We start from the raw sequence: 113470 nt of genomic DNA, 5'->3' as shown, positions 1-113470 counted from the left end.
GCGCTCGTCGAGCCGCTGCCGCTGGCGCTCGACCTGCTCCTCCAGCTCGCGCAAGCGCCGCCGCACCGCCCGGGTCACCAGGCCGGTGAGCCGGTGCTCGTTGGCCATGCGCAGCACCGTCCGCAGCTCGTCGGCCGGCTCGGGGACGGGATGCGCGGCCCGCCGGGCAACCGTCATGTCGACAAGGTGCCCACGCTGCGGCAGCGGACGGTCGACCCGCTGCACGACGACGGCGGCGGAAACCCCGCGGATCCCCGCGGTGCCCAGCGGTATCGCGTCCACGACCTGGCATCGGGCCGCCACCATCGGCCCGACCAGCAGATGGACCGGCAACTCGTCGACCGGCCAGGCGAGCAGCAGGACTCCCCGGGTTCCGGCGGACGCCCCGGCCAGCGCGGCCGCCGCCTCTGCTGGCGGGAGGTGCACCGCCGGCTCCGGCCCGAGCAGGCCGACCAGGAGCCGGTCCGGGGTGCGGACCAGCTCGGCGGCGTCGGTGACCGGGCACCGGCGGTGGCTGACCTCGTCGGGGAGGGCGTAGCGCGCCGCCAGGTCGACCCCCTCGCGGCTGACGTCGACGACCTCCCGGACGCCGGCGAGGTGCAGCGCCAGGACCTCGGGCAGACGCATGGTTGGTCCCCTCAGTGCTCTCGGGTGAAGACGTGGAACCCGATCGGGTTCTGCCGGAACGCGTACGGCCGCCAGCCGTCGGAGCGCAGGCCGCACTCGCTCAGCAGCGGCAGGTAGCGGTTGATGCCCCGGACGACCTGGTAGTCGCCGTACACCCGGTCGCCCGGTTCCCCCCAGTCGCTGACCACCAGCCGTCCGCCCAGCCCCACCAGTGAGGCGAGGTTACGCACCGATCGTTCCCACTCGTCGTCGGCGAGAACATGGAACAGCACGTCGACCGCCAGGACCACGTCGTAGAACCAGGGGCTGCGCCACTGGGACAGCGGCGAGACGTGGAACCGGGCCGGGCCGCCCCGGTCCCGGCAGTACGCGATCGCGCTCTCGCTGGCGTCGATGCCGTCGACCTGGTGGCCGAACTGGGCGAGTTGCCGGCTGAACCAGCCCTTCCCGCACCCGGCGTCGAGCAGGTACAGCGGTGCCACCGGATCGGCGTTGTGCCCGATGATGTCCAGCAGCAGCCCGAGCCGCAGGATGTAGAACATCCGGTTCGTGCCCTCGTCGTACGACATGTCGCCGCCCGAGCGCAGGTAACCCTCGGTGCGGTGCCGCCGGTTCCAGTAGGCGGCGTTCTCCTCAGGCGACAGCAGCGTCATCGCGTCGCACCGCCCACCATCGTGGCCCGCCTCAGAAGACGGCCCGGACGTACGGGATCCGGGCCGCCCCGAGCGAGATCGCGAACGAGGTCACCAGCACCACCGCGAAGGTCCCCAGCATCAGCGGCAGGGACGCGCCCGCGGCGATGGCCGGCACGGTGAACCGGAGCACCTCGAAGACAAGCAGGTGGACCAGGAACACGCCGAAGGACGCCTCGGAGAGCCGGATTAGCCACCGGCCGACGCGGGGGGAGGGCTCCCGCTGGTCGCCGAGGGTCACGCCGACCAGGAAGATGCAGATGGTGGCCGCGGCGACGCTCGCCCCCAGGTAGCCGATCGGCATCAGGGTCTGCAGCAGTGGTCGCTCCGCCCGGGTGCCCCACTGCCACACCCCCTCGGCGAGCAGGGCGAGCCCGGCGACGGACGCCAGCACCAGGCCGCGCCGGCCCAGCCGGACCGTGCGCAGCGCCCACCCGGCGACGAAGTAGCCCACGTACGGCCACCACAGGGTGAGCGCGCCGAGGTGGATCGGCCGGGGCGCGCCCAGCCGGGCGGCGATCGCGGACCCCAGGAAGGCGATCACGGTGAACCCGAGCGCCACGCCCGCGAGGATCAAGGCCCGCCGCCGGCCGCCATCGCGCAGGAAGGCGACGAGCACCGGCGCCACCAGATACAGCCCGGCGATCAACCAGAGGAAATAGAGCGCGGTGAAGACCCGGGCGTCGAACAGCAGGACGCCCAGGCCCTCGATGGTGAGCCGTTCGCCGCGCAGCCCCATCCGGGCCACCACCAGGTAGACAACGTGCCAGACCACCAGGGCGGGGAGGATCCGGACGAAACGCTTACGATAGAAGGCGCCGGGACCGGCGGCGTGCGCCCGCGGGGAGAGGGTGAGCGCACCGCTGATCATGACAAACAGGGGCACGGTCCAGATCGCCCCGATGTCGATACCGGCCGCCAGCCACCACTCGACCGTGCCCCGCAGCTCGTCGTGACCCAGCACCATCCCGACCGTGTGGATCGCGACCACACCAGAGATCGCCAGGATCCGGAGCACGTCGAGGGAGTACTGGCGGGTGGGGCGTCCGGCGACCGGCGGGGTCCCGGCGGAGCCGGTCGAGGGGGCGGGAGATCGACGGTCACCCTCGAGAACGCTACGAGGAGCCGCCGCGGCGGCCTGCGCGGGAACACTCACCCGGCCCATCGTAGTGAGGGGTCGAGCTGCCCCGTTACGACGCCTAACTGTCCGATCGTCCGATGTCCGCGAGGCGTCCTCGGCGCTTGCCGTACACTCGCCGGGGTTCCGTGGCAGGAGACGGGGCCCGACAGGGGAGGCGGAGAAGCATCATGAGGTTCGACGGCGTGGCCGACCCGACCGCCCGGGGCCGGATCGTGATGCTGGTGGACAACGCCGTCAACGGGGACTCGCGGGTGCAGAAGGCCGCCCGATCCGCGGCGGAGGCCGGGTGGGAGGTCATCCTGCTGGGTAGATCGCCGGTCCTGGAGGCACGCAGCTGGTCCCTCGGCGACGCCCAGGTGCGGCTGCTGCCCATGCCCGATCCGCTCGCCCGCCGCCGGCACGAGTTCCGCCGCGCCTGGCTGCGGTGGCCGCTGGCGTACCCGCCCAGCGGGATCGCCGCGCACCGGGCCCAGGCGGTCAAGGCCTGGCAGGCCGATCTCGCCGTCCGGGCCGCTCAGCTCAAGCTGGCCGACCCCGACACCCCCCGCCTGGCGCTGCGCCGCCGCCTGCTGGACGCCGAGCGGCTCGCCGCCCAGACGACCCGGAAATGGGTCTCGTTCCGATACTGGCAGCTCACCCGGGCCCGCACCCGGCGCCGGTTCCGCAATCCGTGGGACCGCGCCTACACCCTGTTCTGGCAGGCGGTGAAGGGCGACGGCGCCTGGCGACGGCTGGAGCCGGGGCTGTGGGACTACGAACTGGCCTACGGGCCGGTGCTCGACGAACTGCGGCCGGACCTGATCCACGCCAACGACTTCCGCATGCTCGGGGTGGGCGCCCGCGCCAAGATCCGCGCCGCCGCCGCGGGGCGCGAGATCAAGCTGGTCTGGGACGCCCACGAGTTCCTGCCCGGCCTCCGACCCTGGCAGGACAATGCCCGCTGGCTGCCCGCGCACATGGCGCACGAGCGGGAGTACGCCCGGTACGCCGACGCGGTGATGACCGTCTCCGACGGCCTGGCCGAGCTGCTCCAGCGCCAGCACGGGCTGGCCGCCCTGCCCGACGTGGTGCTCAACGCTCCGGCCGCCGACCACGGCGAGGAGCTGGTTCCGGACGCTCCCGCGCCGGATCTGCGGGCGCTCTGCGGCATCGGCGCCGACACTCCGCTGCTGGTCTACAGCGGGGCCGCCGCCCGGCAGCGCGGGCTGGACGTCATGGTCGACGCGCTGCCGCAGCTGCCCGGGGTGCACGTCGCGCTGGTGGTCAACAAGCCCACCGGCCCGTACGTCTCCGGCCTCCTCGCCCGGGCGGCCAAGCTCGGGGTGGCCGACCGGGTGCACGCCCTGCCGTACGTGGCCCACTGGCAGGTGGTGCCCTTCCTGTCGGCGGCGGACGCCGGCGTGATCCCGATCCACCACTGGCCCAACCACGAGATCGCGCTGATCACCAAGTTCTTCGAGTACTCGCACGCGCGGCTGCCGCTGATCGTCAGCGACGTGCGGACGATGGCGGGCACCGTGCGGTCGACCGGCCAGGGCGAGGTGTTCCGAGCCGAGGACGTGGCCGACTACGTGCGCGCCGCCCGGGCGGTCCTGGCCGACCCGGCCCGCTACCGCACGGCGTACGACCGGCCCGGCCTGCTGGAGAGCTGGACCTGGGAGGCCCAGGCCAAGGTCCTGGACGTCGTCTACCGGCGGCTGCTGCCCGGGCGGCCCCGACCGGTCGGAGACGCGGCGGCGGGGGAGCCGGCGGCGCGGACGACCGACGCGCAGCCACCCGCGGGGGTCAGCGGGTGAACCGGCCCGACGTGACCGTCATCACCGCCGTCTACAACACCATGCCCTACCTGACGCGGTGCCTGACCTCACTGGTCGAGCAGACCATCGGCGCGGACCGGCTGGAGGTCATCGCGGTGGACGACGGCTCCACCGACGGCAGCGGCCGGGAACTGGACCGGTTCGCCCGGCTCCACCCGGGCACGGTCAAGGTGATCCACCAGCCCAACTCCGGCGGACCCGCCGCGCCCAGCAACCGCGGCCTGGAGCACGCCACCGGCCGGTATGTCTTCTTCATCGGCTCCGACGACTACCTCGGCCCGGAGGCGCTGGAGCGGCTCGTCGCGGCGGCGGACCGCTACGACTCCGACGTCGTGCTGGGCCGGACCGTCGGCGTCAACAGCCGCTACATCCACCAGGCGGTCTTCGCCCGGACCGAGCCCGACCTGGACCTGTTCGACTCGGCGCTGCCCTGGTCCCTGTCGAACACGAAGCTGTTCCGGCGGGATCTGATCGAGCGGTACGGGCTGCGGTACCCGGAGGACATGCCGGTCGGCAGCGACCAGCCGTTCACCATCGAGGCCTGCGTCCGAGCCCGCCGGATCTCCGTGCTGGCCGACTACGACTACTACTACGCGGTGCGCCGGCTCAACGCCCGCAACATCACCTACCGCAGCCGCCACCTGGAGCGGCTGGGCTGCGCCGAGTCGCTGGTGGAGTTCGTCGCCGGCCTGGTCGAGGCGGGCAAACGCCGCGACGCGATCCTGCTGCGGCACTTCACCTGGGAAGTCGCCAAGCTGCTGGAGAACGACTTCCTGGCGCTGGACCGGGGCGTGCAGGAGCAGGTCCGGGCCGGCGTACGCACGCTGGTCGAGCGCTACCTGACCGACGAGATCCGCGACCAGTTGCCGATCCAGGCCCGGGTGCGCCTGGGCACCGCCCGGTACGGGGAATTGGACGACCTGCTCGCCGTCATCCGGCAGGACGCCGAGGAGGGCATCCCGCCGGCCGTGGTCGACGGGGACCACTGGTACGCCGGCTACCCCGGCTTCCGCGACCCGCGACTCGGCATGGCCGACCGCTGGTTCGAGGTCACCGACCGGGTCGCCGACTGGATCGCCCGCCTGGACACCGTCTCCGTATCGTTCCTGGGCAACCGGACGCTGGCCGTGACGGCCCGCAGCCCGCGCGGGGACCTGCCACGGCTGGCCGCCGCGATCCGGCTCCGTGCCGGCGAGACCGTCAGCGCCGACGCCAAGCTCGAGGCGGACGGCAACGGGACCCTGGTGCGGGCGCAGCTTCCGCTGGCCGGGCTGCTCGCCGGCGTCGCCCCCGGTGGCGAGCTCCGGGTGGTCCGGGCGGAGGCCGAGGCGTTCGGTACCGTTGGTGAGACGGCCCTGCGCGGACCGGCGCGGCCCGTGCCACAGCGCACGGTGCAGCGGCGGGGAGGCCACCTGCACGTCCTTACCGCCACGACGAACCACAAGGGTGAGCTGGTGATCGCCGTAGCACCGCTGACGCCGCGCCGGCTGCTCGCCCGCCTGCGGCACAGGCTTCCACTAGGAGGAAAGAAGTAGCCATGAACATCTGCGTCGTCGCCCTGGGCAAGATCGGGCTGCCGCTCGCCGTGCAGTTCGCGTCCAAGGGCCACCGGGTGATCGGAGCGGACGTCTCCGAGCGGGTCGTGCAGCTGGTCAACGACGGCGCGGTGCCGTTCCCCGGTGAGACCGACCTGGACACCAAGCTCAAGGAGGCGGTCTCCGCCGGGCTGCTCAGCGCGACCACCGACACGGCCGCCGCGGTCGCCGAGTCCGAGGCCGTCGTCGTGGTCGTCCCCCTCTTCGTGGACGCCGAGGGCGTGCCGGACTTCGGCTGGATGGACGACGCCACCCGGGCCATCGCCCGCGGCCTCAAGCCGGGCACCCTGGTCAGCTACGAGACCACCCTGCCGGTCGGCACCACCCGCAACCGCTGGGCGCCGATGCTGGAGGAGGGCTCCGGCCTCACCGCCGGCGAGAACTTCCACCTGGTGTTCAGCCCGGAGCGGGTGCTCACCGGCCGGGTCTTCGCCGACCTGCGCCGCTACCCGAAGCTGGTCGGCGGCATCGACGAGGCGTCCGCCGCGCACGGCGTGCGCTTCTACGAGGCGGTGCTGGACTTCGACGAGCGCGCCGACCTCAACCGCCCGAACGGCGTCTGGGACCTGGGCTCGGCCGAGGCGTCCGAGCTGGCCAAGCTCGCCGAGACCACCTACCGCGACGTGAACATCGGCCTGGCGAACCAGTTCGCCCGGTTCGCCGACACCGTGGGCGTCGACGTCACCAAGGTCATCGAGGCCTGCAACACCCAGCCGTACAGCCACATCCACCAGCCGGGCATCGCGGTCGGCGGGCACTGCATCCCGATCTACCCGCGGATGTACCTGTGGAACGACCCGGCCGCCACCGTGGTCCGCTCGGCCCGCGAGGCCAACGCCGCCATGCCGCAGTACGCCGTCGACCTGCTGGCCGCCGCGTACGGCGACCTGACCGACGTGGAGGTGCTGGTGCTCGGCGCCGCCTACCGCGGCGGCGTGAAGGAGACCGCCTTCTCCGGCGTCTTCCCGACGGTCGAGGCGCTGCGGGCCCGGGGCGCCAAGCCGTACGTCTCCGACCCGATGTACACCACTGAGGAGTTGACCGCGCACGGGCTGCCGGCGTACGAGGGCCAGCCGGTCACCGCAGCGGTCGTCCAGGCCGACCACGCCGAGTACCGGACGCTCGGCCAGAGCGACCTGCCCGGCGTGACCGTGCTGGTGGACGGCCGCCGGGTGACCGACCCGGCCCGTTGGCCCGGCGTTCGCCGCGTCGTCATCGGCGGATGATCTGATCCCGGGCGGGTACGTCCCGCCCGGGTCAACTCCATGGGACCTGATCCGAACCCGAACGCCCGGACCTCCGGGGCCGGTCGCGGTGCCACCGCGGCCAGCGCGGGAGGCCCGGTGAGTCGGGGCCAGACGAGGAGTGACAGCGCCATCGACGCGGCAACCGGTGCGACGGAAACGCGCCCCCGGATTCTCTACCTGTCCTTCTACTTCCCGCCCAGCCGGGCCAGCGGCGTGTTCCGCGCCCGCGCCACCGCCAACCACCTGGCCCAGGCCGGCTGGGATGTGACGGTGCTGACGGCACCGAGGGAATTCTTCACCCACTATCTGTCCGACGCCAGCGACGAGACGCTGGAGGCGACGGTCGACCCGCGGGTACGCGTCGAGCGTCCCGCGATGAACATGCGCCACTGGGAGACGGACCTGCGCAAGTTCGGCCGGCTGCGGGCGAACTTCCCGATGCTCTCCGACCGGCTACACGCGGCGCTGCAGAAGGCCATCTTCCCCGAGCCTTATCTCGGCTGGATGCCCGGCGTCTTCCGGGCCGCGCGGCGGCTGCACAGCGAGCAGCGGTTCGACCTTGTCCTGGCGACCGGCAACCCGTTCGTCTCGTTCGCTGCGGCGAGGCTGCTCGGCCGCGCCTTCCGGGTGCCCTACGTGGTCGACTACCGGGATGCCTGGACCTTCAACCAGTTCACCGAGGAGCTCTCGGTGCCCGAGGGCGGCAAGGCGATGCGGTGGGAGGCCCGGATCCTGCGCGACGCGGCCGAGATCGTCTTCGTCAACGACGGGATGCGGCGCTGGCACGCCGAGCGCTACCCGTTCGCGGCGGACCGGATGCAGGTGGTGCCGAACGGCTGGGAGCCGGAGATCCTCGGCCGGCCGGAGCACACCGTGCCGGACCCGAACAAGCCGCTGCGGTTCGCCTACGTCGGCACCGTGACCTCGTACCTCCCCCTCGACGTGCTCTTCGCCGGGTGGCGGCAGGCCCGGCAGCATCCGCTGCTCGCCGATGCCGAGCTGGACATCCACGGCCACCTGGGATTCTTCCCCGACAACGCGCCGCCCCTGCGGCAGCGGATCGCCGAGGAGGAGGACATGGGCGTGCGCTACCGGGGCGCCTTCGGCAAGGCCGAGGCGGCCGGGGTGTACGCGCAGACCGACGGCCTGGTCTTCTGCGTGCCCGGCGCCCGCTACGTCACCTCCGGAAAGGTTTTCGAGTACATGGCTTCCGGCAAGCCGATCGTGTCGGTGCACGAGCCGGAGATCGCGGCGGTCGAGGTGCTGGAGGGCTATCCCCTCTGGTTCGCCGGTCCACGGCTCGACGCCGACTGCGTCGCCCACTCGTTCGTGGCAGCTGCCAAGGCCGCCCGGGACGTCGACCGGGACACCCATGAGGCCGCGCTTCGCCATGCGCACACCTACACCCGGGCGGCCACGCTCGGTCCCTGGGAGGCACGGCTGCGCCGACTCGCGGAGGGATCCCGGTGACGACTGCCGATCACAACGTCGTCTACCTGGCGCTCGGTAGCACCCGCGTGAGTGCCGCCGCCGCTCACCTCACCCAGCTGGTCGACCAGGGGCACCAGGTGCTGGCCGTCGTGGCCGACGTGCCGGAGTGGACCGGCGTCGACCTGCCCGCCGCCGCCACCGTGCATCGGGTCCCCCGGGACCCCCGGCAGGCGGTGCATGCCGCCCGCCGCATCGTGCTGGGCCAGCGCGGTCTGCTGGCCGGAGTCGATCTCCTGGTTGCCGGCGATCCGGAGGCCGTGCCGGTGGCGTACGCGGCGCGCCGCCGCCGGCGGGACCTGCCGGTCCGGTTCGAGCCGGTCGTGGACGAGGCGCGCCGGCCGGCTGCTGCCGACCTCGCCGTCGTCACTCCCTGGTATCCGTCACCGGCGGATCCGCTCGCCGGCACGTTCGTCCGCGCCGCGGTGGCCGCGCTCGGGCAGCGGTACGACCGGGTGTCCGTGCTGCACACGGAGGAGTGGCCGACGTCCTCCTCCTCGTCGGCGGCGCCGCTGGTCACCGTGACGCTGGAGCGGCTGGCCCGGCTCGTCGACGCCGCGGTGGTGCTCGACGAACCCGAGGCCGAACTGACCCGGATGGCAGTACCCCTGCTGGCCCGGCCCCGGGAGTTCGTCGCCCGGGCCGACGCGCACCTCGACGCGGTGCGCGCCGCGCTGCCCACCGGCCGGATCGAGGCGCCGGTGGTGCACGCGCACGGCGGCATGTTCGGCGGGGTGGTGGCGACCGCCCTGGCCCGGCCCGACGCCCGCATCGTGGTGATCGAGTCCTCGCCGCTGCTGGCGCAGATGCTGGCCCAGCCGGCGACCCGGGAACGCTACGAGAGGGTGCTGGAGCGGGCCGACGAGGTGGTCTGCACCAGCCCGTTCCTGTCCGAGATCCTCGGCGCGAACTTCCCCGCGCACCTGGACAAGCTCCGGGTCGTGCCGAAGATCGTCGACTTCGACATCCTGCCCGCGCGGTCCACGCCGCCGGCGCAGTTGCGCCGCTGGCTGCACGTCGGCCCGCTCCTTCAGCGGCGGGGCCTCTCGGTGGCCCTGGAGGCGTTCGCCGAGGTCGCCGCGGCGGATCCGCAGGTGACGCTGACCCTCGTCGACGCCGCCACGACGGGGCACCGGGTGACGGACCGCATCAAGGAGCTCAAGCTACGCGACCGGGTCACCTTCGTGCCCCCGGTGCCGCACACCGCTTTTGCCGACCTGCTGCACGGGCATGACCTCCTGGTGCACGCCGGCCAGCCGGAGGGGCTCGGCGAACTCCTGGTCGAGGCCGTCGCCACCGGCACGCCCCTGCTGGCGGCCGTCGAGGCGCCCACCGAGCCCATGCTGGCCGTGCTGTCCGAAGTGGCCGGGACGCTGGTCGAGACGGCGCAGGACGCCTCGGGGATGGTGGACGGCTACCGCCGTCTGGGCGCGCACCTCGGCAGCGCCGACGTGAGCGCCGCCCGGGCGGCGCTCCAGGCGCGGTACGAGGCGCCGGCCGTACTGCCTCAGTTGACCGGCGAACAGGTCCCGGATTCGGCCCCCGTGACGGCCCCGGCTCGCCCGGGTGGCCCGGCGGCGGCCGGTCCCGAACCGGCTGCGACTGCCACCCCGGCGACGTCCGCGGCGGAACGGATCGTCCTCGTCGCGATCAACGCACCCAGGTTCTACCCGGCCCGGGACTTCGCCCTGCGCGCCGCCGCGGCGGGCTTCGGCGTCGACGTCATCACCCACGACGCGAACCTGTGGCGGGAGGCGGCACGGGACCACCGGCTGCGTGTCCACCCGATCGACGTGGCAGAGTCCCGCCGTCCGATGCTTCGCGTCGAGCAGGCCATCGTCTACCGGGTGCCCGGCAAGGTGCTGTCCGCGGTCCGGAAGCGCACCCGCCGGCAGGAGTCCATCTGGCCCGAGCTCGGCGTCCTGAACGCACAGCGGGCGCACCGGAAGCTGGCGAGGCTGGTGCACGACTCCGGCTTCGAGCGGGGTTACCGGATCGTGCGGCCGAGAATCATGTGGCGCGTCGTTCGACGCGACGTGCTGCCCAAGCTGGACCTGACCCGCACCCGCCGGGTCGTGGTGGCGGGCACCTACGGGGTGACGGTCGGTTGGCAGCTCGCCCGCCGGCACCCCGATCTCGTCGTCACCACCTCGCTGCACGGCTTCGAGTAGCGGTGGGGCCGGTGGCCGGCTCGGGAGTTCCCGGCCGGCCACCGGTGCCGTCAGTGCTGCGCCGGGGGGTTGTCGACGTCCCGGGAGACGACCTCGCCCTTCTCGTCGACCCAGCCCTTCGGGCGCGCCGGGTTGCCGACCACCAGCTGGTACGGCTTGACGTCCTTGGTGACCACGGAACCGGCGGCGATCATGGCGTACTCGCCGACCTCGATGCCGCAGACCAGGGTGGCGTTGGCGCCGATCGAGGCGCCCCGGCGGACCAGGGTCGGGGTGATCGTCCAGTCCGGGTTCTGGGCGCGCGGGCGGAAGTCGTTGGTGAACACCGCGGACGGGCCGACGAAGACCTCGTCCTCGATGGTGACGCCCTGGTAGACCGAGACGTTGTTCTGGATCTTGACGCGGTCGCCGACGGTGACGTTCGCGTCGACGTACACGTTGCGCCCGATCACACAACCGGCACCGACCTGGGCGCTCGACCGGATGTGGGCCAGGTGCCAGACCTTGGTGCCGTCGCCGACCTGGGCACCGTCCTCCACCTCGGCCGTCGGGTGGACGAACACGGACGGGGAACGGTCGTTGGTGTCAGTCATCCTTCAACTCGCATCGTCGCAGGGCGCGCCGTCGCGCCATCGGAGCCGTGCGTCGGACCGCGCCCGGGGGACCGAGGCGACCGCGCGGGCCGGGACCAGCCGACACCCGGCGGCGGCGTCGGCCGGCCGGTGATCGGGCTCGCGTAGCATACCGAGCCCGCAGTCGAGCAACGCCGACAGCACGTCGGCGCCCGGTGGTCCGTCAGCGACTGTGGGCGGCGGCACCCGACGAAGCGCCAGCGGTCAGGGCGACCACTTCCAGATCAGGCTCAGGTAGACGCCGTAACCCGCGGAGACGACCACGAGAAACGCGAACACGGCCAGCATGGTGCTCCGCCGCGCCTTCGCCAGCCCCACGGCGACCGGCAGGAGCAGCGTGAAGGCGGGCATCAGGTAGCGGCCCTTCGCCCAGTAGTAGTTCTCCGTGCCGATGCTGAGCAGGAAGAACGTGATCGAGTAGACCACCAGGGGCAGCGGGTAGCGGTGCAGCACGAGCAGCGCGATCAGCACCACCGCGACACCCAGCAGCAGGGTGGACACGTACATCGGCAGCGAGGCCGGCTCGACCAGCACCTTCTTCAGCGTCCTGGCCGTCGAGACGCCGCCGTCAAAGCCGATCCGCCAGTACTTCTCCTGCATCTCGAAGTAGGCGTCGACCCGGCCGAGGCGGTGCCCGATCCAGGCCAGGTAACCCAGGTAGCCGAGTGGGGCAAGCAGCCCCGCCACCCACGGCCGCCAGCCGTCCTGGCGGCGGACGATCGCCACCAGAGCGGCCACCCCGACCGCCGCGATCAGGGTCGTGGCGGTCGGCCGGGAGAGGCCGGCGACCAGGCAGAGCAGGCCGGCGGTCAGCCACTGCCGGCGCAGCAGCGCGTAGAGCGTCCACGCGACGAGCGCGGTGAACACCGTCTCCGTGTAGGCCATGTTCTGCACGACGGCGTGCGGCAGGACCGCCCAGAGGGCCACCAGGATCAGGCCCACCTTGCGCGAGCCGAGGTGCGCGCCGACGGCGTAGATGCCCCAGGCGGCGGCCAGGCCGGCCGCCCAGGAGACGATCAGCGCGGCGACCTGGGTCGAGAACGGGGTGACGGCGGCGACCGCCGCGATCAGCCCCGGATAGAGCGGGAAGAACGGCAGGTTCGGTAGCGTGCTGTGGGACTTCGGGTGGTTGCCGACCATCCCGGTGTCGTATCCGTCGTCGGCGATCCCCACGTACCAGATGCCGTCGAACCGGCTGTGCAGCAGCGACCAGAAGTCCGCGCCGGACCGGTGGGCGAAGAGCCCGAGGACGACCAGCCCGCCGAGCCGCAGCAGGGCGTAGAGCGCGACCGGCGCCACCGCCGGGTGCCGGTGCCAGGGCCGCCCCGGACGTTCCGCGGCCGCGGCCTCCGTCCGGCCCTCCGCGTCGGCGCGCGATCCCGGGTCCCCGGGCCGTTGCCGAAGGGCGGTGGGGGCGTCGACGTCGGGAGCGAACGCCGGCTCGTCGTGCGCGGGGGCGGGAGCGGACACAAGGCAGAACCATAGCCCACCGGCCCGGCCCGCCGTACCCACGACGTGCCTGGGGCTCCCGTCGCGCGCGCACGTCTGCCACGATGCGTGGGCAGCAGGTAGAGGGAACGGAGGCACGGGTGCGGATCCTCCTGGTCGAGGACGATCGTCGGGTGGCCGGCGCCCTGTCCTCCGCACTGATCCGGCGGGGCTACGAGGTGGAGCACGCCGCCACCGTGGAAGCCGCCCTCTCCGCCGCCCCCTGCGATCTGGTGCTGCTCGACCTGACCCTGCCCGACGGCGACGGCACCGACCTGTGCCGGGAACTGCGCCGGCGCAGCAGCCAGCTCGGCATCATCGCGGTGACCGCCCGGGGCGAGGAACGCGACCGGGTGCTCGGCCTCCGGCTGGGCGCCGACGACTACGTGGTCAAGCCGTTCTCGATGGTCGAGCTCCAGGCGCGCATCGAGGCGGTGCTGCGGCGGGCGGCGCACACCGTGCCGGAGCGCAACCTGATCGAGGCGGGCGCGGTCCGCATCGACGTGGGCGGCCGGACGGTCAGCGTGGCCGGCCGAGCGGTGGCGCTCACCCGCAAGGAGTTCGACATCCTGGTCTCCCTGGCCCGGCAGCCCGGCGTGGCCGTGCCGCGGGACCGGATCCTGCTCGACGTCTGGGGCACCACCTGGGCGGACCGGCACACGGTCGAGGTGCACGTCGGCTCGCTGCGGGGCAAGCTCGGCGACCCGAAGCTGGTGGAGACCGTACGCGGGGTCGGCTACCGGCTCCGCGGCGAGTGAGGGGGCCGGGGTGCGCCGCCGGCTGGTGATCAGCTATCTGCTGCTGATGGTGCTGGTGCTGATGGCCCTGGAGACGCCGCTGGCGGTCACCCTGGCCACCCGGGAGACCGACCGGGTCCGCGCCGACCGGCTCGCCGACGCCACCCGGTTCGCCTCGCTGGGCGGCCCGGCGCTGCGCGGCGGCGGGCCCGGCCCGCTCGACAGCGAGCTGGCCGCCTACGACGACCTGTACGGCATCGCGGCCGCACTGGTCGACCGGGAGGGCGGTACCGTGACCGCCTCGGTGAGCTGGCAGCCCGGCTCGGGCACCGCCGTCGCTCTGGACACCGCGCTGGCCGGCCAGCAGTTCAGCGGGCCCGACTCGGTGTGGCCCTGGGTGAACGAACCGGTCGTGGTGGCGGTCCCGGTCACCGACGGCGGCGAGGTGCTCGGCGCGGTGGTCACCGCGACCCCGGCCGGCAAGGTCCGACGTACCGTGGCCTCCTGGTGGCTGCTGCTCACCGCGATCGGCCTGCTCGTGGTGCTGGCCTGCATCTCCACCGCGTTCGGACTGGCCGGCTGGGTGCTGCGCCCGGTCACCGAGCTGGACGCGGTGACCCACGAGATCGCCGAGGGCGACCGCACCGCCCGGGTACGCCCCCGGCTCGGTCCGCCCGAGCTGCGCCGGCTGGCGGCGAGCTTCAACAACATGGCCGACGCGGTCTCCGACGTGATGGACCGGCAGCGGGCGTTCGTGGCGCACGCCAGCCACCAGCTGCGCAACCCGCTGACCGCGCTGCGGCTGCGGGTGGAGGAGCTGGGACCGAGCCTGACCGACGACGACGGCCGCGCCGAGCACCGGCTGGCGCTGGAGGAGACCGACCGGCTGGCCACCCTGCTCGACGCCCTGCTCACCCTGGCCCGGGCCGAACGGGCGGAGAACCAGCGCGTCACCGTGGACGCCGCCGAGGTCGCAGCCTCCCGGGTGGCGGCCTGGCTGCCGCTGGCCCGGCACCGGTCGGTCACCCTCCGGCTGGACGCGGCCGCGGCGCCCGCGTACGCCCGGACCGTGCCGACCGCGATCGACCAGGCGCTCGATGCGCTGATCGACAACGCGGTCAAGTTCAGCGGTACCGGGGAAGAGGTGACCGTGGCGGTACGCCCCGCCGACGGCGGAATCGCGCTGCAGGTGCGGGACACCGGCCCGGGCATGACGGCCAGCCAGCTCGACCAGGCCACCGAGCGATTCTGGCGGGCGCCCGACGTGCAGAACGTGGACGGGGCCGGGCTGGGGCTGACCATCGTGGCGGTGCTGGTCGACGCCTCTGACGGCCGGTTGACGATGCGCCAGGGCCGGCCCCGGGGGCTGGTCGCCGAGCTGTGGTTCCCGAGCCCGGAGGAACCCGTCGCGGGCCCGGCGAGCGGCGACGGCACGGACGGCACCGGCCCGGCCGAGCGGGTCGGCTCCGCCGCCGGCTGAGCCCGCGCCGCGGCTCCCGGGGTCGGGGTCAGGGTTTGGTCGACCGGTACCAGCCCGCCGCCCCCGGATGCAACGGGAGCGGGGTGGTGACGATCGCGGACCGGGGACTCATCCGGCCGGCCGCCGGATGAGCCGCGGCCAGCTCCTCCCGGCGGTCCATCAGCAGCCGGGTCAGCTCCCGCACCAACGCCTCCGGTAGGTCGGCGCGGACGATCAGGTAGTTCGGGTTGGCCACCGTGCTGATCGGGTCCACGCCGTACACCGAGCGGGGAACGTCCCGGGTGACGTACACCTGCCCGTACCGGCGGCGCAGCGGCTCGGTCCACTCACCCAGGTCGACCAGCCGGATCGCGGTGCTCTCGGCCAGGTCCGCCACGCCGCGTACCGGCAGGCCGCCGGAGAAGAAGAACGCGTCGATCCGGCCGGCCCGCAGCGCCGCCAGCGAGTCGTCCAGGCCCAGGTGCTCCTGCCAGACCTGGTCGCCGCCGAGCTGCGCCACCTCCAGCAGGCGAATGGCGGTGACCTCGGTGCCGGAGCCGTAGGCGCCCACCGACACCCGCCGCCCGCGCAGGTCGGCGAGCGTGCGTACCGGGCCGCCGGCGGTGGTGACCAGGTGCAGCAGGTCGTCGTAGACCCGGGCCACGGCGAGTACGGCGGGGTGGTCCGGGGACCGGGGTGGCAGCACGTCGGCCTGGGTGAAGCCCAGCTCCGCCTCCCCAGAGCCGACCAGCCGGACGTTCTGCGCGGACGCCGCGGTGACCACCACGCTGGCCTGCACCCCGGGCAGCTCCCGGTTGAGGATGGCGGCGAGCGACTGGCCGAAGGCGTGGTAGACGGCGGTCGGGCTGCCCGTGGCGATCCGGATCCGCACGGCCGGGGTCGGCGCGTCCCGGCAGCCGGCGAGCCCGCCCAGGGTCGACACCAACAGCAGCACCAGGGCCGCCGGCGCCGAGGTCGGCCGCCGGCCGCGCACAGACCAGCGTCGGCTCACGCGCTGCACTCTGCGCTGTGCACCCGCCGCCGCGCAAGCCCGGACGCGGCGCCGGTGGTCCCGCCCGGCGCGGTGCGGACGGTTCGGCCCGGCGACGCCGCGCGGCGGCCGGGCCGGGCGGACGGCTCAGCAGGCCTGCGCCGGGGCGAGGGTGGCGCTGTCCACGATCCGTGCGCGGTGCGGGCCGTTGGGCACGCTCACCAGGAAGCAGCCGCCGCCGGGCCGGAGCACCGCCGGGACGTCCAGCAGCGCCGCGCTGCGGACCAGGACCGCGGCCAGGTCCCGGTCGGTCAGCCGGACGCCGAGACAATGCCGGCGGACGTGCCGCCCGCCGGCCAGCAGCGCCGCCCGCCAGGCCGCCGCGGCCAACCGGGGCCGCCACACCCGCCGGGCCGGGGAGGCGCCGGGGACGGGCCCGCCGAGCAGCTCCCGGCGGCCCTGCCGCCAGCCGGTCTCCAGCAGGATCGCGTACGCCGACCAGTGCTCCCGGGGCACGGACAACCGGTGCAGCTCGTAGCGGCGGCGCAGGCCGCCGGTGGTCAGCTCGTGCTCCACCGGTACGTCCAGGCGGCCGAGCAGCTGCCGCATCCGGTGCGCCGCGGCCTCGTGGTTGAACTCGGCGACCCCGCCCCGGTACGTGCCGGTGTCGACCCGGCGGCCGTCGGTGGCCGGGGGCGGAGTGCAGCGCATCAGGCAGGCGACCTCGAACGCGTCGGCCAGGGTCAGCCAGTCCAGCGGTGGGAGCGGCAGCGACCGGTGTGGCCGGTCGAGCAGCGTGGAGTCGGCGGCCATGGCAGGAACTCCTTGTCGGCGTGGGGTTCCCTTACCGTGGCCCCCCGGCCGGCACGACGAAACCGCTGCGCCCGAGCCTTGAGGAAAAATTGCGGCTACAACTCCGTCACGACGACGTCAACCTGGCGTGGCCGGCCGGCGGGCCCGGGCTGCTCCTCGACCGTGTACTTCAGGTCCCGCAGCGCTCCCACCAGGGCGGCGGTGGTGCGTGGCCGGACGCCGGCCGTGAGCAGGTCGCGGACCAGCCGCCCCTTGGTGGCCTTGTTGAAGTGGCTCACCACCGACCGGGTCGGCACCCCGTCGACGTCGCGCTCGTGCAGCACCCGCACCGTCACCGTGCGCTCCGCGACCTCCCCGCGCGGCGCCCAGGTGGCCACGTACGCGCCGGAACGCAGGTCCAGCACTGGCCCTCGACCGGCCGCTGCCGCCATCGCCGGGACCAGCGCCCGCCGCCAGTACGCCGACAGCGCGCCGATTCCCGGCAGCTTCGCCCCCACGGGGCAGCGGTACGGCGGGATCCGGTCGGTGAGGCGTACCGCGCCCCACAGGCCGGAGCTGACCAGCACCGAGCGGCGGGCCAGCCGGGCCGCGGCGGGCGGCAGCGAGGCCAGGTCGAGCGCCTCGTAGAGCACCCCGGTGTAGATCCGGTCGGCCGGCGCGGTCGCCGCCACGCGCAGCCGGGCGTTGCGGCGCAGTTCGCCGCCCTGCCCCTCGCTGAGGCCCAGCGCGGCCCGGGCCGCCCCGTCGTCCGGCCCGGCGCAGAGCGCCACGAGCGCGGCTAGCACCTCCTCCCGGGCCGGGGTCAGCTCCGGCAGCGAGAGCCGGGACAGGTCCAGCCGGCGACCGGTGCCGGCCTCGGCCTTCCCCTCGGACGGGGGCAGCAGGATGAGCATCGGCTCAGCGTACGACCCAACCTCAGCGCCAGGGCCGTACGGCGCTCTCCGGGTGGTACACGCGATAGCCGCCGGCCTCGGCGACCACGGCGGCGTCGGCCCCGTCGCCGAGCCACCAGCGCAGCGTGCGCTCCGCCGACGACCCGACCTTGAGCACGTACCCGGGCCGGGCCGCCCGCCCCACCTGCCGCCAGTACGCCGGGTAGCGGTTCTGCCCCGGGGTCAGGTTGCCGTCGAGCACCCCGCAGACCACCGCCTCGCCGGTGTTGAAGATCATCCGGTTGCAGGTCCAGTAGTCCCCGTACACCTCGTGCAGCCCGGCCCCACGGACCGCGTCGGCCAGCTCGCGGGTCTGCCGCTCCTCGGCCCGCACCGAGGGGGCGTCCGCGACGAACGCCACGGTGGCCGCCACCGTCGCCGCGGCCACAGCGGCCAGCACCAGGCAGGCCACCGCCCCGCCGACCCGGGCCGCCACGCCCGCCGTGCCCCGCCAGGCTCGCGCGGCGGCCAGCCAGAGCGGCCACAGCACCGCCGGCAGCGAGATCTGCAGCACCGACAGGTAGCGGGCGTTGCCCAGCGGATCGGTCGCGGCGAGCGGGCTGCGCACGTACCCGAGCAGGGTCAGCACGGCCCCGACGACCAGGGCGAGGCGCGCGACCGCCCGGACCCGTCCGGCGGCGTCGGCGGCCCGCCGGAGGGTGACCAGCCCCAGCACGGCGGCGGCCACCAGCAGCACCGGGTAGAGCAGGCCGAACCACTCCTGCCACCGGGCGCAGCCGGCCGCCCGGCAGAGCCCGCCGGCGAGCGGCACCCCCTCCAGCAGGCCCCCGTGCACCCGGTCCGACCAGGACGGCGCCGCGCCCGCCTTCGTGCTGATCTGCCGGAACACCGACAGCGAGTCCTGCCCCGGCGGGGCATCGAGATTGTCCTTGATCATCGGGGCGACCCCGACCACGAACCCGGCGATCAGCAGCACACCGGGCCAGCCGATCAGGTCCCGGGGCGCCGCCCAGAGCAGCACGATCCCGGCCACCGCCAGGTAGGGCACGATCAGCCAGTCCGACCAGAGCGCCAGCCCGGCGAGCAGGCCGAACACGCCGGTGGCCAGCCAGCGGTGCCGCACCCGGCGTTCGCCCAGGGCCACCGCGATCAGCAGCATCGCCAGCACCGCCGGCTTGACCTCCGGCCGGCCGCCCACCACGGTGAGCTGGTCCCGGACCACCCGCTCCGAACCGAGCGCCAGCAGCCCCACCACGAAGGTGGCCAGCCAGGGGGAGTAGAGGCGGCGGGTCAGCCGGTACGCCAGCCAGAGGAAGACCGCGTAGAGCACCAGCAGTGGCAGCCGCAGCACCGGCCAGCTCGGCCCGGCCCAGCCGACCAACGGGGCCGCCAGGTAGGACTCCAGCACGCCCATGTAGTGCTGGCCGTACAGGAAGACCGGCCGCTCGCGGCCGGCGGCGATGTGCAGGGCGGCGAGGCCGAACGTCGCCTCGTCGCTGTTCGAGCCGGGCAGGGTCAGCAGCGTCAGGACCAGCCGGTAGCCGACCCCGGCCGCCCCGAGCAGCAGGGCGACGAGCGCCGGTCGGTCGAGTGTGGGGTGCCACCACCCGCGGTGCTGCACAGCTGTCGACACGACCAACGCCCCCGTCGTCGTCCCGACCGCAGTTTTTCACGGTGCCGCCCCGCGGCGGGGCGGATCGGCGGAGTCGGGGCCGGCCGCACTCGCGTGGCCGCCGTCGCCCGCGTGTGGCAGGGTGACAGCGTGCCCGCCACACCTGCCGGAGAACTCGCCGTACCGCGGCTGCACCGGGCCGCACGGATCGAGGACGCCGTCCACGGCCTGGTCGAGCGCCGGCTGCGGCGCACCGGTTGGAAGGTCAACATCATCGCGTACGCCGGGTACGGCGCGCCGGGCTGGGCGCGGGTGCTCTGCCGGGTGCTGCTCGGCCGGCCCGACGTCCGCCAGCGGGCCCGACCGGAGAAGGTCCGCGGTTGGCGCAGCTTCGCCACCCTGCCCGCCAAGCACGCCACGGTGACCATCGAGGCCGGCGACGTACGCCACGAGACGAGGGCGGACCGCAGCGGCTTCGTCGACACCGTCATCGAGGCCGACTTCACCCCCGGCTGGGGCAGCGTACGCCTCAGCGTCCCCGACGCCGAGCCGGTCGAGGCGCTGGTCCGCGTGCTCGACCCAAACGTCCGGTTCGGCATCCTCTCCGACATCGACGACACGGTCATGGTCACCGCGCTGCCCCGGCCGCTGCTCGCCGCCTGGAACACCTTCGTTCTCGACGAGCACGCCCGGGCCGCCGTGCCCGGCATGGCGGTGCTCTACGAGCGGCTGGTCACCGCCCACCCCGGTGCCCCCGTCTTCTACCTGTCCACGGGCGCCTGGAACGTCGCGCCGACGCTCACCCGGTTTCTCTCCCGGCACCTCTACCCGGCGGGGCCGCTGCTGCTCACCGACTGGGGGCCGACGGCCGACCGGTGGTTCCGCAGCGGCAAGGAGCACAAGCGGGCCACCCTGGCCCGGCTGGCCCGGGAGTTCCCGGACGTCCGGTGGCTGCTCATCGGCGACGACGGGCAGCACGACCAGGAGATCTACCGCGAGTTCGCCGCCGCGCACCCGGACAACGTGGCCGGGGTGGCGATCCGCCGGCTGTCGCCCACCCAGTCGGTGCTGGCCGGTAGCCTGCCCGCCCCGCCCGGCCGCCCGTCCGCCGGCCCGGTCGGGCAGAAGTGGCTCGCCGCGCCGGACGGCGCCGGCCTCTGGAAGCTGCTGCGGGAGGCGGGCCTGGTGTGAGGTACGCATTCTGGTCCGCGTGATCTCGGGCGGGATTCCAGTGCGTGGAGCCGCCTCGAGCGTAGCCAATGAACGCACAGACTATCGCGCCCGGACCCGACGGCCGACAACATCATCGGTCAGGCGGTGCCCGCGCCGACCGACGTGGCCGACGAGCGGATCCCCAGGGCGGCGAGGCGTTCCCGGGCGGCCGGCACGGTGGCGGGATCGGCTGCCAGCTCCACCAGCTCGCTCAGGGGCAGCGGTTCATCCGCGGCGGTGATCAGCTCCGGCGACCGGGACCAGGAATGCCGCCACGCGGCGACGCCAGAGTCGGCCGCTGCTGCCTCCACCGCACCCTCGAAGGCCGCTGTCAACGCCTGGAGCGCACCGTCGCCGTCGGCGTCCGGGGTCAGCTCCCAGGCGAGGTCGGCGTACCGGTCGGCGGCGAAGAGGTCGAGCAGCAGGTCGAGGTCGGCATCGGGCCGACCGGTCAGCCGCGCGGCGGCGTGGAACAGCGGCCGGGCCAGGCCGCGGGCGGACTCGTCCGCGAGGGCCGGCGTGAGCTGGTCCCAGGGCAGCATCCGGATCCCGGCCCGGTCGAAGAGGCCAGCCTGAAGCTGTGCAAGCGCCGCGTCGAGGTCGGGGATCAACGCGATGGCGGGGCGGCCGTCCAGGGCGACGGGCACGTCCGGCACGAAGCGCAGCGCGGCGATCCGCTCTCCGATCGGCGGATGCGAACTCCACCAGGCCGGCTCGGCCGGGGCCACCTCGGCGCTGCGCCTGCGGATCTCCTCCCGGCACGCAGCCAGGTAGGCGGCGAAGCCGCCGAACAGGTCCTGCGGCAGGAGCCCGCGCACGTACGCCGGATTGACGTGGCGCGTCAGGTACTCGTCCCAGGCGGTGGTGACCACCCGCTGCTCATGCAGGGCGCTGACCATCCCGTCACGACCGGCGACGGCCACTGCGTAGCGGTCCGCCTGGTACTCCATGTGCCAGCTCACGGGCTGCTCGACAGCGACGTGGAGCCGGGCATACCCGACAAGGAGCCCGCGCAGGAGGAAATGATGGATGTGGCGGGCGATCTCCACCACCATGACCCGGCCGCCGTGGGCCAGCAGCATCATCCTGGTGTGCCGGCGGGAGAAGTGCGCCAACTCGTGGGCGAGGACCGCCCGGAGCTGGTCCACGGTGTACGACCGCAGCAACGGCAGCCCGAGGATCACCCGACGCCGGCCGGGGATCAGACCGAGGAGTCGACTGCTGTCGGTCACAGTCACCTGGGCCCCGGCGACCACCCGGACCTCGTCCGGCGCCTGAGCCGCGACACGCCCGGCGAGGTCGCGCACGATCCGCCACAGCTCCGGTGCTTGCTCGGGAGTGAGCCGGACCCCCATCGGTGGGGACGGGCGGACCAGAAGCATCCAGCCCGTGATGAAGACGAGGGTGAAGAGCAGGAGGAAAGCGGCGCCCAGCAGGAACGCCCGTACGACGGCGCCGCCGGCGCCCACAAGATCGGCATCCCCGCCGAGGCCGAGAATGCTGAACACCACGACCAGGCCGAGCGCCAGGACGTAGAAACCGATGAGCAGGACGATGGAGAGCACCGCTCGTAGCAGCGTGGCCTTCACGTGATCTTCCCTCCGTGCGCGGCGAGCACGCTATCGACAAGGAGGGATGCCTGACAAGGCCTGTTCGGAGCGTTCTCAGTCGCGGCGGAGCCAGAGGGCGCCGAGCGGGGGCACCCGCAGCGTCGCGGACGCCGCCAGCCCGTGCCAGGGGACGCTCTCCGCGTGCACCGCGCCCAGGTTGCCCACGCCCGACCCGCCGTAGTGGTGGGCGTCTGTGTTGATCACCTCGGTCCAGGTGCCGCTGGCCGGCAGGCCGATCCGGTAGCCCTCCAACGGTCGGGCGGAGAAGTTCGCCACGCAGACCAGGGTGGCGCCGTCCGGGGCGATCCGCACGAACGAGACGGTGTTGTTGGCGACGTCGTCCCCGGCGATCCAGCGGAAGCCGGCCGGGTCGGTGTCCTGCGCCCACAGCGCCGGGGTGGCCCGGTAGACGCGGTTCAGATCGCCGACCAGGCGCTGCACGCCGGCCCGCGCCGGGTCGTGCAGCAGGTACCAGTCGAGGCCGCGCTCCTCGCTCCACTCCCGGTCGTCGGCCAGCTCGCAGCCCATGAAGAGCAACTGCTTGCCAGGGTGCGCCCACATGTACGCCAGCAGTGCCCGGACGTTGGCCAGCTGCTGCCAGGTGTCGCCGGGCATCTTGCCGGCCAGCGACCCCTTGCCATGCACCACCTCGTCGTGGCTGATCGGCAGCACGTAGTTCTCGCTCCACGCGTACGCGAGGGAGAAGGTGAGCTGATGGTGGTGGTGCTGCCGGTAGATCGGGTCCTTCGAGGTGTAGAGCAGGGTGTCGTGCATCCAGCCCATGTTCCACTTGAAGCCGAAGCCCAGCCCGCCCTCAGCCGTCGGGCGGGTGACACCCGGCCAGGCGGTGGACTCCTCGGCGACCATCACCACCCCCGGGTGGTGCTTGTAGACGGTGGCGTTGGCCTCCTGGAGGAACGCGATGGCCTCCAGGTTCTCCCGGCCGCCGTGCACGTTGGGCACCCACTGGCCCTCCTGCCGGGAGTAGTCCAGGTAGAGCATCGAGGCGACCGCGTCGACCCGCAGCCCGTCGGCGTGGAACTGCTCGCACCAGTAGAGCGCGTTCGCCACCAGGAAGTTGCGCACCTCCCGGCGGCCGAAGTCGAAGACGTACGTGCCCCAGTCGGGGTGCTCGCCGCGGCGCGGGTCGGGGTGCTCGTAGAGCGGGGTGCCGTCGAAGCGGCCCAGGGCCCACTCGTCGCGCGGGAAGTGGGCCGGCACCCAGTCGAGGAGCACGCCGATGCCGGCCTGGTGCAGCCGGTCCACCAGGTAGCGGAAGTCGTCCGGGTCGCCGAACCGGGCGGTGGGGGCGTAGTAGCCGGTGACCTGGTAGCCCCAGGAGCCGCCGAACGGGTGCTCCATCACCGGCAGGAACTCCACGTGAGTGAAGCCCATGGTGGTCACGTACTCGGTGAGCTGCTCGGCGAGGTCGCGGTAGCCGAGGCCCGGCCGCCAGGAGCCGAGGTGCACCTCGTACACGCTCATCGGCTCCTGGTGCGGTCGCCGCTTCGCCCGGCGCGCCAGCCAGGCCGCGTCGCCCCACTCGTACGTGCAGTGGTGCACCACCGAGGCGGTTGCCGGCGGCACCTCGGTGCGCGCGGCCAGCGGGTCGGCCTTGTCCCGCCAGTGCCCGTCGGCGCCGAGGATCCGGTACTTGTAGCGGGCGCCGACCGGCACGCCCGGCACGAAGATCTCCCACACCCCGCTGGCGCCGAGCGAACGCATCGGCCAGCCGTCGTCGGGCGCCCAGCCGGTGAAGTCGCCGACCACCCGCACCCCCCGGGCGTTCGGCGCCCAGACGGTGAAGGCCACGCCCTCGTCGAACACCCGGGCGCCGAGCGCCTCCCAGAGCCGCTCGTGCCGCCCCTCGCCGATGAGGTGCAGGTCCAGCTCGCCCAGCGTGGGCGGGTGGCGGTACGGGTCGTCGTGCACCGTGCCGTCGACCTCGACCCGGTAGTCGAGCACCTCGCCGGGCAGCACGGCCTCGAAGACGCCGACGTCGTGCACCCGCTTCATCGGGTGCCGTTCGTCGCCGGCGAGCACGGCCACGTCGGTCGCGCCGCGCCGCAGGGTCCGGATGGTGGTGCGCCCGGCCGCCGGATGCGCGCCGAGCACGGCGTGCGGGTCGTGCGCCTGGCCGGAGATCAGCTGCTCCATCGTTCGTCATCCTCCACGGCCGGTGCGGTCGGGGCGGTGCCGCCGGACAGGTCGGCGGGCACGTCCTCGACGGTCAGGTCGGGCGCCGCCGGGTTCGCTGGGTCCGGTGCGGCCGGCGCGGCGGTGCGCCGCACGGTGAAGACGTGCGCGGATTGCAGGTACGGGTCGAGCCGGACGGCGTTGCGCTGCCCCCAGTCGTAGCTGACCCCGGTCAGCTCGTCGTGGACGGTGAACCGGTCGTGCCAGTCGAGGCCGAGCGCCGGCATGTCCAGGGTGGTGTTGCCCCACTGCACGGCGCGGGAGTCGAACGAGCAGATCACCAGCACGGTGTTGCCGGTGTCCGGGTCGCGCTTGGACCAGCAGAGCAGCGCCGGGTTGTCGATGTCGTGGAAGCGCAGGTTGCGCAGCCGGTGCAGCGCGGGGTTGTTGCGGCGTACCCGGTTGAGGATGGTGATGAACGGGGCGAGAGAGCGGCCGTGCGCCTCGGCGTCGGCCCAGTCCCGGGGGCGCAGCTCGTACTTCTCGTTGTCCAGGTACTCCTCGGCGCCGGGGCGGGCGACGTGTTCGAAGAGCTCGAAGCCGGCGTACATGCCCCAGGAGGGGGAGAGCAGCGCGGCCAGCACCGCCCGGATCTTGAACATCGGCGGGCCGCCGTGCTGGAGGGACTCGTGCAGGATGTCCGGCGTGTTGGGCCAGAAGTTCGGTCGCATGTAGTCGGCCGCCGCGACCAGCTCCTCGCAGTACGCCCGCATCTCCGCCGGGCTGGTGCGCCAGGTGAAGTACGTGTACGACTGGGTGAAGCCGATCTTGCCGAGGCCGTGCATGATCGCCGGGCGGGTGAACGCCTCGGCGAGGAAGAGCACGTCCGGGTCGACCTGCTTGACCTCCCAGATCAGCCAGTGCCAGAAGTCGAACGGCTTGGTGTGCGGGTTGTCGACCCGGAAGATCCGGATCCCCTCGCCGACCCAGTGCAGCACCACCCGCAGGATCTCCGCCCGGATGCCCGCCGGGTCGTTGTCGAAGTTCAGCGGATAGATGTCCTGGTACTTCTTCGGCGGGTTCTCCGCGTACGCGATGCTGCCGTCGGCCCGGGTGGTGAACCACTCCGGGTGCTCGGTCACCCACGGGTGGTCCGGGGCGCACTGCAACGCCAGGTCCATCGCCACCTCCAGGCCCTGCTCGGCGGCGGCGGCGAGGAAGGCGCGGAAGTCCTCCGGCGTACCCAGGTCGGGGTGGATGGCGTCGTGGCCGCCCTCGGCGGCGCCGATCGCCCATGGCGAGCCGACGTCGTCCGGCCCGGCGGTGAGCGAGTTGTTGCGGCCCTTGCGGTTGACCCGGCCGATCGGATGGATCGGCGGTAGGTAGAGCACGTCGAAGCCCATCGCCGCGACCCCGGGGAGCCGGTCGACGGCGGTGCCGAAGGTGCCTGACTGGGCCGGCGCGTCCACGGTGGCCGGGATGGCGCCCTCGGAGCGGGGGAAGAACTCGTACCAGGCGGAGTAGAGCGCCCGGGGCCGGTCCACCCAGAGCTGGTACTCGTCGCCGGTGGTGACCAGCTCCCGGACCGGGTGGTCCCAGAGCAGCCCGGCCAGGTCGAGCGCCGGGCCGACCCGCCGGCGCAGCTCCAGGTCGTCGGCGCGCAGCGCGACCGCCGCCGCCCGCACCCGCGCCCGGTCGGCCGCCGGCACCAGCTCCAGCGCCGCCTCCAGCACCCGGGCGCCCTCGGCCAGGTCGTTGGCCAGCTCGGCCGGGCCCTGGCCGGCGGCGAGCTTCTTGGTGACCGCGTTCTGCCAGGTCAGGTACGGATCGTGGAACGCCTCGACGGCGAATCGCCAGGTGCCGACCGCGTCCGGGCGGATGGTGGCGTGCCAGCGGTCCTGGCCGGGCTCGCCGGGCCGCAGCCGGGTGAATGGGCGGGCCGCGCCGTCCGGGCCGAGCCAGACCACGTTGCAGCCGAGGGCGTCGTGTCCCTCGCGGTAGGCGCGGGCCGACACCGGTACGAGTTCGTCCACCACGGCCTTGGCCGGGTAGCGACCGCAGGAGACGACGGGGGAGACGTCTTCGATCGGGAACCGTCCAGTCACCGGTTCAACCTACTGCGCGAGATCGCTTCGCGCTCGGGTCGAGACGTGCTTTACCCGTCGGGCCCATGGGTAGGCCCTGACACGTACCATATGTATTACGTGTCAGAAGGGGCCGCGATGAAGCTGAACAGCAAAGGTCAGGTCACCATCCCCGCCGCCCTGCGCGCCCGGTACGGGCTGCACGAGGGCGACGAGGTCGACGTCGTCGAGGAGGGCGGCGCGTTGCGGATCGTGCGGGTGAGCGGCGCCGAAACCCGGGGGCAACGCCTGGTCCGCCACATGCGCGGGCGTGGTGGGGCCCGAGCGGCCGAGGGGATGTCCACGGACGAGTTGATGGAACTGCTCCGTGGCGAGTGAGCGGGTCCGGGCCGTCGCCGCCCGAGCGGGTGACTCGGCCACCACTCTGGTCGACACCAACGTCCTGCTGGACATCTTCACCGAGGACCCGAGCTGGGCGGAGTGGTCGGGCGACGCCCTGGCTGCCGCCCGGGACGCCGGTGCTCTGGTCATTAATCCGATCGTGTACGCCGAGGTGTCGGTGCGCTTCGCCACCATCGAGGAACTTGACGAAGCGCTGCCGGCCGCCGACTTCCTGCGCGAGGAACTGCCGTATCCGGCGGGCTTCCTGGCCGGCAAGGCGTACGCGCGGTACCGCGCGCAGGGCGGCACCAAGCGTTCACCGATCGCTGACTTCTACATCGGAGCCCATGCGGCGGTATGCGGATACCGCCTGTTGACCCGGGACGGTGGCCGGTACCGTACGTACTTCCCGAAGCTGGCGTTGATCTCGCCCGGCACCTGACCGGCGTGTCAGCCGGCGGCGCCCACCGACCGGTACACCTCCAGCGTCCGCCGCGCGATCGAGTCCCAGGAGAAGTGCTCCACCGCCCTCCGCCGCCCGGCCCGGCCGAACTCGGCGGTGCGCGCCGGGTCGGCCAGCAGTTCGTTGAGCCGGGCCGCCAGGTCGGCCACGAACCGTTCCGGATCCAGCGGCCGGCCGCTGCCGTCGGAGGCCTGGTCGATCGGCACCAGCAGCCCGGTCTCGCCGTCGATGACCACCTCGGGGATGCCGCCGGTGGCGGTCGCCACCACGGCCGTCTCGCAGGCCATCGCCTCCAGGTTGACGATGCCCATCGGCTCGTACACGGACGGGCAGGCGAAGATCGTGGCGTGGGTGAGCACCTGGATCACCTCGTGCTTGGGCAGCATCGCGGCCACCCAGACCACCCCGGAGCGGGTGGCCTTCAGCTCGGCGACCAGTTCCTCCACCTCGGCCGCGATGTCCGCGGTGTCGGGGGCGCCGGCGAGCAGCACGAGCTGGGTGTCGGCGGGCAGCTCCCGGGCCGCCCGCAGCAGATAGGGCAGGCCCTTTTGCCGGGTGATCCGCCCGACGTAGACCACGCTGGGGCGGGACGGGTCGATGCCGAGCCGGTCCACCACGTCGGTGCCGTGGTCCGGGGTGTACTGCCCGGTGTCGATGCCGTTGTAGACCACCCGCACCCGGTCCGGGTTCACCGCGGGGTAGGCCATCAGCACGTCCCGCCGCATCCCCTCGCTGACCGCGATCACCGCGTCGGCGGCCTCCACCGCCGTGCGCTCGCACCAGGAGGAGAGGGCGTACCCGCCACCGAGCTGTTCGGCCTTCCACGGGCGCAGCGGCTCCAGGCTGTGCGCGGTGACCACGTGCGGCACCCCGTACAGCAGCTTCGCGGTGTGCCCGGCCAGGTTGGCGTACCAGGTGTGGCTGTGCACCACGTCGGTGCCGGCGCAGCCGGCCGCCATCTCCAGGTCGACGCCCATGGTCCGCAGCGCCGGGTTCGCGCCGGCCAGTTCGGCCGGCTCGGCGTATGCGGTGACGCCGGGCTCGTCGCGCGGCGCGCCGAAGCAGTGCACCCGCACGTCGGCGAGGCCGCGCAGCTCGCGCGCCAGGTACTCGACGTGCACCCCGGCCCCGCCGTACACCTCCGGCGGGTACTCCCGGGTGAGCAGATCAACGCGCAGCCGAGCGGAATCCGTCATGACCGGCACCCTAGTGCAGAAGCCCGCCGCGCACCCGGCGCGGAACTGTGCCCGTACGAGTGGTGAAGTCGGGGCAGGATCGATAGCGTCTGAGCATGGCTGCCAAGGTGCTCGCGATCGTCCTGGCCGGCGGGGAGGGCAAGCGCCTGATGCCCCTCACCACCGACCGGGCGAAGCCCGCCGTCCCCTTCGGTGGGATGTACCGCATGGTCGACTTCGTCCTCTCCAACCTGGCGAACGCCGGCTACCTCCGGATCGTCGTGTTGACCCAGTACAAGTCCCACTCGCTGGACCGGCACATCACCACGACGTGGCGCATGTCGACCATGCTCGGCAACTACGTCACGCCGGTGCCGGCGCAGCAGCGCCGCGGCCCCTGGTGGTTCGCCGGCTCGGCCGACGCGATCTACCAGAGCTTCAACCTGATCTACGACGAGCAGCCGGACTATGTGATCGTCTTCGGCGCGGACCACATCTACCGGATGGACCCGCGGCAGATGGTGGAGGACCACATCGCCTCGGGCGCCGCGGTCACCGTGGCGGGCATCCGCCAGCCGCTGTCGACGGCGAACCAGTTCGGCGTGATCGAGGTCGGCGAGGACGGCCGGCGGATCCGGGCGTTCCGCGAGAAGCCCACCGACGCGGTGGGGCTGCCCGACGCACCGGACCAGATCTACGCCTCGATGGGCAACTACGTCTTCACCACGAAGGCCCTGATCGACGCCGTCGAGCACGACGCCGAGGACAAGAGCAGCAAGCACGACATGGGCGGCAGCATCATCCCGATGCTGGTCGAGCGGGGCGAGGCCAACGTCTACGACTTCAAGGACAACGAGGTGCCCGGCAGCACGGACCGGGACCGCGGCTACTGGCGGGACGTGGGAACGCTCGACTCGTTCTACGACGCCCACATGGACCTGATCAACGTCCACCCGGTGTTCAACCTCTACAACTTCGACTGGCCGATCTACAGCAACCAGCCGCCCTACCCGCCGGCCAAGTTCGTCCACGCCTGGGGGGAGCGGGTCGGCCGGGCGGTCGGCTCGTTGATCTCGCCCGGGTCGGTGATCTCGGGCTCGCTGGTGGAGAACTCGATCGTCTCGCCGAAGGTGAAGGTCCACTCCTGGGCGCACGTGGACGGCGCGGTGCTCATGGAGGGTGTCGAGATCGGCCGACACGCGGTGGTCCGAAGGGCCATCCTGGACAAGAACGTCTACGTCCCGGAGGGCGCCGAGATCGGCGTCGACCTGGAGAAGGACCGCCAGCGTTACACCGTCTCCGACAGCGGCATCGTGGTCATCGGCAAGGGCCAGACTGTCGAGCCCTGACCGCCCGAACTCGCAAGGAGGACCCCGCAGTGGCCCACCCCCGCGCCGGCCAGCCCGCCGAGCCCGCCGACCTGGTCGACGTACCCCGGCTGGTCACCGCCTACTACGCCGCGCACCCCGATCCGGCGGACCCGGCGCAGCAGGTCTCCTTCGGCACCTCCGGCCATCGCGGGTCCAGCCTGAAGAACGCTTTCAACTCCGACCACATCCTCGCCGTCACCCAGGCGCTCTGCGACTACCGGCGGGAGCGGGGCCTGGACGGCCCGTTGTTCCTCGCCCGGGACACCCACGCGCTCTCCGCCCCGGCGGCGGTCGACGCGCTGGAGGTGCTCGCCGCCAACGAGGTCACCGTGCTGCTGGACAGCCGCGACGGCTACACGCCCACCCCGGCGCTGTCGCACGCCATCCTCACCCACAACCGCGGGCGCAGCGCCGGCCTCGCCGACGGCATCGTGATCACCCCGTCGCACAACCCACCCGACGACGGTGGCTTCAAGTACAACCCCACCCACGGCGGGCCCGCCGACACCGACGTCACCAAGTGGATCCAGGACCGCGCGAACGCCATCCTCGCCGCCGGGCTCAAGGAGGTGAAGCGCCTCCCGTACGCGCGGGCCCGGGCCGCCGACACCACCGGGGAGTACGACTTCCTGGCCCGGTACGTCGACGACCTGCCGGCCGTGCTGGACATCGCCGCGATCCGCGACGCCGGGGTCTGCATCGGCGCCGACCCGATGGGCGGGGCGAGCGTGGCGTACTGGGGCGAGATCGCCGAGCGGCACCGGCTCGACCTGACGGTCATCAACCCGACCGTCGACCCGACCTGGCGGTTCATGACCCTCGACGGCGACGGCAAGATCCGGATGGACTGCTCCTCGCCGAACGCCATGGCCTCGCTGATCGCCGCCCGCGACCGGTTTCAGGTCTCCACCGGCAACGACGCCGACGCCGACCGGCACGGCATCGTCACCCCGGACGGTGGCCTGATGAACCCCAACCACTACCTGGCGGTGGCGATCGGCCACCTGTTCCGGACCAGGGACCAGTGGGGGCCCGCGGCGGCGGTCGGCAAGACCCTGGTCTCCTCCTCCATGATCGACCGGGTCGCCGCCGACCTGGGGCGCCCGCTGCTGGAGGTGCCGGTCGGCTTCAAGTGGTTCGTGCCCGGCCTGCTCGACGGGGCGGTCGGGTTCGGCGGCGAGGAGAGCGCCGGCGCGTCCTTCCTGCGCCGGGACGGCAGCACCTGGACCACCGACAAGGACGGCATCCTGCTCTGCCTGCTCGCCGCGGAGATCATCGCCACCACCGGGCGCAGCCCCAGCCAGCACTGGGCCGAGCTGGCCGAGCGCTTCGGCGCGCCCGCGTACGCCCGCATCGACGCCCCGGCCAGCCGCGAGGAGAAGGCCGTCCTCGGCAAGCTCTCCCCGGAGCAGGTGACCGCGACCGAGCTGGCCGGCGAGCCGATCACGGCCATCCTCACCACCGCCCCCGGCAACGGCGCCCCGATCGGGGGGCTGAAGGTGACCACCGAGTCGGGCTGGTTCGCCGCCCGGCCGTCCGGGACCGAGGACGTCTACAAGATCTACGCCGAGTCGTTCCAGGGCCCGGAGCACCTGGCCCGGATCCAGGAGGAGGCCAAGGCCCTGGTCGACGCGGTGCTGTCGAAGGGCTGACGCCCGTCCCGGCGCTCGTCGCGGCTGGCCGAGCGGGCTGCTCCCGCCCGGCGGCGGGCTCCCGTCCGGCGGCGACGCGACCCCCTCCGGGCCGGCGGCGGGCTCCGGTTCGGCGGCCCGTCCCTGGTCAGCGGGGTGGGGCCAGCTCGCGCCGGTTGAGCTGCTCGCGCAGCTCCTCGGGCAGCAGCTCCCGGAGCTGGTCGGGCAGCAGCGGCAGGTCGAGCAGGCTGAGCTTGAGCTGGCTGCGCTCCTGGTAGCGGCGGGGATCGAGCCGGACGACCAGGCCGGCGTCGCGGACGTACCGGGCCTCCACCGCGCCCTCCGTGGCGGCGTCGCGGATCACGAGGCCGTCGACCTCGACAGCCACCGGCGCCGAACTGGGCCGGAGGTCGAGCCGGATCCTCTCCTCGGGGGAGAACACCACCGATCGGGAGATGCCCGACATGGGCGCGGAGGGCGTCACCACCACCGCCTGGGTGGCGGGCGACACCAGCGGTCCGCCGGCGGCGTAGCTGTACGCGGTCGAGCCGGTCGGCGTGCTCACCACCAGGGCGTCGCAGCGGTAGTAGCCGTACTCCTGGCCGTCGACGGCGAGGCTGGCGGTGACGAAGCCCAGGCCCGGCTGGCGGACCAGGGCGACGTCGTTGAACGCCACCACGTCGTCCCCGCAGACGTCGCAGGCCAGGCAGGCGTGCGACTCGATGGTGAAGTCGTGCGCCACCAGGCGGTCCAGCGCCCGCGGCAGGTCCGGCGGCTCCACCTCGACCAGGAAGCCGACCCGGCCCAGGTGCACCCCGAGCACCGGCTTCGGGTCGTGCACCGCCGCGCGCAGCGCGCCCAGCATGGTGCCGTCCCCGCCGATGCTGATCAAGGCGTCCGAGCGGGCGGCCAGCTCCGGCCCCGGGACCGGCTGCACCGACGACGGGACCCGGTGCCGGTCCTCGGCGCGGACGGCCAGCGTCTTGCCGTGCCGGACCGCCCACCGGTCGATGATCCCGACCACCTCGGAGACGTCCCGGGTGGGATGCAGCACCAGCCCGAACACATACCCCGCCACCGGTACAGCTCACCACAGGACCGGGGACAAGGCGGGTAAACCGGGCACGACGACGCGGGCGGGGGTGCCGAGTGCTGGGCGATCATGTGGCCGCCCGGCCGGGGCCGCGCCGACGTGGCCGGGAAGAATCGGATAAAACCGAAGGATTGCCCTCTAAGCTGACATCAGGGTTCGTCGGCAGGAGGGCGGTACACCGATGGCATGCTGCGGCATCCACGCCGACCTCCAGATGGCTGGTGCACCGTACGGTCCGCTGTCCTCACGGGCGCCCGCCCCGCTGCCGCGGACGACAGGGGGATGCGCGGAAGGGGAAGGTTCGGGATGCGATTGCTGATCACCGGGGGAGCGGGGTTCATCGGCGCGAACCTGGTCCGGATCGCCTCGGCGGACCCGGCCGTCACCGACATCCGGGTGCTCGACGACCTCTCCACGGGCAGCAGGTCGAACCTGGCCGGGCTCGACGTGGAGCTGCGCGAAGGCTCCATCCTGGACGAGGCCCGGCTGTCCCGTGCCATGGCGGGCCGCGACGTGGTCGTTCACCTGGCCGCGATGTCCAGCGTGCCCGGTTCGATCCGGGAGCCGATCGCCGCGCACGGCATCAACGCCACCGGCACGCTCTCCGTCCTGGAGGCCGCCCGCCGGGAAGGGGTCCGGCACGTCGTGCTGGCCTCGTCGTCATCGGTCTACGGCGCCAATCCCGAGCTGCCGAAGAGCGAGTTGACCTGGACCAGCCCGCTCAGCCCGTACGCCGCGGGCAAGCTCGCCACCGAGGCGTACGCTTCCGCGTACCAGGCCTGCTACGGCCTACCCACCCTCGCCTTCCGCCTCTTCAACGTCTACGGCCCGGGCCAGCGCCACGACCACGCGTACGCGGCGGTCATCCCCCAGTTCGTGCACGCCGCCCTGCATGACGAGCCGGTGGTCATCCACGGTGACGGCCACCAGAGCCGGGACTTCACCTACGTGGACACGGTCTGCGAGGTCATCCTCGACGCCGTTCGCCGGCACGTGCACCAGCCCCAACCCGTGAACCTGGCCTTCGGCGCCCGGACCGACCTGCACTCGGTGCTGACCGAGCTCGAACTGATCCTCGGTCGACCGGTCGCCCGGCGGTACGCGCCGGCCCGGACGGGAGACATCCTGCACTCCGAGGCGGACAACCGTCTCATGCGACAGTTGTTTCCGCAGGCGGCAGCCGTACCGCTCGCCGAGGGGCTCGCTGCCACAGTCGCGTGGCACCAGACGCACGTTCCGCTGCGGGCCCAGGTGGCCGCACGACCCCAGCGCCGGGCCGAGCCGATCGTCGGCTGACCCGTATCGGTAGACGCCTGACGATGGATGCCGCCGTCCCCCTGCTGTGCCGCCCGGCCCGGCCCGGCCATCGCGCGATCCGGCGGGCGGCCGCATGATGCTCGTGACCAATCCGCGCAGCCCTCGTTTATCGGACGAGGCTGCCGGACCGTGGAGCGATGCAGCCTGACCAGGGCAGACGTCTGCCAGATTCGGCTTCATCGGTTGGGGCGCACGCGTGACGTTGGATTCGAGGTTCGGTGCCGCCTTGCGAGTGCCGTCGGTCCGTGACGACGAGATCTTGATCGACTCCACCCGCAAGGAAAAGAGTGGTGTCCGCCTGGATGGACGTCGAGTCACACTGCGTGATGTCGTCGTGGTTTTGCCCTTCGTGGGTCTGCCCGCGGCGATCGCCTTCGACGGCATGCGGGAGTCGACCTCTATCGACGGAGCGCCCATCGGGAACACCTCGCCGGGCAATCATCTGTTCCTGTACCTGGATCTTGGGCTCGTGCTGCTTCTGGTGATCGCCGGATGGGCGCGAAGAAGGTTCCGCGCCCCGCCCGGGCTGGGTCCGTTCGTCCTGCTGCTGGCTTCGTTCATGCCCGCGATGGCGCTGACCTCCTTCGGCCCGTACTCGTCATACAAGGTCATCCAAATGTTGACGGTGACCGCCGCCCTCGTATTCGGCGCGCTTGTCGTCATCGATCGACCGGCGCGGCGGGTCGCCCTCCTCTGGGCCGCTGCCGCGCTGGGCGTGTTGGTCGCAGTCGTGGCTGTAGCCCGCCCCAATCCCGCGTACCAGGTTAGAGACGCGGTCGTACTGACGGGAAGCGTCGCGATCACCACCGCACGAATCATCGGCCTCGGCGCGGTGAGTCTGCTCTGTCTCGGGTTGATCGTTCGTCGCTGGAGGTTGGTGGCGTTGGTCGCGGCCGCGATACTCACCGTGCCGCTGATCATGACAGGTGCACGGGGACCGGTTGTCGCGTTGGCCGGCGCCGGCATCGCCGTGGTTGCTTGCCTCAACCGTGGCTCTCGTTGGCGATCGTTGCTGCCCGTCGCAGCGCTCGGTGGTCTGCTCGTCTACCTCATCAGTTCGTCGATGTTGCCGCTGAGCGTCGCCTCCCGATTCGATGTTCTCCGCGGGGGCCCGATGGACGATTCATCGGAAGCCCGGCTCGAGCTGGGGCGCATCGCGCTGGACGCGGTGCTCCGGCACCCGTTGGGGGTTGGCTGGGGAGACTTCGGTTCGGTGGTGCCTCCCGGACTGCTGATGGTGGTACCGGGTCGCGAGGACATCATCTATCCGCACAACCTGGCGCTCGAGGTGGCTTCGGAAGGCGGAGTAGTTGCGCTCGGTGGTCTGTTGCTGTTGGCGGTGTCCGTCGTCCACGTCCTCCGATCGCGTGGCGTCGACCCCTCCACCTTCGCGGTCGTTCCTGTGCTGGTCTTTGCCGTCATCAATTCGATGTCCAGCTCCGACCTCAACGGGAACCTGATGGTGTGGGTGTTGGCAGCGGTCATCCTCGCCGCCCGTGGGCGGTGGGGACGGCACGGCCGAGAGAGCATCGGCCGCTCCGGGCTGGAGCATCCCAGCCGGCCGCCGATCGGGGTCCGTAGCAGGCTGCCAATTCCGTGATAGGGCTACGCCGAAGGTCGCTCGGGATCAGCGCGGACCGGGTCAGAGTTGCGCTGATCCTGGCGATGGCCCAGCTGCTGAATCTCGTCGCGATGATGCTCGTAGCGCGGCTCTATCCGCCGTCCGTGTTCGGGCGATACGCCACGCTCGCCGCAGTGGCCGCGCTGATCGGCGGTGTCAGCGCCCTGCGACTTGACGTGGCCGCCACCACGGCGATCGCTGGCGACGCCAGGGTGCTGCTACGAACGGCGATGCGCCTGAACGCTGCGGCGGGAGCAGGGGCGTCGGTTGCCGGAATCCTATGGTGTGCGGTCCTCGGCAACCTTGACCGCGTTCGCTTCCTCGAGATGCTGGCGCTCGGGGCGTTGACGGCTACGGTCGGCATCTCCGGGACGCTGACCTACGCGCGGGTGAGGGACCGAAAATACGGCCTGGTCGCCTGGGCGAAGCTGCTCACCGCCTTCGCGCAGGGCGCCTTGCAGGTCGGACTCGGGTCGGTCAGTCGCACCCCCGCCATGCTTCTGGCGGCTACCGCCGTCGGCTACGGAGCGGCCGTTCTGCTCCTCCGGTCGAAGAGGTCGACGGCGGATGGCGTCGCCGGTGCTCGCGACGTACTGCGCCGGCACCGTGGATTCATGGTTGCTTCCGCTCCGGCAAGCCTGATCAACGGCTTGACCATGAACCTGCCGCTGTTCTTCGCCGGAGCGTTCGTCGGCAGCGCCGCCGCCGCTGACCTGGCGGTCGCCCTTCGTGTCGGAGCATTGCCGTCGGCGCTGTTCGGTCAGGCTCTGATGCCCGTCCTGTACGGCGAGATCGCCCATCAACTGCGCCACGCTCCGGCGCGGGCCCGCGCCACCTACGACCGTGCCCTCCTTGGTCTTCTGCTGGCCGGGGGAGTCCTACTGACCGGCCTCAGCTTCGCTGTCTACCTCGCCGCGCCGAAGGTGTTCGGTCCGCAGTGGTCGGGGGCGAGCAGCATGCTGGCGCTTCTCACCCCATTCCTCATCAGCCAGTTCGCGGTGGCGCCGCTAAGTCAGACCCTGTCCGGCGTGGGCCGCAATCGTCAGCAGCTGATGTGGGACCTCGCACGGTTCTCAGTGACCGTCGCGGCCTTTCTCCCAGTCCTGTCCGGCTGGCTGAGCTGGCAGGAGGGCATCGCACTGTTCTCTATCGCGATGGTCGTGTCCTACGCCGCCCACGTCCTGCTGTCCCGGGCGGCGCTCCACCCCGCGCCGCTGCCCGCCGCACCTGTCGGCACGAGGACTTCCGCGCCGAACGGGCGCCTACCAGAGCCGGTCTCATGACAGGCGCGGCGCAGATCAGGCGCGCGGCAGATATCAGGATTCGACGTCGACCCGGGGAGACGGACAGATGACTGAGGTAGCTGACCAGATCGTGACCGATCGATGGCGGATGCGTGCGCCAACCGTACCTCGACTCGGCCAGACCATTTGTGTGCCGACGGTCCATCCCGTCGGAGATCGCCGGGTGCTCCGTTGCGCCCAACCGATCCTCGACGCCGGGTTCGACATCCATTTCATCTGGCTGGGCGGTGAGCCCGGAGACGCCCGCCCGCACGCCCGGGTCAGCGAGACCCGGCTTCCCGAAGTGCGGTCCTTCCGGGACCGGCTCCGGCTGGTACCCCGGGTTGCGGCTCTCGCTCGCGAACTGGACGCGGACGCGTGGCACATCCACGACTACTACCTGTTGGCGCATGCTCGCCGCTGGGCCCGGCGTACCGACCGGCCAGTGCTCTACGACGTTCACGAGTACTACCCGGAGTACTACTCCGAACGGTTCGCCGCCCCCACCTGGGTGCAACGAACAGCGAAGCACCTCGTGGCCGGGGTGGAACGGCGTCACGCCGTCCGCCTCGGCGCGGCGAACGCGGTCAGCGAGGAACTGGCGGAGCGGTTCCGCGCGTGTGGCGTACCGGCCATCGCCACGCCGAACTATCCGTCGACGGAAGCGTTTCACCATCCGGCTCGGGAACTCACTCCCGACCTGCTGCGGCGTGTGATCCACACCGGCAATCTGACCACCCAGTACGGCGCCGACGTGCTCGTCCACCTGGCGGTGGAGCTGGCACAGATCGCGCCGGACGTGGAACTGCTGGCGATCTCGCGTTTTCCGTCCGAGGCGGATCGGCGGCGCTTCACGGCGTCGTTGGCCCGGGCCGGCCGACCGGCGAATCTGACGATGCTCGACCTGGTGCCGGCGCACGAGGTCGCCGGTCTGCTTGCCACCTGTGGGATCGGGCTATCGATGATGCAGGACGTAGGGGAGGCGAGGCTTTCGGTCAACTCCAAGTTCTACGAGTACGCGAGCATGGGCCTGGCGATCGTCACATCCGACCTGCCCGCCGCGCGCCGCTTCATGGCGGCGTCGGCGGTGGGGCAGTGCGTTCCCGCCGATCGCCCGGAACTCTTCGCCCGGGCGATTGGCGATCTGATCGCCAACGCCGGGGATACATGCGGCGCGGTCAACCGGGCCGCCCCGCGGGCCCGGGAGGAGCTCTCCTGGGAGCGTACCTGCGCACCGCGGATCCAGTCGCTGGTCCGACAGCTCATCCCAGGGGCGGACAGTGCACGAAGCCGGAAACACCCGGCGTCTCAGCCCGAACCGACACCTGGCTCGGTGTAGCCGCGCCCGGCGGCGCTCGTTGTCGCGTTTGCGAAGTTTGCGTTGCTATGACCGATTCGGCTCGTTGGATTGTCAGTGAGTGTGCCAACCTCGACGAACGGGGGTTCCGCGTGACTGCGCTACCTGCTGGAGGCCGGGTCCTGATAACCGGCGGGACGGGTTCCTTCGGCCGGACCATGGTGCGCCGGCTCCTCGACGGTGACGTCGCGGAAGTCCGGGTGCTGAGCCGGGACGAGGCCAAACAGGACACCATGCGCCGGGAGATCGGCGACGACCGGGTGCGTTATCACGTCGGGGACGTGCGCGACCTCCGGTCCGTCCTGCTCGCTAGTCGGGGCGTCGACCATGTCTTCCACGCGGCGGCACTCAAGCAGGTGCCCTCCTGCGAGTTCTTCCCGTTGGAGGCGGTGCGCACCAACATCCTCGGCAGCGCCAACGTGGTGGAGGCGGCCGAGGCCAACGAGGTGTCCTCGGTGGTCCTGCTCAGCACCGACAAGGCCGTCTGCCCGGTCAACGCCATGGGGCTGAGCAAGGCCCTGATGGAGAAGGTCGCCCAGGCGCACGCCCGGAACCACCCCGACAGCCGGACGGTGGTCTCCTGCGTCCGCTACGGCAACGTGATGTACTCCCGCGGTTCAGTCATCCCGCTGTTCATTGAGCAGGTCAAGGCCGGCCGGGCACCGACCGTGACCGACCCCGCGATGACCCGCTTCCTCATGTCGCTGGACGACTCGGTGGAACTGGTCGAGCACGCGTTCCAGCGGGCCCGTTCCGGCGACGTGTTCATCCGCAAGGCGCCCGCCTGCACGATCGGCGATCTGGCCGAGGCGGTCTGCCAGCTGTTCGAGGTGCCGGCCAAACTGGAGGTCATCGGCCTGCGGCACGGCGAGAAACAGCACGAGACCCTGGCCACGCGGGAAGAACTCACCCGGGCCGAGGACTTCGGTGACTTCTTCCGGGTGCCGATGGACACTCGGGACCTGAACTACGCGCTCTACGTCTCCGAAGGGAAACTGCGGGAGGCACCGGTCGCGGACTTCACCTCCGCCAACGCGCCCCGGCTGGCCGTTCCGGAGATCGTCGAGTTGCTGAAGACGCTGCCGGAGGTCCGAGCGGAGCTCGCCCTGCGCGACCCGGTGCTGGCGTGCTGAGGCTCGCCGTCACCGGTGCCGGTGGGTTCCTCGGCTGGCATGTCCGGGTTCTGCTGCACGCCCTCGGCTGGCCGGAGCCGGTGGTGCTCACCAGTGCCGAGCTGGCCGACCCGGCGGCCGTCGCCGACCGGGTCAGCGGACTCGACAGGGTGCTGCACCTGGCGGGGGTGAACCGGGCCGACGATCCGGCGGAAGTGGCGGCCGGCAACGTACGGCTGGCCACCAGGCTGGCCGAAGGGATGCGCGCGGCGCCCGTGCCGCCGGGCGGCGTGACCTTCGCCAACTCCGTGCAAGCCGGAAACGGCACGCCGTACGGGGACGGCAAGGCTGCCGCGGCGGACATCCTGGCCGGCACCGGCCTGCCCTTCGACGACGTTCGCCTGCCCAATCTGTACGGCGAGCACGGCCGGCCCCGGTACAACTCTGTCGTGGCGACGTTCTGCCAGCTGCTCGCCGAGGGTGGCCGGCCGGACGTGCAGCAGGACCGGCAGTTGGACCTGGTGCACGTCACCGACGCGGCGGCCCGGCTCATCGGCGCTCCGGCCGCAGGCTCGTGGGATCCGGCGCTGCCCGCGCTGCGGATCGGCGTCCGGGAACTTGCCGGGCGGCTCACCGAGACGGCCAACGCCTACCGGACCGGGGACATTCCGCTGTTGCCGGACCGGCACGACGTCCGACTGTTCAACACCTACCGGTCGCACTGCTTCCCGGCGCACTACCCGATGCCGTTGACCCGCCGGGCCGATGCCCGGGGCGAACTGGTCGAGACGGTACGCGCCCACAGCGGGGCGGGCCAGACGTTCTGCTCCACCACCAACCCCGGCGTCACCCGGGGTGAGCACTTTCACCTGGCCAAGATCGAGCGTTTTGTCGTGCTGCGTGGGACTGCAGATATCAGTCTGCGCCGGGTCGGCGAGGACGAGGTGGTCCGGTTCCCGGTGTCTGGAGACGAGCCGGTGCTGGTGGACATGCCGACCATGTGGGCACACAAGCTGGTCAACACCGGCACCGACGAGCTGGTCACCCTGTTCTGGACGAACGAGCTGTTCGACCCGCAGCGACCGGACACCTGGCCCGAACCGGTGGAGGCGATCCGGCCGGCGCCGCTGGCGGCCACGGTATGAAGGTCGGCCTGGTCAGCCAGTGGTACGCGCCGGAGAGTGCGTTCATCCCGGGCAACCTGGCGAACGGGCTGGCCGAGCGGGGCCATGACGTGCGGGTGCTCACCACATTCCCGAGCTATCCGCTCGGCCGGATCTACCCGGGCTGGCGGCAGCGCTGGCGGCACCGGGAGACTCACGGCCGGGTGGCGGTGCGGCGGGTGCCCTCGTACCCGAGCCACGACACTTCCGCCGTCCGCCGAGTGCTGAGCTACCTGTCCTTCGCGGCGAGCAGCACGGTCGCCGCCGGCTGGCTACGGGACGCCGACGTCACCTACGTCTACCATCCGCCGCCGACGGCAGCCGCAGTTGCGGCGCTGCTCCGCCTGGCCCGACGGACGCCGGTCGTGCTGCACGTCCAGGATCTATGGCCCGAGTCGGTGCTCGCGTCCGGGATGGTGTCCGCCGGCTGGGCCGGGCATCGGCTGGAACGCGGCCTTGACACGCTGATGCGCGGCACCTACCGCCTCGCCAGCGCCATCGTGGTCATCTCGCCTGCGATGGCGGACCTGGTGGTGCGACGGGGCGCCGACCCGGCCCGGGTGCGCGTGATCTGGAACTGGACCGACGACGTGCTCTTCCGGCCGGTGCCGGCGACCACCGAGGCGCGGGAGGCCCTCGGCCACCGTGGCCGCTGCACGGTGATGTTCGCCGGCAACCTCGGCCCCCTGCAGGGGATCAAGACGGCCATCCGGGCTGCCGCCGGCGCCCGGGACCGGATCGACCTGGTGCTGGTCGGCTCCGGCGCGGGCGAGGACGGCGCTCGGCGGCTTGCCGCCGACCTGGGCGCCGACAACGTCCGCTTCGTCGGACGGCGGCCCCCCGAGCAGATGGCCGACCTGTACGCGGCCGCGGACTGGCAACTGGTCTGTCTGCGCGACCTGCCCGCCCTGGCGGGCACCATCCCGTCGAAGCTTCAGGCGGCGCTGGCCTGTGGCGTACCTGTGATCGCCTCGGCCGGCGGTGACGCCGCCGCCCTGGTCGCGTCGAGCGGGGTCGGGCTGGTCGCCGTCCCGGACGACCCGGTCGGGCTCGCCGTGCGGTTCACCGAGGCGGCGACGATGCCGGCGGCGGCCCGGACGGAGCTGGGCCGGCGGGCCCGGCAGCTCTATCGGGAACGGATGTCGCTGCGGGTAGGCGTGGACCAGTTCGAGGACATTCTGACCAAGGTGGCGGAACGGAGAGGACCGGCATGACCCGGATCATGACCGTGGTGGGCACCCGACCGGAGATCATCCGGCTGTCCCGGGTGATCGCCCGGCTTGAGGACACTGTCGACCACGTGCTGGTGCACACCGGCCAGAACTGGGACACCACCCTCTCCGACGTCTTCTTCAAGGAGCTGCGGCTGCGCGACCCGGACCGGTTCCTGCGGGTCGACACATCGTCGCTCGGTCGAGTGCTCGGCGGCGTCCTGGTCGGCGTGGAGAGCGCGCTCGCCGAGCTGCGGCCGGACGCCCTCCTGGTGCTGGGCGACACCAACAGCTGCATCGCGGCTCTGATGGCCCGCCGGATGCGGGTGCCGGTCTACCACATGGAGGCCGGCAACCGCTGCTTCGACCTCAACGTGCCGGAGGAGACCAACCGGCGGCTGGTCGACCACGTCGCCGATTTCAACCTCGTCTACACCGAGCACGCTCGGCGCAACCTGCTGGCCGAAGGGCTGTACCCGCGCCGCATCCTGCTCACCGGCTCGCCGATGCGGGAGGTGCTGGAGCACTACCGGGACGAGATCGAGACCTCGACCGTCCTCCGCCAGCTCGACCTCGTCGCCGGGCGGTACTTCGTGGTCAGCGCGCACCGGGAGGAGAACGTCGACGACCAGGCCCGACTCCGCCGGCTGCTCGACTGCCTTGTGGCGGTACGCGACCGCTGGGGCTACCCGGTGCTGGTCTCCACCCACCCGCGTACCCGTAAGCGGATCGAGGCGGCGACGCCGGACGCGGCCGCCCTCGCCGGGATCGCCTTCCACGAGCCGTTCGGTCTCTTCGACTACGTGCACCTGCAGACGCGGGCGTACTGCACGCTGTCGGACAGCGGCACGATCAGCGAGGAGGCCGCCATCCTCGGCTTCCCGGCCGTGACGCTACGCGAGTCGATCGAACGCCCCGAGGCGCTGGACGCCGGTGGCATCATCATGACCGGCCTGGACCCGCAGGGCGTGGTGGAGGCGGTCGAGGTGACGGTGGACCAGGTGGCCGCCCACGGGGTGCCGTGCCCGGTCGACTACCAGGTCCGCGATACGTCGCGGCGGGTGGTGGACTTCATCCTCTCCACCGTCCGCCGGCACCACGACTGGGCCGGCATCCGGCGCTAATGGACGTCGGTCAGCGAGCCGGTACGCCCTTGACCACCGCACCCTCCGGCACGTCCCGGACGACGCAGGCGCCGGCGCCGACGGTGGCGTCCCGGCCCACCCGCAGGCCTTGCAGCACGGCCGCGGTCGTGCCGACCAACACGCCCTCGTCCACCCGGCAGTCGCCGGAGACGGCGGCGAGCGGGTTCACCGAGACGAAGTCGGCCAGGACCGAGTCGTGGCCCACCGTCGAGTTCTGGTTGAGGTGCACGTGCCGGCCGATGGTGACGTTGGTGGTGACTCGGGCGCCGGGAAAGGCGACGAAGCCCGGTCCGAACTCGGTGGCGGGCCCGGCCGTTGCGGTCGGGTGGACCAGGCCGGCGGCCGGTGTCCCGTACCGGTCGACGCGGGCCGCGACCGCCCGCCGGACCCGTGGGTCGCCGATCCCGATCACGTGGTGGGTGCCGGGCGGCGCGTCCCGCAGCCAGTCGGTCCCGCCGAGATAGGGGACTTCCAGCCGCTGGACGCGTTTCAGGTTCTCCTCCGAGGGCCGGTCGTCGACGAAGCCGAGCAGCCGCCACCCCGGTCCGGTCGGGCCGGCGTTCACGTCCAGCGCGATCGTCAGGATCTCCCGACCGTGCCCCCCGCAGCCGATGACCACCAGCGGTACGGTCACGACGTCGCCCTTCCCGCCCGCTCTGTCAGGAAGTCGTCGATGGTGCCGAGCACGCGGGCGATCTGTTGCTCGGTGAGCGAGCTGCCACTGGGTAGGGCCAATCCGTCGGCGAAGAGCCGGTCGGCCGCCCCGGTCAGCAGGCTCTCCGCGCCAGCGTACGCCGGTTGCCGGTGCATCGGTTTCCAGACCGGGCGGGTCTCGATGGCCCGGTCGGCGAGATGGTCGGCCAGTTCCTCCACCCGCCAGCCGGATCGCGCGGCATTCACTGTCAGCACGGTGAGCCAGCAGTTGGCATCGCGGTCCTCGGCGCCGAGCAGCGTGACCCCCGGTACGGGTGCGAAGAGCTTCGCGTACCGGTCGCGGAGCTGCCGCCGGCGGGCGATCATCCCGTCGAGCCGGAGCAGTTGGGCACGGCCCAGCGCGGCGAGCAGGTTGCTCAACCGGTAGTTGTAGCCGGTCTCCCGGTGCTCGTAGTGCCGGGCCGGTTCCCGGGCCTGGGTGGACAGCTGCCGCGCCCGAGTGAGCAGCGCCAGGTCGTCGGAGACCAGCATGCCCCCGCCCGAGGTGGTCATGATCTTGTTGCCGTTGTAGGAGAGCACGCCTGCGCGGCCGAAGGAGCCGGCCGCCCGGCCACCGTGGATGGCACCCAGTGCTTCCGCGGCGTCCTCGACGACCGGGACCTGCGCGGTGGCGCAGACCGGCAGCAGCGCGGTGTAGTCGGCGCAACTGCCGAAGAGGTCGACCGGGACGACCGCCCCGACCCGCTGTCCGCAGGCGTGGAGCCGAGCCAGCACCTCGGCGACGAGGGCGACATCGAGGTTGCCGGTCTGCGGGTCACAGTCCACGAAGACCGGTCGGGCCCCGGTGTAGCGGACCGCGTTGGCCGTCGCGACGAACGTCAACGTCGGCACGATGACCACGTCGCCCGGTCCGACCCCGACGCCGAGCAGCGCCAGGTGCAGCGCGGCGGTGCCGGAGCTGACCGCGACGGCGCCCTGCGTGCCGACCCGGTCCGCGACCTCCCGCTCGAAGGCGTCGAGATCCGGACCGACCGGCGCAATCCAGCCGGACCGCAGCGCCGCGATCAGGTACCACTCCTCGAGCGGCCCGACATCGGGCGCGGACAGGTGGATGGTCCATCGGTCACCTCCGCCGGGAGTCGTCATACCGGCGCCCGGTCCCGGCCACCAGCCTCGACCAGGCTCCGCGTACCGAGGAACTCGGGCGCGGTGGCGCTGCCCGCCGCGGAGATCCCGTCGCGCCGCAGGACTGTCCGGACCGTGGCGAGGAGGATGGCGAGGTCGATCCGCAGATTCCTGCTGTCCACGTACCGGACGTCGAGGTCCAGCTTTGCCTCCCAGGTCAGGCTGTTCCGGCCGTTCACCTGGGCCAGTCCCGTCATACCAGGCCGTACCTCGTGCCGCCGGGCCTGCCAGGGGGAGTAGCGGGCAAGGTACTCAGGCAGCAGAGGACGCGGGCCCACCAGGCTCATGTCCCCGCGCAGCACGTTCCACAGGGTCGCGAGCTCGTCCAGGCTGCTGGCCCGCAGAAAGCGGCCCAGCGGGGTGAGCCGGTCGGCGTCCGCGACCAGACCGCGCCGCGGGTCGATCGGCAGCATCGAACGGAACTTGACAAGCTCGAAGATGGTGTCGTCCCGACCGATGCGGGCCTGCCGGAACAGGACGGGCCGGCCGAGTCCGACGGCCACCACGAGCGCCACCAGTGCCATCAGCGGCGCGGTGAGGACGAGCAGGACCAGCGCCGCCACCACGTCAATTGTGCGCTTGAGACGATCCGGCCGGGTTCGAGCCGTCGGGCGGACCGGCGCGTCCAGCAGAGCGGACGTCGGCATCGTCGCCACCTCCACGTGTTCCATCACCGTCGGTTACCGAAAGGTTCTATCAGCCATAAAACAGTCAAAACCGGCGAAACGCGGATCCGCCGTCGGACACGGACAGTTCAACCGATGTTGCCGGGCAGAGGACGCGGCCTCGGGCGTGGTCGCGCGATTCCCCGCCCAGCCGTCGGCAGTAGAGTGCTCCGGGGTCGACCGGTGAGAGGAGAGGCGTTGCTGCACCTCAGGGTGATCGTGCCCCCGGAGCAGTCGCGCGCCGTCGTCGACCTGTTGGCGGCCGATCCCGGCGTGACCCATCTCGTGGTGCTGCCCGGTGTCGCCCAACAGCCGGCCGGCGACTACCTCACCTGCGACGTGGTCCGGGAGAGCGCCGACAACGTCCTGCGGCGGCTCCAGGAACTCGGCGTCGAGGCGCGTGGCGGCATCTCCGCCGACGACGTCGAGGTGACGCTCTCGGCGGCGGCGGAACGGGCCGCCCGGGAGGCGCCGGGGCACGGGGAGGATGCACTGGTCTGGGACGAGATCGCCGCGAAGACCGGCGAGCAGACGGTGCTCAGCGGGACATTCCTGGCTCTCATCATGGTGGCCACGATGATCGCCGGTATCGGCGTGCTGCTCGACCAGCCGATCCTGATCGTCGGGGCGATGGTGGTCGGCCCCGAATTCGGCCCGCTCGCCGCACTCAGCGTCGCACTGCTGCGGCGCAACTGGCGAGTGGTCGGCCGGTCGGTGCAGGCCCTGGTCGTCGGGTTCCTGGCCGCAATGCTGGTGACTGTGCTGAGCACCTGGGCGTTGACCGCGGCAGGTCTGGTCAGCCGGGCCACGCTGCTGGCGCCCCGGCCGCTGACCGACTTCATCTGGCGGCCGGACGCACTCTCCTGGGTGGTCGGCCTGCTCGCCGGTGTCGCCGGCATGCTCTCCCTGACCTCGAAGAAGTCCGGCGCGCTGGTCGGGGTGCTGATCTCGGTGACCACCGTGCCGGCCGCCGCGAACGTGGCCGTGGCGGCGGCGTACGGCGTATGGCAGGAGGCGGCAGGTTCGTCGCTCCAGCTGATGATCAACCTGCTCGCGATCGTGCTGGCCGGCCTTGCCACCCTGGTCGTACAGCAGCTGTGGTGGTGGCGAATCCGCCACCGGGCGGCCGGATACCGGGCCGCCGGGGGCTGAGCCGGCTCAGGCCCAGTCGTCGCCCGCTGCCAGCCGCCGGGTGAGCAGGTCCCGCAGCGCCATCGACTCCCCGTCCCGGCCACCGCGCCCGACAACCAGTGGCGGCGGGGACGGCTCGGGGTCGGCCCCGAGCAGCCGCGACCGGAGGCTGGGCGGCACGGTCAGCAGATAGAACCGGCCCTCGGCGTCGACCGCCCGACTGCGCGCCCGGTCCACGTACCACCCCGTCAGCCGGGTGCGGTAATGGGCGCGGCCGTCGTAGGACGTCACGGTCAGCCGGTCCGGGCGCAGGCCGCGCCGGGTCGCCTCGGCCGCGAACCGGGCCACCAGCTCCGCCGCCTCGGCCTGCTCGGCGGCGCGCTGCCGGGCGTCGGCCTCGGCGTGCGCCCGCACCGCGCGGCGCTGCCGCTCCCGCCACTCCAGGCCCTCGTCCGCCACGTGTGCCACGGTACGCGGGCCTTGCCGGCCCGCCGCCGGGACGCCCTCGCAGCACGGCTGGCCGTGAGCCGTCCGGTGCCCGCGCCGCCTCAACCGGCGCGCCCGGTCCGCCACCCGGTGCCGTCAGCTCCGGGCGGTCCGCTTCCGGTCGCGCTGTCGAGCTGACGCGTTCCGGCGATCCGTTGACGACGTCAGCTCGACAGCGTGGCCCGAGGTCAGGCCAGGCCGGCGCGGCGCAGCGCGTCCGCCATGGCGCTGTTGGCCGGGGCCGGTGCTCCGCCGCCGCGCCCCGGCCGCTGCTGCGGCCCACCGCGCGAGCCACCCCGGTCCCCGCGCGGCGCACCGCCCTGACCGCCGCGCTGACCGTCGCCCTGACCACCGCGTTGACCGTCGCCCTGGCCGCCGCGCTGGCCGCCCCGCGCGCCGCCGCCCTGGCCACCGCGCTCCCGCCGGCCGTCAGCCGGGCGGCCACCGCCGGCGGGCGCCTCGTCGTCCAGCCGCAGGCTCAGCGAGATGCGCTTGCGGGGTACGTCGACGTCGAGCACCCGGACCCGGACCACGTCGCCGGACTTCACCACGTCCCGCGGGTCCTTCACGAAGGTGTGCGACATGGCCGACACGTGCACCAGACCGTCCTGGTGCACGCCGACGTCGACGAACGCGCCGAACGCGGCCACGTTGGTGACCACACCCTCCAGCACCATCCCGGGCTTCAGGTCACCGATCGTCTCGACCCCCTCGACGAACGTCGCCGTCCGGAACTCGGGGCGCGGGTCGCGGCCGGGCTTCTCCAGCTCGGCGAGGATGTCGGTGACGGTGGGCAGGCCGAACGTCTCGTCGACGAAGTCGGTCGCCTTCAGCCCGCGCAGGATCCGGCTCTGCCCGATCAGCGAGCGGACGTCCTGCCCGGTGTGGGCGAGGATCCGCCGCACCACCGGGTACGACTCGGGGTGCACGCTGGAGGAGTCCAGCGGGTCGTCGCCGCCGGGGATGCGCAGGAAGCCCGCGCACTGTTCGAACGCCTTCGGCCCGAGCCGGGGCACCTTCCTCAGGTCGGCCCGGGTGCGGAACGGCCCGTTGGCGTCCCGGTGCAGCACGATGTTCTCCGCCAGCCCGGCACCGATGCCGGAGACCCGGGTCAGCAGGGGAGCAGAGGCGGTGTTGACGTCGACGCCGACCGCGTTGACGCAGTCCTCGACCACCGCGTCCAGCGAGCGGGACAGCTTCACCTCGGACAGGTCGTGCTGGTACTGCCCGACGCCGATCGAGCGTGGGTCGATCTTCACCAGCTCGGCGAGCGGGTCCTGGAGGCGGCGGGCGATGGAGACCGCGCCGCGCAGCGATACGTCCAGCTCGGGCAGCTCCTGCGAGGCGTACGCGGAGGCGGAGTAGACCGACGCGCCGGCCTCGGACACCACCACCTTGGTCAGCTTCAGCTCCGGGTGCCGCTTGATCAGGTCGCCGGCCAGCTTGTCGGTCTCCCGGCTGGCGGTGCCGTTGCCGATCGCGATCAGCTCCACCTGGTGCGCCGCGGCCAGCTTGGCGAGGACGTCGATCGAGGCGTCCCACTGCCGGCGCGGCTCGTGCGGGTAGATCGTGTGGGTGGCGACCACCTTGCCGGTGGCGTCCACCACCGCCACCTTCACGCCGGTCCGCAGACCCGGGTCCAGGCCCATGGTCGCCCGGGTGCCGGCGGGCGCGGCCAGCAGCAGGTCGCGCAGGTTGGTCGCGAACACCCGCACGGCCTCCTCCTCGGCCGCCTGCCAGAGCCGCATCCGCAGGTCCGCGCCGAGGTGGATGAGGATCCGGGTCCGCCAGGCCCAGCGCACCGTGTCGGTCAGCCACTTGTCCGCCGGGCGCCCCTGGTCGCTGACCCCGAACCGGCCGGCGATCGCCGCCTCGTACCGGGTCGGGCCGCTGGCCACGGCGTCGGAGTTACCCTCCGACTCCGGGTCCATGGTCAGGTCGAGCACGCCCTCCTTCTCGCCGCGCAACATGGCGAGGATCCGGTGCGAGGGTAGCTTCGGGTACGGCTCGGCGAAGTCGAAGTAGTCGGCGAACTTGGCGCCGGCGCTCTCCTGGCCGTCGCGTACCCGGGAGACCAGCCGGCCCCGCGACCACATCTGCTCCCGCAGCGTGCCGATCAGGTCGGCGTCCTCGGCGAACCGCTCGATGAGGATGGCCCGGGCGCCCTCCAGCGCGGCGGCCGGGTCGGCCACCCCCCGGTCCGCGTCGACGTAGCCGGCGGCCGCCTCCCGCGGGTCCAGCGTCGGGTCGCCGAGCAGTGCGTCGGCCAGGGGCTCCAGCCCGGCCTCGCGGGCGATCTGCGCCCGGGTCCGCCGCTTGGGCTTGTACGGCAGGTAGATGTCCTCGAGCCGGGACTTCGAGTCGGCCGCCATGATCTGCGCTTCCAGCGCCTCGTCGAGCTTGCCCTGGGACCGGATCGACTCCAGCACCGCGGCGCGTCGCTCGTCCAGCTCGCGCAGGTAGCGCAGCCGCTCCTCGAGGGTGCGCAGCTGCGCGTCGTCGAGTGAGCCGGTGGCCTCCTTGCGGTATCGGGCGATGAACGGCACGGTGGCGCCGCCGTCGAGCAGCTCCACGGCCGCCCGCACCTGACGTTCGGCGACGCTGAGCTCGTCGGCGATCCGCTGATGAACAGACTGGGTCACGATCTGATCCGCCTTCTCGGGTGGGTTCCGTCGTGCATTCTGCCGTCCGCCCCCGACGTCCGCGCCACCCCGTCCACGGCGAGTCGCCGCGCGGGCGCAGCATCGACCCGTCGCTGCTGGCCGGTTCGCTGCGCTACCGTGGGCGATCATGGAACAACCTGCGGATCCGCGGGCCCGACGGCTCTTCGGCGGCAGCGCCCGGGCGCTCGGCGACCTGGCCGCCAGCCCGTTCCGGACCGACCGGGACCGGATCGTCGCGTCGCCGTTCTTCACCCGCCTGGGCGGGGTGACCCAGGTGGTCAGCCCGGGCGGGTCCGGCCTGCTGGTGCACAACCGGCTCACCCACAGCCTGAAGGTCGCCCAGGTGGCCCGGGCGATCGCCGAGCGGCTGACCGCCGAGGAGGCGCACCGCGAGCTGCTGGAGAAGCTGGGTGGCTGCGACCCGGACGTGGTGGAGGCCGCCGCGCTCGCCCACGACCTCGGCCATCCGCCGTTCGGGCACCTGGGGGAGCGGGTGCTGGACCGGCTGGCCCGCCAGCGCCTCGGGCTGCCCGACGGCTTCGAGGGCAACGCCCAGTCGTACCGGATCGTCACCAGTACGGAGATCCGGGGCGCGGCGACCACCGGCCTGGACCTGACGGCGGCGGTCCGGGCGGCGATGCTGAAGTATCCGTGGACCCGCCTGGACCACCCGGACCCGCACCCGCGACACCTCCACCCGGCGCCCCGCGGCGCGGCCGCCCCGCCCGACGACTCGGAGAGCGGGTCGGCGAAGTTCGGCGCGTACCGGACCGAGGTGGACGACCTGCGGCAGGCCCGGGAGCCGTTCGCCGGCCGGATCCCGGACTGGCAGCAGACCCCGGAGGCGTCCATCATGGACACCGCCGACGACATCGCGTACGCCATCCACGACGTGGAGGACTTCTACCGGGTCGGGGTGCTCCAGCAGGGCGCGGTGGCCGCCGAGCTGATGGCCTGGCAGCGGGAGAGCGGCCACTTCCGGGCGATCACCGGCGCCGCGCTGACCGCCGCCGGCCGGCGCCCCGGGGCGGCCATCGAACGGCTGCGCCGCCAGCTGCACCGCAAGGACGCCTGGATCGCCGACGACGAGGCGTTCGCCGCCGCCGTGGAACACGTCCGCGAGGAACTGGTGGAGGGGCTGCTGGCGCTGCCGTTCGACGGGTCGATCGAGGCGGAGCAGTACGTGGCCCGCTTCTCCGCCCGCTGGTCCACCCGGTTCGTCGAGGCCATCACGCTGACCCCGGAGCCGGACGTGCGCTCCGGCCACGTGCTGCTGGCCAAGGCGCAGTGGCACGAGGTGCAGGTGCTCAAGTTCGTCCACCACCGGTTCGTGCTGGCCCGCCCCGACCTGGCCCTGCACCAGCGGGGCCAGGCGCGGCTGCTGGGCAGCCTGGTGGAGGCGCTCTGGGAGTGGCTGCTCGACCCGGAGGAGGAGTCCCGGTTGCCCCGCCGGCTGCACGACCTCGTCGAACTGGCGGAGGCGGAGCTGCACCCGCGTACGCCGGACCGGATCGGCCGGGCCCGCGGCCGGGCGATCGTCGACTTCGTCGCCCAGCTCACCGACGGGCAGGCGGTGGCGATGCTGGACGCGCTCTCCGGCCGCTCCGGCGCGCTCTGGACCGACGCCTTCGTGCTCTGATCAGGCGACCGCCTGCCACCAGCCGTCCACCGGCGGCGGGTCGTCCACCACGACGCGCTCGCCCGGGCGTGGCACCGCCAGCCGGACGTCGCGGGCCTTCGCCTCGGCCCACAGCCGGTCCACCGGCTCGGACCAGTCGTGCAGGGCGAGGTTGAAGGTGGCCCAGTGCACCGGGAGGAGCAGGTCGCCGCGCAGGTCGAGGTGGGCGGCGACGGCCTCCTCCGGGAACATGTGGATGCTCGGCCAGGCCCGGTCGTACGCACCGATCTGCATCAGCGTGACGTCGAACGGACCGTGCTCGGCGCCGATGCCGGCGTAGCCGTCGAAGTAGCCGGAGTCGCCGGTGTAGAAGACCTTCCGGTGCGCCCCGGCCACCACCCAGGAGCTCCACAGCGTGCCGTCGCGGCGCAGCCCGCGCCCGGAGAAGTGCTGGGCGGCGGTGGCGGTGACGGTCAACCCGCCGACCCGGTGGCTCTCCGACCAGTCCAGCTCGACGATCCGCCCCGCCGGTACGCCCCACCGGTCCAGGTGGGCACCGACGCCGAGCGGAACCAGGAACGGCGCGGACTGGTGGGCGAGCAGCCCGCGCACGGTGGCCAGGTCCAGGTGGTCGTAGTGGTCGTGGGAGATGAGGATGGCGTCGACGGGGGGCAGCTCGTCGAGGCGTACCGGCGGCTGGTGGATGCGGCGCGGCCCGATCCGGGCCGACGGGGAGCAGCGGTCGCTCCACACCGGGTCGAGCAGCACCCGGTGTCCCTCGATCTCGACCAGGGCCGACGCGTGGCCGTACCAGACGATGCTCAGCTCGCGGGCGGTGTCCGCCGGGGCCGGGTCGGCCGGCCGCAGCAGCGGGACGGGACCGTCCGGCCGCCGCTTCTGCTTGCCGAACAGCAGCTCCCTGAGCAGGTTGCGGCCCGGGTCGGCGACCATCGTCCGGGTGCCCGCCGGGTTGTGGAAGGTGCCGTCGCGGAACTGGGGGGAGCGGGCGGCACGGGCCGCCCGGGCACCGGTGAGCCGGCCCCCGAGCTGCAGCGGCACGTCCCGGCCCACCCAGGCCACCCCGGCCAGGGCGGCCACGCCGGCCATCCGCCACAGCCGCCGGCCCAGCGCCCGCTCGACCGCCTGCTCCTCGGTTGTGCCCATCGCCGTCCCCTCCCGTGTCCCGCAGGCCACTGCGGCCGCCCGGGCCGCCGCCGAGTACACGGTAGCCACCCGCGCGCCGGTTCGCCTCCGTTGATCACCACCATTCGATCACCACCGTCCGGCTCACGGCGTGAGCACGACCTTGACGCAGCCGTCCCGCTTCTGCTGGAACATCTCGTACGCCTGCGGCTCCTGCGCCAGCGGCAGCCGGTGGGTACGCAGGTCCTCGACGTCCAGCGGGTCGTCGGCGCCGGCGAGCAGCGGCAGGATCTCGTCGACCCCCGCCTTGTCGGTCATGGCCTGCCTTCATGCCTCTTTGTCCCCTCTTCGGTGCCGTCCACGGGGCTGCTACCCGCGACGAGGGACTTGAACCGGCGGGCCGCCCGTCACCCGGCTCCCGGCGGCCGGCGACTCCGGGTCCCGCGGCCTCGCTGACGCCGGACAGTTGGGTGTGCGGGGACGCTACGAACTTGATGACCCAAACGACTGACCTCGGCCGAGGACCGCGGGCGAACCGGACCGAGGACGGCAAGCGGGGACCTGCGGCCGATACCGAGCGGGCGACGGGCCGAGGACCAAGCGGGCGACAGGCCGAGGGCCGAGCCGCAGTCCTCTCGGCCCATGCCCTGCCGGAGCGGGCTGGTCATCGGCGCCGAATCGGATACGTCATCAAGTTTGTAGCGAGTCGAGAGAAGCATGCCGGCTCGCCGCCGATCGGGGTCGGGAAGGCCGGAGCCGGCCGCGCCCGCGTACTCCCGGAAAAGGCCGACCGCCGCACCCGTGGAAGTGGGTGCGGCGGTCGGTGGGGTCGGACTGCGGGCGGACCCGCCGCGGGGCTCAGGAGCCCGGGGTGCCGGCGCGCTTCGCGGTCGCCTTGAGGTAGTCCCGGTTGAGCCGGCCGATGGTGTTCAGCGGGATGCCCTTCGGGCAGGCCGCCGCGCACTCGCCGATGTTGGTGCAGCCGCCGAAGCCGGCCTCGTCGTGCGCGTCCACCATGCCGATCACCCGGGTGTACCGCTCGGGCTGGCCCTGCGGCAGCAGCGACAGCTGGGTGATCTTGGCGGCGGTGAACAGCATGCCGGAGCCGTTCGGGCAGGCTGCCACGCAGGCGCCGCAGCCGATGCAGGCGGCCGACTCGAAGGCGGCGTCGGCGTCGGCCTTGGCCACCGGGCTGGCGTGGGCCTCCGGGGCGCTGCCGGTCGGCGCGGTGATGTACCCGCCGGCGGCGATGATCTGGTCGAAGGCGTTCCGGTTGACCACCAGGTCCTTGACGACCGGGAAGGCCCGGGCACGCCACGGCTCGATGTCGATCGTGTCGCCGTCGGAGAACTGCCGCATGTGCAACTGGCAGGCGGTGGTGCCGCGCTGCGGCCCGTGCGCCTCGCCGTTGATCATGAGGCTGCACATGCCACAGATGCCCTCGCGGCAGTCGTGGTCGAACGCGACCGGCTCCTCGCCCTGGAGGATCAGCCGCTCGTTGAGCACGTCGAGCATCTCCAGGAAGGACATGTCCGGAGACACGTCGTCGACCTGGTAGGTCACCATCCGACCCTTGTCCTCAGGGCCCTGCTGGCGCCAGATGCGCAGGGTCAGATTCACTTGTAGCTCCGCTGCGTGGGGTGGACGTATTCGAACTGCAGGTCTTCCTTGTGCAGCACGGGCTGGTCGCCGGTGTACTCCCAGGCCGCCACGTAGGCGAACCGGTCGTCGTCGCGCTGCGCCTCACCGTCCGGGGTCTGGTGCTCGGCCCGGAAGTGGCCGCCGCAGGACTCCTCGCGGTGCAGGGCGTCGATGCACATGAGCTCGGCCAGCTCGAAGAAGTCGGCCACCCGGCCGGCCTTCTCCAGCGACTGGTTGAGCCCCTCGCCGTCGCCTGGGACGCGGACCCGCTGCCAGAACTGCTCGCGCAGCGCGCGGATCTCGTCGATCGCCTTGCGCAGCCCGGCCTCGCTGCGCTCCATGCCGCAGTGCTCCCACATGATCTGGCCCAGCTCCCGGTGGAACGAGTCCACGGTCCGGTCGCCGTTGATGGAGAGCAGCTTCTGGATCCGCTCCTCGACGGCCGCGCGGGCCGCCACCACCTCGGGGTGGCTGGCGTCGACCTGCTCGAACGAGCCGGCGTTCGCCAGGTAGTTGGGCAGGGTGTTCGGCAGCACGAAGTAGCCGTCCGCCAGGCCCTGCATCAGCGCCGAGGCGCCGAGCCGGTTCGCGCCGTGGTCGGAGAAGTTCGCCTCGCCGATCACGAACAGGCCCGGGATGCTCGACTGGAGGTCGTAGTCCACCCAGAGGCCACCCATCGTGTAGTGCACGGCGGGGTAGATCCGCATCGGGACCTCGTACGGGTCCTCGCCGGTGATCCGCTCGTACATCTCGAAGAGGTTGCCGTACTTCGCCTCGATGGCCTTGCGGCCGAGCCGGTTGATCGCGTCGGCGAAGTCCAGGTAGACGCCGAGCCCGCTCGGGCCGACGCCACGCCCCTCGTCGCAGACGTTCTTCGCGGCGCGGGAGGCGATGTCGCGGGGGACCAGGTTGCCGAAGGAGGGGTAGATCCGCTCCAGGTAGTAGTCGCGCTCGTCCTCGGGGATGTCCTTGGCGGGGCGGTCGTCGCCCTTGGCCTTCGGCACCCACACCCGGCCGTCGTTGCGCAGCGACTCGCTCATCAGGGTCAGCTTCGACTGGTGGTCGCCTGAGACCGGGATGCAGGTCGGGTGGATCTGCGTGTAGCAGGGGTTGGCAAAGTGCGCGCCCTTGCGGTGCGCCCGCCAGGAGGCGGTGACGTTGCAGCCCTTGGCGTTGGTGGAGAGGTAGAAGACGTTGCCGTAGCCGCCGGAGGCGAGCACCACGGCGTCGGCCATCTCGGTGGTGATCTCACCGGTGACCAGGTCGCGCACCACGATGCCGCGCGCCCGGCCGTCGACGACGACCAGCTCCAACATCTCGTGCCGGGCGTTCATCTCCACGTTGCCCAGGCCGATCTGCCGCTCCAGGGCCTGGTACGCGCCGAGCAGCAGCTGCTGGCCCGTCTGGCCCCGGGCGTAGAAGGTGCGCTGTACCTGCGCGCCGCCGAACGAGCGGGTGTCCAGCAGGCCGCCGTACTCGCGGGCGAACGGCACGCCCTGGGCGACGCACTGGTCGATGATGTTGACCGAGACCTCGGCCAGCCGGTGCACGTTCGACTCGCGGGAGCGGAAGTCGCCGCCCTTGACGGTGTCGTAGAAGAGCCGGTGCACCGAGTCGCCGTCGTTGCGGTAGTTCTTGGCCGCGTTGATGCCGCCCTGGGCGGCGATCGAGTGGGCCCGGCGCGGGCTGTCCTGGTAGCAGTAGGACTTGACGTGGTAGCCCTGCTCGGCCAGGGTCGCCGCGGCCGAGCCGCCGGCCAGACCGGTGCCCACCACGATCACGGTCAGCTTCCGGCGGTTGGCCGGGTTGACCAGCTTCGCCTCGAAGCGGCGGCGCTCCCAGCGGGTCTCGATGGGGCCGTCCGGGGCCTTGGTGTCGGCGATCGGGTCGCCCTCGGTGTAGAGATCCATGTCAGGCCACCAATCCGGTGAGTACGGCGAACGGGACCACCAGGTAGCCGGCGACCAGCACGACGGCGAAGACCAGCGCGGCGGTCCGGGCCCGGCGCTCGCCCTTCGGGGTCTGCTGGCCGAGGCTGCGGAACGCGCTGAACGCGCCGTGGCGCAGGTGGAAGCCGAGCGTGACGAGGGCCAGGACGTAGAAGAGGGTGACGTACCAGCGCGACGGGGCGAAGTCGGCGACCACGTTGCCGTACGGGTTGCTCGGGTCGCCCTGCGGGTTCAGGTGACCGGTGGTCAGGTCCAGGATGTGGTAGATCACGAAGAGCAGGATGATCACCCCACCCCAGCGCATCGTGCGGGCCGCGTAGTTCACGTGGATCTTGCGGCGGTGCGCGTACGCCACCGGGCGGGCGGCCCGGGAACGCATCGCCAGCACGGTGGCGGCGCCGATGTGCGCGAGCACGGCCACGGTCAGCACGGTGCGCTGGATCCACAGGTACCAGGTCGACGGCAGCAGCGGCGTCCCGAGCTCGCGCAGCCAGTGCGCGTAGTGGTCGAACGAGGTCTCGCCCGTGAAGATCTTCAGGTTGCCGAGCATGTGCACGACGAGGAACAGCACCAGGAGAATGCCCGTCACCGCCATGACGACCTTGAGGCCGACGTTGGAGCGGATGGGCGACCGAGTTTTCGTGATTACCACGCAACCGACGCTAGGAGTACTTTGATCAGTCGTCCAATGCATCGACCGCGCAGTCTTGATAGCCATAAGCTATGGAGATGCAGCTCCATCAGCTTCGGTACTTCGTCGCGGTCGCAGAAGTACGACATTTCACCCAAGCTGCCGACCTCGTGGGCATTACCCAGCCCTCGTTGAGTAAGCAAGTTCACGCCCTGGAGGCCGACCTCGGGGCCCCGTTGTTCGAGCGGGTAAGGGGCAACATCGCCCTCACCGCGGCCGGCGAGGTGCTGCTGCCGCTGGCCAAGCGGATCCTCGCCGACGTCGACACCGCCACCCGCGAGGTGCAGGAGCTGGTGGGGCTGCGCCGCGGCCGGGTCCGGCTCGGTGCCACGCCCAGCCTCGCCACCTCGCTCGCGCCGCCGGTGCTGCGCCGGTTCCGCGACGCCCATCCCACCGTCGATCTGCGGGTGGAGGAGGGTGGCTCCCAGGACCTGGTCCGCGACCTGCTCCGCGGCGACCTCGACCTGGCGCTGATCATCATGCCGTCGGCCGGCACCGATCCGGGGCTGCGCGCCGACCCGATCCTGCGGGAGAGCCTGGTGGTCGCCTCGGTGGACCCGCTACCGGCCGACCCGGTCACCGGCGAGCTGCGCATCACGGATCTGCGCGACGAACCGCTGGTGATGTTCCGCGAGGGCTACGACCTGCGCGACGCCACCCTCCAGGCGTGCCGGGAGGCCGGCTTCGAGCCCCGGCTCGCGGTGGACGGCGGCGAGCTGGACGCGGTGCTCAGCTTCGTCGAGGCGGGGCTCGGAGTCGCGCTGGTGCCCGGCATCGCGGTGGCCCGCCGGCCCGGCATCCGGGTCACCCGGCTTGCCCGGCCCGGCGTACGGCGGACCATCGCGGTGGCCCGCCGCCGTGATGTGGTGCCCACCCACGCCGGCCGCGAGCTGCGTCGCATCCTGCTGGAGTACGTCCACGACGCGACCGCCGACAACCAGCTCCCGCCCGGTGTGGAGCCCTTGCCCTAACGCCCCTCGGCCTCGTCCATCGCCCGGTAGATGCGCTGCTCGGACACCGGATACGGGGTGCCGAGCGCCTGGGCGAACACGTTGACCCGCAGCTCCTCGATCATCCAGCGGATCTGCCGGGCCGCCGAAGACTGCCGCTTGGCCGGCGGCAGCGCGGCCAGCAGGTCCTGGTACTCCCGCTGCACCACGGCGATGCGGTCCTGCTGCTGCTTGTCCCGCTGCGGGTTGCCCGGCAACCGGTCCAGCCGCCGCTCGATCGCGGTGAGGTAGCGCAGCAGGTCGGGCATGCGGGCGTACCCGGCCTCGGTGATGAAGCCCTTGTGCACCAGGCCGCCGAGCTGGTTGCGGATGTCGGCCAGGGCGGCCACCACGGCCAGGTTCTTCGTCGCGCCGAGCCGCTGCTCCACCGCGTACGCGGCGGCGAGCACCTGACGGACCCGGCTCATCACGTCGACCACGGTGTCGACCAGGTCGGCGCGGACCCTGTCGCGCAGCGCGGCGAACCCGTCGGCGTCCCAGGCCGGGCCGCCCGCGTCCGCCATCAGCTTGTCGATCGCCGCGCCGGTGGCGTCCTCGATGAGCGCCTGCACCCCGCCGTGCGGGTTGCGGCTGAGAGCCAGCTTGGCCTCGTTGCTCAGCCGGCCCTGCAGGAACTTCGCCGGCGACGGCAGGGTCAGCCGGAGCAGTCGGCGGGTGCCGGCCCAGTGCGCGGCCTCCTGCTCGGCCGGGGAGTCGAACACCTTCACCCCGACCGTGGTGCCCTCGTCGGCCAGGGCCGGGTACGCGGTCACCGCGTACCCGGCGCGGACCTGCTCGATGGTGCGCGGCAGGGTGTCGAGGCTCCACTCGGTGAGCCCGGTCCGGGCCACGTCCGGCGCGGCGGCGGCGACGACCTGGCGTACCTCCTGGCGGAGCTGGCGTTGCAGGGCCGGCAGGTCCTTGCCCTCGGCGACCGGCTTCTCGTCCTCGCCGAGCACCCGGAAGGTGACCCGCAGGTGCGGCGGCAGCTTGGCCAGGTCCCAGGCGTCCGGCGGGACGGTCACCCCGGTCATCCGGCGCAGCTGCCGGGTGAGCGCGTCGAGCAGCGGCTCCTCGCCGGGGACGATCGCCGCCAGGGCCGCCCGGGCGTAGTCGGGCACCGGGACGAAGTTGCGCCGGACCGCCTTCGGCAGCGACCGGATCAGCGCGACGACCAGCTCCTCGCGCAGGCCGGGCACCTGCCAGTCGAAGTTCTGTGCCGGCACCTGGTTGAGCAGCGGCAGCGGGATGTCCACGGTGACCCCGTCGGTCGGGGTGCCCGGGTCGAAGGTGTAGGTCAGCGGGAGGGTCACCCCGGCGGCCCGCCACTCGTCCGGGTAGTCGGCCTCGTCGACCCCGCCGCGACCGGAGTTGATCAGCAGGTCGCGGGTGAAGGTGAGCAGGTCGGGCTGCTCCCGGCGGGTCTTCTTCCACCAGGAGTCGAAGTGCCGGCCGGAGACCACGTCGGCGGGGATCCGCTCGTCGTAGAACTGGAAGATCGTCTCGTCGTCGACCAGGATGTCCCGGCGCCGGGCCCGGTTCTCCAGCTCCTCCACTTCGGTGAGCAGCCGCTGGTTGTCCCGCCAGAACTGGTGGTGGGTCTGCCAGTCGCCCTCGACCAGGGCGTGCCGGATGAACAGTTCCCGGGACAGCGCCGGGTCGATCCGGCCGAAATTGACCTTGCGGGAGGTGACGATCGGAACGCCGAACAGGGTGACCTTCTCGTAGGCCATCACCGCGGCCTGCCGCTTCTCCCAATGCGGCTCGCTGTAGCTGCGCTTGACCAGGTGCTGGGCGAGCGGCTCCACCCACTCGGGCTCGACCCGGCCGGCGACCCGGCCCCACAACCGGGAGGTCTCCACCAGCTCGGCGGCCATCACCCAGCGCGGCGGCTTCTTGAACAGCGCCGAGCCGGGGAAGATCGCGAACTTCGCCCCGCGTGCCCCGAGGTACTCGTGCTTCTGGGCGTCCTTGAGCCCGATGTGGGACAGCAGGCCGGGCAGCAGGGACTGGTGCACCTTCGGGGTGTCGATCTCCTCCGGCAGGTCCGCCCCGGCCCCGCGCCGGCCACCGCCTCCGTCGGGCTCGGCCGCCGTGCCGCCGCGCCGGCCCCGCCGCCCGTCACCCGGTTCCGGGGTACGCAGCACCTGGCGCAGCTGGCTGACGATGTCCTGCCACTCGCGGACCCGCAGGTAGTTGAGGTACTCCGCCTTGCACATCCGGCGGAACGCGCTGGACGACAGGGCGCGCTGCTGCTCGCGCAGGTACCGCCAGAGGTTGAGGAACGCGACGAAGTCCGACTCCTGGTCGGCGAACCGGGCGTGCGCCTGGTCGGCCTGGGCCTGCTTTTCCGCCGGCCGCTCGCGCGGGTCCTGAATGGAGAGCGCCGCCGCGATCACGATCACCTCGGTGGCGCAGCCGTTCCGCTCGCCCTCCAGGACCATCCGGGCCAGCCGCGGGTCGACGGGGAGCTGGGCCAGCCGCCGGCCCAGCGGGGTGAGCCGCTTCGCCGGGTCGGTCTCGGCCGGGTTCAGCGCGCCCAGCTCGTGCAGCAGGTTGACGCCGTCGGTGATGTTGCGCCGGTCCGGCGGGTCGATGAACGGGAACGCCCCGACGTCGCCGAGCCCGATCGAGGTCATCTGGAGGATGACCGAGGCGAGGTTGGTCCGCAGGATCTCCGGGTCGGTGAACTCAGGTCGGGACTCGAAGTCCTGCTCGTCGTAGAGGCGGATGCAGATGCCGTCCGAGGTACGCCCGCAGCGGCCCTTGCGCTGGTTGGCCGACGCCTGGGAGATCGCCTCGATCGGCAGCCGCTGCACCTTCAGCCGGCTGGAGTAGCGGGAGATCCGGGCGGTGCCCGGGTCCACCACGTACTTGATGCCGGGGACGGTCAGCGAGGTCTCCGCGACGTTGGTGGCGAGCACCACCCGGCGCCCGGTGTGCGGGGCGAAGACGCGGTGCTGCTCGGCGGTGGAGAGCCGGGCGTACAGCGGGAGGATCTCGGTGCCCAGCAGGGACCGTTTCTTCCCGACCAGCTTGCCGAGCGCCTCGGCGGTGTCCCGGATCTCCCGCTCGCCGCTGAGGAAGACGAGGATGTCGCCGGGCCCCTCGGCGGCCAGCTCCTCGACCGCGTCGCCGATGGCCTGGATCTGGTCGCGGACGTTCTCCTCGTCGGCCTCGTCCTCCTCCTCGGTCTCGGTCACCTCGACCAGCGGCCGGTACCGCACCTCGACCGGGTAGGTCCGCCCGGACACCTCGACGACCGGCGCGGGGTTGCCCTCGGCGTCGGCGAAGTGCCGGGCGAACCGGTCGGTCTCGATGGTCGCCGAGGTGATGACCACCTTGAGGTCGGGACGGCGGGGGAGGAGCTGCTTCAGATAGCCCAGAATGAAGTCGATGTTGAGGCTGCGCTCGTGCGCCTCGTCGATGATCAGCGTGTCGTACTGGCGCAGCATCCAGTCGGTCTGCAGCTCAGCCAGCAGGATGCCGTCGGTCATCAGCTTGACCAGGCTCTGCTCGCTGACCTGGTCGGTGAAGCGCACCTTGTAGCCGACGACATCGCCCAGCTCGGTGCCGAGCTCCTCCGCGATCCGGTCCGCCACCGTACGCGCGGCGAGCCGGCGGGGCTGGGTGTGCCCGATCAGTCCGTTGATCCCACGCCCCAGCTCCAGGCAGATCTTGGGCAGCTGGGTGGTCTTGCCGGAGCCGGTCTCGCCGGCCACGATCACCACCTGGTGGTCCCGGATCGCGGCGGCGATGTCGTCCTTGCGCTCGCTCACCGGCAGCTGCGCCGGATAGGTGACCGCCGGCACGGCGGCCCGCCGGGCGGCCAGCCGCGCCTCCGCCCGCGCCACCTCGGTGGCGATCTCGGCGAGCGCCGAGTCGCGCCGCTGCGGGTCCCGCAGCTTCCGGACCCCGTCCAGCCGCCGCTGGAGCCGGCGCTGGTCGCGGAACATCAGGGGGGAGAGGCGGCGGTGCAGGTCGCGGACGGCCTCGGGTGCGGCGGGTGCGGCTGGATTCTGCATGTCGTCGCCAAGGATAGGCAGCCGCCGGGCGCAGCGCTCCCGGGTTACCGGCCGGGCCGGGGTGACGCGCCCCGACCACGTCCCGCGCGTGCCGTCCCAGGTCGGGCCGGGTCGCCGGGCTAGAGTGGCCGCCGATCGAGGTTGACGACGGACGGGATGATCATGCGCGACACCGACCGGGCACTGGTGCAGGCCGCCATGGCCGTTGCCAAGCTGCGCTGCCGCAGTGACAACCACACCGTCGCCGCCGCCGTGCGAAGCACCGACGGTCGGGTGTTCAGCGGGGTGAACGTCTACCACTTCACCGGCGGACCGTGCGCGGAACTGGTGGCGATCGGTGCCGCCGCCACGCAGGGCGCCGGCGACCTGGAGACCATCGTCGCGGTGGGGGACCGGAACCGGGGCGTTCTCGCGCCGTGCGGTCGCTGCCGGCAGGTGCTCGCCGACTACTTCCCGTCGATCAAGGTGATCGTCGGCCCACCGGACGGGCTGCGCGTGGTCCCGGTGACCGATCTGCTGCCCGAGACGTACGTCTGGTCGGACCACCAGCTGGACGTGCCGGCCGTGCCGCGGACCGGGGTGTGGCCGATGCCGGTGGTGCCGGGCAGCCGCCAGGCCCCGGAAGACTGAGCCGGGTCAGTCGCCCGACGCCACCTCCAGCATCGACCGGGGGACCGGCACCTGCTCGAAGCGCAGGTTGCCCTCCGGCACCATCCAGCTCATCACCAGCGGGACCAGCCGCCCCGCCCGTACGGCCGGGTCGTTGGCGTAGAGCTCGCGGGCCATCTGCGGGTCCACGGAGAGCACGGCGAAGCCTCGGATCCGCTCGTCGTCGCCGCCGAGGAACGGGCCGGCGGCGAGGAGGGCGCCCTGCTCCACCAGCCCGGCCTGGTGGGCCAGGTGCGCGTCCTGCAACCGGTCGGCCGCGTCCCGGGGCAGCTCGGGCGGGTCGTCGGGACGGACCAGGAGGACGACGGTGTGCTGGTCGAATCGCATGCTCCCAGCGTAGGAGCGCAAACCAGTCGAAAAGGGGCTACGCCGAGGTCCGGGCCCGCAGCGCGCGGATCGACCAGTCGAGGACCGGCGCCAGGCTCTCGGTCGTCGGCCAGCCGTTGACCACCGAGAGCAGGTGCAGGTAGCGCTCCCGACGGGGATCGTTCGCGGCGTCCAGCCGGTCCAGCAGCCGCCGCCGGAGGTCGACGTCGTCCGGCCGGCCACAGAGGTGCGCGTACCGGCTCGTGAGCGCGGCGACGACCCGGTCGGCTCGGGGCGAGGCCGGGTCGACGCCGGCGGCCAGCGCCTCCTCGACCTCGGCCCGGGCCAATGCCACCGCGTCGCGGCGTACGCCCGGCGCGTGGGCGTGGTCCGCCGCGTGCTGCTCCGCCAGGTGCCGCAGGCTGGCCCGGAAGTCCGGGTCCTGGGCCATCTCGGCCAGCTCCACCCAGGCCTCGACCTGGTCGGCGTCGGGGTTGTCCGGCAGGTCGGGGGTCAGCGAACGCCTGATCCCCGCGTACGTGGGGTTGCCCGCCTGGCCGGCGAAGGCGGCGTCGAGGAATTCGTCGATCAGCCGCCGACGCTCGTCGGCGGAGAGCCTGGCCAGCTTGTGCATGAGCGCCATCTCCTCGGGTGTGGAACCGCGCCGGGCCACCGCCGTCAACACCGCGCGCCGCAGGCGCAGCACCCGGATCTGTGCCGCCAGTGCGTCGGCGTGCGCCGCAGCGACCTCGGGCAGCGAGACCTCCCGGTCCACGATCCGGCGGATCGTGGCCAGGTCCAGTCCGAGGTCGCGCAGCGTGCGGACGAGATCCAGGCGGGCGAGGGCATCCGGGCCGTAGCGGCGGTGGCCGGTGGGGCCACGGTCGGTCGGCGACACGATCCCGCGGTCGGAGTAGAACCGGATGGTCTTGACCGTCAGGCCGGTCCGCCGGGCCAGTTCGCCGATCGAGTAGCGCGTGTCGCCGTTCATACCCTCACCCTGGCGTCTCCCCCCACGGGAGGCGCAACCCGTCGGCTGAAGATCGACGATCCCGAGTTAGGTTCACCTAACCTCGTCGGCTAAGGTAAGGCGAACCTAAGCCGAGAGGGAACTTCGTCCGTGACCACCGTCGCCGTCCGGCCCGAGCGGGCCGACACCCCGGCCCGCCGAGGCGTCAGCCGCCGTCTCGCGGTCACCCTGGTGGCGGCGCTCCTGCTCGCCGTCGCGCTGCTGGCCAGCCTGGCGCTCGGCAGCCGCCCGCTCCCCGTCGACCAGGTGTGGGCCGCGCTCACCGCCCCGGACGGCGGCGAGGCCAGCACCATCGTCCGGGAACTGCGGCTGCCGCGTACCGCCCTGGGACTGGTGGTCGGGCTGGCGCTGGCCGTCGCCGGGGTGCTCTTCCAGGCCGTCACCCGCAACCCGCTCGCCGAGCCGCGCATCCTCGGGGTCAGCGCCGGCGCGTCCTTCGGCGTGGTGCTGGCCATCGCCGTCTTCGGTGTCGGGACCCTCACCGGGTACGTCTGGTTCGGCATCGCCGGGGCGTTCCTCGCCGGCCTGCTGGTCTTCGCCGTCGCCAACCGGACCCGCGAGGGCGCCAGCCCGGTCACCCTCGCGCTGGTCGGTGCGGCCCTCGACGCTAGTCTCGGCGCCGTCGTGTACGCGCTGCTCAGCATCGACGCCCGCACCTTCGAGGAGTACCGGTTCTGGGTGGTCGGCGGCCTCACCGGCCGGGACGTCGGGGTCGCCGGGCAGGTGCTCCCGTTCGTCGTCGCCGGGGCGGTGCTGGCCGCCCTGGTCGCCCGGGGCCTCGACGCGCTCGCCCTGGGCGACGACGTGGCCCGCGGCCTCGGCCACCGGATCGCCCTGGTCCGCCTCGGCGCCGGCGTCGCCGGCGTGCTGCTCACCGGCGCCGCCGTCGCCGCCGCCGGACCGATCGCCTTCGTCGGGCTGGCCGTGCCGCACCTGGCCCGGGCCCTGGTCGGTGCCGACCACCGGTGGACCCTGCTGGTCGCCGGGCTGCTCGGGCCGGCCCTGGTGCTCGGCGCCGACATCCTCGGCCGGCTCGTCGCCCCGCCCGGCGAGGTACCCGCCGGCATCGTCACCGCCCTGATCGGCGCCCCGCTGCTCGCCGTCCTGGTCCGCCGCGCCCGGGTGGTGACCGCGTGAGCGCGAGGAGTGAGCCGGGTTTGCGAGCCCCGCAGTCGCGAACTGAGGAGACTCCGTGACTTCCACCCACGCGGGTGCCCGGAGCGCGTCGAGCGTCGCGCTGCCCGGACGGTCGCTGCTACGGATCGGGCCGGTGACCGTCCAGGTCCGCCGCCGTCCGGTGCTCGTCGCCGGCACGCTGTTCCTGCTGCTCGCCGGCTCCGTCGTGCTCAGCCTCTCGCTCGGCACCCCGTACGTCGCCCCGGCCGACGTGCTGCGCGCGCTCTCCGGGGCCGGCACCCCGTACGACCTCGTGGTGCTCGACCTGCGACTGCCCCGCGCCGTGCTCGCGGCGCTCGCCGGGGCCGCCTTCGGGGTGGCCGGCACCCTGATCCAGGGCGTGGCCCGCAACCCCCTGGCCAGCCCCGACGTCATCGGCGTCACCCAGGGCGCCGGGCTCGCCGCGACGGTGGCCCTCACCGGCGGCGCGGCCGCCGTCCTGGTGGCGCCGGCCGCGCTGCTCGGTGGCCTGGTCGCGGCGGTCCTGGTGTTCGCCCTCGGCGCCCGGCACGGGCTGGCGGCGCAGCGGTTCGTCCTGGCCGGCGTGGCGGTGGCGTTCGCGTTCCGTGCGCTGACCGAGGTGGTCATGCTCACCGCCGACCCGATCGACGGGCTGCGCGCCCAGCTCTGGCTGATCGGCACGCTGGCCGGCAAGGGGTGGACCGAGGCGGCCTGGATCGGCGGCACACTCGCCCTGCTGCTGCCCGTGCTGGCCTGGGCCGGCTGGGCGCTGCGCAGCACCGCCCTGGACGACGACACCGCCCGGGGCATCGGGCTGCGGCCGGTGGCCCGGCGGATCGGGCTGGCCGCCACCGGCGTGCTGATCGCCGCGACCGTCACCGCCCAGGTCGGCGCGGTGGACTTCGTCGCCCTGGTCGCCCCGCAGGTGGCCCGCCGGCTGGTCCGGGCGGAGCGGCCGCCGCTGCTCTGCGCGGCGCTGCTCGGGGCGCTGCTGCTGGTGCTGGCCGACCTCGCTGGCCGCCGCCTGTTCGCCCCCACCCAGCTCCCGGCCGGCGTGCTCACCGCCGCGATCGGCGGGCCGTACCTGATGTTCCTGCTGCTCCGGACCCGGAAGAGGGGGTCGTGACCATGCTCTCCACCCGCGACCTGGTCGTCGGCTACGAGGGCCGGACGGTCCTGGACGGGCTGGACCTGGACCTGCCCGGCGACGCGTTCACCGTCATCGTCGGCCCGAACGCCTGCGGCAAGTCGACCCTGCTGCGCACCATGGCCCGGCTGCTGACCCCGCGCCGCGGCAGCGTGCTGCTCGACGGCGCGGTGATCCGGGACCTGCCCACCCGGGAGGTGGCCCGCCGGCTCGGCGTGCTGCCGCAGAGCCCGCTGGTGCCCGAGGGGATCACCGTCGCGGACCTGGTCGGGCGGGGCCGGCAGCCGTACCAGCGCTGGTGGCGGCAGTGGTCGGCGGAGGACGAGCGGGCCGTCGAGCGGGCCATGACCATGGCCGATGTCGCCGGGCTCGCCGACCGGCCGGTGGACACCCTCTCCGGTGGGCAGCGCCAGCGGGTCTGGATCGCGATGACCCTCGCCCAGGACACCGAGGCGCTGCTGCTGGACGAGCCGACCACCTTCCTCGACCTCGCCCACCAGGTCGAGGTGCTGGACCTGCTGCACCGGCTGCGGACCGAACGCGGCCGGACGGTCGTCGCCGTGCTCCACGACCTCAACCAGGCCGCCCGGTACGCCGACCACCTGGTCGCGATGCGCGCCGGCGCGGTGGTCGCAGCCGGACCGCCGCGCGAGATCCTCACCGCCGACCTGGTCCGGGAGGTCTTCGGGCTCGACTGCGTGGTCGTGCCCTGCCCGGTCACCGGTGCCCCGCTGGTGGTGCCCGCCCTCACCCACACCTCGCCCGTGCCGGCCGCCGCGCCGGCCGGCGCACCGGCTCCGGCCGGATCCTCCGTCGGCGACGCCTGAGCGCGCGTCGACCCGTACCTCCACGAAAGGACCCTGATGCGTCGTCTCGCCGCCGCCCTCACAGCCGCCCTCGCCCTCGGCGTCGGCCTCACCGCCTGCGGGAAGAGTGACCCCGTCCCCGGTGCGGCCACCGGGGAGACCCGGGAGATCACCCACGCGATGGGCACCACCAAGGTGCCGGCCGAGCCGAAGCGCGTGGTGGTGCTCGACACCGACAAGATCGACACCGCGCTCTCGCTCGGGATCACCCCGATCGGCGCGGCGACCGCCGGCGAGGCGAAGAGCTGGCCCACCTACTTCGGCGCGGACAAGCTCGCCGGCATCAAGGAGGTCGGTGTGCTCACCGAGCCCGACCTGGAGGCGATCAACGCGCTCAAGCCCGACCTGATCCTTGGCAGCAAGTTCCGCCAGGAGAAGTTCTACGACGAGCTGTCCGCCATCGCGCCGACGGTCTTCACCGAGCAGGTGGGCATCACCTGGAAGGAGAACTTCCTCCTCGACGGCAAGGCGCTGGGCAAGGAGCAGGCGGCTCGCGATCTTCTGGCGGCGTATGAGAAGCGGGCGAAGGACTTCGGCGCCAAGCTCGGCGACGCGGCCTCGCGGGAGATCTCCATCGTGCGCTTCATGCCCGGCAACATCCGGGTCTACGGCCCGGAGTCGTTCTCCGGCATCGTGATCGGCGACACCGGGCTGGGCCGCCCCGCGCGGCAGCGCCTCGACGCCAAGAAGGACAAGCGCTTCGACCAGGTCAGCCCCGAGCGGGTCAAGGAGGTCGACGGCGACGTCATCTTCGTGACCGCGTACGGCGAGAAGGCCGCCGCCGAGCAGGCGAAGGTCACCGCCGGGAGCCTCTGGCAGGGTCTCTCCGCGGTGAAGGCGGGCAAGGCCCACGTGGTCTCCGACCAGACGTGGATGACCGGCATCGGCGTCACCGCCGCCAACAAGATCCTCGACGACCTCGACAAGTACCTCTCCGCCTGAGGACCGCCCGGCCCAAGATCCGCGCAACTTCGGGGAAGATGCTGTGTCGCCTCGGTCCGAGGCGGCAGAATCCCTGAAGTTGCGTGGATCTTGCGGGTCCGTGCGGGCGTCAGTGGGCACGGAATCGGATGGCTCGGCGGACCTCCGCGAGGAATCCGGGGAAGTCTTCCTTGAAGCGTTTCGCCGTCAGATGGAGGACGATCCAGTCCTCACCGACAAGCTGGTTGAGGCGCCGGCGGTCGCGATGGAACTGGTCCGGATCGTGATGCCAGAGACCGTCGTACTCGACGGCGATCTTCCATTCCGGCCACGCGAGGTCCAGCCGGGCGACGAACCGGCCGTCGCGTTCCAGCACGTACTGGGTGACCGGTGCCGGCAGGCCGGCCAGCACCAGTCGGACCCGAAGCCGGGACTCCTGCGGCGATTCCGCTCCTGTGTCGGCGAGGCCGGCGACCCGCATCATGCGTCTCCACCCACGTGCCCCGAGCCGCGCCGGAGCGAGATCCCGGAGCTTGTCGGCACTGACGAGGCGCTGCCGGAGCAGCCCGTCGACAACCGCTACCGCTTTCTCCACACTCAGCCACTGCGCCAGATCCCAACCCGTGCGCAACGGCGTGGTGACCGGACACCCTGCTCGCGTCAGTACGTCCGCCGCTGCCAGGTCCGCAGTGTGTACGACGAGGCCCGCGACCGGCCCGAAGCGCTGTCCGACCGGGACCAGAACGTCGATGGGCTCGTTCGTGCCGACCGTGCCGACGCCGAAGAGAGCTGCCGCGCTCCGGCCAGCGATCGCCGCACCCGGTGGCAGCAGAAAACGAGCGACTGCGCTGCATCGGGTCGCATGGGAGATCGCCAGTCGGGCATCTGCGAAGACATTCTTGAACAGCGGACGCCATGCGCTGCTCCGCAGTTCGGCACGGGTCAGCCATCCCTGGGCCACGACGTGTGATCCCCGAAAGACGTGCCCCTGCAACTGGACCGGGCGACGAGGAGGAACGGCCATCCACCCACCCTGGCCGTCCACCGCACCCCGCACCATCCCCTGTGGATAACCACGATGCCGCCGCAGGAAAGGCAAGATCCGCGCAACTCCAGTGCACCTGCTGCCTCGGAGTTCGATAAGGCAGCAGGTTCCCCGAAGTTGCGCGGATCTTGCAGGACGTCGGGGTGGGTCAGGCGGCGGTGGACCAGATGGCGCGGAAGGCGGCCGCCTCACCGGCCAGCCACTGCTCGACCTGGTCCGGCTTGACCTCGGCGGGCATGCGGTGGGCTTCGCCGCGCCGGACGTCGACCAGGACCGGCTCGGCGTGGGGGAGGACCGCGTCCATGTGCCGGGCCATCAGGTGCAGGGTGGCCAGGGTGGCCTCCTCGCTCGGCGGGGCCTCGTCGAAGTGCAGGCGGATCGCCTCGGCGCGCCCGTTGGCGTACCGGACACCGAACTGTGGGTTGATCTTGACGGGGAGGTCGCCCAGCATGGCCAGGGCGTCGCGGGTCTGCGCCAGGTCGACGCCCGCCGGCTCGCCGAGGGAGTGCAGCCAGCTGGTCGCGCCCGGGACGAGGGCCTCGTAGAGCGGGCGCCAGCGGGGCTTGACCAGGTCGGCGACCTGGGCCAGGTGGGTGCCGCCGGTGTGGAAGGCGACGTCGGCCTTGAGCGCCTTGACGAACTGTCCGTGCGGGTTGAAGCCGGACTTGCTCGCCCGTTGGCGGCGCAGGCCCCCGACGAAGGTGGCCTTGGTGGGCCCGGTGCGGTCCACGTACCGGGTGAAACCGAGGAGGGTGGCGTAGGGGGTGAGAGGGGCGGTGGAGGTGGGCGCGTTCACGAGCATCCTCCCAGGTCAGCGGCTCGATTAGTACATACATTCTAATCGACGGGACTGACATCGCCCAGGGAACGAAAGGGGCCGCCCGGGCATCCCGGACGGCCCCTGAAAAGAAAGCAGTTACAGCTGCCCGACGGCGGTGATCCGCACGACGGCGGCACCTGCCTCGTCCGAGGCGGCCAGGTCCACCTCGGCGCTGATGCCCCAGTCGTGGTCGCCCTCCGGGTCGTCGAGGATCTGGCGTACGGTCCACCGCTCCCGGCCCTGCTCGATCATGAGCAGCGCCGGCCCGCGGGCGTCCGGACCGACCCCGATCTCGTCGTACGCCTCGAAGTACGGCTCCAGCGCGTCCGCCCACGCGTCCGCGTGCCAGCCCGATGCGCCGTCCAGTTCGCCCAGCTCATCCCAGCGGCGCAGGGCGGCCAGCTCGACCCGGCGGAACAGCGCGTTGCGGACCAGCACCCGGAACGCCCGGGCGTTGCGGGTGACCGCCGGCGGCCGGTCGTCCAGCGACGCGGCCACTTCCGCGACGTCGGACGGGTTGCGCAGCCGCTCCCACTCGTCGATCAGGCTGGAGTCGACCTGGCGGACCAGCTCGCCCAGCCACTCGATCAGGTCGACCAGCTCCTCGGTCTTGGCGTCCTCGGGCACGGTCTGCCGCAGCGTCTTGTACGCGTCGGCCAGGTACCGCAGCACGAGCCCCTCCGACCGGGACAGGCCGTAGAACTGCACGTACTCCGGGAAGGTCATCGCCCGCTCGTACATGTCGCGGACGACGGACTTGGGGGAGAGCTGGTGGTCGGCGACCCAGGGGTGCCCCTGGCGGTACATCTCGTACGCGTTCTCCAGCAGCTCGGCCAGGGGCTTGGGCCAGGTCACCTCGTCGAGCAGTTCCAGCCGGGCCTCGTACTCGATGCCCTCGGCCTTCATCGCGGCGACCGCCTCGCCGCGGGCCTTGAACTGCTGGGCGGACAGCACCTGCCGGGGGTCGTCGAGGATCGACTCGATCACCGACAGCACGTCGAGGGCGTACGACGGGGACTCCCGGTCCAGCAGCTCGATGGTGGCCAGGGCGAGCGGCGACAGCGGCTGGTTGAGCGCGAAGTCGAGCTGGAGGTCGACGGTGAGCCGGACCCGGCGGCCCTGCTCGTCCGGCTCGGGCAGCTCCTCGACCACGCCGCCGGCCCGCAGCGCCCGGTAGATGGCGATGGCCCGCCGGATGTGCCGCCGCTGGGCGGCCCGGTCCTCGTGGTTGTCGGTGAGCAGGTGCCGCATCGAGGCGAACGCGTCGCCGGGCCGGCCGATGACGTTGAGCAGCATCGAGTGGCTGACCTGGAAGCTGGAGGTGAGCGGTTCCGGCTCGGCCTCGACGAGGCGCTGGAACGTCGGCTCGCCCCAGCCGATCGAGCCCTCCGGCGGCTTCTTCTTGACGACCTTGCGCCGCTTCTTCGGGTCGTCGCCCGCCTTGGCCATGGCCTTCTCGTTCTCGATGACGTGCTCGGGGGCCTGCACCACCACCCGGCCGAGGGTGTCGAAGCCGGCCCGTCCGGCCCGGCCGGCGATCTGGTGGAACTCGCGGGCCTTGAGCAGCCGGGTGCGGGTGCCGTCGTACTTCGACAGGCCGGTGAAGAGCACCGTGCGGATCGGCACGTTGATGCCGACGCCGAGCGTGTCGGTGCCGCAGATGACCTTGAGCAGCCCGGCCTGGGCCAGGGTCTCGACGAGGCGGCGGTACTTGGGCAGCATGCCGGCGTGGTGCACGCCGATGCCATGCCGGACCAGCCGGGACAGCGTCTTGCCGAAGCCCGAGGTGAACCGGAAGTTGCCGATCGCCTGGGCGATCATGTCCTTCTCGGCCCGGGTGCAGACGTTCACGCTCATCAGGGCCTGGGCGCGTTCCAGCGCGGCGGCCTGGGTGAAGTGCACCACGTACACCGGGGCCTGCTTGGTCTCCAGCAATTCCTCGAGGGTCTCGTGCAGTGGAGTCATCGCGTACGAGAAGAGGAGCGGGACCGGCCGCTCGGCCGAGCGGACCACGGCGGTCGGCCGCCCGGTACGCCGGGTCAGGTCGTCGACGAAGCGGGTGGTGTCGCCGAGCGTGGCGGACATCAGGATGAACTGCGCCTGCGGCAGTTCGATCAGCGGCACCTGCCAGGCCCAGCCCCGGTCCGGCTCGGCGTAGAAGTGGAACTCGTCCATGATCACCTGGCCGACGTCGGCCCGGGTGCCCTCGCGCAGCGCGAGGTTGGCCAGGATCTCCGCGGTGCAGCAGATGATCGGGGCGTCGGCGTTCACGCTCGCGTCGCCGGTGAGCATGCCCACGTTCTCCGCGCCGAAGATCTCGCAGAGCGCGAAGAACTTCTCCGACACCAGGGCCTTGATCGGCGCGGTGTAGAAGGTGGTCCGATCGTCGGCCAGCGCCGCGAAGTGCGCCGCGATCGCCACCAGGCTCTTGCCGGAGCCGGTGGGCGTGTTCATGATCACGTTCGCGCCGGAGACGATCTCGATGACCGCCTCCTCCTGGTGGGGGTAGAGGTCGAGACCGCGCTCGGACGCCCAGCCGGCGAACGCGTCGTAGAGGGTGTCGGGGTCGGCGCTCTTCGGCAGCGCGGCGGTGAGGGTCATAGCCGCTCCATGGTGCCTGGATCATGGCCCGCCGCGCCAACCGGGTTTGCGCGCCGACCGGCCTGGGCCCCGCGCTGGGCCCACTTCCAGAGAAGGAGCGGCTGTTCCGTGCGGGACTGCCATCCCTTCCCGGAAAGAGCACGGCCTGGTGGTGGCGTCAGCGCCGGCGGTGGACCAGGTCGAAGATCGGACGGCCGGCGATCAGCGCGCGGCGTTCGAACTTGGTCACCGGGCGGTGCGCCGGGCGGGGGGCGTAGTCGCCGTGCACGTCGACCAGCTCCGGGTCGGCGGTCAGCGTCTCGCGCATCGACTCCGCGTACTCGGCCCAGTCGGTGGCGCAGTGCAGCGTGCCGCCGGGGGCCAGCCGGGCGCGCAGCAGCGCCACGTGCGCCGGCTGGATGATCCGTCGCTTGTGGTGGCGGGCCTTCGGCCACGGGTCGGGGAAGAAGACGTGGACCGCGTCCAGCGAGCCCGCCGGCATCGCCCGGACCAGGTCCAGCGCGTCGCCCCGGGCCACCCGGACGTTGGTCAGCCCGTGCCGCTCGACCAGTTCCAGCAGGTTGGCGATTCCGGGCGTATGCACCTCTACCGCCAGATAGTGTCGGTCCGGGTCGGCGGCCGCCATCGCGGCGGTGGCGTCGCCCATGCCGGAACCGATCTCCAGCACCAGCGGCGCCCGCCGCCCGAACAGCGCCGTCGGATCGAACGGCCCGTCCAGGTCGGCGATCTCCAGGCCGTACGCGGACCAGAGCCGCGCCAGCGCGTCGCGCTGCCGGTCGCTCATCCGGCCGCGGCGCGGATGGAAGGTACGGATGCGGGCGGCGTGGGCCGGCGGGGTGGCGTTCTGGTCGGTGGTGGTCACAGCGACCCGAGCGTACGCGACCGCCGCCGCGGAACGGATGTGATGTGCGACCGGGGGTGAGACGATTCATCCACGGCAGGACGGACGGCCCGCCGACCGACACCGCCGACGCGACGCCTCCAGGTCGCCAAGCTGGAGTTGTCGGACGACGGCTCCAGGTCGCGGCGCGGCGTCAGACGCGCCGAGCTGGAGTTGTCGGAGCGCGAAAGGGGTCATGGTGTCAGTCACGCGACGCGGGGCGATGCTGATCGTGGCCGCCGCCGCGTGCGCCGCCCCACTGCTCGGCGCGGTCCCCGCCCTGGCCGCCCCGCCACCCGGCGCGCTCGTCGCCGGGCCGACCGATCCACCGGATCAGGGCCAGCAGCAACCGGAGCCGGTCGACCTGGTCTTCGTCGAGGTCACCCCGAGCACGGTGCAGGCCGGTTTCCTGGTCGGCATCCGCGCGAGCTGCCGGGACAACTCGGTGCCGGCGATCGTGGTCTCCGACGCCTTCGGCCGGGTCCAGGTGCAGCCCCAGCGCGGGCTGCTCACCGCCTCGCCGATGGTCCGGGAGCGCACCCGTCCGGGCAACTACCGGGTCAAGCTGGAGTGCCCCAGCGGGCAGACCGCGTCGACCATGCTCCAGGTGGTCAAGGCCACGCCCAGCCGTACCGCCGCGCCGCCCAGCCGCGGGCCGGCGACCGGGTTCGGCGGCACCGCCGGGATCGGGCTCGGTGGGCTGCTGGTGCCGGTCGGGCTGGCGTTGACCGTCGCCGGGGCGGTGGTCGGCGTGGCGGCCGCCCGCCGGCCCCGGATGGCCCGCCGCTGACGCTCGCCATGACCGCGCATCCCGCCCCCCAGCCGACCGCCCGGTCGGTGACCGGCACGGGGCGTAGACCGTGGTCCACGCCGCTCGCCGTGGTGCTGGTGCTGGTCGGGGTCTTCGCCACCGGGGCCGGGCTGGGCCGCGCCGCCGGGCCGTTCGACTGGGTGGACGCGGCCGCCGGGCCGACGCAGCGCGCCGACGAATCGGCGCGGGCGCCGGCGACGGCCAGCCGGCCGGTGAGCCTCGCCGTGCCGGCGATCAAGGTGACCGCACCGATCACGCCGGTCGGGCAGGCGAAGGACGGCTCGGTGGACGTACCGCCGCTGAGCCAGCACAACCAGACCGGCTGGTACGACCGCGGCCCGGTCCCGGGCGAGCCGGGCCGGGCGATCATCGTCGGGCACGTGGACACGAAGAGCGGCCCGGCGGTCTTCTACCACCTGCGCGAGCTCAAGCCGGGGGACCGGATCGAGGTGACCCGCGCCGACCACAGCGTCGTCACCTTCACGGTCGACACCGTCGAGCACTTCGACAAGGCCAACCTCCCCGCCGACCGGGTCTACGGCGACGACGGCCCGCCCGGGCTGCGCCTGATCACCTGCGGCGGCGAGTGGCTCGGTGGGCGGGCCGGCTACGCGGACAACATCATCGCCTTCGCCTCGCTGGCCGGCACCCGCGAAACCTGACCGTTCCCCGATCAGCCCGGTGCCGGGGCACCGGCCGCGTCGCCGCCACCGCCGGGGGACCGGCGGGCGATCGACGCGAGCGCGATCAGCTGGGCGGCCACCAGCAGCGCGACCGCGAGCAGCCACCACAGCCCGAGGTCGGCGCGGATCGTGACGGTCAGCAGCGCGACGCCGACCAGCGCCAGACCGGCCGCCAGCCGGCCGGTCCGGCCGGGCAGGGCCCGCCGGTGCCGCCAGATCAGCCAACCGACCGGCAGCCACGCGACGACCACGACGACCATCCCGACCAGGTCCGCCGCAGAGGGCCCGTGCGTACGGCTGAACGAGAACAGCCGGGGCCCGGTGTCCGGCAGCGCGAGCAGCAGGCCACCCACGGCCGAGCCGACCAGCCAGCCGAGCAGGCGACTGCGCACAGGTGGACGCGTCATGCCGGCATCATGCCGCGCCCGGTCAACCGGTTCCGACCACCGGCCGCCACGGGCGCCGCGACACGACGGTCACGCCAAGAGCGGTGTAGGAGGGTCGGCTGCCATGATCTCCCGTACGGCCGCCGCATCGACCCGGAAGACAAGCAACGCCGGCTCGCCGCCGCTGGGGCAGGGGCCCAGTAGGACGTCGGGCACCGGCGGCGCTGCCGGGTCAGCTCTTGCCGGGGACCTGCTGGACCACCTCGAACTCCAGCAGCGTGGCCCCGGTGGCGACCGGCTTGCGCGGCTCGCCGCCCGCGCCACCGGCGTGCGCGGCCCGGGACGGCCCCTGCGCCCACGCCTGGTACGCCTCCTCGGACTCCCAACGGGTGTAGACGAAGTAGCGGTTCTCTCCGGCGACCGGGCGGAGCAGCTCGAAGCCGAGGAAGCCGGGCGAGTTCTCCACCGCGCCGGCCCGGGCGGCGAACCGCTTCTCCAGCTCCTCGCCCGCGCCGGTCGGGACGTCGATCGCGTTGATCTTCACCACTGCCATGCGTTTCAGCCTACGGGGTTCAGAACGTCTCGACGGCCGGCACCAGGTCCGCGTCGACCACGATCGGCGCATGGTCGGAGGGGCCCTTGCCCTTGCGCGCCTCCCGATCCACGTACGCGGAGCGGACCGCGCGGACGAATGGCGCCGAGGCGTACACCAGGTCGATCCGCATGCCCTTGTTCTGGTGGAACATGCCGGCCCGGTAGTCCCAGTAGGTGAACGGGTGCGGGCCCTTCATCGGGGTGGGCACCACGTCGCTGAGCCCGAGGTCGTGCAGCGCGGCCAAGGCGGCCCGCTCGGCCGGGGTGACGTGGGTGGAGGTGACGAAGAGCGCCGGGTCCCAGACGTCGGCGTCGGTCGGGGCGACGTTGAAGTCGCCGCAGACCGCCAGCGGCAGGGCGCCGACCAGCTCGGGCTCCAACGCGTCCCGCAGCGCCGCCAGCCAGGCCAGCTTGTACGCGTAGTGCGGGTCGTCGGGGGACCGGCCGTTCGGCACGTACACCGACCAGACCCGCAGCCCGTCGCAGGTGGCCGAGAGGGCCCGGGCCTCGGGCAGGGGGAACCCCGGCTCGCCGGGGAAGCCGACCGCGACGTCGGCCAGCCCGACCCGGGACAGGATGGCCACCCCGTTCCACCGGCCGTCGCTGTGGCTGGCCGCCTCGTAGCCCAGCTCGCCCACCTCGGCGACCGGGAATGCCCCGTCGGGGCATTTGGTCTCCTGCAGGCAGACGACGTCGGGCTTGGTGGTGGCCAGCCAGTCCAGCAGCCGGGGCAGCCGGGCCTTCACCGAGTTGACGTTCCAGGTCGCCAGGCGCATGGGTCCAGCCTGCCGTATCACCGGCCGCCGCGCCGGGTCAGCGTTCCGGGGTGTCTCGCTGGTTCGTGGGTCGGGTCTGTTCGGCTGCGGGGTCAGCGTTCCGGCGTATCTCCTGGGTGGGTCTGTTCGGCGAGGAAACGCTCCAGTTCGGCACCGAGCTCGTCGGCCGTGGGCAGCGGGCCGGTCTCGGCGGCCAGCAGGTTCTTCTCGCCGCGGCCCCGGGCGAACGTGTCGTACTGCTCCTCCAGGGCCTGGACCAGGGTCGCCGCCTCCTCGGTCTGGGCGACCTGGCGGTCGATCTCCACCCGGACCACCTCCGCGGCGGCCCGCAGGCCGTCCCGGGGCAGCAGCAGCCCGGTGCTGCGGGACACCGCGGCGAGCAGCGCCTCGGCGGCGGCCGGATACTCGGTCTGGGCGACGTAGTGCGGCACGTGCGCGGCGAAGCCGAGGGCATCCCGACCCTGCTCGCCGAGGCGGTACTCCAGCAGGTGGCCGACGCTGCCGGGCACCTGGACCCGCTGGAGCCACGGCTCGTAGCCGGCGATCAGCTCGCGCCGGGTGGCGTGCGCGGTGACGCCGCTGGGCCGGGTGTGCGGCACCGCCATCGGGATGGAGTTGAGCCCGACGGTGAGCCGGACGTCGAGCCGGGTGGCCAGGCCGGCGACTGCGGCCACGAAGCGCTCCCACTGCAGGTCCGGCTCCGGGCCGGTGAGCAGCAGGAACGGGGTCTCGTCGTCGTCGCGCAGCAGGTGCAGCTCCAGCGCCGGGGCGTCGTAGTCGGCCCAGTGGTCCTCGGCGAAGGTCATCACCGGCCGGCGGGAGCGGTAGTCGAACATCTGGTCGATGTCGAAGCGGGCCACCGGCCGCGCCTCAAGGGAGGTGAGCAGCTGCTCCCGGGCCAGCCGGGTGGCGCTGCCGGCGTCGACGAAGCCGGTGAGCGCCTGGATCAGCACGGGTTGACCGAGGCCGGGCAGATCATCGGTGAGTTCGTAGAGCTCGTGTGGGTCGAGCACCGGTTCGGACCTCCCTGGGAACGCGCGTACGGGTGGTGGCACGACCATCCCGTTCGGCAAAACGTACCGGCTGGCGTGGTCCATTCCGTTAGGGGCCGGCTGCACCCCGAAATAATGATCACGATTCGGCGACGGTGGGGAGCAGATCGGGGCGAATCCGCTGATCTTGCTCCATCGTCCGGGAAACGGACCAATGGAGGGTCGGCCGAAAGGACGAGTTAGTCGATCGTGGGCGGGCCTGCGGGCGTCGGCGAGGTTCCTGCCCGGGGCCGCCCGCCTCGTAACCGGCCTGAGGTTCTACCGTTCTGCGAGGGTTGGCCCGTCCTGATGCCAACCCCGGCCGCACGCCCCATTTGGGCGGGGCAAAGTGTGACGAGGGCCACCAGATCACCGTGGGTGATCAGCCGTCCTTCTGCCTAGCCTCGTCGAATGCGTGACGACGGCACCTTCGACGACCATCACGGCCTCGGCGGTTCGGCTGACCGTTCGGACGATACCAACTCCACCGTTCGGTCAACCGGTTCTCTTGAGCCGGCCGCCCCCCGACGCTTCCCCTTCGGCTTCCTCCGTACCCGTTTCGGGGACGCCGCTAACCCCCTCGCCCCCCGGCCGGGCCGCACCAAGCTGGCGGTCGCCACCGGCGCGGTCTGCTGCCTCGGCCTGCTCGGCGTCAGCCAGGTCGGCGCCGACGCGGTCGACGGTTCGGCCACCACCGCGCCGTCCGAGGAGGTCGCCCAGCGTGCGGCCGCCGACGCCGCCTCCCGCGGCCTGACCCGCGAGACCCCCGCCCCGGCCGCCCCGACCCCCACCCCGGTCGCCTCGACCGCTGCCCCGGCCACCACCCCGGCCACCAAGAAGCCGAAGCCCAAGCCCAAGCCCAAGCGGATCGTGCCGGTGGCCGGACTGGACCAGGACCAGATGGACAACGCCAAGGCCATCGTCCAGGCCGGCCGGGCCATGGGCGTGCCCCGCCGTGGCCTGATCATCGCGGTGGCCACGGCCATGCAGGAGAGCAACCTCTACAACTACGCCAGCGGCGTGCTGCCCGAGTCGCAGAACTACCCGCACCAGGCCATCGGCTGGGACCACGACTCGGTCGGGCTGTTCCAGCAGCGCCCCAGCAGCGGCTGGGGGGCCGTGCGCGACCTGATGCAGCCCGCGTACGCCACGAGGCAGTTCCTCACCGCGCTGGTGCAGATCCCCGGCTGGCAGGACATGGCGCTCACCGATGCCGCCCAGGCCGTGCAGGTCTCCGCGTTCCCCTGGGCTTACGCCCAGCACGAGTGGCGTGCCACCGAGGTCGTCGACGCGATCCTGACCTGACCGGGCGGATCACCGACCACTGTGGACGCTTGCCGGAGGGCCGGCCCGGGTACCGGTGGCTTGTCGGTCCCGGGTACACATGATGTGGGGACCGCGGACAGGAGGACGCCATGTCACCGTTGCAACGGATCGCCGCCTTCCTGCGGTCGCCCCGCGGTCAGCAACTGGTCGAGCGCGGCCGGCGCGAGCTGGCCAAGCCGGAGAACCAGCGCCGGCTCAGGCAGCTGCTCACCCGGCTGTCCCGCCGTCGCTGACCCGTCCGCCCCCAAGCTCGACCACCGGGAGCCCCTCGTGACCGACTCACCCGTCGACGGCGGGTCCACCGTTCCCACGCCGCAGGACGCCCACGACGCGCTGCCGGCCACGCTCTGGGACCGGATGCGGGACGACCCGCAGTACGCCCCCGAGCACCTGGCCCTGGAGGCCGTACGCCGGCTCGGGCCGGAGGCGGCGCAGTGGGCCGCCCGGGAGCGCGCGCTGCGCCCCGACATCGTCGCCGACGAGCTGGCCTCCCAGGCTGTCCGCAGGTTCGTCAACCGGGCCCGGCTCTCCGGCGCGGTCTCCGGGGCGGCCGGGCTCCCGGGCGCGGTGATCGACGTCGGGGTGCTGGCCTGGACCCAGGCCCGGCTGGTCCTGCACGTGGCGGCCGCGTACGGCGTCGATCCCGCGCATCCCGACCGGGCCGCCGACCTGCTGGTGCTGCAGAAGGTGCACAAGGTCGCCGAGAGCGCCCGGCTCGCGCTCGGGGTGGCCGCGGGGCGGGAGCGCGCCGGGGCGCTGTTCGGCATGGCCGGGGAGCGCCCGCTCGGCAAGGTGATGCTCCAGTTGGGCATACGGCTGGCCCGGATGGCCGGGGTACGCGCGGCCAAGCGGTTCTTCGCCAAGCTGGTCCCCGGTGCCGCGATCATCCTCGGCACCTGGGCCAACTCGTCGGCCACCAAGGACCTCGCCGACCGGTCGCGGGCCCTTTACCGGGGCGGGGCGCGGCGCCTGCCGGAGCAGCGCCAACCCTGACCGGGACGGCTCCCCGGCACCGTCCTCGGGAAGTCGGGTCGGCGATCCGGCGGGCCGACGTCAGCGTGCTACCCGCCGCCACGGAGCGGGGTGGCCGTGCAGCCACCAGTGCAGGACCCGGGTGATCCGGGGCAGCACCAGATAGGTCATGAGCGGGGTCAGGCAGAGCGTCATCAGCAGCGTCCGCACCGCGAGCGGCACGTCGGCGATGAACCGGGCGGTGAGCAGGGTCGCGGTGAGGCTCAGCGGGAAGAACGCCAGCCAGATGGTCACGGCCTGCTTCCACCGCGGCGGGCTGGTCGGCCCGGCCGGCGCGCCCTCGGCCCCGGTGATCGTCTCCACCACGTGGTCCACCGGCGGGTCGAACCAGCCCTCGATGCCGGTGCGGCGCTCAACCCGGGTGTGCTCGACGATGCCCTGCGCCGAGCTCAGCCACCAGTGCCGCTGCGGCGACTCCTCCCAGCGGCGCAGCGTCTCGTCGTCGGCGAACCGGTACATCACATGCCACTCGGGCGACCCGGGCGCGCTCTGCACGAAACCCGCGCCGAGGAAGCCGGGGAAGCTCTCCGCCAGCGCCGTGCCGGCCCGCATCCACGCCACCATCTCGCCGGTACGCGCGGGATCGGCGCGTCGGGCTACGGCGACGGTCACCGGCACCGCCTGGGTCATGGTCATGCCCCCATCCTTCCCGCCGCCGTCCGGATCGGCCCGGTCGCGGCGTAGGGGTGTAACGCAACCCACCGGCGCTCGCATCCGCGGCATACCCGTCCGGTGGCCGGCATCACCGCGTCATCTCCGCTCGCGACCCCGAGGGCTCGCAGAACCGGCATCCGGCGGGCGGCGGCGGGCGGTTAGCCCCGTCCGTGCCGGGGTAGCCCGAGGGTATGACGCGATCACAGCCGCGCCGCCGGATCAACGCCGCGTACAGCGCGTTGAACCTGCGGCTCGTGCTCGCCACCTTCGGGTTGGTGATCATGACCTTCTTCGCGGTGGTGGCGTTCTGGGCCCACGTGGTCTGGCTGGGCGTCGTATGCGCGCTCCTCGCCGTCGTGGCCGTGGTCGACCTGGTCGTCATCCAGCGCCGTCGCGCCGCCCGCCACCGCGAGGAACCGGGCGTGCGGCACTCACTGTTCGAGTGACAGGAGCCGCCATGTCCATCGCCACCACCAACCCCGCCACCGGACAGGTGCTCAAGACGTACGACCCGATGTCGGACGAACAGGTCGACGCCGCCATCGAGCGGGCCGACCTGGCCTTCCGGCAGCTGCACGGCACCACCATCGCGGAGCGCGGCCGGTGGCTCATCGCCGCAGCCGAGCTGCTCGAGGCCGAGCGGGACGAGACCGCCCGGCTGATGACCACCGAGATGGGTAAGACGTACGCCGCGGCCCGGGCCGAGGTGACCAAGTGCGCCGCGGCCTGCCGCTTCTACGCCGCCAAGGCCCCCGAGATGCTCGCCGACGAGCCGGCCGATGCCGGCGCGGTCAAGGCGAAGCGGGCCTACGTCCGCTACCAGCCGATCGGGCCGGTGCTCGCGGTGATGCCGTGGAACTTCCCGCTGTGGCAGGTGATGCGGTTCGCCGCGCCGGCCCTGATGGCCGGCAACACCGGCCTGCTCAAGCACGCCTCCAACGTGCCGCAGGCCGCCCTCTACCTGGAGGACCTGTTCCGCCGGGCCGGCTTTCCCGAGGGCGCGTTCACCACCCTGCTGGTCGGCTCGGAGGCGGTGGACCGGATCCTTAGCGACCCGCGGGTCCGCGCGGCGACCCTCACCGGCAGCGAGGTCGCCGGCCGCTCGATCGCCCGGATCGCCGGGAGGGAGCTGAAGAAGACCGTGCTGGAGTTGGGCGGCAGCGACCCGTTCGTGGTGATGCCCTCGGCCGACCTGGACCGCGCCGCCGAGGTGGCCACCACCGCCCGCTGCCAGAACAACGGCCAGTCCTGCATCGCCGCCAAGCGGTTCATCGTGCACACCGACGTCTTCGACGCCTTCGCCGAGAAGTTCACCACGCGGATGGCGGGGTTGACGGTCGGCGACCCGATGGACGAGGGCACCGACGTCGGCCCGCTCGCCACCGACCGCGGCCGGGACGAGGTGCACGCCCAGGTGCGGGACGCGGTGGACAAGGGCGCACGTGTCCTGTGCGGCGGCGAGCTGCCCTCCGGGGACGGCTGGTACTACCCCCCGACAGTGGTCACCGACCTGCGGCCGGAGATGCGGATGTGGTCCGAGGAGGTCTTCGGGCCGGTCGCCGGCCTCTTCCGGGTGTCGTCGTACGAGGAGGCGATCGAGGTCGCCAACGGCACCCACTTCGGCCTCGGCTCGAACGCCTGGACCACCGACCCGGCCGAGCAGGAGCGCTTCGCCACCGACCTGGACGCCGGCAACGTGTTCCTCAACGGGATGACCACCTCCTACCCCCAGCTGCCGTTCGGCGGGGTGCGGAACTCCGGCTACGGCCGGGAGCTCTCGGCGTTGGGCATGCGGGAGTTCTGCAACATCAAGACGGTCTGGCTCGGCGAGGGTGAGGCCGGCCCCGGCGCCGGCGCGCACTCCGAGTAGCCGGGACCGCGGTGGGGGCCGGCACCCCCGCCGTGGAATTCCGGGCTTCGGCGTGATCACGCCGGTAACCGGGGCCGCCTAGGCTCCTACCTCATGGAACCGCTCATCGAGGTCGTGCTCTTCCTCGCGATCGCGACGTTCGGCGCGGCGCTGGCCCGGCGGCTGGGTCTGCTCGCGCCGATCCTGCTGGTCGTGCTCGGCCTCGTGCTCTCCTTCGTGCCGGGCTTCCCGCACGTCCGGCTCGACCCGAACCTGGTGCTGGTGGGCATCCTGCCGCCGCTGCTCTACGTGGCGGCGCTGGAGACGTCGGTGCCCGCGTTCCGGCTCAACCTGCGGCCGATCCTGCTGCTCGCGGTCGGGCTGGTCATCTTCACCGCGTTCGTGGTGGGCACCGTGGTGCACCTGTTCCGGCCCGACCTGCCGTACTCGATCTGCCTGGCCCTCGGCGCGGTGGTGGCGCCGCCCGACGCGGTGGCCGCCACCGCGGTGGCGCGCAGGGTCGGCCTGCCCCGCCGCATCGTGACCATTCTGGAGGGGGAGAGTCTGGTCAACGACGCCACCGCGCTGGTGCTGCTGCGGGTGGCGATCGTCGCGGCCACCACGGCGACCGGCGGGATCGGCGTCGGGGACGTGGCCCGGGAGGTGCTGGTGGCCGCCGGCGGCGGGGTCCTGATCGGGCTGCTCGGCGTGGTGGTCTTCGGCTTCCTGCACAAACGGATCACCGACCCGGTGCTGGACAACGCGCTGTCGCTGATCGTGCCGTTCGCGGTGGTCTTCGCCGCCGAGGAGATCCACGCCTCCGGCGTCATGGCGGTGGTGGTGACCGGGCTGGGCATCGGCCACAAGATGCCGCTGCTGATGTCCGCGGCCTCCCGGCTCCAGGTCGACGCGTTCTGGCGGCTGATCCGGTTCCTGCTGGAGGGGCTGGTCTTCCTGCTGGTGGGGCTCCAGTTGCGCGAGGTGGTGCAGGGCCTGGACGAGCCGTTCGGCTTCCTGGTCGGGATCACGGCCGCGGTGCTGCTCGCCGTCTTCCTGGCCCGGTTCGTCTGGATCTTCCCGGCCACCTATCTGGGCCGGCTGGTGCCCCGGGTCCGCCAGCGGGACCCGGCACCGCCGGTGCAGTTCCCGATCGTCATCGGCTGGGCCGGGATGCGCGGTGTGGTCACCCTCGCCGCCGCCCTCGCCCTGCCGCTCACCCTGGCCGGCGGGCGCGCCTACCCGCGACAGCTGTTCATCTGGCTCGCCTTCGCGGTGATCGTGGTGACCCTGGTCGCGCAGGGCGCCACCCTGCCGGCCGTGGCCCGCCGGGCCAAGCTGCCGCCGGACGACCCGGTGCAGGACGCCCTCTCCGCCGCCGCCGTGCAGCAGCAGGCCGGCCGGGCCGCCCGGGAACGCCTGGACAAACTGGCCGAGGGGGCGCCCGCGGCGGTCGTCGAGCGGCTGCGCGGGCTGGTGCAGAGCCGCACCAACCTGGCCTGGGAACAGCTGGGCGGCACCGCGAAGGAGACCCCGTCCGAGGCGTACGGTCGGCTGCGGCAGGAGATGATCGATGCCGAGCGGGAGGTCTTCCGGGCCGCCCGCGACACCGGGAAGATCCCCCAGGAGGTGCTGGTCCGCGCCTATCGCGACCTGGACCTGGAGGAGTCGTTGCTGCGACGGGAGAGTGACTGATGAGCTGTGTGCACCTGGCCGAGGCGGGCGACGCGGCGCCGGCGACCACGACCGACTGCCCGGACTGCGTGGCCATCGGCAACGCCGACTGGGTACACCTGCGGTCCTGCCTGGCCTGCGGGCACGTCGGCTGCTGCGACTCCTCGCCGTACCAGCACGCCACGAAGCACTTCGCGGCCAGCGGGCACCCGGTGATGCGTTCGGTCCAGCCCGGGGAGTCGTGGCGCTGGTGTTTCGTGGACGAGGAGATCGGCTGAGCGCGGCCGTCAGCCGAGGCGGCGTTCCAGCACCTGGCCCGGCCACGGCGGGCGGCCCGGCCGGTCGACCGTGAACGGGTCGGTGGCGGTGAAGCCGCAGCTCTCGTAGAAGCCGACCAGCGCCCGGTCGTCGCCGCCGTAGCAGTCCACCCGCAGCAGCCCCAGGCCGCGGTCGCGGGCCAGTTCCGCCGCGTACGCCAGCAGCCGGGCCCCGATCCCGTGGCCGGCGTACGCCCGGTCCGAGACCAGCAGGTTGACGTACAGCTCCGGCTCGGTGGCCGGTGGCACGTACTCGGTGGCCGTGCCCACCACCAGGGCACCCACCGGGGTGTCGCCGAGTCCGGCCAGGTGGAGCCCGCCGCTGGTCGCCCACGCGTCGGCCTGGGCGATCCGGCGTGGATCGCGCGACGCGGGCTCGGTGCCCCACTGGCCGGTCCGGCCGCGCGCCGCCAGCCAGGCCGTGGCGGTGTCGAGCAGCCGCAGCACGGTGCGGGCGTCGCCGGGCCCGCCCGGGCGGATGATGAGGGTCGGCTGGTCCGTCATGCCGGCCATGCTGCTACACCGGTCAGCCGCTCCCAGGGCGCCGGCACCCGGACCGCCGCCATGCCCGCCGCCGTCGCGGCCCGGATGCCCAGCTCGGTGTCCTCGAAGACCAGGCAGTCCGCCGGGGCCACGCCGAGCCGCTGCGCGGCGAGCAGGAACGCCTCCGGGTCGGGTTTGGGCCGCGCGTAGTCCCCGGCGCACACGAGCGCCTCGAACCGGTCGAGCAGACCCAGCGTCGTGAGCGAGGCGGTGACCCCTGCCCGGGTGCTGCCGGACACCACCGCGAACGGGATCCGCCCGTGGTCGGCTTCGATGTGCGCCAGCACCTCCGGCACGGCGGTCAGGTCGGGCAGCGACCGCTCGTACAACTCCTCCTGGCGCCGCACGACCGTGTCGACCGGCATGGCCAGCCCGTGCCGGTCGTTGAGTGTGGCGACGATGTCTGCGATGGGCCGGCCGCCCCAGGCGTAGAACAGCTCCTCGGGGAACTCGCAGCCCCACTCGTCCAGCGCCGCACACCACGCCGCGTAGTGCAGCGGCATCGAGTCGGCGATGGTGCCGTCGCAGTCGAACAGGTACGCGCGGAAGTCGCCGGGCGGCAGGGGCAGAAGCATGGCCGCAGCCTACGGCGCGGAGCTGGAAAAGCGCTGGCCGGGGCGGCCTCCGCTCTGGTTGGCTCCGGCGCTGTGGAACGTACCAGGATGGCCCGGGCCGACGAGTTGACCGAGGTGCAGCGGATCGAGGTGGCCTCCGGTGCGCCGTTCCGGGAGGTCGGGATGGCCGATGTCGCCGACATGCCACCGCTGCCGCTGGACGTGCTCGCCGACCGCCAGCGGGCCGGCCGGGTCTGGGTGGCGGTGAACACGGGGGACCGGCCGGTCGCCTTCGTGGTGGTCGACCTGGTGGACGGCTGCGCGCACGTCGAGCAGCTCAGCGTCGACCCGGCGTACGCCCGGCGGGGGATCGGGCGGGGACTGCTCGACCACGTGGCCGGGTGGGCCGCCCCGCGTGGGCTGCCGGCGTTGACCCTGACCACCTTCCGGAGTGTGCCGTGGAACGGGCCGTACTACACGCGCTGCGGGTTCCGGGAGCTGACCGGCGCGGAGGTCACGTCGGGACTGGCCGGGCTGCTGGCGGCCGAGGCGGCGCTGGGGCTGGACCCGGCCGAGCGGATCGCCATGCGTCGGCCCGTCGCCTAGTCGGTGTCATCCGGGCGCCCCGGTGACGAGGCGTTCGGTGGCCAGGCAGGAGACCAGGCAGCGTTCCTTGGCGTCGCCGGTCAGCCGGGCGGTCCAGTCGGTGAGGCCGCCGTCGCCGACCTCCCACGCGCCGTCGTCGAGGGTGAGTCGCAGCGCGCAGCCGCGGTAGTAGCCTCGCCCGCGCCGCCGCTGCGGCTCGTCCCGCAGCGGGATGCCGTCGGCGGCGAGCGCCGGGCGGACGGTGTCGGCCAGCCGTTCGCCGAGAACCGCGTCGTCCAGGACCGTGGCGTGCAGTCCGGGCGCGGCCGACCGGGCCAGCTCGGCGAGAATCGCCCGCCACCAGGCCAGGTGCCGGACCAGCAGCCGCGCCTCGGTCCGCCCCGAACCGGTGTCCCGGGCGCTGGACACCAGCGTGAAGAGCCGGAAGTGCGCGGCGGCGCCGGGGCCGAAGTCCTGTGCCCGGAGCACCCGGTGCACGGCGGCCAGGTGCACCTCACCAGTCCGGGGCTGCCGTTGCCGGCGCGCCGCCGCCTCGACGGCGAGGGCGTTGGTCGGGTCGCTGACCACCTCCGCGCCGCGCATGGTGGTGACGATCCGGTTCTGGCTGACGGGCGCGACGCTGGAGCAGCTGCCCAGCGGGACGACCGGGGACAGTTCGACGCCGGCCACGTCGGCCGGCAGCCGCTCCCACAGCCGCGCCTCCAGCCGGGCGAGCACGCGCGGGTCCACCTCGGACGGGCGGACCAGCCGGTCCTCCCGCCAGCGCCGCAGCACATCCGCCGGGCGCACCGCCGCCGCGCGGTCGCGGGCCACCGTCAGCAGCAGCGTCCGCAGGTCCGCCGCGGGCAGGCCGGCCAGCGCGGCCCGCGTTCCCGTGGGCAGTGCCGCCCACACCCGGCGTTCCGCGCCGGCAAGCTCGCCCGGGTCCATGGCCGCCACCATCGCGTACGTGCCGTGGCGCGTCCACCGGGTTTGTTCAGTGCGCGCCACCGAGGTTGAGCACCACCACGCCAGCGATCACGAGACCGGCGCCGGCCACCTTGGCGACGCTGAGCGGCTCGCCCAGGAAGGTCGCGCCGATCGCCATGATCGCTGCGGTGCCGAGGCCGGACCAGATCGCGTACGCCACGCCGACCGGGATCTCCTTCACCGCGAGGGCGAGCAGCCCGAACGACGACACGTACGCCACCGCCAGGCCGAGCGTGGGCCAGAGCCGGGTGAAGCCGTCGGTGGCCTTGAGCAGGCTGGTGCCGATCACCTCGGCGGTGATCGCGGCCAGCAGAAACAGGTACGCCACGCGGGGACGGTACCGGCTGGGTTTTGCCGTCCCCTACAGTGTCGGTCGCCGATGGGATTGTGAACCAGGGCGGTCGTAGCCACGAGTGGGGGAAACACGGTGCACGGGCGGCGGGGAGACGATGTGGCCGACAGCGGTGGCGCGGCCATGGCCGTCCTCGACCCGCCCGCGGCGCAGCTCGAGGCCGACTCGTGGCCGCGCTGGCGCTTCTGGCCCCTGGTGGCGGTGGCCGTCACCGGAGTCGCCCTCTACGCGTTCTGGCGGTGGAGTCAGACGCTCCCACCCATCGGCTACGGCTACTTCACCCGTCCACCCATCTATGGCCAGCTGATCCTGGTCCGGGACGAGCTGGCGTTGACCGTGATCCCGGCCGGCGTACTGCTGGCCGGCATCGGCTGGATCGTCACCTCCTGGCGTCGCCTGCCGACCTGGCTCGCCCTGGCGCTGGTGGTGGTCGCCGGGGTGCTCACCGCCACCGCGGTGAACCTGGTCCGGGGCCAGCTGGGCGAGCTCACCCGGGGCCTCTCGACCAGCCCGAAGTCGCCCTACTACACCGCCGACCTGCACTTCGTGTACGAGCTCGGGCTGCGCGAGTTCGTCGAGCGGCACGCCGAGCTGAGCGAGCGGTTCCACTCGTACAACGGCCGGACCCACCCGGCCGGGGTGATGGTCTTTCTCTACCTGTTGTTCCGCACCTTCGGCGCGTCGCACAGCCTGCGCGTCGCCGGTGTGATCGCGGTGGTGGCCTTCTGCTCGGCGGTCTCCGCCTGGCTGATCGGTCGCACCCTGGGCGGGGAGCGGGCTGGCCGGATCGGCGCCGTGCTCTTCGCGGCGGCGCCGGCGCCGTTGATGATGGCGTACAGCACCCTCGACACGACCTTCGCCGTGCCGCTGAGCATGAGTGTCGCGCTCTTCCTGCTCGCCGCCGACCGTCGGTCGTGGCGGCTGTCGGCGGCCGCGGGCGCCGTGTTGGGGCTGGGCACCCTGATGACCTTCGCCACGTCCTTCGTCGTGCTCTCGGCGACCATCGCGCTGGTGATCCAGACCGGGTGGCGGACGGCGGTGCGGCTGCTGGCCGCCGCGGCGGCCGCCGGCGCGGCGGTGCTGGCCCTGGCCTGGCTCGTCCTGGGCTTCGACGTCCTCGCCTCCTACCTGGTGTCACCGACGGTGTCGGTCCCCTACAACTGGTACTGGTTCCTGGGCAGCCCGGCGGCCTGGCTGATCTACGCAGGTCTGCCGCTGGCCGCCCTCGGGATCTACGGCGTGTTCCGGAAGGTGCCGGGGGCCGGGCGGCCGGTGCTCGTGCTGGTGCTCGTGCTGGTGCTGGTCGTGTGGGCGGGGTTGCCGTCGGAGCTGACCAAACTGCGCCCGGGCGAGGTGGAGCGGACGTGGATGTTCCTCTACCCGATGGTGGCGGGCGCGGCCGGTGTGGTGGTGGACCGCTGGACCGCCGCGTTCGTCCCGCGCTGGCGGCGGGGCGCCGTGGTCGCGGGCCTGGTGCTGCTCTCGGTCGGGCAGGCGGTGTTCCTGCAGGCCCTCTACAACAACTTCTTCTGATCCGCGGACCGGGCGACAATTTCGGGAGTTGCGCGGTCCACGCGGGGTGGTGGCACCTTCCCGAGGTTGGTGCCACCACCCCGCGGCGGTTCAGGACCGGGCGCAGGCCGTTCCGTTGAGGGTGATCAGGTTGGGGGCGGGGTTGGGACCGCCGGCGGTGGTGCCGATCAGGCCGAAGGTCACCGTGCCGCCCGGGGCGATATTCGCGTTCCACGCCTCGTTCCGCGCGGTCACCGTGGCCCCGGACTGGCTGACCCGGGCCGACCAGGAGCTCTGCACCTTCTGGTCGCCGGTGAAGGCCCACCGCAGGCTCCAGCCGTCGACGGCGGACGTGCCGGTGTTCCGCACGATGACCTGGGTGTTGAAGCCGTCCGGCCAGCTGCCGTGCGTGGTGTACGTGACGGCGCAGCTCGGGGCCGCCACCGCGGCCGCGTCGCGCTGGTCGGCCAGGAAGGACGCCAGCCAGGCCAGCGCGGAGTTCCAGTTGATCGCCACCTCGTTGGTCGAGTACGAGTTGATGTCGTCGACGTAGCAGAACATCGGCTGGCAGCCGGCCAGCAGGTTGGCCGCGTACGGGTCCTGGAGGGCGGCGTTCGGGCCGCCGGCGAGGGAGCCGTCCGGCGGGTTCGGCAGGTCCGGGTCGAGCTGGTGGGCGAAGATCCGGCTGTGCTGGTGGTGCGCGTTCCGCTCGCCCCAGCCGGTCACGTAGGACATGTTCAGCGCGTTGCGGCCGAGCAGGTAGTCGGCCGCCTGCACCGCGCCGTCCCGATACCTCGCGTCCCGGGTCAGGTCGAACGCGGTGGCGAGCACGATCGCGTTGTTGATGATGTTGCTGTTGCCGCCCCAGACGTACGCGCCGGCCTCGCCGGGCAGCGGCAGGCCGTACGCCTGGCCGCGCAGGGTCGCCAGGTAGCGGTCGGCGGCGGCGGTCACCGAGGTGCGGATCCGGGACCGCTCGGCGGCCGGCAGCGCGTTCGGCACGGTGGCCAGGTCGAGCCGACCCAGCGCGGCCACGCTCTGCCAGCCGAACGCGCCTCCGGCGGCGAAGACGTCGGCGGTGTGCAGCGGCGACGCGGTGAGATCGGTCAGGTACGCCTGCTCCCCGGTGGTCAGCCAGAGCTCGACGGCCGCCCAGTAGAACTCGTCGGTGACGTTCGAGTCGTCGTACGCGCCGCCGCCGTTGCCGTCGGCCGGCGAGGCGTAGCGCGCCGGGTGCGCCTTGGCCGCCGCGTACGCCGTCTTCGCGGCGCTGCCGCACCGGGCCGCGAACGCGGCGTCGTACGGGGCGAAGAGCCGGGCGCACTGGGCGGCCACGGCGGCCAGGTTGAGGGTGGCCGCGGTGGACGGCGGGTGCAGCTCACGCGGCTGCGGGTCGTCCTGGGGGGCCAGCGGCAGCCCGGTCCAGCTCCGGTCGTGGATCTTGTGATGGGCCATCCCGGCGAGCGGCTGGCCGGCGGGCACCTGCATGCGCAGCAGGAACTCCAGCTCCCAGCGGGCCTCGTCGAGGATGTCGGGCACCGTGTTGCCCCGCTCGGGCACCCGCAGCGTCCCGTCGCCGAGCGCCCCGCCGCCCGCCGCGGTCTCCGCGGTCTTGGTGCGCTCGAACGCGCTCAGCAGCTGGTAGGTGGCGATCCCGCCGTTGACCACGTACTTGCCGTGGTCCCCGGCGTCGTACCAGCCGCCGCGCACGTCCAGCCGGTGGTCGCAGACGCCGGGCTGGCAGGGCACGTCGGTGTCGCCCTGGTTGGGCGCGACGCCCAGGTGCCCGGCCGGGCGGGCGTACCCGGCGCCGATCAGGCCGCCGTCGATCGGGGTGCCGCTGCGCTGGGCGTAGAAGAACTGGAGCGAGTCGACCCGCAGTCGGTCGTAGAGGGTGCCGGAGATGTCGAACGGGTGGCTGGCCTCCCCGTCGGCGACCAGTGTGTAGCCGGTGCCCGGGGTGTGGAACGACGAGAAGTCGACGGTGTGCACGCGCTGCTGGGAGGCGGCGTCCACCCCGCGCGGGGTGGTCTCGCCACTGGCCACCACGGCTCCGGCGGCCGACCTGAGCTGCCAGGGCAGCGGGTCGGTGTCGTCGGTGACCACGGTGGCGTTCTTCGGGCCGCCGGGCAGGTAGCCGACCTGGTTGACCCGGACCCGCGGCCCGGTGTCCGGCTCGTACGGCGGGGCCGCCTCGCCACCGCGCAGCGAGACGTTGTCCAGGCAGAAGGTCTGCGCGGCGGGGCTGCCGCCGACCTGGAAGACGAGCTGGGCGCTGGGGTTGTCGGCCGGGGCGGTGAACGTCCTGGCGACGTGCTGCGCGGTGCCGGTCGCGGTGGCGTCGAGGCTGGCGTACGTGGTGTAGGGCGCGCTGCCGAGCTGGAGCACCGCCTTGAGGGCCGCCCCCGGCGTGGCGGAGACGTCGAAGGAGAGTTCGTAATCGGCGCCCGCGATGAGCGGCACGGCGTCCTGGCCGATGCCGGCGTCCCACGGGTTGGCCAGGCCGCCGGGGACGGTGGTGCAGAGCCGCCCGTCGACGACCGTGAGGTCCCCGGTGCCGTAGGAGAACCAGGGGCTGGTGCCGGCGCTGAAGTCGCCGTTGCGGAGCTGTTCGGGGGCGTCCGGGGGCACTTCGGCGTATGCCACGCCGGCGGTGGCGCCGGTGAGTACCAGGGTGGTGGCCGCGGCGAGCGCCGCGAGGCGGCGTCGGTGTGGGATCACGGAGGTTCCTTCCGCGCTTGGGGAGTGGGTGAGGCGCGCAGAGAGCTGGGAGCGCTCCCAACTGCGGTCCGATGTTTCCAGCACCGTCGCCCCCTGTCAATCGATCCGGCCCGATGGCTGTCCGCCCCGCGCGACAGTGAGATTCGCCGCGCCACGCCAGCATCATCCTGATCTCCTAGAGACAACTGCTGCCTTCGCCTGGCAGGCTGCCTCCCATGACCCTGAAGCTTCGTTCCGTGGGGGCGAGCGACCGTGGGCTGATCCGCAGTGGCAACCAGGACGCCCAGCACGCCGGCAACTGGCTGGTCGCCGTGGCCGACGGCATGGGCGGCATGGCGGCCGGTGACCTGGCCAGCCAGATCGCCATCGACGCGGTCGGCCCGCTGGACGTGGAGACCCCCGAGGACGCGTTGGTCGCCGCCCTCCAGAGCGGCATCGAGCTGGCCACTACGCGGATCCGTCAAGCCGTCGCGGAGGACCCGGAACGCCAGGGCATGGGCACCACACTCACCGCGCTGCTCTTCGCCCGCACCGGAAGCTGCCTGGCCCTGGCCCACGTCGGCGACTCCCGGGCGTACCTGTTCCGCGAGGGCGTGCTCAAGCAGGTCACCCGGGACGACACGTTCGTGCAGATGCTGGTCGACCAGGGCGTGATCACCCCGGACCAGGCGAGCAGCCACCCCCGCCGGGCCGTGGTGACCCAGGCGTTGCAGGGTGACGAGGTCTCCCCGGCGTACGCGACGATGGTGCCCCGGGCCGGCGATCGCTGGCTGCTGTGCAGCGACGGCCTCTCCAACGTGGTCCGTCCGGACACCCTCGCCGAGGTGCTCCGCGAGTACCCCGACCGGGAGGCGTGCGCCCGCAAGCTGATCGACCTGGCGCTGCGGGCCGGCGGCCCGGACAACGTGACCGTGGTGATCGCCGACGTGGTGGACGAGTAGCCGGGGTCAGCGCCGGCGCGGCGCAGCCCGCCGGGTCGGCTCGGCGGTGGTCGGATCCTCCGGCCACGGGTGCCGCGGGTAGCGTCCGCGCAGCTCCGCCCGTACCTGCGGGTAGCCCACCCGCCAGAACGAGGCCAGGTCGGCGGTGACCGCGACCGGCCGGCCGGCCGGGGAGAGCAGGTGCAGCAGCACCGGCACCCGGCCGTCGGCGATCCGCGGCGCGTCCCGCCAGCCGAAGGTCTCCTGCAGCTTGACCGCCAGCACCGGGGCGGCCGGGTCGGCGTAGTCCACCCGGATCCGGGAGCCGCTGGGCACCGGCAGCCGTTCCGGTGCCAGCTCGTCGAGCCGGGCCGCCTGCCGCCAGTCAAGCAGCCGGCGCAGCGCCGCCGCGACGTCGATGCGGGCCAGGTCCGCCCGGCGCCGGGCGCCGGCCAGCTCCGGAGCCAGCCAGGCGGCCGCGCCGGCGAGCAGCGCCGCGTCGGACACGTCCGGCCACTCGACGCCGAGCGCCTGCCGGCAGAACGCCAGCCGCCGGCGCAGCGCGGTCGCCTCCGGCGTCCAGGTCAGCAGGCCCAGCCCGGCCTGGCGCAGCCCGGTGAGCACCGCCTCGGCCACCAGCTCCGGGTCGGGCGCCGCGAGGGGCCGGTCGACCAGCTCGATCGCGCCGAGCCGGACCACCTCCCGGGCCACCACGTCCCCGCCGGACCAGCCGACCTCCCGGTCGGCGCGGAGCAGGGGTCCGCCGGCCTCCCGCGCGGTCACCTCGTCGACGGGGGTGGCGAGCCGCACCCGGGCGGTCGGCGCGCCGGGGGAGCGGTCGGCCACCGCGATCGCCAGCCAGGCCGAGCCGGCCAGCCCCGACCCGGCCGCCAACTCCGCCGCGGTTCCGCCCGCCATCAGGTACGCGGACCCGCCGGCCCGGCGCGCCCGGGCCAGCCGCTCCGGGTACGCCAGCCCCACCAGCAGCCCGGCCGACAGGTCGTCGGGGAGGCGCTCCCCGGTGCCGTCCGCGGCCGGCCGCCGGTGGTCCCGGTCGGCACGGGCGGCCGCAACCCGGGGGCGATCGGCCGGCGCGCTGTCCGTCGCCAGGGTGGCGCGGAGCCGGCGCACCTCGGCGGGCCAGCGGGCGGTGGCGGCCTGGTCCGTGCCGCCCCGCACCCGCCGCCACAGCGCGGTCAGATCGTCCCCAGCGCCGGCAAGCGTCTCGTCGGCGAGCAGGGCGACCACCTCGGCGGCCCGGTCGGCACCGACCCGCTCCGCCCCGTCGAGCAGCGCCCGGGCCAGCCGCGGGTGCGCGCCGGCCGCCGCGATGGCCCGCCCCCGGCCGGTGATCCGGCCGTCCGCGTCCACCGCGCCCAGCGTGGTGAGGGTCTCCCGGGCGACCGTGAGGGCGGCGGGCGGCGGCGGGTCGGGCAGCGCCAGCCCGGCCCCGTCCGGATCACCCCACGCGGCCAGCTCCAGCGCGAACCCGGTCAGGTCGGCGGTGGCGATCTCCGGCTCCGGCTGCGGGGCGAGCCGGGCGTGGGTGGCCTCGGACCAGCACCGGTAGACCGCGCCCGGGCCCTCCCGCCCGGCCCGGCCGGCCCGCTGGGTGGCCGCCGCGCGGGACACCGGCACGGTGACCAGCGAGCCCAAGCCCCGGGCCAGGTCGGTCCGGGGCACCCGGCTCAGGCCGGCGTCCACCACCACCCGCACTCCGGGCACGGTCAAACTGCTCTCCGCCACGGCAGTGGCCAGCACCACCCGCCGCCGGTCGACCGTTCCGGGGCGTGGCGCGGCGTCCGGCCGGGCTGCGCGGTCCGCCGCCGTTGCGCCTGGCGGCGCGATGTCCCGGGGTCGGGCCGCCGGCAGCCGCAGCGCGGCGTCCTGCGCCGCCCCGGGCAGCCGGCCGTGCAGCGGCAGGACCGCCACCGAGGCGGGCAGGTCGGCCAGGCGGGTGCCGACGGCAGCGATCTCGCCGGCGCCGGGTAGGAAGACCAGCACGTCCCCGGCCTGCTCACGCAGCGCCCGGCGCACCGTGGCGGCCACGTGGTCCAGCAGCGCCGGCGCGACCCGGCCCGCGCCCGGCGCGGCGACCGGCCGGGGCGGGGGCGCCCAGATCCGGGCCACCGGGTGCAGGGCCGCCTCGGCCCGGACGACCGGCGCGGGTCGGTCGGACCCGCCCAGCAGCGCGGCGAACCGCTCCGCCGGTGGGGTTGCCGACATCGCCACCAGCCACAGGTCGGGCCGGAGCGCGCCCCGGGCCTCGACGCCGAAGGCCAGGGCCAGGTCGGCGTCGAGCTGTCGCTCGTGGACCTCGTCGAGCAGCACCGCGCCGACGCCGGGCAGCTCCGGATCATGGTGCAGCCGCCGGACCAGCAGGCCGGTGGTGACCACCTCGACCCGGGTCTGCGGACCGACCCGACGCTCGCCCCGGACGGCGTACCCGATCCGGCCGCCGACGTGCTCGCCGAGCAGGGCGGCCATCCGGTGCGCGGCGGCCCGGGCGGCCACCCGGCGGGGCTGGGCGATCACCACCCGGCCCGGGACCGCGTCGGCCACAGCGAGGGGGGCGAGGGTGGTCTTGCCGGTGCCGGGCGGCGCCACCAGGACCGCCGTACCGGCCGCGCGCAGCGCCTCGACCAGCGCCGGCAGCACCGCCCGGACCGGCAGGTCGAGGGCTACGTCGGAGAGCACCGGTCCACTCTCGCATCCGGCGCTCAGGCCGGACGTACCCCGTCCACACCGGCGACGAAGGCCGTCCAGGCCGCCGGAGCGAAGACCAGCGCCGGACCGGGACGGTCCTTGCTGTCCCGGACGGCAATCCGATCGCCAACAGCGGCGACCTCCACGCAATTGCCGTTGCCACTACTGCGCGTGCTGGTGCGCCAGTCCGCCAGGGACAGGTCGAGCGCGGTCATCCCCGTACCTCGTCTTCCGTCAGCGTGCCGCCGAACGGTCACGCAAAGTTACGAGAAGCCGTCCTCCAGACGGGCCAACGACGCCGTCGGAGTCAGTGCCATCCGGCACAGCTCCTCATGCAAGAGGCTATACCGGTGCACCTGTGCAAGATCCTCCAGCGCCAGTCCCATGGTGAGGTTGTCCAGGTAGACCACGGAGGCGTCGGCCGCGTCGGCGAAGCCGAGGATGACGTAGGAGGTGCTCATGGCGGGGTGGCCGCCAGCGCCGAATGGAAGTATGTGGATGGTTACGTTTGGTAGTCGGACGAGCCTCGCCATGTGGCTGAGCTGATCGGCCATCACCGCCGGTCCGCCGACAGCGCGCCGCAGCACCGCCTCGTTGAGCACCACGGACAGTTGAACCGGCGACTCCCGGTGCAGCACCTCCTGCCGGCGTAGCCGGGCGGCGACCTTGCGCTCGACGCCCTCCTCGCCCGCCGTGATCCGGTAGATCTCCCGGGCGTACGCCTCGGTCTGCAGCAGCCCCGGCACCGCCTCGGCCTCGTACGTGCGCAGCGTCGCCGCCTCGGCCTCCAGCCCGACGTAGAACTCGAACCACTCCGGCAGGACGTCGCTGTAGTTCTGCCACCAGCCGCGCTGCTGCGCCCCTCGGGCGATCTCGATCAGCGCCTCGGCGTCCGCACCGGTCACCTGGTAGAGCGCGAGCGCGGCCCGGACGTCCCGCGGTTTGATGCCGATCTGCGCGTTCTCAATGCGGGAGAGGTTGCTCTTCGACATGTCGAGCTGGCGCGCGGCCACGTCGAGGGTCATCCCCGCGCGTTCGCGCAGTTGGCGGAGTTCCCGGGCGATGCGGCGGCGACGAACGGTGGGACTGGCGGTCACGCCGTCGAGTTTGGCACGCCAAGATCCCCAGCTCACGCCGAGCACGGACTGCAACCGTGGAATTCGGGAGTTGCATCCCCGGAGCTTGCGGTGCATTCTCTTCCCGGTATCAGCCATCGCCTGTGGACAGCCGGGAGGCTCGTTTGCTCATCGCTGACGAGTTCTTCCTGATCGCGCACAACGACAGCCGGGGCAAGGCCAGACTGCACCCGGCCGCGACGGGGCTCGGCCTCGCCGCCGGCCTCCTCGGCGAGTTGATCCTCTTTCGACGGATCACCGTCGCCTCCGGACTGATCACCGTGCTCGACCGCCGGCCGCCGGCCGACGCGCTCGCGCACACCGTGCTCGACCAGCTGATCGGCGAGGCCCAGCACCGGGCGGTCCGCACCTGGCTCAGTTTCCTGGCCCAGACCGGCGTGACCGCGGTCGGCGAGCGGCTGGCCCGCGCCGGGGTGCTGCGCCGCCAGGAGAACCGGCGTCTCCTGCGGACGAGCCTCAGCTACGTTCCGGTCGATCTGAACGCGGCCGCCTGGCCGGCGGCCCGGCTGTGGACCCTGCTGGAACGCCCGGAGCCCATCGCCGTGCCGGACGCCCTGCTGCTCGGCCTGATCGCCGCCACCGGGTTGACCCGCGAGGTGCTGTTCAGCGCCGAACCGCAGGCCCACCACCGGCTGAGCGGGCTCATCCCCACGCTGCCCGCACCGCTGAAGGAACTGGTCGGGCACACCGAGGCCGCCGTCGGTGCCGCGGTGCTGCGCGGCATCCCCTGACCTCCGGGTTACCGCCCCCATTCCTCCCCTCCACCGGAGCAGCCCCCATGCCCCCTGCAGCCACAGTCGAGCGTCCCAGCAACCTCTCCGAGGCCCTGGCCCGCGGCCGGCTCGGCATACCGTCGGTCGTCTTCTTCGTCCTCTCCGCCGCCGCCCCGCTGACCGTGGTGGCCGGCGTGGTCACCACGGGGTACGCCGTCACCGGCGTCACCGGCATCCCGCTGGCGTTCCTGGCGGTCGCGGTGGTGCTCACCCTCTTCGCGGTCGGCTACGTGGCGATGGCCCGCCGGCTGACGAACGCGGGCGCGTTCTACGCGTACATCGCCCGTGGGCTCGGTCGGCCCGCCGGGGTCGGTGCGGCGTGGGTCGCGCTGATCGCGTACAACGCGCTGCAGGTCGGGCTCTACGGCGCGATCGGCGCGGCCGCCGAGCCGGTACTGGGCCAGCTCTTCGGCAGTTCACCCGCCTGGTGGGTGGTGGCCCTGGTCGCCTGGGCGCTGGTCGCGGTGCTGGGCGTGCTCCGGGTGGACGTGAACGGCCTGGTGCTCGCCGTGCTGCTGCTGGCCGAGATCGCCGTCATCCTCGTCTTCGACCTGGCGCAGGTCACCCACCCGGCCGGCGGTTCGGTCAGCTTCGCCACCCTGTCGCCGGACAATCTACTGGTGCCGGGGGTCGGCGCGATCCTGGTTTTGGCCACGACCGGCTTCACCGGCTTCGAGTCGGCGGTGGTGTTCAGCGAGGAGAGCAAGGACCCGAAGCGGACCGTCCCCATGGCCACCTACCTGTCGGTGGCCATCATCGCCGGTCTGTACGCCTTCTCGGCCTGGTCGATGACCGTCGCCACCGGGCCGGACCGGATCGTCGACGCGTCCCGGGAACAGAGCACCGGGCTCATCTTCAACCTCGCCGGCGCGCACCTCGGCGACACCGCGGTGACCATCGGCCAGGCGCTCTTCCTCACCTCGCTGCTGGCGGCGATGATCTCGTTCCACAACACCACCGCCCGGTACGCCTTCGCGCTCGGCCGGGAGCGGGTGCTGCCGGCACTGTTCGGGCAGACCTCGCCGCTCACCGGGGCGCCGCGGGTCGCCTCCCTGGCGCAGAGCGCCCTCGGCCTGGCCGTGATCGTCCTCTACGCGGCCGCCGGCTGGGACCCGCTGGTGCAGCTGTTCTTCTGGGGCGGCACCGGCGGCGGGTTCGGGGTGTTGCTGCTGATCACCGCCACCGCGGTCGCGGTGATCGCCTTCTTCGCCCGGACCCGTACCGAGGAGACGCTGTGGCGGCGGGTCGTCGCCCCCGCCCTCGCCGCGATCGCGCTGGTCGCCGTCATCGTGGTCGCGGTGGACAACTTCGCCATCCTGCTCGGGGTCGCCCCGGACTCGCCGCTGCGCTGGGTGATCCCGGCGGTCTACCCGGTGGCGGCGCTGCTCGGCCTGCTCTGGGGGCTGGTGCTGCGCCGCACCCGGCCGGCCGTGTACGCCCGGATCGGGCTTGGTGCGGAGAGCGCCGTCGTCGACGCGCCGCGGACGGCCGACGAGGTGACGCCGCCGGCCGGGGCGGAGGTGACGGCATGAGCGAGCGAATCGTCAGTGCAGTGCCGGGGTGCCTCATGGCGGCGCCGAGCGGAGCGAGGTGACGGCATGAGTGACGTGCCGATCGAGCGGCTCGGCCCGGCGGAGACCCGGTGGGTCGCCGAGCGGATCGCCCGGACCTTCCGGCTGCTGGCCGTCACCCGGTGGCTCGTGCCGGACGAGGCGAAGCGGGAGGCGGTGCTCGCCGACAACTTCGAGATCCTGGTCGACCATGCGATGCGGCACGGGATCGTGCACGGCACCGCGGACCGGGCGGGCGTCGCGGTCTGGTTCCCGCAGACCGGCGAACCGGCCCCGCCGCCGGCCGACTACGACGCCCGGCTCGCCGCCGCCTGCGGCGAGTGGACGCCGCGGTTCCAGCACCTCGACAAGCTGTTGGAGGCACACCACCCGCACGCCGACCACCACCATCTGGCGTTTCTGGCGGTCGCGCCGGAACGCCAGGGGCGGGGCCTGGGCAACGCGCTGCTGCGGCACCATCACGGCCTGCTCGACGCCGAAGGCGTGCCCGCGTACCTGGAGGCGAGCAGCGAGCGCAGCCGCGACCTGTACGCCCGGCACGGCTACCGGGCCGCCGAGCCGTTCCGTGTTCCGGACGGCGCCCCCTTCTATCCGATGTGGCGCGACCCGCTCGGCTGAGCGGTGCGCGCCGCCGGTGCGCGGCTGTCGATGCGGCCCGGGTCGACGTGCCGGAAACCGGGTACGGCCCAGTCGGCGAACCGCCGACCGGGCCGCGTGGACGCGACGGTGGTCGGGCCCGCCGGCCCGACCACCGTCGTCCACCCCGTCAGTACGCTCCGTCGAGCTGCCCGCGCAGCCTCGTCAGCGCCCGGGCCAGCAGCCGGGACACGTGCATCTGTGACACGCCGATCTGCTCGGCGATCTGGGACTGGGTCAGGTTGCCGTAGAACCGCAGGGTGAGGATCTTCTGCTCCCGCTCGTCCAGCGTGGCGAGCGCCGGGCCCAGGGCGACCCGCAGCTCGGCCAGCTCGAATTCGCCGTCCTCGCCGCCGAGCATGTCGCCCAGCTCGGTGGCGCGGTCGCCGTCGCCGGTCGGGGTGGACAGCGACACCGCGTTGTAGGCGCGGGCGCCTTCCAGACCCTCCAGCACCTCTTCCTCGGTGAGCTTGAGGTGGGCGGCGATGTCGGCGACCGTCGGCGAGCGGCCGAGGGTCTGCAGCAGCGCGCTGTTGGCATCGGAGATGGCCAGCCTCAGCTCCTGGAGGCGCCGGGGCACCCGGATGTCCCAGGTCCGGTCGCGGAAGTGCCGCTTGAGCTCGCCGATGATGGTCGGGATGGCGTAGCCGGCGAAGTCGACGCCCCGGGAGGGGTCGAACTTGTCGATCGCCTTGATCAGCCCGACGGCGGCGGTCTGCGCCAGGTCGTCGGTGGGCTCGCCCCGGCCGCTGTAGCGGTGGGCGAGGTGGTTTGCGAGCGGCAGCCAGGCCTCGATCGCCCGGTCGCGCAGCGCGGGGCGCGACGGGTGGTTGGCGGGCAGCGCCGCCATCGCGTTGAGCAGGTCGGCGGCGCTGTCGGTGAGGGCGCCCGGGTCGAGATTCCCGGTGGTGGACGGTGTGGTCGCCTGCTCGCTGATCGTGTGCGCGGTCATGGTGGTCCTCCCTGCACCTCGTCCGCGAAGGAAAGGCGTGACGCGTCGATTGAGCTTCAGCTCGTACGTTCGGGAGTCACCGTAACCCGATCGTCCGGAAGAAATCTAGCCGAAAGTACGATGTACTTATGGGATCTTATCTGCCTTATCCGGCGACATTGGGACATCGCGGCCTGGCGGCGGCCTGTAGTTCGAGTCCGTTTCGGGTATCCGCTTCGGTGGTGCAGCTCAACCGAGCGGTCAACGAAGAAGCTGACATTCGGCTCGCATTGTCGACTTTCGGTCGTTGTCTCGTCGGTGAGACCGCTCGTAGCGTCACGGGGTAGCCGTATACGGGAGGCACACCGTGCTCGACCCCGCCGCTCCGCAACTCGTCCTCAACGCCCGGATGCTGCAGTTCAGCTGGCTCCCGGCGGACCCCGACGCGGTCGCGGCGGTACTGCCCGCCGGGGCATGTCCCCGCCCCGACTGCCAGGTGTTCCTCTGCCAGTACGTGGTGGACGACGCGACGCAGACCTCCGGCCTCGGCGCGCACTCCCTCACCTACCTCGGCATCGCGCTCGACGGCATCGACCCGCCGCCCGCCGGGGACACCCCCGGCGGCCTGTGGACCCACTACTTCGCCTCCAGCCCCCGGGTCCGCGACTACTCCGCCGCCCGGGGCGTCCCGGTGACGCCCGGGGATACCTGGCTCGACCTGCGAGGCGAGCAGTTGACCGCGGAGACCCACGCGAACGGGGCTCCGCTCATCCGTACGATCGCCCGCGTCGGGGACACCGGCTGCCGGGTGTTCAGCGGGCATCACCGGTACCTGACCGCCTGGGGCGGCGGGCTGCTCAGCGCCGAATTCCCGTACGTGGCCGAACCGGTGACCCCGTTTGAGGTCGAGTCGGTGGAGTTCCTCGTCCCGGCACACCCGGTCTATCCGTTACGCCCGGCCAACCCGCTCACCATCTGCGGCGGCCTGTACTCGCCCCGGGTGTCGTTCGCCTACCCGGCGCTGCCGGTCGCGCTGGACCAGCCGCCGGCCGCCACCGGCCTCCGGCCAGCGCGAGTCGGTGAAGAACAGGTGGTCATCGGCCTTTAGCGTTGCCACCTCGCGGACCAGCCGGTCAAAGTAGGCAGCGCCGTGAATGAGCGGCTCGGCGAGGTTTCCGGTCGTCCAGACGGGTAACTCAGACCCCGGGTTGGCACGTTCCTGTGCGGTGAAGAACCAGTCCCGCATCGCCACGTTCCAGCCTCCCGAGGTCGACCCCGGCCTCACGGTAGGCCCCCCGAGACGGCCCCGCACGCTGACCGCCCCTGGTCGGCCGGCCCTCCCGTGGGTCCCGCCGCGACCCTGTACCGCCCCACCGAGGAGGCCGCACCATGTCCGCCGAGACGACGAACACCGTGACCGAGCACCGCGCGCCGGCGGTGGAGGGGGAGCGGGGTGCGCTGGTGGCGGTCTTGGTGATGGTGATCCTGGGCGTGGTCGGCATCTTCGCCGTCTCCTGAGCGCCGGCGGGCGCCCCGGGTTGCCCCGGGACGCCCGTGCTGCGCGGATCGGTCAGGGGCGGGAGTCCTCGCCGTCGGTGTGCGGCATCCGCCCGGCCGGGATCACGCCGAGCCGGCCGGCCTGGAAGTCCTCGAACGCCTGGACCAGCTCGTCCCGGGTGTTCATCACGAACGGGCCGTAGTGCGCGACCGGCTCCCGGATCGGCTGCCCGCCCATGATGTAGAGCTCCAGGGCCGGGGTGTTGCCGTGCTTCGCGTCGGCGGTGACCCGTAGCGCGTCGCCCGGGCCGTGCACCGCGAGCTGGCCGACGTGGATCGGGCGGCGGTCGCTGCCCACCGTGCCCCGGCCAGCCAGCACGTAGACCAGCGCGTTGAAGTCTGGCCGCCAGGGCAGGCTCAGCTCCGCGCCGGGCTGCAGCGTCACGTGCGCGATGGTGATCGGGGTGTGGGTTGAGCCCGGGCCCCGGTGCCCGGCGATCTCCCCGGCGATCACTCGGATCAGCGCGCCACCGTCAGGCGTGGTCAGCAGCGCCGATTCCCGGCCGCGGATGTCCTGGTAGCGCGGCGGGTTCATCTTCGCCACCCGGGGCAGGTTGACCCAGAGCTGCAGGCCGTGGAAGAGGCCGCCGCTCATCACCAGGTGCTCCGGCGGCGCCTCGATGTGGAGCAGGCCGCTGCCAGCCGTCATCCACTGGGTGTCGCCGTCGGTGATGGTGCCGCCGCCGCCCTGCGAGTCCTGGTGGTCCATGATCCCGTCGATCATGTAGGTCACCGTCTCGAAGCCGCGGTGCGGGTGCCAGGGGGTCCCCTTCGGCTCACCCGGCGCGTAGTCGACCTCGCCCATCTGGTCGAGGTGGACGAACGGGTCCAGTTCGGTCAGCGGAACCCCGGCGAAGGCCCGGCGGACCGGGAAGCCCTCGCCCTCGTATCCGCTCGGGGCGGTGGTCAGCCGGCGGACCGGACGGAAGGTGGTGGACTCGTCCAGCTGCGGCAGGCGGGGGAGGACGAGGACGTCGTCGACGGTGATGGCGGGCATCGCGGGCTCCTTACTTGTCGGCCGGGGTGGACGACGCGTCGCGGTCGGCGCGCAGGCGCCGGCCGAGCCGCTCGAAGACCCGGGTGAGGCAGGCGACCTCGGCGTCGTCGAGGTCGTCGATCAGGTGGGTGCGCACGGAGCGCAGGTGGTGCGGCGCGGCCTCGCGCAGCGCCAGCAGGCCGGCCGCGGTCAGCACGGCCTCGCTGCCGCGCCGGTCCTCCGGGCAGGACTGCCGGGCGACCAGGCCGCGCTTCTGCATCGAGGAGATCTGGTACGTCAGCCGGCTCGGCGAGAACACCAGCCGGCTGGCCAGCTCGCCCATCCGCAGCCGCTGCCCCGGCGCCTCGGAGAGCAGGACCAGCACGTGGTAGTCGGCGAAGGTCAGCTCGCTGTCGGCGCGCAGGTCGTCCTCGAGCTGGGTGAAGAGCCGCTGGCTCGCCTCGATGTAGGCGCGCCAGGCGGTCATCCGCTCGGGGCTCAGGCTCTCGGTCACGGCTATGACAGTAGCACTACTTCAAATTTAAACAAGTGCCGTGCAATGCGTGTGAGCAGCGCGACAGCGGGTGGTGCTGGGTAGGAGTTTGGAATTTGAACCAGCTCCGGATTCCGCTGCCCGGGCTAGGGTCGGGGGGTGGATGATCTCGACCTGCTCGACTGGCGGGAGCGGGTGGCCCGGCTCTACCTCGCCGACCTGGACCTGGCCGGGTTCCGGGCCGCCCGCGACGAACTGTTCCGCTCGCACCCGTGCAGCCCGCTGCCGGCCGCCGACCGGGCCGGCTTCCCCGGGCTGCGCTGGTTCCCGCCCGATCCGGCGGCCGTGGTCGAGGCGCCGCTGCGGCCCGCCTCGGGCACGGAGACCATCGACACCGGCGGGCCCGACGGGGTCGTCCGGTACCGCCGGGCCGCGGTGGCCGAGACCCCGTGGGGCCCGCTCACCGTGTGGTGGATCGAGGCGTACGGGGGTGGGCTGTTCGTGCCCCTGCGCGACGCCACCTGCGGCACCGAGACGTACGGCGGTGGGCGCTACCTGACCGACACGGTGAAGGGCACCTTCGGGCGCGGCCTGACCGTGCTGCCCGGCGGGCGGATCCGCCTCGACGCCAACTACCTCTACAACCCGAGCTGTGCGTACGACGACCGCTGGGCCTGCCCGCTCGCCCCGCCGGAGAACCGCCTCGACGTCCCGATCCGGGCCGGGGAACTGGCGTACCGGGCCTGACACCTGGCCCGCTGCCCGTTTCCAGCGTTGATCATGAGGTTGGCGGCGAGTTGGATCTCTAGGAGTGCCGCTAACCTCATGATCAAACCTGGCCCCGCGCGGGGGCCCTCTCCGCTGGTACCGGTCGGCTACCGGGCGGTCGCGCCGGTCGGTGTCAGGTGCATCCGGCCGAGCAACTGCCGGGCCTGGTCGGCCAGGTCGGCGTGCACGGTCACGGCGTACTGGCTGGCGCGCAGCGAACTGGCCGAGGTGAAGTCCCGCTGGCCCCCGGTCATCGCGTGGACCACCGCGCCGAACACGGCACCCCAGATCGCGCCGATCACCAACCCGACCACGATCACCGCGAGCCAGTTCCCGGCCGTGAAGATGCCGAACAGCAGGCCGATGAAGAGCCCGAACCAGGCGCCGGTCCCCGCGCCGATCAGCGCGGCCCGGCCCGTGGTCATTCGGCCCATCACCGTCTCCACCAGGGTGAGGTTGGTGCCGATGATCGCCGCGTGCTCCACCGGGAACCGGTTGTCGGCCAGATAGTCCACCACGCGCTGTGCGGACGGATAGTCCGGGTACGTGCCGATCGTGACGGTCGGTGGACCCGTCTCCGGCCCGTGGCCGTCCCCGCTCGGCGCGGCCGGTTGACCGCCCGGGCCGGACGGGAGGTTGGAGCCGCCCGGCATCCCGGGCCGCCAGGCCGGGGACGGAGTCGAGGGTCTGGTCATGAGCGTCCTCCTTCGTCAACCGCCCGGTTTCCCACCCATGACGGGCGGTAACGCCGGGGCCGTCGCCGCACATGCCGCCGGTCCAGCCGGGTAGGCAGGGAGTCGTGGAGAGCGGGCGGATAGCCGAGCACGGGTTCCTGGCGGACGGCCTCAGCGCGGCACTGGTCGACCAGGCCGGTGCGGTCAACTGGTGGTGCCCACCGCGCTTCGACGGGCCCTCCGTCTTCGGGCGGCTGCTGGACGACCGCGCCGGGCACTGGACCATTCGCCCCGAGGAGGACTTCGCCACGGAACGGTCCTACCTGGACGACACGCTCGTGCTGCGTACCGTCTTCACCACCCGGACCGGCTCCGTGGCGGTGACCGATGCGTTGGCGCTGGAGTCCGGGGCGTGCGGCCACGAGATCGGTCTGCGTTCACCGCGTGTTCTCGCCCGGCTGGTCGAGGGACTTACCGGCGAGGTCCCGATGCGGGTGCAGTACCAGCCCCGCTTCGAGTACGGGCGGGTCAGCGCGTACCTCACCGAATCCGACGGGCAGATCCAGGCCACCGCCGGCACCTGCCGGTTGAGCCTGCGGGCCAACGTTCCGCTGGACCTCGGGGACGGCGAGGCCACCGGGGGGTTCACCGCTCGTGCCGGCAGCCGCCACCATTTCACGCTCGGCCACGCCGACACCTACTCCGGCCGTCCACCCGACGTGCCCGACGCCGACCGGGTGGTGGCCGACACGGTCGCCGGGTGGCGGTCCTGGGCCGACCTGCATCGCGACCAGTACCAGGGCGAGTATCGCGAGCAGGTGCGGCGCAGCGCGTTAGTGGTGCAGGGGATGATCTACCAGCCCAGCGGCGCGGTGGTCGCCGCGGCCACCACCTCGCTCCCCGAGGAGTTGGGCGGTGACCGCAACTACGACTACCGCTTCGTCTGGGTACGCGACTTCAGCCTCACCCTCCAGGCGCTCTGGCGGGCCGCCTGTCCGGACGAGGCCAACCGGCAGTTCGCCTGGGTGTCCCGGGCCATGGGCCGGATCGGCGACGAGCCGGTGCCGATCATGTACGGCGTGCACGGGGAGCGGGACCTCACCGAACACCAGTTGGACCATCTCTCCGGGTACGCCGGCAGTCGGCCGGTCTTCATCGGGAACGACGCGTGGCGGCAGCGGCAGACCGACGTGCTCGGCGAGATCCTCGACGCCGCCTGGTTGATGCGGCACTACCTGGACCCGATGTCCCCCGAGGTACGCCAGTTGCTGCACGCCCTGGCGGATCGGGCGGTCCGGGACTGGCACCGGCCGGACGCCGGGATGTGGGAGGCGCGCGACGCCGAGCGGCACTACGTGTCGTCCAAGGTGCAGTGCTGGACCGCGCTGGACCGGGCGGTGCGCTTCGGGCGGCGGATCGGCGACGACGCCGACGTGGCCCGCTGGGCGGCGGCCCGGGACGAGGTGCGCCAAGCGGTGCTCACCCGGGGCTGGAACGACCGGCTCGGCGCGTACACCGGGGCGTTCGACTCGGACAATCTGGACGCCTCGGTGCTGATTATGCCGCTGGTCGGTTTCCTGCCGGCCGACGACCCGCGGATGCGGTCGACGATGGACGTGGTGGAGCGCCGGCTCTCCCGCGACGGCCTGCTGCGGCGCTGGGACACCGACCCGGCGGGCTTCGTGATCTGCTCGTTCTGGCTGGTCAGCTGCCTCGCCGAGGCCGGCGAGCTGGACCGGGCGCGGCGGCTGTTCGAGCAGCTCGCCGACCGGCTCAACGACCTCGGCCTGTACGCCGAGCAGATCGACCAGGCCACCGGCGAGCAGCTCGGCAACTTCCCGCAGGCCTTCTCGCACATCGGCCTGATCAACGCCGCGGGCCATATCACCGAGGCCGCCGAACGGTTCGAGCGGGAGGCCGTGCCGACCGGTACGGCGACCACGGAGGGAGCACGCGGATGACCGGACGACTGGCGGGCAAGACCGCCCTGATCACCGGCTCGGACTCGGGCATCGGCCAGGCCACCGCCATCGAGTTCGGCCGGGAGGGCGCCGACGTGGTGGTGCACTATCTCCACGACCACGCCGGGGCGAACCACACCAGGGCGGAGATCGAGAAGGCCGGCCGGCGGGCCGTGGTGGTGCAGGGCGACATCAGCGTGGAGCACCAGGTGGAGGCGATGTTCGAAGAGGCGCTGGCCGAGTTCGACACCCTGGACGTGTTGATGAACGACGCGGGTGTCGACGCCTCGGGCATTCCGGTGGCGGACCTGGACACCGAGACCTGGGACCGGTGCATCCGGACCAACCTGTACGGGATGTTCTTCTGCTGCCGCCGGTTTGTCCGGCACCGGCGTGACCAGGGCGGGCACGGGAAGATCATCAACATCACCTCGATCCACCAGGAGGTGGCCCGGGCCGGCGGCTCCGACTACGACGCCAGCAAGGGCGGCATGCTGGAGTTGGCCAAGAGCCTGGCCCTCGAGGTGGCGCCGATGCACCTGAACGTCAACAACATCGGGCCGGGAATGGTGCTCACGCCGTTCAACCAGCGGGCCATCGACGACCCGAAGTACCTGGAGGAGCAGGTGCAGAGCATCCCCTGGAAGCGGGCCGCGAAGCCGGAGGAGATCGCCAAGGTGGCGGTCTTCCTGGCCAGCGACGACGCCGACTACGTGACCGGGTCGACGTACTTCATCGACGGTGGCCTGATGCAGAACCAGGGCCAGGGCGCCTGACCCCGCCCGTCGCCCCGCCCCGCCCGCGCCGGCGATCATGAGGTTGGCGGCGGAGTGGATCTCCACGAGTGCTGCCAACCTCATGATCGACGCGGCGGGCGAGGTGGGGGAGGATCGGGGGGTGGAGCTGGTCGTTACCGCTGACACGCACGTGCCGAAGCGGGCGCGGGACCTGCCGCCGGCGCTCTGGGCGGCGATCGACGCCGCCGACGTGGTGCTGCACGCGGGGGACTGGGTGGACGTGTCGCTGCTGGACGCGATGGCGGCCCGGGCCCGCCGACTTATCGGCGTCTACGGCAACAACGACGGGCCGCCGCTGCGGGCCCGGCTGCCCGAGGTGGCCCGGGTCGAACTGGCCGGGCTGCGGGTGGCGGTGGTGCACGAGACCGGGCCGAAGACCCGCCGGGAGGAGCGCTGCGCGGCCGCCTACCCCGACTGCGATCTGCTCGTCTTCGGGCAGCACAACATGCACTAACCCGCAATAAGTAACGGCCCCGGCAGGTGCGCCAACACCTGTGCTCCGGGGCCTTGACCGGGAATGAGGCCCGATCCATGAACGAGTCTACCCACGCGCGCCTTGTCTTGGCGTACGTCGGGCCCGTGTCCGGGCTCGCCGCCTATCTGCGCTCCCTCCTCGGGGGTGCCCGATGAGCATGGCTGTCAAGCAGGCCCTGCTGGACTCGGCTGACCTCGGCAAGAACGAGCGCCTGGTCCTGCTGACCCTGGCCGCCCACGCCAACGAGAACGGCGACGCCTGGCCGAGCGTGGCCACCATCGCCCGCTACGTCGGGTGCTCCGAGCGGACCGTTCAGCGGGCCCTCGCCAAGCTGGTCGAGCTGGGCCGCATCGCCGTCCGTCAGGTCGCTCGCATCGCCACTCGGGTCTACCGGTTCGTCACCCAGGGGGTGACAGATCAGGCCGAGGGGGTGACAAACCAGGGGCAGGGGGGTGACAGCCAGCGTGTCACCCGAAGTGAAGACCATCCGAAGAACAAGAAGAAGACCTGGCGCGACTGGCTACCGAAGAACCACCCCGATCGGCGAGGAGCTGCGCTCCCGCCTGCCCGAGGAAGTGACCAGTGCTCGAAGCACCGGGGATCTCTCGCCAGCAACTGCGGCCCTTGCCGCTCCGAGCGACTGGGGGTGTTGGCATGAGCAAGCCGCAGCGTCTGGAGAGTCTCGCCCTGGTCAGCATCGTGCTGGTGGTCGGTGGCGGTGCCGGGTGGGCCAGCTTCAACCACGTCCACGACTTCACCATGGGGAACAGCCCGGTCGGCACGCCCGACGCCTTCGGCTGGGTCAACGCCTGCGTCTCGGAGCTGGTGCCGATCGCCTCGCTCCTCGAGATCCGTCGCCGGGCCCGCAACGGCAAGCGGTTGACGGCACCCGTGGTCGCCCTCGTGGCGGCGGTGGCGTTCAGCCTCACCGCTCAGCTCGCCGTCGCCACGCCCACCTTCTTCGGCTGGCTGGTGTCGGCCGCCCCGGCGCTGGCGTTCCTCGGCCTCGGCAAGATGGTGCTGTCTGGCGTCACCGCCAAGCGGCCGGACCCGGTGGTGGAGGAGCCGCCCGTCGTCACGCCGCCGCCTGCTGACGTCACGCCCGTCATCGAGACGGTGCCCGACCCGAAGGTTGACGTCACGCCCGAGCCGGTTGACGTCAAGCCTGCCGCCACCCGTCACCCCGTCCGCCGCGTCCGGCCGAAGGTGCTGACGAACGCCGCCAAGGTCGAGGCTGCCGCCATCGAGCTGGGACCTGACGCCAAGCCCGCACAGATCGCCGCCAAGGCTGGCGTCAGCGAGTCGACCGCCCGCCGCTACATGCCCAGGAGCAAGCCCGAGGTGGCGTCACCATCCGGCGCGCTGCCTGCCCAGATGCTGCTGACTGCGTGAGAGGATGACGCCCGTGAACGACGAGCTGCGGAGGATCGCCAAGCAGATCGCTGACGCCGCGCCGCCACTCACCGACGACCAGAAGACCCGACTGATCCACCTGTTCGCCGTCAAGGAGCCTGCCGTCATGGACGCCGCCACCAAGCAAGCCTGGCAGATCATCCAGGAGTCGCCGACCCTCGGCGCTGGCCTCGTGCGCCGGGTACGCCAGGCGTTCGGTCACGACCTTGACGTCATGAAGGAGGGGCAGACCTGGATCGTGGTGGTGCACTATGCCGCCACCCCGGCCAGCCCGCACGCCGAGCCTGACGGCCCGATGCCCGATGAGGTGAAGGGCCGCCTGATCTCCGCTGGGGTGCACGGCGACCGCACCACGCTGACGGCAGAGGTGGTGGCCGACAACAAGCCGGTGGCCGAGCGCATCGCTCTCGGTGTCGTCCGGTGGTGGGCGCACATCTACGGGCTGCCCGAGCCCAGCCGGGTGCACGTCATGGACAACTGAAGCAATCGCTCAGATCCTCGCCGGCAGTAACCGTCATACGTCGCGCCGACGGCGGACAGCATCGTTGATAAGATCCGCCGCCGCACTGAGATCCTCGTGCTCCCAGACGGAGATCAACAACCATCCCGCCTCTGCCAGGGCCTTGCTATTCTTTTGATCTCGCGCGATGTTGCGGGCCACTTTTGCGACCCAGTATTCGCTATTGGCAGTCGGTTGACGGTAGTGCAAAGGGCAGCCATGCCAAAAGCATCCCCGCACTTCTACGGCTACCCGAGCGGGCCGGAATACGATGTCTGCTTTCATCCGCAAGTCCGGCAACGGTTGAGCGCAGACCCGGTACCGGAGTCCTTTGGCGTGCAGGGCGCGACGAAGCACGAGTTCAGGCTTGGTGTCACGGCTTCGGTTCGATCGCATCGACCGCCGCACCGCAGGGTTCGAGGCCCACGACTTGTCTGACACGACGCCCACAGTACGGGGGCAGTGTGCAACTGCCAGCGTTCCAGGGCCGGTGGGTGCGTGCCTGGACCGCCCTTAGTCGTCTTCCCCGTCGCCCATGTCGTCCTCGTCTGTCCGCCCGTGCGGGTCGGAGCGCTCGTATAGCAGGCTGCCGACGAGGCGGGTGATGTCGATCGCGGAGGGGTCAGGTGCGGCCCTGCCCTCGACGTATGCGAGGCGGACCGCCGAGATGTAGGCCAGCCGGATTGCCTGGATGACCAGTACTCGGCGTAGCCCGTCCGACACCTCGCCCCGCTCGTGTGCGACGGCGGCAAGCCGGGAGATTGTCTCAGCTCGGCGTGCGATTCGCACGTCAGGGTGTCCCCGCTCGGCCCGCGTCTCTTCACTGATCAACGGGAACCGCCGCGAGGGCGGCAGATCAGTCGTTGGGGACAGCGGAGGAATCTTCTCGTTGAGGATCGCCTGGAACCGGCTTGCCGCGATCGCTTTCAGATAGGCCGTGTACTCGACCGTGTCGAGCCGCGCCTGCGCCGCTTTGAACCCGTCCGGATCGCGCTTCTTGGTGACGTTGTCGAACTCCCAGAGCGGCCATAGTTCCATCTCGGCCACCTCGAACACGTCGAGGATCCTCATCGCCACGGCGTCGGTGCGCTGGTTCGTCAGGTGTCGTCGAACACGCGTCCGCAGCTGTTCGTTCGTCTGCCCGACGTAGATGGGCTCCCCGTCGTAGTCGAAGAACGCGTAGCACCCCCACCGGGCGTCGGCCCACTTACGGCCCTCATCATCCAGCGCGGAAAGCGCCTGGTCGAGCAGACGCCGGAAATCGCGGACGGACGTCGCTGGCAGTTGATTCTTTGCCGGCCGCTTCGGCTCAGCCATTGACGACTGCCAGCTGTGGCGCAGCCGTGGCCTGCATCTCTCCTCGCACCAGTGGCATTAGGTAGTGCTCGGCCAGCCACGACACCACAGGCACGCATACCGCGTCACCGAACCCGAACAGTGCCTGGTTGCGGCGCGTGCCGCTCATCCGGTAGTCCCCCGCGCCCATGAGCCGGGCGTACTCCAACGCGGTCATCCACCTGACCCGCACGCTGCCGTTGCCGGCCTCAACGAGTGCCTGCTTGGAGGAGCCGCCGCGCGCAGTCCGCAGGCAGCCGGAGATGTCGTCGGGGCGGATCTCCCAGACCGGCACGCCGTTGCGTGTCCGCCGGTAGGCCGTCCGGTATGAGACCTTCCGCTGCCCGCGCAGCTTCTCAAGGCGCTCGGCCTGGATAGGCGACAGCGAGGAGACGAACGCATCCCGCCGCTTGTCGTCCCACCAGAGGTCGTCGGACACCTTCTCAACGAGCGACGAGAGACCGGCCGTGAGCGGAGCTGGAGGCGCAGGCAGCGCCGCTCGGTGGGTCCTCAACGTTGGGTCGCCGAACGGAGCCTGTAGCCAGTCCGGGCGAAGCTCACTGTTGGGCACGGGCTCGTCTTGCGGGGGGTTCATCGCACCGACAACGAACATGCGTGGCCGCGACTGCGGGACAAAGCGCCTGGCATCCAGCGTCAGCACGTCTGCCGAGTAGCCGAGGCGGTTAAGCTCACGGATCGCCGTCGCCAGGTCCTCCCCGCCATGGCTGGTGGCAAAGCCCACGACGTTCTCCAACGCCACAACTGACGGTCGGCTCTCGCCCATCTCGTCCAGGATGCGTGTGAAGTGCCAGAAGGTGGAGGACTCGCTTCCGCTGAGGCCGCGACGCCATCCGGCCAACGATAGGTCCGTGCAGGGGAACGACGCCCACGCGAGATCGAGCCCGGCAGGCATGTCGCTGCCCTTGACCTCGGCGACGTCGTGAGGATCGAGGACGTGGTCCTCTCCTTCACCGAAGTGCCCCGCGTACATGTCCCGCTTGTCGCGTTCGATGTCGTTCGACCAGGCCACCCTGAAGCCTGCCGACTCCAGCCCGAGGCGGACGAGACCGATCCCGGCGAAGAACTCGGCTGCCGTGAGCCCGGAGCCGCGCGAGCCTGCGGAGGAACCGGTGGGGACAGAGGTCAGTCTTGGAGCGATCTTCACCCTCGCGACCCTAAGGCAAATCCCGCCGCAGGTCGATTCCGCCCGACGGGTGTCGCCAGGGTGTCGCGCTTACGTGTGGTACGGACAACTGAGCCGACACGAAAAGGGCCCCCAGCTCAACGCCGGGGGCCCTCTTCGTTGCGGGGTAGCCGAGCCTCGCGGGCGGCGATCCGTTCGAGCACCGGGGCCAGCTCGTGCCCCAGCTTCAGCGCCAGGCCGACCGTCCGGGCGTACCGCGTGTAGACCACGTAGACACCCGGACGGTCGGCCATGTCACCTATCGAATAGGGCAGGCACCCGACGCGCAATCCTCATCGGTGCTGTCCTCGACGAGGGTGGCCTGCGCCGCCTCGTACTGCGCCTGGCTGATCTTCTCGTACGGGGCCTGCGGCCGACTGCCGTTGGTCGGCATGATGGTCGTGCCCTTGAGCATCGGCAGCCAGGACTCGATCACGTCGGCGACCTCCTGGGGGTCGAGCCCCGCCGGCACGTTGGCCGTGAAGCTGACCGCGTTGTCGGCGTACTCCTGCTGGTACATCTGCTGGAAGGCCAGCATGGCGTTGAGCGGGATCTCGTCCGCCGTCTGCACCAGGTCGGCGGCCTCCCACTCGTCGTAGCCCAGGCCCTCGACCTGCTCAAGCAGCAGATCCTTGGTCGGGAACTCGACCACCATGGTGTTGCCGCTCTGGTCGTAGACGCAGGTCTCGACGTTGAAGCCCTGCCCGCGGAACTCCTCCACCTTCGCCGCCTGCTCGGGGTCGGCCATGCTGAAGCGGACCCGGCGGATGAAGTACCTGAACAGAACCGGGTGCACGCCCTCGGTGGTGCCGGGCAGCTTCGCGATCGTGCCGGTGGGCGCCACGGTGGTGCACTTGACCGGCTCGGGGATGCGCAGCTCGAACGCCGCCTGCCGGGCGGCAGCCCGCACCACCTGGCGCATCTCCCGCAGCTCCTTGCGGAGCCGACCGATCAGCGGCACCTTGCCGTAGGGGTAGCCCCGCTTGGCGTAGAACGCCTGCACCCCGAGGTGGCCGACACCGATGCGCCGGTTGGCCGCCAGCTTGGCCGCCTGCTTCGGGTCGTTGACGTCGCCGAAGGTGGCCCGCACCAGGAAGCGCGCCATCAGCTTGTGCGCCTCGTCCAGGCCGAGCCAGTCGACCGGCCCGCCGCGACGCTTGGGGGCGAAGGCGTCCAGGTTGATGTGGCCGAGGTTGCAGTTCTCCCACGCCTCCAGGGCGATCTCACCGCAGGGGTTGGTGGCGATGACC

At 72.5% G+C, this 113470-nt stretch carries 103 protein-coding genes and 2 pseudogenes (2 of these 105 cut by a window edge); 52 read left to right on the top strand and 53 right to left on the bottom strand.

Annotation, left to right across the window (positions count from 1 at the left end; translation table 11 throughout):
• The 3 genes in view from A6A27_RS38950 to A6A27_RS38940 are tightly spaced (at most 31 nt apart) and all read right to left on the bottom strand, a layout consistent with a single transcriptional unit that may run on beyond the window.
• On the bottom strand, positions 1-627 hold the 5' portion of the coding sequence (locus tag A6A27_RS38950; RefSeq protein ID WP_073839653.1) for a hypothetical protein. 147 nt of this gene lie to the left of the window's left edge; 627 of the gene's 774 nt are visible here — the first part of the coding sequence; its start codon is at positions 625-627; the stop codon falls past the left edge of the window.
• An 11-nt stretch (positions 628-638) separates the two neighbouring features.
• Positions 639-1280 carry a class I SAM-dependent methyltransferase gene (locus A6A27_RS38945; protein WP_073839652.1) on the bottom strand — a complete coding sequence of 214 codons (642 nt, stop codon included), beginning with the start codon at positions 1278-1280 and terminating at the stop codon, positions 639-641.
• A gap of 31 nt (positions 1281-1311) precedes the next feature.
• Positions 1312-2475 carry an acyltransferase gene (locus tag A6A27_RS38940; RefSeq protein ID WP_158074138.1) on the bottom strand — a complete coding sequence of 388 codons (1164 nt, stop codon included), beginning with the start codon at positions 2473-2475 and terminating at the stop codon, positions 1312-1314.
• A 152-nt stretch (positions 2476-2627) separates the two neighbouring features.
• On the opposite strand from A6A27_RS38940, the gene A6A27_RS38935 reads away from it, so the two are divergent.
• The 5 genes from A6A27_RS38935 (at position 2628) to A6A27_RS38915 (ending at position 10778) form a co-directional block, all read left to right on the top strand.
• Positions 2628-4256: a glycosyltransferase family 4 protein gene (locus A6A27_RS38935; RefSeq protein ID WP_443190036.1), complete on the top strand. Its 1629-nt coding sequence runs from the start codon at positions 2628-2630 to the stop codon at positions 4254-4256.
• Positions 4253-5812 (top strand): glycosyltransferase family 2 protein, encoded by a 1560-nt coding sequence (locus A6A27_RS38930; protein WP_073839650.1) that lies wholly within the window; start codon positions 4253-4255, stop codon positions 5810-5812. Before A6A27_RS38935 ends, A6A27_RS38930 begins: the two co-directional genes overlap by 4 nt.
• Before the next feature lie 2 nt (positions 5813-5814).
• A complete protein-coding gene (locus tag A6A27_RS38925) occupies positions 5815-7098 on the top strand; it encodes a nucleotide sugar dehydrogenase (protein WP_073839649.1) in 1284 nt (427 codons plus the stop codon).
• A gap of 117 nt (positions 7099-7215) precedes the next feature.
• Positions 7216-8589 carry a glycosyltransferase gene (locus A6A27_RS38920; protein WP_241825663.1) on the top strand — a complete coding sequence of 458 codons (1374 nt, stop codon included), beginning with the start codon at positions 7216-7218 and terminating at the stop codon, positions 8587-8589.
• A complete protein-coding gene (locus A6A27_RS38915) occupies positions 8586-10778 on the top strand; it encodes a glycosyltransferase (protein ID WP_083673206.1) in 2193 nt (730 codons plus the stop codon). Before A6A27_RS38920 ends, A6A27_RS38915 begins: the two co-directional genes overlap by 4 nt.
• Positions 10779-10828: 50 nt before the next feature.
• Here the strand turns inward: A6A27_RS38915 and A6A27_RS38910 are convergent, their stop codons facing one another.
• A complete protein-coding gene (locus tag A6A27_RS38910; RefSeq protein WP_073839648.1) occupies positions 10829-11371 on the bottom strand; it encodes an acyltransferase in 543 nt (180 codons plus the stop codon).
• A 243-nt stretch (positions 11372-11614) separates the two neighbouring features.
• Entirely contained in the window at positions 11615-12880 is a 1266-nt protein-coding gene (locus tag A6A27_RS38900) for a glycosyltransferase family 39 protein (RefSeq protein ID WP_241825662.1), read from the bottom strand.
• Positions 12881-12963: 83 nt separating this feature from the next.
• Here A6A27_RS38900 and A6A27_RS38895 point away from each other — a divergent pair, with 83 nt between their 5' ends.
• Positions 12964-13656 (top strand): response regulator transcription factor, encoded by a 693-nt coding sequence (locus A6A27_RS38895; protein ID WP_198940635.1) that lies wholly within the window; start codon positions 12964-12966, stop codon positions 13654-13656.
• 10 nt (positions 13657-13666) lie between these two features.
• The gene (locus A6A27_RS38890; protein WP_073839645.1) at positions 13667-15115 is read left to right on the top strand and encodes a sensor histidine kinase; all 1449 of its coding nucleotides are present in this window, start codon (positions 13667-13669) and stop codon (positions 15113-15115) included.
• Positions 15116-15143: 28 nt separating this feature from the next.
• On the opposite strand, the gene A6A27_RS38885 is transcribed toward A6A27_RS38890, so the two are convergent.
• From A6A27_RS38885 to A6A27_RS38870, 4 genes are all read right to left on the bottom strand, one after another.
• On the bottom strand, positions 15144-16106 hold the full coding sequence (locus tag A6A27_RS38885) for a TAXI family TRAP transporter solute-binding subunit (RefSeq protein ID WP_073839644.1): 963 nt from the start codon (positions 16104-16106) through the stop codon (positions 15144-15146).
• Between the two features lie 126 nt (positions 16107-16232).
• Positions 16233-16898, bottom strand: a complete 666-nt coding sequence (locus A6A27_RS38880) for a hypothetical protein (protein ID WP_073839643.1) — start codon at positions 16896-16898, stop codon at positions 16233-16235.
• Positions 16899-16993: 95 nt separating this feature from the next.
• Positions 16994-17791 (bottom strand): peroxide stress protein YaaA, encoded by a 798-nt coding sequence (gene yaaA, locus A6A27_RS38875; protein ID WP_073839642.1) that lies wholly within the window; start codon positions 17789-17791, stop codon positions 16994-16996.
• Positions 17792-17813: 22 nt separating this feature from the next.
• Positions 17814-19424 (bottom strand): hypothetical protein, encoded by a 1611-nt coding sequence (locus A6A27_RS38870; protein WP_073839704.1) that lies wholly within the window; start codon positions 19422-19424, stop codon positions 17814-17816.
• A gap of 129 nt (positions 19425-19553) precedes the next feature.
• Here A6A27_RS38870 and A6A27_RS38865 point away from each other — a divergent pair, with 129 nt between their 5' ends.
• Positions 19554-20594, top strand: coding sequence for an App1 family protein (locus tag A6A27_RS38865; RefSeq protein ID WP_143194410.1), 1041 nt, complete (start codon positions 19554-19556; stop codon positions 20592-20594).
• A 119-nt stretch (positions 20595-20713) separates the two neighbouring features.
• Here the strand turns inward: A6A27_RS38865 and A6A27_RS38860 are convergent, their stop codons facing one another.
• The 3 genes from A6A27_RS38860 to A6A27_RS38850 form a co-directional block, all read right to left on the bottom strand.
• A complete protein-coding gene (locus tag A6A27_RS38860) occupies positions 20714-22204 on the bottom strand; it encodes a M48 family metallopeptidase (protein WP_073839640.1) in 1491 nt (496 codons plus the stop codon).
• A gap of 75 nt (positions 22205-22279) precedes the next feature.
• Positions 22280-24382, bottom strand: a complete 2103-nt coding sequence (gene glgB / locus A6A27_RS38855; protein WP_073839639.1) for a 1,4-alpha-glucan branching protein GlgB — start codon at positions 24380-24382, stop codon at positions 22280-22282.
• Positions 24370-26466 carry an alpha-1,4-glucan--maltose-1-phosphate maltosyltransferase gene (locus tag A6A27_RS38850; protein ID WP_073839638.1) on the bottom strand — a complete coding sequence of 699 codons (2097 nt, stop codon included), beginning with the start codon at positions 26464-26466 and terminating at the stop codon, positions 24370-24372. Before A6A27_RS38850 ends, glgB begins: the two co-directional genes overlap by 13 nt.
• A 117-nt stretch (positions 26467-26583) precedes the next feature.
• Between A6A27_RS38850 and A6A27_RS38845 the strand changes: the two genes are divergently transcribed.
• The gene (locus A6A27_RS38845) at positions 26584-26823 is read left to right on the top strand and encodes an AbrB/MazE/SpoVT family DNA-binding domain-containing protein (protein ID WP_073839703.1); all 240 of its coding nucleotides are present in this window, start codon (positions 26584-26586) and stop codon (positions 26821-26823) included.
• On the top strand, positions 26813-27268 hold the full coding sequence (locus A6A27_RS38840; protein WP_073839637.1) for a type II toxin-antitoxin system VapC family toxin: 456 nt from the start codon (positions 26813-26815) through the stop codon (positions 27266-27268). Before A6A27_RS38845 ends, A6A27_RS38840 begins: the two co-directional genes overlap by 11 nt.
• An 8-nt stretch (positions 27269-27276) precedes the next feature.
• On the opposite strand, the gene glgA is transcribed toward A6A27_RS38840, so the two are convergent.
• Complete coding sequence (gene glgA, locus A6A27_RS38835; protein ID WP_073839636.1) at positions 27277-28485, bottom strand: glycogen synthase; 1209 nt, start codon at positions 28483-28485, stop codon at positions 27277-27279.
• A gap of 95 nt (positions 28486-28580) precedes the next feature.
• On the opposite strand from glgA, the gene glgC reads away from it, so the two are divergent.
• Together glgC and pgm are read left to right on the top strand one after the other, a co-directional pair.
• Positions 28581-29813: a glucose-1-phosphate adenylyltransferase gene (glgC, locus tag A6A27_RS38830; RefSeq protein WP_073839635.1), complete on the top strand. Its 1233-nt coding sequence runs from the start codon at positions 28581-28583 to the stop codon at positions 29811-29813.
• Positions 29814-29842: 29 nt separating this feature from the next.
• Positions 29843-31486 (top strand): phosphoglucomutase (alpha-D-glucose-1,6-bisphosphate-dependent), encoded by a 1644-nt coding sequence (gene pgm, locus A6A27_RS38825; protein WP_073839634.1) that lies wholly within the window; start codon positions 29843-29845, stop codon positions 31484-31486.
• A gap of 127 nt (positions 31487-31613) precedes the next feature.
• On the opposite strand, the gene A6A27_RS38820 is transcribed toward pgm, so the two are convergent.
• A complete protein-coding gene (locus A6A27_RS38820; protein WP_073839633.1) occupies positions 31614-32543 on the bottom strand; it encodes an NAD(+)/NADH kinase in 930 nt (309 codons plus the stop codon).
• A gap of 321 nt (positions 32544-32864) precedes the next feature.
• Here A6A27_RS38820 and A6A27_RS38815 point away from each other — a divergent pair, with 321 nt between their 5' ends.
• The 8 genes from A6A27_RS38815 to wecB all read left to right on the top strand — a co-directional run bounded on the left by A6A27_RS38815 (position 32865) and on the right by wecB (position 42746).
• Positions 32865-33854, top strand: a complete 990-nt coding sequence (locus A6A27_RS38815; RefSeq protein ID WP_073839632.1) for an NAD-dependent epimerase/dehydratase family protein — start codon at positions 32865-32867, stop codon at positions 33852-33854.
• Positions 33855-34071: 217 nt separating this feature from the next.
• Positions 34072-35475: an O-antigen ligase family protein gene (locus tag A6A27_RS38810; RefSeq protein ID WP_143194409.1), complete on the top strand. Its 1404-nt coding sequence runs from the start codon at positions 34072-34074 to the stop codon at positions 35473-35475.
• 65 nt (positions 35476-35540) lie between these two features.
• On the top strand, positions 35541-36779 hold the full coding sequence (locus A6A27_RS38805; protein ID WP_143194408.1) for a lipopolysaccharide biosynthesis protein: 1239 nt from the start codon (positions 35541-35543) through the stop codon (positions 36777-36779).
• Positions 36780-36846: 67 nt separating this feature from the next.
• Positions 36847-38118 (top strand): glycosyltransferase family 4 protein, encoded by a 1272-nt coding sequence (locus A6A27_RS38800; RefSeq protein ID WP_083673203.1) that lies wholly within the window; start codon positions 36847-36849, stop codon positions 38116-38118.
• 110 nt (positions 38119-38228) lie between these two features.
• The gene (locus A6A27_RS38795; protein ID WP_073839628.1) at positions 38229-39269 is read left to right on the top strand and encodes a polysaccharide biosynthesis protein; all 1041 of its coding nucleotides are present in this window, start codon (positions 38229-38231) and stop codon (positions 39267-39269) included.
• A complete protein-coding gene (locus A6A27_RS38790) occupies positions 39263-40393 on the top strand; it encodes a polysaccharide biosynthesis C-terminal domain-containing protein (protein WP_083673201.1) in 1131 nt (376 codons plus the stop codon). Before A6A27_RS38795 ends, A6A27_RS38790 begins: the two co-directional genes overlap by 7 nt.
• Positions 40390-41625, top strand: coding sequence for a glycosyltransferase family 4 protein (locus A6A27_RS38785; RefSeq protein WP_073839627.1), 1236 nt, complete (start codon positions 40390-40392; stop codon positions 41623-41625). The genes A6A27_RS38790 and A6A27_RS38785 overlap by 4 nt, the downstream gene beginning before the upstream one ends.
• A complete protein-coding gene (wecB, locus tag A6A27_RS38780; RefSeq protein ID WP_073839626.1) occupies positions 41622-42746 on the top strand; it encodes a non-hydrolyzing UDP-N-acetylglucosamine 2-epimerase in 1125 nt (374 codons plus the stop codon). Before A6A27_RS38785 ends, wecB begins: the two co-directional genes overlap by 4 nt.
• 10 nt (positions 42747-42756) lie before the next feature.
• Here the strand turns inward: wecB and A6A27_RS38775 are convergent, their stop codons facing one another.
• The 3 genes from A6A27_RS38775 to A6A27_RS38765 are packed head-to-tail and all read right to left on the bottom strand — an operon-like array spanning position 42757 to position 45253.
• Positions 42757-43401, bottom strand: a complete 645-nt coding sequence (locus tag A6A27_RS38775) for a NeuD/PglB/VioB family sugar acetyltransferase (protein WP_073839625.1) — start codon at positions 43399-43401, stop codon at positions 42757-42759.
• The gene (locus A6A27_RS38770; protein ID WP_073839624.1) at positions 43398-44567 is read right to left on the bottom strand and encodes a DegT/DnrJ/EryC1/StrS family aminotransferase; all 1170 of its coding nucleotides are present in this window, start codon (positions 44565-44567) and stop codon (positions 43398-43400) included. The genes A6A27_RS38775 and A6A27_RS38770 overlap by 4 nt, the downstream gene beginning before the upstream one ends.
• Positions 44564-45253, bottom strand: a complete 690-nt coding sequence (locus A6A27_RS38765) for a sugar transferase (RefSeq protein WP_073839701.1) — start codon at positions 45251-45253, stop codon at positions 44564-44566. The genes A6A27_RS38770 and A6A27_RS38765 overlap by 4 nt, the downstream gene beginning before the upstream one ends.
• A gap of 216 nt (positions 45254-45469) precedes the next feature.
• Between A6A27_RS38765 and A6A27_RS38760 the strand changes: the two genes are divergently transcribed.
• Complete coding sequence (locus tag A6A27_RS38760; RefSeq protein ID WP_073839623.1) at positions 45470-46423, top strand: DUF389 domain-containing protein; 954 nt, start codon at positions 45470-45472, stop codon at positions 46421-46423.
• Positions 46424-46429: 6 nt separating this feature from the next.
• Here A6A27_RS38760 and A6A27_RS38755 read toward each other — a convergent pair whose 3' ends face one another.
• On the bottom strand, positions 46430-46861 hold the full coding sequence (locus A6A27_RS38755; protein ID WP_073839622.1) for a hypothetical protein: 432 nt from the start codon (positions 46859-46861) through the stop codon (positions 46430-46432).
• 215 nt (positions 46862-47076) lie between these two features.
• Complete coding sequence (locus A6A27_RS38750; RefSeq protein ID WP_198940634.1) at positions 47077-49530, bottom strand: Tex family protein; 2454 nt, start codon at positions 49528-49530, stop codon at positions 47077-47079.
• 148 nt (positions 49531-49678) lie between these two features.
• Between A6A27_RS38750 and A6A27_RS38745 the strand changes: the two genes are divergently transcribed.
• Complete coding sequence (locus tag A6A27_RS38745; RefSeq protein WP_073839621.1) at positions 49679-51190, top strand: deoxyguanosinetriphosphate triphosphohydrolase family protein; 1512 nt, start codon at positions 49679-49681, stop codon at positions 51188-51190.
• Here the strand turns inward: A6A27_RS38745 and A6A27_RS38740 are convergent, their stop codons facing one another.
• The 5 genes from A6A27_RS38740 to A6A27_RS38725 all read right to left on the bottom strand — a co-directional run bounded on the left by A6A27_RS38740 (position 51191) and on the right by A6A27_RS38725 (position 56596).
• Positions 51191-52333: an MBL fold metallo-hydrolase gene (locus tag A6A27_RS38740; RefSeq protein WP_073839620.1), complete on the bottom strand. Its 1143-nt coding sequence runs from the start codon at positions 52331-52333 to the stop codon at positions 51191-51193.
• A 123-nt stretch (positions 52334-52456) separates the two neighbouring features.
• Entirely contained in the window at positions 52457-52630 is a 174-nt protein-coding gene (locus A6A27_RS43915) for a hypothetical protein (RefSeq protein WP_241825661.1), read from the bottom strand.
• A 540-nt stretch (positions 52631-53170) separates the two neighbouring features.
• Positions 53171-53932, bottom strand: a complete 762-nt coding sequence (locus A6A27_RS38735; protein WP_073839619.1) for a succinate dehydrogenase/fumarate reductase iron-sulfur subunit — start codon at positions 53930-53932, stop codon at positions 53171-53173.
• Positions 53929-55863, bottom strand: coding sequence for a fumarate reductase/succinate dehydrogenase flavoprotein subunit (locus A6A27_RS38730; RefSeq protein WP_073839618.1), 1935 nt, complete (start codon positions 55861-55863; stop codon positions 53929-53931). The genes A6A27_RS38735 and A6A27_RS38730 overlap by 4 nt, the downstream gene beginning before the upstream one ends.
• A 1-nt stretch (position 55864) precedes the next feature.
• Positions 55865-56596: a succinate dehydrogenase cytochrome b subunit gene (locus tag A6A27_RS38725; protein WP_198940633.1), complete on the bottom strand. Its 732-nt coding sequence runs from the start codon at positions 56594-56596 to the stop codon at positions 55865-55867.
• 29 nt (positions 56597-56625) lie between these two features.
• Between A6A27_RS38725 and A6A27_RS38720 the strand changes: the two genes are divergently transcribed.
• A complete protein-coding gene (locus A6A27_RS38720) occupies positions 56626-57564 on the top strand; it encodes a LysR family transcriptional regulator (protein WP_073839617.1) in 939 nt (312 codons plus the stop codon).
• Here the strand turns inward: A6A27_RS38720 and hrpA are convergent.
• Positions 57561-61607, bottom strand: a complete 4047-nt coding sequence (hrpA, locus tag A6A27_RS38715; protein ID WP_073839616.1) for an ATP-dependent RNA helicase HrpA — start codon at positions 61605-61607, stop codon at positions 57561-57563. The two genes, A6A27_RS38720 and hrpA, sit on opposite strands and share 4 nt — an antisense overlap.
• A 162-nt stretch (positions 61608-61769) precedes the next feature.
• Between hrpA and A6A27_RS38710 the strand changes: the two genes are divergently transcribed.
• Complete coding sequence (locus tag A6A27_RS38710; protein WP_241825660.1) at positions 61770-62237, top strand: cytidine deaminase family protein; 468 nt, start codon at positions 61770-61772, stop codon at positions 62235-62237.
• A gap of 6 nt (positions 62238-62243) precedes the next feature.
• Here A6A27_RS38710 and A6A27_RS38705 read toward each other — a convergent pair whose 3' ends face one another.
• Positions 62244-62603: a YciI family protein gene (locus A6A27_RS38705; protein ID WP_073839614.1), complete on the bottom strand. Its 360-nt coding sequence runs from the start codon at positions 62601-62603 to the stop codon at positions 62244-62246.
• 37 nt (positions 62604-62640) lie between these two features.
• Positions 62641-63573, bottom strand: coding sequence for a MerR family transcriptional regulator (locus A6A27_RS47015; protein ID WP_073839613.1), 933 nt, complete (start codon positions 63571-63573; stop codon positions 62641-62643).
• A gap of 129 nt (positions 63574-63702) precedes the next feature.
• Between A6A27_RS47015 and A6A27_RS38695 the strand changes: the two genes are divergently transcribed.
• The 4 genes from A6A27_RS38695 to A6A27_RS38680 are packed head-to-tail and all read left to right on the top strand — an operon-like array spanning position 63703 to position 67704.
• A complete protein-coding gene (locus A6A27_RS38695; RefSeq protein WP_073839612.1) occupies positions 63703-64749 on the top strand; it encodes a FecCD family ABC transporter permease in 1047 nt (348 codons plus the stop codon).
• Positions 64750-64804: 55 nt separating this feature from the next.
• Positions 64805-65875, top strand: a complete 1071-nt coding sequence (locus A6A27_RS38690) for a FecCD family ABC transporter permease (RefSeq protein WP_241825659.1) — start codon at positions 64805-64807, stop codon at positions 65873-65875.
• A gap of 2 nt (positions 65876-65877) precedes the next feature.
• Positions 65878-66723: an ABC transporter ATP-binding protein gene (locus A6A27_RS38685; RefSeq protein ID WP_073839698.1), complete on the top strand. Its 846-nt coding sequence runs from the start codon at positions 65878-65880 to the stop codon at positions 66721-66723.
• 36 nt (positions 66724-66759) lie between these two features.
• Positions 66760-67704 (top strand): ABC transporter substrate-binding protein, encoded by a 945-nt coding sequence (locus A6A27_RS38680; RefSeq protein ID WP_073839611.1) that lies wholly within the window; start codon positions 66760-66762, stop codon positions 67702-67704.
• 109 nt (positions 67705-67813) lie between these two features.
• Here A6A27_RS38680 and A6A27_RS38675 read toward each other — a convergent pair whose 3' ends face one another.
• The 4 genes from A6A27_RS38675 to trmB all read right to left on the bottom strand — a co-directional run bounded on the left by A6A27_RS38675 (position 67814) and on the right by trmB (position 73011).
• On the bottom strand, positions 67814-68644 hold the full coding sequence (locus A6A27_RS38675; protein ID WP_083673200.1) for an endonuclease domain-containing protein: 831 nt from the start codon (positions 68642-68644) through the stop codon (positions 67814-67816).
• Between the two features lie 232 nt (positions 68645-68876).
• On the bottom strand, positions 68877-69524 hold the full coding sequence (locus tag A6A27_RS38670) for a hypothetical protein (RefSeq protein WP_073839610.1): 648 nt from the start codon (positions 69522-69524) through the stop codon (positions 68877-68879).
• Between the two features lie 120 nt (positions 69525-69644).
• Positions 69645-72149, bottom strand: coding sequence for a DEAD/DEAH box helicase (locus tag A6A27_RS38665; protein ID WP_073839609.1), 2505 nt, complete (start codon positions 72147-72149; stop codon positions 69645-69647).
• Positions 72150-72306: 157 nt separating this feature from the next.
• Positions 72307-73011, bottom strand: a complete 705-nt coding sequence (gene trmB, locus A6A27_RS38660) for a tRNA (guanosine(46)-N7)-methyltransferase TrmB (protein ID WP_073839608.1) — start codon at positions 73009-73011, stop codon at positions 72307-72309.
• Between the two features lie 214 nt (positions 73012-73225).
• On the opposite strand from trmB, the gene A6A27_RS38655 reads away from it, so the two are divergent.
• Together A6A27_RS38655 and A6A27_RS38650 are read left to right on the top strand one after the other, a co-directional pair.
• Positions 73226-73819 carry a hypothetical protein gene (locus A6A27_RS38655; protein WP_073839607.1) on the top strand — a complete coding sequence of 198 codons (594 nt, stop codon included), beginning with the start codon at positions 73226-73228 and terminating at the stop codon, positions 73817-73819.
• Between the two features lie 8 nt (positions 73820-73827).
• A complete protein-coding gene (locus A6A27_RS38650; protein WP_073839606.1) occupies positions 73828-74502 on the top strand; it encodes a class F sortase in 675 nt (224 codons plus the stop codon).
• Between the two features lie 11 nt (positions 74503-74513).
• On the opposite strand, the gene A6A27_RS38645 is transcribed toward A6A27_RS38650, so the two are convergent.
• The 4 genes from A6A27_RS38645 to A6A27_RS38630 all read right to left on the bottom strand — a co-directional run bounded on the left by A6A27_RS38645 (position 74514) and on the right by A6A27_RS38630 (position 77292).
• Positions 74514-74930, bottom strand: coding sequence for a hypothetical protein (locus A6A27_RS38645; protein ID WP_143194407.1), 417 nt, complete (start codon positions 74928-74930; stop codon positions 74514-74516).
• A 211-nt stretch (positions 74931-75141) separates the two neighbouring features.
• Positions 75142-75462 carry an antibiotic biosynthesis monooxygenase family protein gene (locus A6A27_RS38640; protein ID WP_073839604.1) on the bottom strand — a complete coding sequence of 107 codons (321 nt, stop codon included), beginning with the start codon at positions 75460-75462 and terminating at the stop codon, positions 75142-75144.
• 19 nt (positions 75463-75481) lie between these two features.
• The gene (locus A6A27_RS38635; protein ID WP_073839603.1) at positions 75482-76279 is read right to left on the bottom strand and encodes an exodeoxyribonuclease III; all 798 of its coding nucleotides are present in this window, start codon (positions 76277-76279) and stop codon (positions 75482-75484) included.
• Positions 76280-76371: 92 nt separating this feature from the next.
• Entirely contained in the window at positions 76372-77292 is a 921-nt protein-coding gene (locus A6A27_RS38630; protein ID WP_073839602.1) for a proteasome assembly chaperone family protein, read from the bottom strand.
• 429 nt (positions 77293-77721) lie between these two features.
• Here A6A27_RS38630 and A6A27_RS38625 point away from each other — a divergent pair, with 429 nt between their 5' ends.
• From A6A27_RS38625 to A6A27_RS38620, 3 genes are all read left to right on the top strand, one after another.
• On the top strand, positions 77722-78615 hold the full coding sequence (locus tag A6A27_RS38625) for a peptidase M23 (protein ID WP_073839601.1): 894 nt from the start codon (positions 77722-77724) through the stop codon (positions 78613-78615).
• 110 nt (positions 78616-78725) lie between these two features.
• Positions 78726-78869: a hypothetical protein gene (locus tag A6A27_RS45435; protein WP_198940632.1), complete on the top strand. Its 144-nt coding sequence runs from the start codon at positions 78726-78728 to the stop codon at positions 78867-78869.
• A 37-nt stretch (positions 78870-78906) separates the two neighbouring features.
• Complete coding sequence (locus A6A27_RS38620; RefSeq protein WP_073839600.1) at positions 78907-79629, top strand: EcsC family protein; 723 nt, start codon at positions 78907-78909, stop codon at positions 79627-79629.
• A gap of 60 nt (positions 79630-79689) precedes the next feature.
• On the opposite strand, the gene A6A27_RS38615 is transcribed toward A6A27_RS38620, so the two are convergent.
• Positions 79690-80304 (bottom strand): antibiotic biosynthesis monooxygenase, encoded by a 615-nt coding sequence (locus A6A27_RS38615; RefSeq protein WP_073839599.1) that lies wholly within the window; start codon positions 80302-80304, stop codon positions 79690-79692.
• Between the two features lie 209 nt (positions 80305-80513).
• Here A6A27_RS38615 and A6A27_RS38610 point away from each other — a divergent pair, with 209 nt between their 5' ends.
• From A6A27_RS38610 to A6A27_RS38595, 4 genes are all read left to right on the top strand, one after another.
• Positions 80514-80768, top strand: a complete 255-nt coding sequence (locus A6A27_RS38610) for a DUF6343 family protein (protein ID WP_073839598.1) — start codon at positions 80514-80516, stop codon at positions 80766-80768.
• Between the two features lie 11 nt (positions 80769-80779).
• Positions 80780-82192: an NADP-dependent succinic semialdehyde dehydrogenase gene (locus tag A6A27_RS38605; RefSeq protein WP_073839597.1), complete on the top strand. Its 1413-nt coding sequence runs from the start codon at positions 80780-80782 to the stop codon at positions 82190-82192.
• Between the two features lie 93 nt (positions 82193-82285).
• Entirely contained in the window at positions 82286-83863 is a 1578-nt protein-coding gene (locus A6A27_RS38600; RefSeq protein WP_073839596.1) for a Na+/H+ antiporter, read from the top strand.
• Positions 83863-84120 carry a UBP-type zinc finger domain-containing protein gene (locus A6A27_RS38595; RefSeq protein WP_073839595.1) on the top strand — a complete coding sequence of 86 codons (258 nt, stop codon included), beginning with the start codon at positions 83863-83865 and terminating at the stop codon, positions 84118-84120. Before A6A27_RS38600 ends, A6A27_RS38595 begins: the two co-directional genes overlap by 1 nt.
• Before the next feature lie 9 nt (positions 84121-84129).
• On the opposite strand, the gene A6A27_RS38590 is transcribed toward A6A27_RS38595, so the two are convergent.
• Positions 84130-84663, bottom strand: a complete 534-nt coding sequence (locus A6A27_RS38590) for a GNAT family N-acetyltransferase (RefSeq protein ID WP_073839695.1) — start codon at positions 84661-84663, stop codon at positions 84130-84132.
• On the bottom strand, positions 84660-85277 hold the full coding sequence (locus A6A27_RS38585) for an HAD family hydrolase (protein WP_073839594.1): 618 nt from the start codon (positions 85275-85277) through the stop codon (positions 84660-84662). Before A6A27_RS38585 ends, A6A27_RS38590 begins: the two co-directional genes overlap by 4 nt.
• Before the next feature lie 72 nt (positions 85278-85349).
• Between A6A27_RS38585 and A6A27_RS38580 the strand changes: the two genes are divergently transcribed.
• Positions 85350-85862: a GNAT family N-acetyltransferase gene (locus tag A6A27_RS38580; protein ID WP_241825658.1), complete on the top strand. Its 513-nt coding sequence runs from the start codon at positions 85350-85352 to the stop codon at positions 85860-85862.
• Positions 85863-85868: 6 nt separating this feature from the next.
• On the opposite strand, the gene A6A27_RS38575 is transcribed toward A6A27_RS38580, so the two are convergent.
• Positions 85869-86852, bottom strand: coding sequence for a hypothetical protein (locus A6A27_RS38575; protein WP_241825657.1), 984 nt, complete (start codon positions 86850-86852; stop codon positions 85869-85871).
• Positions 86839-87159 carry a DMT family transporter gene (locus A6A27_RS38570; protein ID WP_073839592.1) on the bottom strand — a complete coding sequence of 107 codons (321 nt, stop codon included), beginning with the start codon at positions 87157-87159 and terminating at the stop codon, positions 86839-86841. Before A6A27_RS38570 ends, A6A27_RS38575 begins: the two co-directional genes overlap by 14 nt.
• Before the next feature lie 123 nt (positions 87160-87282).
• Between A6A27_RS38570 and A6A27_RS38565 the strand changes: the two genes are divergently transcribed.
• A complete protein-coding gene (locus A6A27_RS38565; protein ID WP_073839591.1) occupies positions 87283-88716 on the top strand; it encodes a glycosyltransferase family 39 protein in 1434 nt (477 codons plus the stop codon).
• A gap of 90 nt (positions 88717-88806) precedes the next feature.
• Here A6A27_RS38565 and A6A27_RS38560 read toward each other — a convergent pair whose 3' ends face one another.
• A complete protein-coding gene (locus A6A27_RS38560; RefSeq protein WP_073839590.1) occupies positions 88807-91416 on the bottom strand; it encodes a glycoside hydrolase family 9 protein in 2610 nt (869 codons plus the stop codon).
• A 215-nt stretch (positions 91417-91631) separates the two neighbouring features.
• Here A6A27_RS38560 and A6A27_RS38555 point away from each other — a divergent pair, with 215 nt between their 5' ends.
• Entirely contained in the window at positions 91632-92357 is a 726-nt protein-coding gene (locus tag A6A27_RS38555; protein ID WP_073839589.1) for a PP2C family protein-serine/threonine phosphatase, read from the top strand.
• Positions 92358-92363: 6 nt separating this feature from the next.
• On the opposite strand, the gene A6A27_RS38550 is transcribed toward A6A27_RS38555, so the two are convergent.
• From A6A27_RS38550 to A6A27_RS38540, 3 genes and pseudogenes are all read right to left on the bottom strand, one after another.
• Complete coding sequence (locus A6A27_RS38550; RefSeq protein WP_073839588.1) at positions 92364-95033, bottom strand: ATP-dependent RNA helicase; 2670 nt, start codon at positions 95031-95033, stop codon at positions 92364-92366.
• A 23-nt stretch (positions 95034-95056) separates the two neighbouring features.
• Positions 95057-95257, bottom strand: a complete 201-nt coding sequence (locus tag A6A27_RS38545; RefSeq protein ID WP_073839587.1) for a DUF397 domain-containing protein — start codon at positions 95255-95257, stop codon at positions 95057-95059.
• Positions 95258-95295: 38 nt separating this feature from the next.
• Positions 95296-96139, bottom strand: a pseudogene (locus A6A27_RS38540) (helix-turn-helix domain-containing protein).
• 143 nt (positions 96140-96282) lie between these two features.
• Between A6A27_RS38540 and A6A27_RS38535 the strand changes: the two are divergent.
• The 3 genes from A6A27_RS38535 to A6A27_RS38525 all read left to right on the top strand — a co-directional run bounded on the left by A6A27_RS38535 (position 96283) and on the right by A6A27_RS38525 (position 99140).
• On the top strand, positions 96283-96909 hold the full coding sequence (locus A6A27_RS38535; protein WP_073839586.1) for a GOLPH3/VPS74 family protein: 627 nt from the start codon (positions 96283-96285) through the stop codon (positions 96907-96909).
• A 47-nt stretch (positions 96910-96956) separates the two neighbouring features.
• A complete protein-coding gene (locus A6A27_RS38530; protein ID WP_073839585.1) occupies positions 96957-98483 on the top strand; it encodes an APC family permease in 1527 nt (508 codons plus the stop codon).
• 66 nt (positions 98484-98549) lie between these two features.
• A complete protein-coding gene (locus A6A27_RS38525) occupies positions 98550-99140 on the top strand; it encodes a GNAT family N-acetyltransferase (RefSeq protein ID WP_073839584.1) in 591 nt (196 codons plus the stop codon).
• Positions 99141-99288: 148 nt separating this feature from the next.
• Here A6A27_RS38525 and A6A27_RS38520 read toward each other — a convergent pair whose 3' ends face one another.
• A complete protein-coding gene (locus tag A6A27_RS38520; RefSeq protein WP_073839583.1) occupies positions 99289-100110 on the bottom strand; it encodes a SigB/SigF/SigG family RNA polymerase sigma factor in 822 nt (273 codons plus the stop codon).
• 346 nt (positions 100111-100456) lie between these two features.
• Here A6A27_RS38520 and A6A27_RS38515 point away from each other — a divergent pair, with 346 nt between their 5' ends.
• Positions 100457-101197 (top strand): hypothetical protein, encoded by a 741-nt coding sequence (locus A6A27_RS38515; RefSeq protein WP_073839582.1) that lies wholly within the window; start codon positions 100457-100459, stop codon positions 101195-101197.
• 281 nt (positions 101198-101478) lie between these two features.
• Entirely contained in the window at positions 101479-101607 is a 129-nt protein-coding gene (locus tag A6A27_RS47010) for a hypothetical protein (RefSeq protein ID WP_274534628.1), read from the top strand.
• Positions 101608-101659: 52 nt separating this feature from the next.
• On the opposite strand, the gene A6A27_RS38510 is transcribed toward A6A27_RS47010, so the two are convergent.
• Positions 101660-102643 carry a pirin family protein gene (locus tag A6A27_RS38510; protein ID WP_073839581.1) on the bottom strand — a complete coding sequence of 328 codons (984 nt, stop codon included), beginning with the start codon at positions 102641-102643 and terminating at the stop codon, positions 101660-101662.
• A 10-nt stretch (positions 102644-102653) separates the two neighbouring features.
• Positions 102654-103136: a MarR family winged helix-turn-helix transcriptional regulator gene (locus tag A6A27_RS38505; protein ID WP_073839580.1), complete on the bottom strand. Its 483-nt coding sequence runs from the start codon at positions 103134-103136 to the stop codon at positions 102654-102656.
• A 138-nt stretch (positions 103137-103274) separates the two neighbouring features.
• On the opposite strand from A6A27_RS38505, the gene A6A27_RS38500 reads away from it, so the two are divergent.
• Positions 103275-103862, top strand: coding sequence for a DUF1684 domain-containing protein (locus A6A27_RS38500; protein WP_073839579.1), 588 nt, complete (start codon positions 103275-103277; stop codon positions 103860-103862).
• Between the two features lie 128 nt (positions 103863-103990).
• On the opposite strand, the gene A6A27_RS38495 is transcribed toward A6A27_RS38500, so the two are convergent.
• Positions 103991-104578: a general stress protein gene (locus A6A27_RS38495; protein WP_073839578.1), complete on the bottom strand. Its 588-nt coding sequence runs from the start codon at positions 104576-104578 to the stop codon at positions 103991-103993.
• Between the two features lie 104 nt (positions 104579-104682).
• Here A6A27_RS38495 and A6A27_RS38490 point away from each other — a divergent pair, with 104 nt between their 5' ends.
• The 6 genes and pseudogenes from A6A27_RS38490 (at position 104683) to A6A27_RS38465 (ending at position 109684) form a co-directional block, all read left to right on the top strand.
• Positions 104683-106518 carry a glycoside hydrolase family 15 protein gene (locus A6A27_RS38490; RefSeq protein ID WP_073839577.1) on the top strand — a complete coding sequence of 612 codons (1836 nt, stop codon included), beginning with the start codon at positions 104683-104685 and terminating at the stop codon, positions 106516-106518.
• Positions 106515-107294 carry a glucose 1-dehydrogenase gene (locus tag A6A27_RS38485; RefSeq protein ID WP_073839576.1) on the top strand — a complete coding sequence of 260 codons (780 nt, stop codon included), beginning with the start codon at positions 106515-106517 and terminating at the stop codon, positions 107292-107294. The genes A6A27_RS38490 and A6A27_RS38485 overlap by 4 nt, the downstream gene beginning before the upstream one ends.
• Positions 107295-107415: 121 nt before the next feature.
• Positions 107416-107763: pseudogene (locus tag A6A27_RS38480) on the top strand (metallophosphoesterase family protein); the annotation flags it as partial.
• Between the two features lie 178 nt (positions 107764-107941).
• Entirely contained in the window at positions 107942-108448 is a 507-nt protein-coding gene (locus A6A27_RS38475; protein WP_083673199.1) for a helix-turn-helix domain-containing protein, read from the top strand.
• Positions 108445-109182 carry a hypothetical protein gene (locus tag A6A27_RS38470; protein WP_073839574.1) on the top strand — a complete coding sequence of 246 codons (738 nt, stop codon included), beginning with the start codon at positions 108445-108447 and terminating at the stop codon, positions 109180-109182. Before A6A27_RS38475 ends, A6A27_RS38470 begins: the two co-directional genes overlap by 4 nt.
• Positions 109183-109195: 13 nt before the next feature.
• Positions 109196-109684, top strand: a complete 489-nt coding sequence (locus A6A27_RS38465) for a hypothetical protein (protein ID WP_073839573.1) — start codon at positions 109196-109198, stop codon at positions 109682-109684.
• A 33-nt stretch (positions 109685-109717) separates the two neighbouring features.
• Here A6A27_RS38465 and A6A27_RS38460 read toward each other — a convergent pair whose 3' ends face one another.
• The 5 genes from A6A27_RS38460 to nrdJ all read right to left on the bottom strand — a co-directional run.
• A complete protein-coding gene (locus A6A27_RS38460; RefSeq protein ID WP_073839693.1) occupies positions 109718-110143 on the bottom strand; it encodes a very short patch repair endonuclease in 426 nt (141 codons plus the stop codon).
• A 72-nt stretch (positions 110144-110215) separates the two neighbouring features.
• The gene (locus A6A27_RS38455; protein WP_241825656.1) at positions 110216-111019 is read right to left on the bottom strand and encodes a GIY-YIG nuclease family protein; all 804 of its coding nucleotides are present in this window, start codon (positions 111017-111019) and stop codon (positions 110216-110218) included.
• A complete protein-coding gene (locus A6A27_RS38450; protein WP_241825655.1) occupies positions 111012-112202 on the bottom strand; it encodes a DNA cytosine methyltransferase in 1191 nt (396 codons plus the stop codon). The genes A6A27_RS38455 and A6A27_RS38450 overlap by 8 nt, the downstream gene beginning before the upstream one ends.
• Before the next feature lie 116 nt (positions 112203-112318).
• Positions 112319-112474 (bottom strand): hypothetical protein, encoded by a 156-nt coding sequence (locus A6A27_RS44680; RefSeq protein ID WP_158074137.1) that lies wholly within the window; start codon positions 112472-112474, stop codon positions 112319-112321.
• Between the two features lie 5 nt (positions 112475-112479).
• On the bottom strand, positions 112480-113470 hold the 3' portion of the coding sequence (gene nrdJ, locus A6A27_RS38445) for a ribonucleoside-triphosphate reductase, adenosylcobalamin-dependent (protein WP_143194405.1). Its footprint extends 1124 nt past the window's final position; 991 of the gene's 2115 nt are visible here — the last part of the coding sequence; its start codon lies beyond the right edge, outside the window; it ends in the stop codon at positions 112480-112482.

This window comes from Micromonospora sp. CB01531, assembly GCF_001905095.1.
Classification (GTDB): Bacteria; Actinomycetota; Actinomycetes; order Mycobacteriales; family Micromonosporaceae; genus Micromonospora.
Note: the sequence above shows the minus strand (reverse complement) of the source record. Positions and strands in the feature narration are given on the sequence as shown.

Coding starts and splice junctions, on each gene's coding strand:
- A6A27_RS38845 (WP_073839703.1), top strand. CDS start 26,584: ATGAAGCTGAACAGCAAAGGTCAGGTCACCATCCCCGCCGCCCTGCGC.
- A6A27_RS38655 (WP_073839607.1), top strand. CDS start 73,226: ATGGTGTCAGTCACGCGACGCGGGGCGATGCTGATCGTGGCCGCCGCC.
- A6A27_RS43915 (WP_241825661.1), bottom strand. CDS start 52,630: ATGACCGACAAGGCGGGGGTCGACGAGATCCTGCCGCTGCTCGCCGGC.
- A6A27_RS38720 (WP_073839617.1), top strand. CDS start 56,626: ATGGAGATGCAGCTCCATCAGCTTCGGTACTTCGTCGCGGTCGCAGAA.
- A6A27_RS38605 (WP_073839597.1), top strand. CDS start 80,780: ATGTCCATCGCCACCACCAACCCCGCCACCGGACAGGTGCTCAAGACG.
- A6A27_RS38730 (WP_073839618.1), bottom strand. CDS start 55,863: ATGGATCTCTACACCGAGGGCGACCCGATCGCCGACACCAAGGCCCCG.
- A6A27_RS45435 (WP_198940632.1), top strand. CDS start 78,726: ATGTCACCGTTGCAACGGATCGCCGCCTTCCTGCGGTCGCCCCGCGGT.
- A6A27_RS38600 (WP_073839596.1), top strand. CDS start 82,286: ATGGAACCGCTCATCGAGGTCGTGCTCTTCCTCGCGATCGCGACGTTC.
- A6A27_RS38925 (WP_073839649.1), top strand. CDS start 5,815: ATGAACATCTGCGTCGTCGCCCTGGGCAAGATCGGGCTGCCGCTCGCC.
- A6A27_RS38640 (WP_073839604.1), bottom strand. CDS start 75,462: ATGGCAGTGGTGAAGATCAACGCGATCGACGTCCCGACCGGCGCGGGC.
- A6A27_RS38740 (WP_073839620.1), bottom strand. CDS start 52,333: ATGGGCACAACCGAGGAGCAGGCGGTCGAGCGGGCGCTGGGCCGGCGG.
- A6A27_RS38805 (WP_143194408.1), top strand. CDS start 35,541: ATGGCCCAGCTGCTGAATCTCGTCGCGATGATGCTCGTAGCGCGGCTC.
- A6A27_RS38680 (WP_073839611.1), top strand. CDS start 66,760: ATGCGTCGTCTCGCCGCCGCCCTCACAGCCGCCCTCGCCCTCGGCGTC.
- A6A27_RS38785 (WP_073839627.1), top strand. CDS start 40,390: ATGAAGGTCGGCCTGGTCAGCCAGTGGTACGCGCCGGAGAGTGCGTTC.
- A6A27_RS38470 (WP_073839574.1), top strand. CDS start 108,445: ATGAGCAAGCCGCAGCGTCTGGAGAGTCTCGCCCTGGTCAGCATCGTG.
- A6A27_RS38650 (WP_073839606.1), top strand. CDS start 73,828: ATGACCGCGCATCCCGCCCCCCAGCCGACCGCCCGGTCGGTGACCGGC.
- A6A27_RS38665 (WP_073839609.1), bottom strand. CDS start 72,149: ATGACCCTCACCGCCGCGCTGCCGAAGAGCGCCGACCCCGACACCCTC.
- A6A27_RS38520 (WP_073839583.1), bottom strand. CDS start 100,110: ATGACCGCGCACACGATCAGCGAGCAGGCGACCACACCGTCCACCACC.
- A6A27_RS38770 (WP_073839624.1), bottom strand. CDS start 44,567: ATGACGACTCCCGGCGGAGGTGACCGATGGACCATCCACCTGTCCGCG.
- A6A27_RS38555 (WP_073839589.1), top strand. CDS start 91,632: ATGACCCTGAAGCTTCGTTCCGTGGGGGCGAGCGACCGTGGGCTGATC.
- A6A27_RS38625 (WP_073839601.1), top strand. CDS start 77,722: ATGCGTGACGACGGCACCTTCGACGACCATCACGGCCTCGGCGGTTCG.
- wecB (WP_073839626.1), top strand. CDS start 41,622: ATGACCCGGATCATGACCGTGGTGGGCACCCGACCGGAGATCATCCGG.
- A6A27_RS38585 (WP_073839594.1), bottom strand. CDS start 85,277: ATGCTTCTGCCCCTGCCGCCCGGCGACTTCCGCGCGTACCTGTTCGAC.
- glgA (WP_073839636.1), bottom strand. CDS start 28,485: ATGACGGATTCCGCTCGGCTGCGCGTTGATCTGCTCACCCGGGAGTAC.
- A6A27_RS38595 (WP_073839595.1), top strand. CDS start 83,863: ATGAGCTGTGTGCACCTGGCCGAGGCGGGCGACGCGGCGCCGGCGACC.
- A6A27_RS38455 (WP_241825656.1), bottom strand. CDS start 111,019: ATGGCTGAGCCGAAGCGGCCGGCAAAGAATCAACTGCCAGCGACGTCC.
- glgB (WP_073839639.1), bottom strand. CDS start 24,382: ATGGAGCAGCTGATCTCCGGCCAGGCGCACGACCCGCACGCCGTGCTC.
- A6A27_RS38945 (WP_073839652.1), bottom strand. CDS start 1,280: ATGACGCTGCTGTCGCCTGAGGAGAACGCCGCCTACTGGAACCGGCGG.
- A6A27_RS38495 (WP_073839578.1), bottom strand. CDS start 104,578: ATGACCAGACCCTCGACTCCGTCCCCGGCCTGGCGGCCCGGGATGCCG.
- A6A27_RS38545 (WP_073839587.1), bottom strand. CDS start 95,257: ATGACCGCGCTCGACCTGTCCCTGGCGGACTGGCGCACCAGCACGCGC.
- A6A27_RS38475 (WP_083673199.1), top strand. CDS start 107,942: ATGAGCATGGCTGTCAAGCAGGCCCTGCTGGACTCGGCTGACCTCGGC.
- A6A27_RS38590 (WP_073839695.1), bottom strand. CDS start 84,663: ATGACGGACCAGCCGACCCTCATCATCCGCCCGGGCGGGCCCGGCGAC.
- hrpA (WP_073839616.1), bottom strand. CDS start 61,607: ATGCAGAATCCAGCCGCACCCGCCGCACCCGAGGCCGTCCGCGACCTG.
- A6A27_RS38745 (WP_073839621.1), top strand. CDS start 49,679: ATGGAACAACCTGCGGATCCGCGGGCCCGACGGCTCTTCGGCGGCAGC.
- A6A27_RS38685 (WP_073839698.1), top strand. CDS start 65,878: ATGCTCTCCACCCGCGACCTGGTCGTCGGCTACGAGGGCCGGACGGTC.
- A6A27_RS38895 (WP_198940635.1), top strand. CDS start 12,964: ATGCGTGGGCAGCAGGTAGAGGGAACGGAGGCACGGGTGCGGATCCTC.
- A6A27_RS38525 (WP_073839584.1), top strand. CDS start 98,550: ATGAGTGACGTGCCGATCGAGCGGCTCGGCCCGGCGGAGACCCGGTGG.
- A6A27_RS38935 (WP_443190036.1), top strand. CDS start 2,628: ATGAGGTTCGACGGCGTGGCCGACCCGACCGCCCGGGGCCGGATCGTG.
- A6A27_RS38710 (WP_241825660.1), top strand. CDS start 61,770: ATGCGCGACACCGACCGGGCACTGGTGCAGGCCGCCATGGCCGTTGCC.
- A6A27_RS38705 (WP_073839614.1), bottom strand. CDS start 62,603: ATGCGATTCGACCAGCACACCGTCGTCCTCCTGGTCCGTCCCGACGAC.
- glgC (WP_073839635.1), top strand. CDS start 28,581: ATGGCTGCCAAGGTGCTCGCGATCGTCCTGGCCGGCGGGGAGGGCAAG.
- A6A27_RS38530 (WP_073839585.1), top strand. CDS start 96,957: ATGCCCCCTGCAGCCACAGTCGAGCGTCCCAGCAACCTCTCCGAGGCC.
- A6A27_RS38910 (WP_073839648.1), bottom strand. CDS start 11,371: ATGACTGACACCAACGACCGTTCCCCGTCCGTGTTCGTCCACCCGACG.
- A6A27_RS47015 (WP_073839613.1), bottom strand. CDS start 63,573: ATGAACGGCGACACGCGCTACTCGATCGGCGAACTGGCCCGGCGGACC.
- A6A27_RS38615 (WP_073839599.1), bottom strand. CDS start 80,304: ATGACCATGACCCAGGCGGTGCCGGTGACCGTCGCCGTAGCCCGACGC.
- A6A27_RS38645 (WP_143194407.1), bottom strand. CDS start 74,930: ATGACGCGTCCACCTGTGCGCAGTCGCCTGCTCGGCTGGCTGGTCGGC.
- A6A27_RS44680 (WP_158074137.1), bottom strand. CDS start 112,474: ATGGCCGACCGTCCGGGTGTCTACGTGGTCTACACGCGGTACGCCCGG.
- A6A27_RS38765 (WP_073839701.1), bottom strand. CDS start 45,253: ATGCCGACGTCCGCTCTGCTGGACGCGCCGGTCCGCCCGACGGCTCGA.
- A6A27_RS38880 (WP_073839643.1), bottom strand. CDS start 16,898: ATGGCCGCCGACTCCACGCTGCTCGACCGGCCACACCGGTCGCTGCCG.
- yaaA (WP_073839642.1), bottom strand. CDS start 17,791: ATGCTCATCCTGCTGCCCCCGTCCGAGGGGAAGGCCGAGGCCGGCACC.
- A6A27_RS47010 (WP_274534628.1), top strand. CDS start 101,479: ATGTCCGCCGAGACGACGAACACCGTGACCGAGCACCGCGCGCCGGCG.
- A6A27_RS38800 (WP_083673203.1), top strand. CDS start 36,847: ATGACTGAGGTAGCTGACCAGATCGTGACCGATCGATGGCGGATGCGT.
- A6A27_RS38610 (WP_073839598.1), top strand. CDS start 80,514: ATGACGCGATCACAGCCGCGCCGCCGGATCAACGCCGCGTACAGCGCG.
- A6A27_RS38815 (WP_073839632.1), top strand. CDS start 32,865: ATGCGATTGCTGATCACCGGGGGAGCGGGGTTCATCGGCGCGAACCTG.
- A6A27_RS38725 (WP_198940633.1), bottom strand. CDS start 56,596: ATGCATTGGACGACTGATCAAAGTACTCCTAGCGTCGGTTGCGTGGTA.
- A6A27_RS38485 (WP_073839576.1), top strand. CDS start 106,515: ATGACCGGACGACTGGCGGGCAAGACCGCCCTGATCACCGGCTCGGAC.
- A6A27_RS38635 (WP_073839603.1), bottom strand. CDS start 76,279: ATGCGCCTGGCGACCTGGAACGTCAACTCGGTGAAGGCCCGGCTGCCC.
- A6A27_RS38510 (WP_073839581.1), bottom strand. CDS start 102,643: ATGCCCGCCATCACCGTCGACGACGTCCTCGTCCTCCCCCGCCTGCCG.